Raw genomic sequence first — 115343 nt, forward strand, 5'->3', positions numbered from 1 at the left:
CAGGACCGCCTGGCCGTTCTCGGCCGGCTGGAGGAGGCCCGGGTGTTCGCGGTCCGCCGCGCCGCTCCCGTCGTCGCTGGCGCCCTGCGGGTGTCCCGTTCCACCGTCTACGGCCTGCTCGCCGAGCTCAGATCACCGAACACGAAGGACTGACCATGACAAGGCTGCCCGACTTCCGGCTGGAAACGTACTTCACCCGCTGGGAGTTCACCGCCCGCCACCACATGACCGCCTCCGACGTCCGGACCATGACGCTGGGCGAGCTCCTCTCACTGGCCGACGACAAGGACCGTGAGGCCTTCGAGAACCTGCCCCTGGGATACACCGAGACGTTCGGCGACCCGGCCCTGCGCGAGGTGATCGCGCAGACGTACGAGAACGCCGGCGCGGACGACGTGATCTGCTTCGCGGGAGCCGAGGAGGCCCTCTACCTGGCGATGAACGTCCTGCTCGACGCCGGGGACCACGCCGTGGTGGTGACCCCGAACTACCAGGCCGCCGAGACCGTGCCTTTGGCGCTGTGCGAGGTCACCGGCGTGGCCCTCGACCCCGATCGGGACTGGGCCCTGGACCTCGACGCAGTGGCGGCGGCGCTGCGGCCGAACACCCGCGTCCTTTCGGTGAACTTCCCCAACAACCCCACCGGCAAGGTCATCGACGCCGACGATTTCACCGCGCTGGCCCGCTTGTGCGACGAGCGCGGCATCCACCTGTTCAGCGACGAGGTCTACCGCGGCCTGGAGCGCGACCCGGCCCGCATCCTGCCGCAGGCCGCAGACCTCTCCGAGCGCGCGTTGTCATTGAACGTGACCTCGAAGTCCCTGGGACTGCCCGGGCTGCGCATCGGCTGGATCACCTGCCGCGACCGTGAACTGCTCTCGCGCCTGGTGCGCGCCAAGCACTACACCACCATCTGCAACTCCGCGCCCAGCGAGGTCCTGGCCCGCATCGCGCTCAAGGCCCGCGAGCCGATCCTGCGCCGTAACCGTGCGCTCATCGCGGCCAACCTGCCGGCGTTCGAGTCGTTCTTCTCCGAGTTCGCGGACGACTTCGACTGGCAGGCCCCGGACGGTGGGTGTGTCGCCTACCCCCGCTACCTCGGCCCCGACGGGGTGGAGGAATTCTGCACCCGCCTGGTGGAGGAAGCCGGCGTCCTGCTGCTGCCGGCCAGCATCTACCGCTCCGAACTCACCTCCACCCCGCCCGACCGGTTCCGCATCGGCATCGGCCGGCACCACTGCGAAGAAGGCCTGGCAGCCTTCGCACAGTGGATGCGGACACGCCGATGACGACGACCCTGCCCGTCTTCGACACAGGCGCCATCGAGACCGCCGCCACCTCCCGGATGGTTCTGGACACCGTCCGTGACGCTCTCATCGCCCACGCCGAAGGCCGCACCAGCGTCCCTCCGCCCCTGCACATGGACTTCCCCCAGGCCAACGGGGACTGCCACGTGAAAGCCGGCTGGATCACCGACACCGCCGACTTCACCGTCAAGATAGCGACCGGCTTCTACGGCCGCCCCGGCTCCGGCATGCCGTCCCACCATCACGGCCTGGTCTGCGTCATCAGCGCCGACACCGGGCAGATACGGGCCGTCCTCAACGACCGCGGCCTGCTCACCGCCTGGCGCACCGCCGCCGCGGGCGCACTGGTCACCCATGCCATGGCCCGGCCCACCGCCCTCACCCTGGGCCTCTTCGGCACCGGCGAACAGGCCCTCCTCCAGGCCGTCTGGCTGGCCGAACTCCGCCCCATCAGCCAGATCCTCGTCCACGGCCGCAACCCGCACAACGCCGCAGCCCTGTGCGAGGAACTCCACAAGAACGGCCTGCCGGCCCGGCCCGCGTCCGCACGACAGGCCGCCGGCTCCGACATGATCATCACCACCACACCGGCGACAGCACCCGTCCTCGACGCCGCCGACGTCCGCGAGGGCACCCACGTGACCGGCATCGGCACGGACATGCCCCACAAGAACGAACTGCCGCCGGAGCTCTTCCACCGCGCCCAGCTCATCGCGACCGACGACCACACCCAGTGCCTCCACCACGGCGACTTCGGCCACGCCGTCCGCGCCGGCGCCACCGCGCAGGACAGCGACATCGCGGCCGGCCTCCTCCTCAAAACACCCCCCGACCGACCGGATACCGCGATCACCGTCGCCGACCTCACCGGCGTCGGAGCACTCGACGCAGCACTCGCCTCAGCCGTACTCGACCACCTCACGCGATGAATCACTCACTACGAAAGAGACAACGAATGCGGGGCTGGGGACGGACGCGCAGCATGGAGGCATGGTTGTCCTCTCGCGGCCGGACCACCGTCCGAAGGCCTCCGCGCCCGGCCATCGACCGGGGGCCCCGTGGAGCGGCTCCCCCCGCCGTATGCCGCCCGGCCTGCCCCGAGCGTCCTGCACCGCTCTCGCAGCCCTTCTCACGGCCCTTCTGACCACCGTGCCGATCGGCCCCGCCCGCGCCTTCACCGGTGACAACCACGAGGACATCACCCGGGCCGCACTGCCCTGGGAGCCCGTCACACTGACCGAGATGGCCGATGCCCACGACGGGGCGATCAACGCCAACGACCGGCCGCCGTACTTCGCTGTCGGCCCCCTGCACTGCGACAACGCCGACTACCTCGCCCCCCGCTACGCCCCCGACTACCCGCGGACCCGGGACGAGGCCACCACCGAGCTCCTCGCCTGTATCCGTACCTCCGTCACCCGCTCCCGCAACGCGGTCGAGGCCGCCGACGGCCTCGTCGACGCCGACGGCAAGGTGCGCGCCGACCAGAGCGACCTGTCCTCGCACTGCACGTGGGACGGGAAGCCCGGGCGGGCCAAGTGCGCCGTCCTCGAACAGCTCGGCCGCGGCTGGCATCAGATCGAGGACTTCTACGCGCACTCCAACTGGAGCGACCGGCCCGCGACCGGCCCGATCGGCCTCGACAACCCGCCCGGCCTGGACCGTACGGACGTGGCGCCCTTCCTCGACATCCGCCGCTACAGCGCCATGAAGGACGCCGATTGGACCCGGGACGCCCGTGAGCGTATCCCTGCGGACCTCGCCACCGGCTGCTACACCGACATCGATTCCACCGGTGTCAAGCCCGCCGACTGCGACGGCCGGGTCGCCCACAACCGCGCCCTGAACAAGGACACCGCCGCATCGGCCCGCTCGAAGACCGGCGACAACTTCCGTCACGCGACGGCCAGGGCCACCGCCGAGATCACGCGCCAATGGAACGACTTCAAGGCCGAGCTGATCGCGAAGTACCCCGATCACCGACGCGGCGCCCAGATGGTCTGCGCCCTCGTCCACGACGACCCGGCCGGCGCCTGCCCCTGACGGCGCCTGACGATACGACGACGCGACGACGCGTCATACCGGCTCCGGGGTGAAGGGAAACAACGCGTCGGCCCCGGCCCGTACGACGCCGTAGCTGCTCTCGGGTACCTCGTTCCAGGCACCGGGCAGATCGCCGAGGGGTTCCGACACCACCAGCCGGGTTTCGTCGGACACTTCCTGAAGGAAGGTGACTTCGGGGTGCAGCTTGCGCAGCGAGTCCACACGGGTGCTGTAGAACAGCGACCGTGAGGAGCCCTGGCTGGAGTAGCGGAAGGCCCACACGGTCGTCCCGTCACTGACGGCGACCGTCATCTGCATCGGGTACTCCACGCCGTGTTCGCGGCCGACGCGTTCCACCAGCCCCACCATCTTGGCGACGGCGCCCGGCGGGTCCTCCTCCAGGCCGAAGGTGAGCGCCAGGTAGAACATGGTCTCCGAGTCCGTCGTCCCCTCGATCTCGGAGTACAGCGCGGGGTCGACGAGCAGGGTGAGGTCCCGCCGCATGGCGTGGAAGCCGGCGACGGAGCCGTTGTGCATCCACATCCAGCGGCCGTGCCGGAACGGATGACAGTTCGTCTGCTGCACCGCCGTACCCGTCGACGCCCGGATGTGGGCGAAGAACAGCGGCGAGCGGACGTGGTCCGCGAGCTCCCGCAGGTTGCGATTGTTCCAGGCGGGGCCGACGTCCCGCATGAGTGCGGGGGTGCCGTCGCCGTCCTCCGGGTACCAGCCGACGCCGAACCCGTCACCGTTCGTCGTCTCGACACCCAGCTTGGAGTGCAGGCTCTGATCGATCAGCGAGTGGGCCGGTTTGTAGAGGATGGTGTCGAGCAGCTGGGGTGTTCCCGAGTAAGCGAGCCATCGGCACATGAGCGATCACCTGTTTTCCTCACCTGAAGCCTGCGGAAACACCTCGTCGCGCTCGCCCCGGCTTGCCGGAGCGTCCGATGAGTTCGCAGGTCATCTCGCCACCGCACTCCACCGCCCTGTCTTCGAGCGCGCCGTGGGTGGGGTGGCGCTTCTCCCCGTGCTGTGGGCGAGGCCGTGTTCGCCGATCGGGCGGCTCTTACTCCGGCCCACCTCATTTTCGCCTCCTTTGCCGCGCATCGCCATGCGGAGCGGATCGGCCCCACGGCCTCCGGCCGCGGGCAGGGCTCTCGATCCCGGCGAACTCACGCGGTGGTCGCTCCTGCGGTGATCAGGGCACGGACCGCCGGCAGGCCGGCTTCGGCCAGGGCGCGGCGCTGGCGGTCGGCCGCCGTTCCTCGCCGGCGCAGCCGGTGGACGAGCGAGGTCACCTCGCGGTGGTCGCCGTTCTCTTCGAGGGCGGGGCCGATGTACCGCAGGAGCGCGGACAGCACGTCCCCGCTGCTCCGTAGGCGGCCCGTCGGGTCCACCAGCGTGCTGCCCAGGCCGTGTCTGGCCGCATGCCACGTCGCGGCCTGCAGGAGCTCCGGTCGGCACGGTACGAGAGCGACTCCGGCCTTCTCCTCGGCGACCGCGGTGGCGGCGAGCCCGCGGACGACGCCGGCGAGTATCACCGCGTCGTCCGCCTCCAGCTGCACGTCACAGCAGCGCACCTCGACCGTCGGGTAGCGCTCGGAGAGCCGGGCGTGCCAGTAGAGCTGCCCCCGGTCCGGGATCACCCCGGGTCCCACCAGCGCATCGGCTCGCGCCTCGTAGTCCGCGAGCCCCGCGAAGTGCGGTGGCGGGCCGCTGACCGGCCAGCGGCCGAAGACGATCGTGCGCCAGCTGGCGAACCCGGTGTCCCGCCCGTCCCACAGGGGCCCGTTCGCGGACATCGCCAACAACGTCGGAAGCCAGACACGCAGCCGGTTCAGAACGGCCACCCCGGTCTCACGGTCGGGCATCCCCACATGGACGTGCATCCCGCAGATCAGCTGCTCATCGACCAGCAATCGGGCCTCTCGCCGCATCTTCACGTACCTCGCCGTGCGGGTGATGGGTACGGGCGAGGCGTTCCTGACCGGCGCGGTGGCAGAGACGGCGATGCGACAGCCGTTCGCCTGCGCGGCGGCGGCGACCGCCTGGCGCAACCGCAGGAGGTGGCCTCCCACCTCCACGAGGTCCGTGCACACAGGGGTGGCGACTTCGATCTGTGCTTGCAGCAGCTCGTCCTGGACCTCTCGCTCTTCCGCGATGGGTGCCAGGCGGGCCGTGGCACGCACCTGCTGCACGAGCGGAGCAGGAAGGAGCGTCTCCGGGTCGACCAGCAAATACTCCTCTTCGACCCCAACAGTGATCATGCTGGGTGGTACCCCGGACCAGAGGTGATCACCCGGGTGAAGGGCGATTGCCACACAATGAGCCGCAATCCGGTGCTCCTCGCGCGCCTTTCGCGCAGGCGGAATTCTCCTGCCATGCCGTGCCGCGTACTCCCGCGGCCGGGCCGCCCCTCCCGCCACCGGACTCCGATGCCGGCCGCAGACGGATGCGTCGGAGTGCGGCACGGACCCCCGATACCGAAGATGAGCCTGATCCTTCGGACGGTCAGGAGCAGAGCCCATGCCGGAGCGCACGCTACGCGACGCCGCACCGCGCGCCCGCCCTGCACAGGGCCGATCCCGCCGGGCGAGCGGCAGCCCGCGCACCCTGGCACGCGTGTCAGGGGGCGCGGCTGTCCGGGCGACGGCGGATGCCTGGTGTGAGGAGAACGGATGAACGGATGGGCCGTCGTCATCGCCGGGGGAGTGGTCGTCGGCTACGGAGCCCTGTCGCGGCGCTTGTCGACCACGGTGGTGTCGGGGCCGTTGGTGTTCATGCTCGTCGGTCTGGTGATCGGACCGGTAGGCCTGGACCTGCTGGACCCGGCGCGGGATACGGAGGTCATTCAGGCTCTGCTGGAGAGCGCGCTGGTTCTGCTGCTCTTCGCGGACGCGTCGGGGATCCGGGCCCGGGACCTGCGCCGGGAGGAGTTCTTGCCCCTGCGACTGCTCGTGGTGGGCCTGCCGGTCACGATGGCTCTGGGATGGCTGGCGGCATGGCCCCTGCTTCCGGGCCTGGGCGTGTGGGAGCTGGCCTTGGTCGGCATCATCCTGGCGCCGACGGACGCCGCGCTCGGGCAGCAGGCCGTCTCGAACAAGCGGGTGCCGGCGCTGGTCCGTGGCGGCCTGTCCGTGGAATCCGGGCTGAACGACGGCCTGGCGCTTCCGTTCTTCGTGGTGGCTCTGGCGGCGGCGGGTGAGGGCCACGGCCATCCCGGTGTGGCCGAGACGTTCCTGCGTGCTCTGCTGCTGAGCGGCGCGATCGGCATCGCGGCCGGCTGGGCAGGGGCGAGCCTGTTGCGCTGGTCGCTTTCCCGCGGGTGGAGCAGCTCCGACTGGCGGCAGTTCATGGTGCTGGTCGTTCCGGTCATCACCTACCTGCTGTGTGCCATGGGCGAGGGCAGCGGCTTCATCGGAGCCTGGGTCGCCGGTCTGGCCTTCGGAATTCATCTGCGCCGCGCTCCGACCGATCCGGGCGTCCGCGTCCAGGAAGAGGATCCCGCGCAGAGCACGAGGTTCACCGAACGCCTCGGGCTGCTGCTGGCCTCGCTGAGCTTCCTCGTTTTCGGCGCGGTCATCCTGGGACCGGTGCTCCAGCACCTTACGTGGCGTTCCGTGGTCTACGCGCTGCTCAGCCTCACCGTCATCCGGATGCTGCCGGTTGCCCTCTCACTGATCGGCACCGGCCTGCGCCCTGCTTCCGTGGCCTACATCGGCTGGTTCGGTCCGCGCGGGCTGGCGTCTCTCGTGTTCGGCCTGATCGCGTTCGAAGAGCATTTGCCCGGGGGGACCTTGCTGGGCGAGGTCATCGCCGTGACGGTGGGCATGAGCATCCTGCTCCACGGAGCCTCGGCTCCCTTCCTGGGCGACCGCTACGCCGAATGGTTCACCGGAACACTCCGCGTCAGGCCGAACCTGCGGGAGAACGCACTCGCCGACGACGAAGTGCCACGCTGAGGCCAGGCCGCTGCGCGGGCGACACGTGCTCCGGGATCACGTCGATGGAGCCGCCGCACGCCCTCCAGGCGTGGCGCCGAGTGGTCCGCGGTCCGTCAGTCGGCCGGGAGTTCCTCGGCGGGCAGCCGTCCCTCGCGCACCGCGTCGACCAGTGCCTGGTGGTCGCGCTCGTTCTGGTCGGCGTACGCCTCCGCGAAGGTCACGAGGGCCCGGTCGAAGGCGTCGCCGCTGCCCAGGTAGGAGGCGATCGCGATCCGGTCGCCGGACCGCGCGTGCGCGCGGGCCAGGGTGATGCCGCAGACGCCACCGAACGTCTCCAGCTGCCTGGGTGACATCGTCTCCGGCATCGCGATGCCCTTCCAGTCGCGCAACTGGCGGATGTAGAAGTCACGGCGTTTGCCGTCGAGCCCCTCCACCCGCTCCCAGCCGAGGAACATGTCGCTCGTTGCCTGCATCAACCGCTGCCCCGCGACCACACGCTCGCCCTGGTTCCGATACCGGCTCGCCCCGACGTGCTCGGCGAGCACAGACGTGTCGGCCTCCTTGGCCTGCAGGAACAACGGGTCCCCGCCGTCCCGTCCGAGGAGCAGGAAGATCCAGCACCGGGTGCCGACGCTGCCGACCCCGACCACCTTGCGGGCGACGTCGACCAGTTGGTAGTCCTCCAGGAGGGCGCGCCGGTCGGACGGCAGCGTGACTCCGTACCGCTCGATGAGCGACTTGAACTGGCGCTCCAGCGCGGCGCGCTCGGCGTCCGGCAGCAGGTCGGCGATCGGTACCAGCAGCGGGGGATCCGCCGCGATCATCGGCCGGCCGTCCACCACCTGCGTGAGCTTGCCGAACGCCTGCAGCACGTCCCGGGAGCGGGCCTTGGTCAGGGCGCGGTCCAGCTTCTTGCGGCCCTTCTTGTGGAGCTGGTCCGCGGTCAGGGCCGTGAGGCGGTCGGCGTCGATCTTCGTGTACCAGACGTCGAGGTTGCCCATCCCCGCGAAGTCGATCATCGCCTTGCGGTACGAACGCACCGTGCTGCCCACGATGCGGGCGCGCTCGGCATCGTCGAAGCCGTTCGCCCGGGCTGCGATGACGAAACTCGCCGACAGGCGTTTGACGTCCCATTCCCAGGGGCCCGGCAAGGTCTCGTCGAAGTCGTTGATGTCGAACATCAGCTCCCGCTCCGGCGAGGCCAGCAGTCGGAAGTTCAGCAGGTGCGCGTCCCCGCACAGCTGGGCGGAGATCCCCGAGTCGGGGCTGCCCGCCAGGTCGGAGGCCATGATCGCGGCGGCGCCCCGGTAGAACCGGAACGGGGACTCGGTCATCCGGCCGTATCGGATCGGCACCAGTTCCTGCACCCTGGTCTCGGACTGGGCCTCCAGGATCTCCAGCGGGTCCCGTCGGTTCGGTGAGGGCTCGTACACCGCGTGCCCCGACCGCGGTGAGCGGCGCCGAGCCTCCTTGCCGAGCGCCGCGCGTTCCTCGGGCGTGGCGTGAAGTGACGCGCGCATCGTCGTGGTCGCGTGCTGGGTCATCCGAGGCCCTCCTGTCTGGCCCTCTGGCCGTGGGGTCGGTCCCGTCCGATGTCGACGGTGCCGATCACCGATGCGGGTGGAGTCAGCTCTCGGCCGGGCCTCGGCGCCGGCCCTCGGCGTCGGCGACGGCTGCGATATGCGTGAGCACCGACATCGAGGCGAGGGTGTCCAGGACGGGAGTGTCGGCTGCAGCGGCCATGTCGTACGACTTCCGCGGGCTTGCGACGCAGAGCCGGAATGCTCGTGGAGCATCGGGCGTCCGAGAGCGCCGGGCTTCCCTCAACCCTAGATCCGTCCTGGTCACCCCGCATCGCGACCCGCTTCGCGGCCCCGTCCTCAGGCCCTGGCCCCCGGCGGGGCTACGGCTTCGTCGAGTGCGGCTGGGTCGACGGGATGCGCTGGGTGAAGAACAGGGCGAGGACGGCGGCGAAGGCCAGGACGGCGAGTGCCGCGCGCAGGCCGTCGAGCCTTGCCTCGGCGTTCACCTCCAGTGCCGCCCGGGACACCTCCGCGCTCACGCCGGCTTCGTCGAGGGCGGTCTCGAGCTGGGCGTCGGACAGGAACGGCGCGCCGCTCTGGAGCTTGACGGTCGCCTGGCTCGTGACGCTGTCCGGGACCGCCGGATTCTGCTCGATGCCGGCGAGGAAGGAAGACGCGAGTGCGGCGATCATGATCGATCCGGCGAGTGCCGTGCCGATCGAGGCGCCGAGGTTGGTGACGGCGTTCTGGACGCCGCCGACCTCCGCACTCTGCTCCTGCGGCACCGCGGACACGGTGACGGACCCGAGCTGGGACGCCAGTGCTCCCATGCCGAGCCCGATCAGCAGGAGGGGGACGGTGACGACCGCCGCGTCGGCGTCCGCGTCGAGCGCGGCCATCAGGACCACCACGCCCGCGAGCAGCGCGAGGATCCCGAGCCGTACCACTCGCCGCGGTGAGACGTCCGGGAGGAAGCGCGGAATGAGGGTCGCGGCGGCCAGCAGGCTCACCGAGAGCGGGAGGAGGCGGGCGCCGGTCTCCAGTGCCGACAGGCCCAGGGCGACGGACAGGTAGAGCGGGATGATGAAGAACACGCCCATCTGCACGAGGTACTGGAAGAAGAACATCGTCAGGCCGCCGGTGAGCTGCCTGTTCCGCAGCATGCCGGGATCGACGAGGGGATCCCCGCCCCGCTCCCCGACCCGGGCCTCCCAGCGGAGGAAGAGCCAGATCAGGAGCAGACCCGCCAGCATCAGCCAGACCGTCAGCGACACCCCGAGCCACGCGGGGGCGTCGGGCTTCGGCTGGAACCAGCCCCATTCGTCGGATCGGAGCACGCCGTAGACGAAGATCCCGAGCCCGGCGGCGGAGAGGACGACGCCGACGAGGTCGATGCGCCGGCGTTCACCGGGCGGGGCGTCGGCGATGCGGCGCGTGAGCAGGAGGATGCCGAGTACCACCAGGACCTCGCCGGCGAAGACCCAGCGCCAGGAGAAGTACGTCGTCGCGATGCCGCCGATGAGCGGCCCGACCGCGATCGCGATCGCGCCTGCCGCCACGACGAGTCCGTAGGCGGCGGGGCGGCGTTCGACGGCGAAGTTGCCGGCGACGAGCGCCACGATCGCGGGCAGGATGAGTGCCGCGCCGATTCCTTCCAGGAACGACCAGCCCAGCAGCAGCACGGGAAGGTTCGGTGCGAGCGCGGTGGTGAGGGAGCCGACCCCGTAGATGCAGCAGCCGATCATGAACGCGCGTTTGCGGCCGATCAGCGCCCCGACCTTGCCGCCGGGGATCATGAACATCGCCATCACGAGGGTGTAGGCGGTGATCGCGCCTTGGATACCTGACACGGTGGTGCCCACGTCCTCGGCCACCGTGGCGATGGAGACGTTCATGACGGAGCTGTCGAGCGCCATCAGGAACTGCCCGGACGCGAGCGCCAACAGGACGAGTCGTGCCTTCGCCGTACTCTCGGCCGTGCCTGCCTGGGATGACATGGATGCATGCTCCCAGCCGCCCGGAGGCCCGGAGGGCCGACCCGCCGCGCGGTCGGCCGGACGGGGCCGGGAGGCGTAGCCCTCCCGAGCCCCCACGACAACGCGCATGGCCCTCGCGCCCCGGCCCATGCGGAAGAGCAGGTCTGCGCGGCGCAGAGATGCCTGGCGGGCCGGATGACGCGACGCTGGGTACGGTGGTGTGTGGATCACCCGCGCATCCGCGAAGCTGATATGCGCATCGCATCCGCTGCACACGGTACCGGCGTCGTGTCGACGCTCCCCGCCCGTCCGTCGGCGACCGGTCGTTCCGCGAGCAGTTGGAGAGCGTGAAGGCCGACCCCGTGCTGTACGACTGGCTGGAAGCGATGTGCTGCGCGGTCGCGCTCGGCCCCCTCGACAAGTCCGCCGTCACCGAATACATCCGCACCTACGCCCTGTCGAGCTGGAGCGCCGAACAGGCATCGGCCGCCCTGACGGCGACGAAGCTCGTGAAGGGCACACGCGAGCTGATCGACGGCATCGCCGGGCAGGCCGCGCTCGCCGACATCCGCCTCGACTCACACGTCACGCGTGTCGTCCAGAGCGACGGCGAAGTACGTGTCGAGCTCGCGGGCGGTGACACGATCACCGCACCCACGGCCGTGATCGCGCTGCCCATGAACGTCCTGAACAGTGTGGAGTTCGAGCCCCGCCTGTCGGAGACCAAGCGGAGGGCAGCCGATGAGCGGCACGCCGGCGCCGGCCGCAAGAGCATCGTCAGGGTCAAGGGCGACATCGGGAACGTGAGCGTGCTCGCCCCCGAGGCCTACGCGGTCAACTGGGTGGTCACCTACGCGAAGGGGGGCCCGGAAGGCACCTGGGTGGTCGCGTTCTCCAGCAACCCGGACCGCCTTGCCATGACCGCCTTCGACGACACCGCCGGCATGCAGGAAGCCCTGCAGCCCCTGCTGCCCGGTGTCGAGGTCGAATCCATCGTCGGATGGGACTGGTCCAACGACCCGCTCTCCCTGGGCACCTGGTGCATCTACCGGCCCGGACAGCTGGCGAGCATCCTGCCCGACCTGCGCACCACCGAGGGGCGGCTGTTCTTCGCGGGCGCCGACTCGGCCGTCGGATGGCGTTCGTTCATCGACGGGGCGATCCAGAGCGGTTACCACGCCGCCCGCCACGTCGACGACTACCTGAAACCCGGCAGTCGGTAGGCCGGGCCGCCGCCGGATCCTGGTCCTCTCGTACTCGGGCCGCGCCGCGCGGGTCCGAGAGGGCGAGTCACGGGACGGTCGGCGTGCTGCCGCTGCCACCGGGACCGGCAGACCGATCACGGCGTTCCCGGCCTCGCTGGACCGCGTTGGCCAGGAGCCGGGCCGCCACGCCGAGGAGCAGCAGGTTCAGGGTGATCTGTCCCGTGGTCAGCAGCCGGGCGGTCTCACTGCGGGCGGTGATGTCGCCGAACCCGACGGTGCTGAACACGGTCATCGCGAAGTACAGCCCGTCGGTGCGGGACAGGGGTTCGCTGAAGCTTCCCGGCGCGCTGTGTTCCAGCAGGAAGCAGGCCGTGGCGTACAGCAGGATGAACAGCGGGACGGTGATCGCCATGCCTTCCATGGCCTTCAACCCGGGCCACGGCGACAGCGTGATCCTCCGGATCTGCCAGGACAGCAGTACCACCACGGCCGCGATGCCTACGGTGAGCAGGAGGACGGTGGTGGCCGTGAAGGCCGAGTCCATGGGCAGCAGGTAGTAGGCGGCCACGAGGAGGGTGGCCGTCCCCAGCGAACGCACCGAGCCGAGCAGTACCTGCCGGCGGTGACCGCCCGAGTTCCCGTTCACGATTCCACCCCGACCGCAGCGCACGCCCTGCCCTCAGCGTCCCCGGGGAAACGGGTGCCGCGCGGCAGGCGCACCAGGAGATCACCGACAATCACCGGCACGGGCGCATGGCGCCGCAAGCCGGGTCCGGGGCGACGCGCGTACGATCATGAGAACGGCACGTGCGGCCGCGTACCCCCGCGAGGAGTGGGTGATGACCGCTTCAGGCTCCGGCCACGAACCCGCCTCGACCAGCGGGTGGGACGTCCGCCTGTACTGGCGGTGGATCGCCTACAACACGCTCGCCTTCATCACCGTGCTGACCGTCGGGTTCCTGCTGATCCTGCTGGGCAACGACGTCCTCCACATGAACCTGGCCAGCCGTAACGTGATCCTCGCGCTCCTGATCGCGACCCTGGGGGCCGCACTGTTCGGTGGAGTCCTGGGAGCCCTGCAATGGCTCGTCGTCAAGGAGCGGGTCCCCGTCCCGCGCAAGGTGTGGATCACCTCCAACGTCGGTCCGGCACTGCTCGCATGGCTGCTGGTGATCCTGCCCGCGGTGATCGGCGCGCAGGATTCCCATGAGACGGTCTCGACGGCCTACCTGCTGGCCGCCAGCCAGAGCCTGGCCCTGGGGCCCCTGCTCGGGCTGTCGCAGTCGCTGGTCCTGCGCAAGGTGACCACACGCTGGAAATGGTGGATCGGAGCGAACCTTGCCTCCTGGCTCATCGTCGACGCCGTGATCTACCTGCTGTCCCGATGGGCCGACGACCTCGACGTCCTCACCGGCGACGGATCCCTGATCGAGGTCTACCTGACCCTGATCGCCACCACACCCCTGACCGGCAGGGCGCTGTTGTGGGTACTGGCCCCCTCGGCCCTGACCGTCACCCGGCCGCCGCGGGCACCGTGACCGAAGCCGGCACGGGGGACGGCGAAGCCCTGCCACCCGGCATGCGTACGGGTGCTGTGGGGCCGTTCGCAGCCGGTCAATTGTGGACGGATTTCGGTCAACCCGAAGTGCGATTTTCAGCCCTATGGTCGGATGGCCCCTCCTGCGGGATCCGGCGAGTGCGAGGCGCAGCATGGCAGCGACGACCGAAGAGCCGTTCAGAGCTCTGTTGGAAGCGGCACCGGACGCGATGGTGATCGTGGACGACGCCGGGGTGATCCGCCTGGTCAATGCCCAGACCGAGGCCCTGTTCGGCTACCCGCGGGAGGAACTCCTGGGGCGGCCCATCGACGTGCTGGTCCCCGAACGGTTCCGCGGTCAGCATCCACGCCACCGGCTCGGCTACGCGGCCAGCCGTCAGGTGCGCCCGATGGGGGCGGGGCTGGAGCTGTACGGCCTGCGCCGCGACGGGCGCGAGTTTCCCGTGGAGATCAGCCTGAGCCCGCTGGAGACCCCCGAAGGGCTGCTGATCTCGGCCGCCGTGCGGGACGTCAGCGAGCGCCGGGCAGCCGAGGAGCGCTTCCGGGCCCTGCTGGAGGCGGCCCCCGACGCGATGGTGATCGTCGATGAGAGGGGCATCATCCAGCTGGTCAACGCCCAGACCGAGGCGCTCTTCGCGTACGCGCGCGAGGACCTGCTGGGGCGGCCCGTCGAGGTGCTCGTACCCCAGCGGTTCCGCGGCCACCACTCCGACTTCCGCGCCGGCTACTTCGTCAACCGGCAGGTCAGGCCCATGGGGGCGGGGCTGGAGCTGTACGGGCTGTGCCGGGACGGGCGCGAGTTTCCCGTGGAGATCAGCCTGAGCCCCCTGGAAACCCCCGACGGGACGCTCGTCTCCGCGGCCATCCGCGACGTCACGGAACGCAAGGCCGCCGAGGAGATGCTCGCCCAGCTCTACGAGCAGCAGCGGCACGTCGCTCTCACCCTTCAGCGCAGCCTCATGGGTTCACCGCCGGACGTGCCGGGGATGTCGACCGCGAGCCGCTACTTCCCGGCCCGGCAGGGCGCCGGGGTGGGCGGGGACTGGTTCGACCTGATCCCGCTGGGTGGCGGCCGGGTCGGCGTGATGATCGGCGATGTGATGGGACGCGGGCTGGACGCCGCTGCCGTCATGGGGCAACTGCGGTCCGCCTCACACGCGCTGGCGAAGACCGGGATGCCGCCCTGGCAGCTGATGCGTGCCCTCGACGCGGTGGTGAGCGAACTCCCGGACCAGTTCGTCACCTGTTGCTACCTCGTCGTGGACGCGGACGCGGCCGAGATCACGGTGTGTTCGGCCGGACATCTGCCGGTCCTGCTGGCCGCGCCCGGCGGCGAGGTGAGCCGGTTGCCCGTCGAGGTGAGCGTGCCGCTCGGGGTCGGCGGGGTGCCCCACCACGAGAGCCGGCACACGGTCGCGCCGGGCTCGGTGCTGGCGCTCTACACGGACGGGCTGGTGGAGACACCGGGCAGCGACATCGAAGGGCAGGTCGACGGGCTCGCCGCGGCGCTGGAGAAGGGCCTCGCGACGACCGCATCCCTGGAGGCCGCTGCGGACCGGTTGTTGACGGAACTGCTCCCGGACGCCGACGACAACCCGGACGACGTCACCCTGCTCCTCGTGCGCATCCCCGAGACCCCCGCCACCGCGCGGACCGTCGTCCTGGACGCCGCCCCGAGCAGCGTGGCCGAGGGCCGGCGCTTCCTGCGCGCCACCCTGGCGGCGTGGGGCAAGGACGACGAGCAGCTGTGTGAGACGGCCTGTCTGCTGGCCTCCGAGCTGCTCTCCAACGCGGTGCGCCACGGCGGCGGGCCCGTACGGCTCCGGCTGCGGCAGGCCGGTCGGGAGTTGGGCGTCGAGGTCTGTGACGCGAGCCCGGTGCTTCCCCAAGCCCGCTTCGCCGCCCCGGAGGCGGAATCGGGCCGGGGCCTGCTGCTCGTCGACTCCCTCGCCAGATCCTGGGGCACGCTCCCGACGGCGGAGGGCAAGGCGGTCTGGTTCTCCCTGCCGTTACCCTCCCCGCGTCGCTGACAGCCGGTCGGCCGTGGCCCGGGGCGGGGCTTCGGCGGGGTGACGCGAGGGGGCGGCCGCGGCTTCGCGCGGCCGCCCTCCCATGGACCCTCACCCGTTCCGCTTCGCCTGACCGGGCGTTCGGATCCGGATGGTGTCAGTGGATCACCACGTCGCACACGGACAGGAAGAACTCGCCGGTGTTGCCGCCGTTGCCGCCGTCAGGGGTGTTCGGGCCGCCGTGACCGCCCCAGACGTGCACGATCGCGGCCCGCCCGCTTCGGGTCGGGAGGGTGGCGAACTCCCAAGAGGTCGAGTCCTCCTGGCGCGTGGCTCCCTGGACCTCGACCAGGAACGGAACGGGCTCCAGGTCCTCCCACGCGAGTCCGTTGCTGGGGTCCCACCCTCCGCGGGTGAGGAACCAGCGGTGCGACCAGGTGTCGTCGGTGTGATAGGCCATGTAGTCGTACGAGAACGTGTGGGTTTCGTCGGAGGCCTCCAGCCGGGTCGTGGGCCAGTCGCCGAGATCCGGACGGGGAGCGAGGTCGAGACCGGCGAACGCCGGGTTCCCGGTGGAGGCGACGGTGCTGCCCTCGAAGAACTTTCGGTACTCGAGATAGCGCAGGGCGTTGTTCCAGGGGTAGTCGGCCAGCATTCGGTCGGCCCCCGGCAGCACCTCCTGCCAGGTGGTGCTGGTGTTCTCGGCCCGGGCCTTGGCGCAGATCGGAGACGGGTCCTCGTCCCTGATCGCGGCGGCGGCCCGGCTGCGCGGGTTGTCCATCGTGCCGTGGCGCGGGGCGCGGTCGGCGCCGGACTTGGCGCCCCGGGGCTTCGGAGGGGCGGACCAGGCCACCGCGGCGGCCGCGGCGACGGTGACCTCGTTGGTGAACGGGGTGAACGAACCGTCGGCCTTGGCCCGGATCTTCACCCGGTATTCGGCGTCGGGCTCCTCACCCAGGTCCACCCAGTGGGAGTTGGACGGGGACCAGTCCCAGGCCGGCCAGTGGAGGAACACCGTCTGCCGGGCCTCGCCGTTGATCCACACCTCGTAGACGTGCGGGTAGGGGGCGTCACCTTCGTTCCAGTCCGCCGGCGGGGGCCAGGTTCCGTGGTCGGGCTGGTTCTCACCGATCTGCCACCGCAGGTGGATGCCGAACACCTGGTGGTCGCCGTCGGATCGGTGCCTGATGTCGGCCAGGAGCCCGGAAGGTGCCTGGATGTCGGCGCTGTTGCTCATGAAGTCCTTCTCATCCGGATAGAGGATCTCGGCTTCTTGATCCTTGCGGGTTCCGGCACGGTCGTTCGGCCGCGCCGCACACGTGATCGTTTCTGCACGCCGGTCCGTGACCCGGACGGCCCAACATGTCTCCCGGCCGTCGTCAGGTGTACCGAAGGTCGCCCGCGGGGGACGCCCCCGTCATCGGGTGGACGGGGCGTCAACACGGTGAAGCGTCGGGTCGGTGTTCTTCCCCACCATGCGGCGTGGGCGTGGCGGACCGTTTCGCCGGGTGGAGCGGTTTTGCCAAGATCCACGGAGCGTGGTGTCTTGATCACCTTAAGTTGTTCCCGGTCGGGCGGAAGGATCCACACATGCGCACGGTTCGAGAAGCGGTCCTGGATGTTCTCAGGGCCCGTGGCATGACCACGGTGTTCGGCAATCCCGGATCGACCGAACTGCCCATGCTCAAGCGGTTCCCGGAAGACTTCCGGTACGTACTGGGCCTCCAGGAGGCGGTCGTGGTCGGCATGGCCGACGGCTTCGCCCTCGCCTCCGGTACCACCGCCCTGGTGAACCTGCACACCGGCCCCGGCACCGGGAACGCCATGGGCGCCATCCTCAACGCCCGCGCCAACCGCACCCCCATGGTGGTCACCGCCGGCCAGCAGGTCCGCGCCATGCTCACGATGGAGGCCCTGCTCTCCAACCCCCAGGCGACGCTCCTCCCGCAGCCCGCCGTGAAATGGGCGTACGAGCCCCCGCGCCCCGCGGACGTGGCTCCCGCACTCGCCCGCGCCGCCCAGCTCGCCGAAACCCCGCCGCACGGACCGGTGTTCGTCTCCCTCCCCATGGACGACTTCGACGCCGAGCTCACCGAGGCCGAGGACCGCGGCGCGCAGAGCGCGGCCGCCCGCCGCGTCACCCACGCCACCGGCCCGGCCCCGGAGACCGTGCGGCACCTCGCCGACCGCATCGCGGGAGCCCGATCGGCCGTCCTCGTCGTCGGGGACGACGTCGACGCGTCCGGTGCCTGGGACGCGGTCGTCGCACTCGCGGAACGCACCGGCCTGCCCGTCTGGGCAGCCCCCGTCTCCGCCCGCGTGGCCTTCCCCCGCAACCACCCACAGTTCCGCGGGGAACTCGTCCCGGCCATCGGCCCGCTCACCCAGCAGCTGTACGGCCACGACCTCGTCGTGGTCATCGGCGCGCCCGTCTTCCGCTACTACCCCTACATCCCGGGCTCCTACCTGCCCGACGGCGCCGAGCTGATCCTGCTGACCCGGGACGCGGAAGAGGCCGCCAGGGCCCCCGTCGGTGACGCGGTCGTCGCCGATCTCACGCTGTCCGCCCGGGCCCTCACCGACCTGCTCCCGCCCGGCGGACCGGCCCCCCGGCCCCACGAGCAGGTACGGATCACCGAAGGCCCCGACGGCGTGCTGACCCCCCTCGCCGCCATGACCGCCATCGCCCAGGGCGCCCCCGACCACACCCTCTGGGTCAACGAGTCGCCCTCCAACGTCCCGCAGTTCCACGCGGCCACCCGGATCAGCACCCCCGGCTCGTACCTCTTCTCCGCCGGTGGCGGACTCGGATTCGGCGCTGCGGCCGCCGTCGGAGCACAGCTCGGCGCCCCCGGCCGGCCCGTCGTCGCGGTCATCGGCGACGGTTCGATCCACTACGCCGTCCAGGCCCTGTGGACCGCCGCCGCCTACAAGGTCCCCGTCACCTTCGTGGTCCTCAGCAACGCCCGCTACGCGATCCTCCAGTGGTTCGCGCAGATCGAGCACGCGCAGGGCGCCCCCGGCCTCGACATCCCGGGCCTGGACGTCACCGCGATCGCCACCGGCTACGGCGTCCGCGCGCACACCGCCCACGGCGCCGGCGAACTCACCAAACTCGTGCGGGACGCGACGGCCCAGCAGGACGGCCCGGTGCTCATCGACGTGCCGATCACCACCGAGCTCCCCTCCCTCTGAGCACAGCCGTTCCCACCGTCAGCGCCCACGCCGTGGCCGGCACCGGCACGACCGCCGCCACGAGCACTCTCACGAGCACTCTCACGAGCACTGTCCCGACCTTCAGAAGGCCCGGTATGCCCACCGCCCCCACCGCCCCTGTTCCTTCCGCCTCCAGCAGCCTCTCCACCGACTCCGCCGTGCTCCTCGACCGGCTCCGCGCCGGGCTCCCCGCCGACGCCCTGCGCACCGACCCCGAGGCGCTCGCCGCCCACACCCGCGACGCGGCGCCCTTCTCCGAAGCGGGTACCCCCGCGGTCGTCGCCCTCCCGCACGACGCCGAGCAGGTCACGCACGTTCTGCGCACCGCGTACGAACTCGGCGTCCCGGTCGTCCCGCAGGGCGCCCGCACGGGACTCGCCGGCGCCGCGAACGCCATCGACGGCTGCGTGGTCCTGTCCACCACCCGGATGAACCGGATCATCGAGATCGACCCGGCCAACCGGCTCGTGCGCTGCGAGCCCGGAGTCGTCACCAAGCACCTGAACGACGCCGTGGCCGAGCACGGCCTGACCTACCCGCCGGACCCCGCCTCCTGGGAGCGCTGCACCATCGGGGGCAACATCGCCACCGGCGCGGGCGGCATCTGCTGCGTGAAGTACGGGGTCACGGCCGACTACGTGCTCGGGCTGGACCTCGTACTGCCCGACGGCCGGCGCACGCGGACCGGACGCGACACCGCCAAGGGCGTCGCGGGCTACGATCTGACGCGGCTGATCGTCGGCTCGGAAGGCACCCTCGCGGTCGTCGTCGGCGCCACGCTCGCGCTGCGGCCCGCCCGCCCGGCCGCGCTCGCTCTCCTCGCGCAGTTCCCCAGCCTCACCGCTGCCGGGGACGCCGTAGCGGCGATCACCGCGGCCGGCCACATCCCCTCCGCCCTCGAACTCCTCGACCGGGCCACGTCCCAAGCCGTCGCCGACCACGGACACGCGCTGCTGCGACCCGGCAGCGCCGCCACGCTCATCGTGGAGAGCGATACGACCGACCCCGCGGGCGACCTCCTCGCGATGGAACTCCTCTGCAAGGAGGCCGGAGCCGAGAACGTCCACACCGCCTCCACCCCCGAGGAGTCCCGGCACATCATCGAGGCCAGGCGGCTGGTCACCCCGGCCCTCGGAGCCTTCGCCGCCACCCTCGGCGGCAAACCCACCGCGTTCATCGAGGACGTGGCCGTACCCCGCTCCGAACTCCCGAAGTTCATCGGCACGATCGAGGAGATCGCCCGCCGCAACCGGCTGCGGATCTTCACCCTCGGTCACGCCGGGGACGGCAACCTCCACCCGACCGTCGTCTTCGACGAGTCGGACCCGCAGGAGTTCCGCCGGGCCCAGGTCGCGTACGACGAGATCATGGCCGCCGGGCTCGCCCTCGGCGGCACGAGCACCGGAGAACACGGCATCGGCACCCTCAAGCGCGACTGGCTCACCCGCGAACTCGACCCGGTGAACCTGGAGTTGCAACGCGGACTCAAGCGGCTCTTCGATCCGAAGAACCTGCTGAACCCCGGGAAGGTCGTCGAGGCATGACCGGGACCGAGAGCCGGATCGACACGGCGAACGGGAGCCGGGCCGGGGGCCCGGCGGACATCCCGAGCGTCTTCGCGGCCCCCACCGCCCCCGCGCCCTCCACCGCCCGCCAGGCCCGCGCGGGGCTGGCCGAGACCGCCCGGTTCGTCGCCACCCACACCCTGCCCGTCTTCGTACGGGGTGTCGTCAGCGCCCGGTTCAAGGTCGTGTCGGCCTACGCCGCCCTCGACCAGTACGGCTGGTCCGCGGCGACCCTGCGCGCCATGCGCGAGCGGCACGGCGGCGCCCCCGTCTCCGTGCGCGGGCTCTCCGGACAGATGCTGGTGCTGTTCGACCCGGAAGACATCCGGCAGTTCTTCGAGGAGCCCGTACGCACCCTCGCCATGGACGCCGAGGACAAGCTCAAGGGCCTGAGCGGTGTCGAGCCCACCGGCGTCATCTGCTCCCACGGCGACCTCCGCGAGGACCGGCGGAAGGTCAACGACGAGGCCCTCGCGTGGGGGATCCCCGTCCACCCCGCCTGTGCGCAGTATCAGGCCGTCGTCGAGGAGGAGAGCCGGCCGCTCACCGAGCGCACCGTCCTCGCCTTCGAGCAGGTGCGCCGCTGCCTCGCCCGGATCTCCCGCCGGGTGGTCCTCGGCGACCGGGCCGCGGACGACGAGGAGCTGGCCGGCCTGCTGCGCACCCTGCGCGACGAGGGCAACTGGATGGGCCTGCGCAAGAGCCGGGCCGAGGCCAACAAGGCGGTCTATGCCAAGGCCTCGGAGCGGATCGCGGAGTACGCGGCCGACGCACCCGCCCACACCCTCGCCGCCCGGGCCCTCGCACACCCCGTCCCCGAGGGCACCGACCCGCTCGGCCAGGTCCACCACTGGCTGCTGGCCATCGACGTCGCCGCCCCGGTCGTCGCCCGCACCCTGCTGCTGCTCGCCGGCCACCCGGCCGAGCAGGACGCCGCGCACGCGGATGCGGTCACCGGCGCTCCGGCACTGCCCCGACTGCGGGCCTGCGTACAGGAATCGGTGCGGCTCTATCCACTCGTCCCCGACCTGGTACGGGTGACCCGCGCCGAGACCGAATGGCGCGGGGTGCGCCACCCGGCCGGGACCTCCGTCCTGGTCCCCATCGGATTCCATCAGCGCGACCCCTCCCGCGTACCGGCCGGCGACCTCTTCGTACCCGGCCGCTGGCTGGAGCCCGACGCCGACCGGGACACCCGGATGGCGCCCTTCAGCCACGGCGGCGGACGCTGCCCCGGCGACCAGTTCGCCCTGCTCCTGACCTCGGCCGTCTGCGCGCAGGTGCTGCGGGGCCACCGGATCACCGGCGGCCGCCCCACCGTCGACCCGCACCGCCCGCTGCCCGGAACGCTGGACACGGCCGCGATGCGGCTGCGGCTGGCCCACCGTCGAGACCCGGAATGAGTCCCCCCGTGCCCGAAGCCGTCACCGCCCCCTCCACCGCGTCCGCCCCCGCCGGCGGCGAACCGGACGTGGCCGGCCTGCACCAGCTCTGCCGTGACCTCGCCGAGGCCGCCGACGCCGTACGCGAAGCCTCCCGGCACGCCTCCGAACTGGCCCTCGGCACCCGGCTGCCGCTGGCCGCCCTGGGCGCCTCCGGCCGCGCCCGTACCGCGCTGCGCACGCTGCTCCGTACGCTCAGGGACCCGAAGGGCCTGGGCTGGGCCGCGGACGGCCGCGGGGTCGCCCGCGCCGGTCGGCTCGCGGGAGTCCTCACCAGCCGGGAGAGCCTGGCGGTCAGCCTCGCCGTCACCGGTCTCAAGGCGCGCATCCGGGCGGCCGCCGTCGCCCATCCCGAGCTGCTCAGCGACCCCGACACCGCACACGTGCTCAGGGCCGTCGAGCAGGACCGGCAGCGCGAGGCGGTCCGTACCTTCAAGCGGATCATCGGCAGCCAGGGCGCCGAACGCGCCTTCGCGCTGCTCGCCCCGTCCTTCGCCGACATCCTGGCGTGGAACGCGCTGACCGACGAGAACCCCTTCAACGACGAGGCCGGCTGGGAGATCGCCACCGGCCGCACGCTGACCGCCGCGGAGCCGGTCATGGGCGTCAGCAGCCGGATCTGGGCCCTCCTGGACCGGGGGCCCGGCCGCGCCGAGCCCAAGCCCCCCGAGCCGGCACTGCTGGAGCGCCTCGACACCTCCGGCACCATCGGCGGGTACCTCCGCAACATCGGGACGGTCGGCACCGGCGGCACCCTGCTCGTCCAGCGGGTGTCGGGCCCCGACCAGGTGACGCGGTACGTGGTCCAGCTCGCCGGAATGGCCGCCGACGGGGTGCGCAACGAGAGCCCGCAGGACCTGCTCGGCGCGATCCACGCGGTGGCCAGGCCCAGCACCCCTTACTCCAGGGCCACCGCACGAGCCCTGCGGATGGTGGTTCCCACGGGCACCGAGATCGCGCTGATCGGTCACAGCCTGGGCGGGATCACCGCGATGAACCTGGCCGGGGACCGGGAGTTCTGCGCGCTGTACCGGGTCACGCACGTCGTCGCCATCGGCTCGCCCATCGACGGGAAGCGGCCCGCGGACCCGGCCACCCGGGTCTGCTCGCTGATCAACGAGCACGATGTCGTGCCGAGCCTGGAGGGACGCTCCTCGGTCTCCCCGTACGCCCTGCCCGCGCAGTTCACCGAATTCACCTGGACCGACGACACGCACGCCTTCCCGCTGTGCCACGCGGCCGAACGCTACGAGCACAACCTCCGGTTCGACGTGCCGGAGGCGAGCGCCCATGTCGACGCGGAACTCACCCGCTTCCGCGGCCGGGTCACCGACACCCGGCTCTTCCAGCTCTACGACCGCTGAGGACCGCACGATGACCGACGCCACCGATACGACCGACACGACGGCCAGGGCCGAGGCGGCGGAGAGCGCCGCGCGCCCGGCGACCCTGCCCGCGCAGGCCGATCGTCCCGCACCCGCCCCCTACGGCCCGCCCGGACTCCTGGAGCGCCTCGGCTCGGCCGCCTTCGATCGCATCAACCGTTCGCGCGACTGGTGGGAACTCCCCGGCCCGGTCGCCATGCTGAACCTCCGGGTGCTCCGCGACGACCTGCGCCGCAAGAACCTGTACGACACCTACGGCGCGGGCGGCGAACGCCCCCGCCGGGCCACCCGCGACCTCGCGCCCTACCGCTCGTACGACGGCTCCGGCTACGACCCGGACGACATCGACATGGGCAGGGCCGGAACCCGGCTCGACCGCAACGCGCCGCTGCACATGGTCTTCCCGGACTCCGACGAAGACCTCATGACGCCGAGCCCCCGCGAGGTCAGCAGGCAACTGCTCGCCCGCTCGGGCGGCTTCACCCCCGCTGCCACCCTCAACCTGCTGGCCGCCGCGTGGATCCAGTTCCAGAACCACGGCTGGGCCAACCACGGGGACAACGAGGAGGCCGAGCCCTTCAGCGTCCCGCTCGCCGCCGACGACGACTGGGCGGGCCGCACCTGCCCGATGCGGGTGAACCGCACCCGCCCCGACCCGGTCGCCCACACCAGCGCGGACGCGCCGCCGACGTACGAGAACACCGTCACGCACTGGTGGGACGGCTCGCAGATCTACGGCTCGGACGAAGCCCGCTGCCGGTCCCTGCGCACCGCCGAGCACGGACACCTCATCGTCCGGGACGGCCGGCTGCCCTCCGACCCCCGCCCCGACCTGGCCTGCCTCGACGCCACCGGGATGAACAGCGACTACTGGACCGGCCTCTCGTTGCTCCACACGCTCTTCGCGAAGGAACACAACGCGATCTGCGACCGGATCCGCTCCCACCACCCCACCTGGGACGACGAGCGGCTCTTCCACACGGCGCGGCTCGTCAACACCGCCCTGATGGCGAAGATCCACACGGTGGAGTGGACCCCGGGCGTCCTCGACACCCCCGTGCTGAAGCGCGCGATGGACGCCAACTGGTACGGCGTGCTGCCCCGTTGGGTCTCCAAGCGGTACGGCCGGATCGGCAGCGGCGAGATGCTCAGCGGCATCCTCGGCTCGCCGACCGACCACCACGCGGCGCCGTACTCGATGACGGAGGAGTTCGTCTCCGCCTACCGACTGCACCCGCTCATCCCCGACGAGGTCACGGTGCGCGACCACACCCGGGGGTCCGTCCGCGAGGTCATCGGCTTCGACGACATGCAGGGCGCGACCACCCGCAGCGCCATCGACGCGTACGGGATGAGCGACCTGTTCTACACCTTCGGCACCGAGCACCCCGGCGCCCTCGTCCTGCACAACCACCCCGACGCGCTGCGCGACCTCGCCCGGCTCTCCGGCGAGCGCATCGACCTCGGGACCGTCGACATCCTGCGTGACCGCGAGCGGGGCATCCCGCGCTACAACGCCTACCGGCAGATGCTGCGCAAGCGCCCGGTCGCCTCCTTCGAGGAGCTCACCGGAGGGCACCCGGGGGACACCCCGCTGCTCAGGGACCTGTACGACGGGAGGCTCGACCGGGTCGACACCCTGGTCGGGAACCTCGCGGAGCCCCGCCCCGCCGGGTTCGGCTTCAGCGACTCCCTCTTCCGGATCTTCATCCTGATGGCCAGCCGGCGGCTGAAGAGCGACCGCTTCTTCACCACCGACTACCGGCCCGAGGTCTACACGGAGCAGGGCCTGGAGTGGGTCGACCGCAACTCGATGGTCACCGTACTGCTGCGCCACCACCCCGAACTCGCCCCGGCCCTGGCCGGGGTCACCAACGCCTTCGCCCCCTGGAGGTCCCTGTGACCACGATCCCGGCCGCCCGGTCCGAACGCCGCCACGCCCCGGCGGCCGGCCTGCGCGCCCACTCCACGGCTCTGCGCGCCCACGCGGACCGCCTGCGCGCCTCGGCCGAGGCGCTCACCTGGCAGGGCCCGGAAGCGGAAGCCTTCCGCCGCCAGGTCGAAACCCTGGCCGACCGCTGCACGACGGCAGCGGACGGTCTGACCCTCTCGGCGACCCATCTGGAGGCGTACGAGCGCCCTCGCTGACCGGAGCGTCGTCGTACCCGGGCCGGTCGTCGAGCGGCGGCCGGCCCGGCCACGGCGCGGACCGTCTCGCCGCGTATGCGCGTGTCAGGGTGGCCCCACCCAGCCGTGTCGGACGGCGTATCCGCCGAGCTGCATCCGGGTTCGGACTCCGGCCATGTCCGTGAGGTGGCGCAGGCGTCGGTGCAGCGTCCGTGGTGACAGGCCGAGTTGTGCCGCGGCCGTCTGGTCGGTCAGGCCGGCCAGGAGGAGCGCGAGGATCCTCCGGTCGAGGTCGGTCGGGCCCGTCGCACCGAGCTCGACGGTGGGTTCGGCCTCCCCGCCGGTGCCGGAGAGTTCGAGCGGGTGGGCGGTCCGCCACACCGTCTCGAACAGCGCGTCCAGCGCGTCCAGCAGGCCGCTGCGGTGCAGCAGCACGGCGCCGGGCTCTCCGTCCGGCGTGACCGTGAGCGGGACGAGGCCGAGGTCGGCGTCGGCCAGCACGAGTTTCATCGGCAGCTCGTCGGCGACACGCAGCTGCACGCCCCTGCGCAGTGATTCGATCGCATCATCGATGATGCCCGGCTCCGCCAGCACGGCCCGGTCCAGTACCGCCCGGAAGTGAACACCGCGGCCGATGGCCACGGGTTCTGCCGTGTTCTCGTCGGGCGACAGAGCGACGAACGGAGCGGTGATGAAGCTTCGGACCTGCGTGCGGGCCGCCTGCTGCACCTGGAGGAAGCGGTGGCGGATGGCGTCGACACCCGTGACGACCTCGATCAGATCACTGATGCTGTCGCCGGTCATCGCCGCCCGGTGTTCCTCGGCGAAGGCCACCAGCGCATGCTCGGCCATCCGCAACCCGTCCCGGCGCTGGCTGATGAGCGCGCCGAGCGCCATGGCCGGCGGCGCCGCGGTGAACCGCTCGTCCGCCGACCGGGTCGCCAGTCCCCACTCGACGAGGCGGGACAACGCCGTGTCGACGTGGTCCTGAGGCAGGACGAGCAGGTCCGCGAGCGCAGTGGCGGTGGAGTCGGGCCGTCCGAGCAGCGCCCGGTAGACGCGCTCGTCATCGGGGCCGAGGCCAAGAACATCCAGCATCGGCGACCGATTCTCCTCCGCTTGCCGCAGCGGGGAGAGTATGCGCCATGGCGGCAGACCTTGAACAGTCCCTGCTGGGAGCAGCTGTGAGGGGAAGGGCCCCGGGGAGTCGTCTCCCCGGGGCCCCATGGCGCGGTTCATCGAAGGCCGTACGCCCGGATGATCTCGTTCTTGACGCCGAAGCCTTGGTCCGTCGCGGCGCTCGCGCGCAGGGAGACGAAGCCGCCGGGCCGCTCGGCCGTCGTGAACGAACCCGTCCAGGTGCCGCCGGCGCCCTTGGCCAGGGTCACCTTCCGCCAGGTGGCGCCGTCGTCGTGCGAGACGTCCAGCGTCACCGTGGACACGGTGCCGGGCACGGTGCCGCGGTCCATGGACACCGGCTTCAGGGCGATCTGCTGCTTCGCGCCGGCCTTGAGGTCGCCGTGCAGGTCGGACTCCAGCTTGTAGTCCAGGTTCAGCACCGAGAACGGCTCGAAGGAGTCCGAGTCGACCGTGTCGGACATGAAGGTCCACTCGGTGTGGGTGCGCGTCGACAGCCGGAAGACGTCGCCGGGCCGCTCCGCGTCGAGGACGGTGCGGTAGGGCAGATTCCCCGCCGGTACCTCCACCCATTGCATGTCTCCGCCGACCGGGTTGTCGTGGATCAGCGTGCCGCCCTGGAAGACCTGCAGGTGGGACGGTGTCTCACCCCACGGCAGGTAGCCGCCGAGCCGCATGGTGTCGCCGGCGGAGGCCCACGCCTGGACGTTCCAGGTCATGTAGTTCTGCCAGCGGGAGTTGTACACGCCGAAGGACTCGCTCTGGCCGGGCCGCGTCGCCGGAGCGAACCAGTCCAGCCGGGTGGTGCCACCCTTGGCGTATGTGTTGTCGCCCGACACCATCGACCACGGCAGGGCTCCGTCGACACCCTGCGTGTGGAACTCCCTCCAGACCTGGCCCGGAGTCACCCACTCGGTGCGAGTACCAGGGTGCCACTCACGCTCGGGAAGGTTGAACGACGGGCTGAGGGTGAAGTCGGAACGGTAGCCTTCCGCCGACAGGCCGCCCGTGGCGGAGTAGTAGCGGGCGTCGATCCGGGCGAGGTCACCCTTGCTCGGCTTGTAGACCAGGGCCCGGTCCGGCACCCGGCCGGGGTAGTCCCGGGTCAGGTCGTAGACGAACGGCGTGTACTCGGTCTGCTTGACGGTCAGCTTGTCCTTGCCGCTCCTGGCCATCGAGACAAGGGCCTTGCCCGCGTCGCGGTGCACGGAGGCGACCGGGATGGCCGACTCTCCGACGTACTCCATCAGAGCCCCGACGCCGTCGTTGACCACGATCAGCACTTTCGCGCCGGCCGCGACCGCGGCCTCGGCGCGCTCCTGCGGCCCGACCTCGTCACTGCGGTCGACGACGACCACCCTGCCCTTGGCCTTGACCTTCTCGTACGCGGCCGCCGCGCCGTTGCCCGCGTGGACGACGTCCAGCCTGTCCGTGGCGGTGCCCAGGGCGCTGCCCGCCTGCACGAGCGCGTCGAGCCGGAGCCGACCGCCCGGCGTGCTCAGGCCGAGCTGCGGCTCACCCTTGCGCCAACGGGTGATCAGCACGAACTCGCCCTGCTTCATCGCCTCCGTCGGTGCGACGTAGACGTCGTCGTACGTCGGCGGCAGCACGTACGCGCTGCGGTGGTCCAGGTACGGGTCGAGGCCCTTGTAGTGGACGTTGAAGTCGACCTTGCGCTGGCGGTCCTCGGTCCGCTCCGGCGCCTCGGTCTGCAGCAGGCGTGCCCTGCTCGCGTCGAGCACCACGTCGGCGGAGCGGCCCTTGAGCACCGTCTCCGGGTCGACGAGCACGGCCAGCCCCGAGCGGTCCGCCTTCTCGCCGGCCACGTCGAGGTATCCGGCGACGGTGTACGTACCCGGTGCCATGCGCATGGTGGTCGATCCGTCGACGTAGACCGTCCACGGCCAGACGTCGCCCGCCAGGTTGACTCCGACCCAGCCGGCGGCCGGCTTGCCGTCCCTCCCCACCAGCTTGATGTTCAGGTCGTAGCGCTCCTCCTCCTTGAGGAGCGCCACGGAGGTACGGGTCACCGGCTGCCCGGTGGCCGCGTCCGTGGCGCTCACGTAGCCGACGTGCCGGCCCGCCGCGGCGGCCCCCGGGTCACCGGTCACCGGGACGGCGGCGGTGCCACCCGCCGGGACGGTCACCTTGGTGGCTCCCAGCGTGAACGGGCCGCCGCCGGTCAGCGCCAGGTTCAGCGTGACGTCGGCGGAGCCGGTGTTGGTGAAGGTCAGGGCCTTCGTGACGGCCACGTCACTCGGCTCGTGCGGCCAGGTGTAGTTGCCGAAGAAGAGCGATCCGGTGCCGCGGACCGTGGTGTGCACGGCAGCGGCCACGTCGAGACGGCCGGTACCGACCTCGTACGGCGAGTACCCGCCGTCCAGGCCCTTCGCGGTGCTCATCAGGTGTTCCTTGAGCTGTGCGCCGGTCCAGTCCGGGTGCTGCTGGGCCAGGATCGCCGCCGCGCCGACCACGTGCGGGGTGGCCATCGACGTGCCGCTGATGGTGCGGTAGGCACCCGCGCCGCCGTCGGTCATCCGGGAGGAGCGGGCCGCGGTGATGTCCACGCCGGGCGCCGCGATGTCCGGCTTCATGCCGCCGGAGCGGGTCAGCGGGCCGGTGCTGGAGAAACTCGCGAGCCGGTCCTGCTTGTCCGTGGCGGCCACGGTCAGCGCCGAGGCGGCCGCGCCCGGGGCGGAGATGCTCTCCGGTCCCGAGTTGCCGGCGGCTATGACGAACAGCGTGCCGTACTGCGCGGAGAGCGCGTCGACCGTCTGCGACATCGGGTCGCTGCCGTCCGTCGGGTACGAGTCGCCGAGACTCATGTTGACCACGTCCGCACCGGACTCGGCGGCCCACTGCATGCCGGCCATGATCCAGGAGTCCTGGCCGTAGCCCTCCGCGCCGCCGAGCACCTTGCCGACGTACAGGTCGGCGCCGGGGGCGACGCCCTTGTTGTCGCCTCCGGAGGCGGCGCCGGAGCCGACGATCGTGCCGGCCACGTGCGTGCCGTGCCCGTTGACGTCGGTGACGCCCTCACCGGGTACGAAGCTGGCGGTGCCGTCGATGAGGCCGGCGAAGTCGGGGTGGTCGACGTCGATGCCGGTGTCGAGCACCGCGACCTTGACGCCCTTGCCCGTGTAACCCGCCGCCCAGGCCGTGGGGGCGCCGATCAACGGCACGCTCTCCTTGAGATCGGCCTTCACCCGGCCGTCGAGCCACAGCTTCGCCACACCGGCGCCCAACGTCGCGCTGCCCTGCGGCGCGACGGAACTCCAGAAGGTACGGGCCTGCCCCTTCTCGGTGCTGAGGACGGCACCGCCGATGTCCTTGAGGTTGCGGGTCAGCCGGCTGCCGCGGGGAGCCGTCGGCTCGACGGCGGCGCCGGACCTCGTCCGGGCGTACGTCGCGATCAGCGGGACCGCGGCCGACCTCGCGTCGTCGTAGCCCATCTCGATCAGGTCGGTGACGTTGAACAGCCGCCGGTCCAGCCTGTCCGTGCCCAGCAACGGCACGGCCTCGTCCGGGACGACGAACAGGTCTCCCTTGATCTGCTGGATCTTCACGCCGCCGACGGCACTGTCCGGTCGATCGACCTCGGCGGTCTGCTTGCCGTCGGCCATCGTGGTGACCGTGACGACGTCGCCAGTGACCAGGGTGACCTTGTGGGTCGCCGAAGGACTGGCGGGAGCCGTGGGTTTGCTCGGAGCGGCCAGTGCGGGTGCTTGCAGCACCGCGAGCCCCGACGCGAGCAGAGGCACCGCGGCGGCGGCCGAGATCAGCTGCCGGCACCTGCGCCGGAACGCGGAGGACTGAGAGGAGGAGGACATGCCATGGGTCTATCGACCGTGCGGCGCCGGCGTGAAGGCCGCCGGGTGGCAAGTCCCCGCCGTGGCAAGCATTTGCCAGTCGTAAACCGCGCGAATCCAGGCACGATCCGGACACTTCCCGCAGGCCTCCACCACCCGGTCACCCCCGGTCACCCCCGGTCCTCCGCCGCCGACGAGATTCAGCGCCAGGCGGGATGCCCCTCGGTGGTGGCGCCGGTGGTGAGCGGGCGCTCGCCGGTCTTGTCCGCGCGTACGGCCCAGATCACGGGCTTCTCGTACGGGCCGCGGACGAAGGCCACCCAGGTGCCGTCGGGGGACCAGGCGGGGTCCATCTCATGGGCACTGGTGGAGACCAGTTCACGATCGTCACTGCCGTCGGCGTCCACGAGGCGGATGTCGCCCTGAGTGTTCGTGCCGTATGTCCCCGCTGTGTAGGCGAAGGTGGTGCCGTCGGGTGACCACACCGGGTCGAGTGCCGGATGGGGCAGCCGGGTCACCTGCTGTGGCGCCCGGTTCGGGTCGGCGGGGTCGACCAGATGGATCTGCCAGTTCCCGGGCCCCGTCTGCAGGCAGACCGCGATGCTCTTGCCGTCCGGCGACCACGCGGGATCCTCGACCTGGCTCCCGCCCGAAGTGATCTGGCGAGCCGTGCCGTCGGCGACGCCGACCACGAACAGCTGCTGGACACCGTCCTTCTTGCGGAGCACGGCGAGCCGGCTGCCGTCCGGCGACCAGGACACCCTGCCGCCGGCGATGGAGGTGATCCACCGAGCGTTCGAACCGTCGGCACTGGCGGTCCAGACGGCCGTGCCCTCGGGCGTGCTGCGGGTGAACGCGAACGACCTGCGGTCGGGCGACCACTGGGGCAGGGTGTCGCAGGCGCCTGCGCCCCCGGCGATGAGCCCCACGGGCTTCTCCGTCGCTGCGTCCCGGCGGGCGATGACGCTGTGGCACGTGCCGGGCCAGCCCGGGGCGGTGTCCTGCCGGATCAGCAGGGGATCGGCCGGGAACGGGGCAGGGGCGGAGGCGGAGGTGGATCCGGTGGGCGCGGCGGCGTGGGGCTTGGAGTTGTCCTTGGTGGAGTCCTTCCAGGGCTGCCACACGAAGAGGCCGACCGCCGCGAGCGACGTCACGAGCAACGCCGCCACCACCGCGCGGCGACGCCGCGGCATCCCCGGAACCGCCTGCGGTACCCGCGCGGGGGAGGGGGAGGGCTGCGCCACGGGGCCGGTCATGGTGCGCGACTGCTCCGTACGGGGCTCCGCGACGGCGGGCGGGGCGGCGTCCGGTACCGGGAGGTCCTGCGCGGTGGCCGACGGGCTGTCCGGCGGGCTGTCCCACGGGCTGTCCGGCGTGGTGGGGCGCACCGCCGGTTCCGGGGGCGGGAGCAGTTGCGTCGCCGCCTCCGGCAGCCAGGAGCCACCGTCCGGGTGGCGGACGGTGAGGGTACCGAGGAAGGCGGCCGGGGTGGGCCGTGCGGCCGGGTCCTTGGACAGGCAGGCGCCGATGGCTTCGCGGAGTTCACGGGGCACCGCGGTCAGGTCCGGCTCCTCGTGGACCACCTTGTAGTGCCTGGCCGCGGACGGGCCGTCGCCGAAGGGGGCGCCGCCCGCCGCCTGGGTGAGCACCACCCCCAGAGCGAACATGTCGACCGCGGGGGTGAGCACGCCACCGCCGGTGAGCTGCTCGGGTGCCAGGAATCCCGGCGTGCCGACCTGCAGGCCGGTCTGTGTCAGGGACGTTCCGTCCAGGGCGCGCGCGATGCCGAAATCGATGACACGCGGCCCGTCCTCCGCGACGATGATGTTCGCGGGCTTGAGATCACGGTGGATGACCCCCGCTCGGTGGATCGCCTCGAGTGCCTCGGCCAGGCCCGCGGCCAGCACGGTGAGCGTGTCCAGGGGCAGCGATCCGACGCGCGCCAGTACCGCTTGCAGGGTGGGACCGGGCACGAAGGCCGTCACCAGCCAGGCCGGCTCCCCGTCCGGGTCGGCGTCGACCACCGGCGCGGTGTGGAAGCCGCCGACCCGCCGCGCGGCCGCGACCTCGTCGGCGAACCTGCGCCTGAACCCGGGATCGGTGCTCAGCTCGGGACGTACGACCTTGACGGCGACCGCACGGCCGGACCGGGAGCGGCCCAGGTAGACCACGCCCATGCCCCCCTGGCCGAGCCGTCCCACCAGCCGGTAGCGGCCCTCGCCGAGCGAGGTGGGATCCCCCGTTTCGAGCGGCTTCATATGTCCCCCGTTTCACACCTTGCGCAATGAACAGCCTCTCCCTACCTGTCGTGCCGACCACCAGTCAAGCGAGGCCCTTGCGGAGACCAGACAAGGGTGCCTCTGACAACCTGTCCAGCTGGTCGCCGGTCTGCCGGTCCGCCCGTTCCCCCGAGGCCCTTGCCGACGTACTCCCACCCCCGGGCCGGCCGGCTAGCATGCACGGGTGACTGTTGCACCCTTGCGTGTCGTCGTGTTGAGCGCGTTGATGACCGGGTACCGGCTGGTGGCCGATTGGGCCGGACGGCACGGGCACGAGCTGTCCTTGGTGGTGACTCCGCCGGTGGGAGCCGGCCGGCGTTACGACGCACGGGCGAACCCGCTGGTGCTCGACCTGCCACAGGACTCACACGTCCTGGTGACGCGGTCCCTGACCACGGTGGCGACCCCATTGGTCGCCGCGCTGGCACCCGATCTGGTGATCTCGGCCGCGTTCCCGCGCAGGATTCCGCCACAGCTCCTCGCCGTGCCCCGGTTCGGGGCGCTCAACCTGCACCCGTCCGCCCTGCCGGCCGGGCGCGGTCCGAACCCGTTCCGGCTCGTCTACGAGGGGGCCTCCACGATCGGGGCGACGCTGCACCGGACCGCGGAGGACTTCGACACCGGTCCGGTGCTGAGCCGCCGCGAGGCGCCCCTGCCCGCCGAGCTGAGTGCCGCCGCTCTGCGCGCGGCCTCGGTCGACCTGATGGCCCAGGTACTGGAGGAAGGGGCCGCGCGTGCCGTGGCGGGGGACCCCGGCGTGGTGCAGAACGGCGAACAGGCCTCCCACACGCCGCCGTTCACCGAAGTCGAGCAGCTCATCGACTTCACCGATCCGGCACGGACGCTGCAGCGCAAGGTGGCGGCGCTCAACGTGCTCGGGCCCCGCGCCGCGGCCTGCGTCGAGGGGGTCCGGGTGCAGGTCGGCCACCTGTACGAGGCGGGGTGCGGCAGGAACGCGGAGCCGGGCGAGGTGCTGACCCGGCATGGCGACGGATGGACCGTGCAGGCCGCGGACCATGCGGTCCGGGTTCACTCGGTGTGAGCGCGGCAGTCGTACGGGCTGCCGTAGGGCTGGGGGAGTCGGGGCACCACGGCGGTCATGAACGATTCCATCTGCTCGCAGACCCGTCGGCTGTCATGGGTGAAGAAGTCGAACCAGAGCATGAGGCGGTCCTCGGGGTGGAACCGGCCGGCGATCTGCTCGGCTATGTCGGCGGCGGTGCCGACGAGGGCGTTGTCGGCCGCTGACGCGATGCGCGCAGGATCCAGAGTGCCCTCCAGCGCCCGCCAGTAGGCCGCCAGCCGCATCTCGGCGTCCTCGCGCGCGGCAGCCCGGTTGCCGCCCGCGGACCTGCCGGGGTCGTCCTGGAGGAACACGAATACGGTGCGCGGCATGTACCCGCGCCGCCACGGCCCACCCGCCGGGTGGTACATCCGGTGCATGCGCGCGTGAGTCGCCTCGATGACCGCCGCCGGGGTGATGCTGAGGTTGAACACCTTCACCGGTCGGAACCGGTTCAGCCGGGCCTGCAGGGTCGGGTCCTGCGAGCCCGTGACGAGTTCGAGGAGGTCCGGCCGGGCGATCTCCGGTACTGCCCTGACGGCTTCGAACTCCCACCGGCGCGGCACCACGATCCGGTCTCCCGCCGGGGCGCCCGCCTTCCGCGTCCGCCGGTACGTGTCGGGGTCGTCGAAGTGTTCGGGCCCCAGTTGCGCTTCGGGGACGTCATCACTGGCGAGGGCCTCACCGGCCAGCAGCCGTACGAAGATCTCGGCCGCCTCGGCGGCGACGGCCGAGCGGACCTGCGGCCAGGCCTCCCGCTCCCACCCGGTACGCGGGAGCACTCCGCTGAGCCGGCTGACGTAGTCGAACCGCCCCCCGGCGAACCCGACGCGGATCCGGCGCCGCTCGGCCGGGTCGAGCCCGTGCCAGCCCAGCAGCGCGGCCACCCGCTCGGCGGCGGCCAGCGGTCCGCCCTGACCGACGATGTTCATGATGGCGGACCCCACCTCGATCCGCTGCGTACGGGCCAGGACCTGCCCCGCCAGCTGACAGAAGTCCGTGTTCAGCCCGATCTCCCCCCGCCAATGGGGGATCACCGGCCGCCGATGCGCCCGCTGCAGCTCGCTGCTGAAATGACTGCCGGCCACCCACACGGTGCCGAACCCCAACCGGTCGGCGACCTGGGCCTGTTCGAGGAAGTTGCGCAACACCGTCGCATGGGGAGGCAGGACTCCGCCCGGCTGAGCCTGCGTCAGGCTGCAGAAGATGTCGAACCGCACCCGTGCGCTCCCGGTCCCTCGCCCTACACCGCCCGGCCGACGCTACTGCGTGTCCACGGCCGCCCGACAGGGGCGCATTCCGGCCCGTGGCCGCGACGGAGCCGAAGGGCCCCTTCGTGGTTGTCGGCGAACGGGCAACGAGCAGCCGCCGGCCTGGTCCGTTGCGGTAGGCCGGAAGCGGGCGCTGCTGATCCTCGGTTCGCCGGTCACGGGCTTCGCCGTCATCAGCGATACCGTGCGTCCCGTCGGGCGGTCCATGAGCCGGCAAGGTGCGGCTCGCCGCAGAGGCCCGACGTCCCGCGCGCGCACCGGGCGGGGCATCTGTGAGCTGTGAGCTCGCGGCACGTACCGGGCACAGGCCGACCCGCGGCCGTACCGGCGAGTCCCACGGCGAGCGGCAGATCGCGCCCGAGCGTCGCGCCGCGGGACCCCGCTCCCGCTTTTCCTCGATGCCAGGGGGTCAGCGCCTACGGCTCCGGCCCCCACGGGCAGCCCATCCGTGGCCGATGCCGGCGACGTGGAGCGCGAGCGCGGCGAGACCGATCAGCATGAAGTTGGTGGAGCTGAACACTTCGTTGGTGCTGATGGTGGCGGCATTGATCAGGAACGCGATGAAGAACAGCACTGCGGCGGTGATGCCGAGCATGTCCATGCCCCTTTCGGTCGGTGACGGCCGTGTTCCCCGTGCGGGCCGGATCATGAGTGGCTGCTCCGGCAGGATCTCGCCGTGCCGCGGAGAAACGGAAAGGAACCCGGGCTCGCCCACGCGCGGGCGCGTCCTGGGCACCCCCGGGAATGCTTGGCGCGCGGTCTTCGGGACACAAGCGGGGCGTGCTGAAGACACTTACCCTGATCCTGCCCGGCGCCGCAGCGGCGCTCGCCGCGGTCGGCGCCGTCCTCCTCTCGCCCTGGTGGTGGGCCCTGGCCGTTCCGTCGTTGTTGCTCGTCCTGGTGGCCTCGTACGACCTCCTGCAACGCCGGCATTCCGTCCTGCGGAACTACCCCCTGCTCGGTCATCTCCGGTTCGCTCTGGAGGCGCTGCGGCCGGAGATCCAGCAGTACTTCATCGAGCGGAACATCGACGGCAGCCCCTTCGACCGTGACACCCGCAGCATCGTCTACGAGCGGGCCAAGGGCACGGACGCGGAGGAGGCGTTCGGCACCGAGCTGGACCTCCTCCGGCCCGGCAGCGAATACCTCACGCCGTCCATGGCCCCGCACCCGGTACGGGCCGATCCACCCCGGGTCCGGGTCGGCGGTCCCGACTGCACCGAGCCGTACGACATGTCCCTGCTCAACGTCTCGGCGATGAGCTTCGGCTCCCTGTCCGCCAACGCCGTCCTCGCCCTCAACTCCGGAGCTCAGCTGGGCGGTTTCGCCCACGACACCGGCGAGGGCGGCGTGTCCGAGTACCACCGGCGCCCCGGCGGGGACCTCGTGTGGGAGATCGGCACCGGATACTTCGGGTGCCGTACCGGCGACGGGGGCTTCGACGAGCGGCAGTTCACCGAGAAGGCCGCGCACCCGCAGGTCAAATGCGTGTCGCTGAAGATCAGTCAGGGCGCCAAGCCGGGCATCGGCGGCGTCCTGCCCGGTGCCAAGGTGAACGCGGAGATCGCGCGGGTGCGCGGGGTGCCGCAGGGGGAGACCGTCGTCTCGCCGCCGTTCCATCGCGTGTACTCCACCCCGCGCGAGCTGGTGCGCTTCCTGGCCCGCATGCGGGAGCTCGCCGGCGGCAAGCCCGTGGGGTTCAAGCTGTGCGTCGGCTCGCGCCGCGAGTTCCTCGCCGTGTGCAAGGCCATGCGGGAGGCGGACACCACCCCCGACTTCATCGTTGTCGACGGGGCGGAGGGCGGAACGGGCGCGGCGCCCCTGGAGTTCGCCGATCACGTCGGCCTGCCGCTCGGGGACGGCCTGATGACCGTCCACAACGCCCTCGTCGGTTCCGGGCTGCGCGACCGCATCCGGATCGGAGCCTCCGGAAAGATCGCCACCGGAAGCGACCTCGTCAAACGCCTGGTCCAAGGCGCCGACTACACCAACTCGGCCCGCGCCATGATGTTCGCGATCGGCTGCATCCAGGCCCAGCGCTGCCACACCAACACCTGCCCCGTCGGGGTCGCGACCCAGGACGAGCGGCGCGCCCGGGCCCTGGACGTCGGTGACAAGGCGCAGCGCGTACGGCGCTACCAGGAGGCGACCGTCAAGAGCGCGCTGCAGATCATGGCAGCCATGGGCGTCGACGACGCGCGCGGGCTGCGCCCCCACATGCTGCTCCAGCGGGTGGACCCGCACACCGTCCGCTCGTACGCCGAACTGTACGCCTGGCTCGCCCCCGGAGAACTGCTCGCTTCGCCGCCCGAAAGCTGGGCAGCCGACTGGGAGGCGGCCGACCCCGACCGCTTCACCCACTCCACCCGCTGAAACCACCGCTGAACAACTCGCCGAACCGGCCGCTGAACCGGCAAACGAAGGGCAGTCCCGTGGCACGCACCGTCGCCCACGTCATCGTCGACGCACTCGAGGAACTCGGCGTCCAGCACGTCTTCGGCGTCGTCGGAGACGCCTTGAACCCGCTGACCGACGCCATCCGCACGTCCGCCGGCCTGAACTGGATCGGCTGCCGGCACGAGGAGGCCGCGGCCTTCGCCGCCTCGGCACAGTCCCAGCTCTCCGGGACCCTCGGGGTGTGCATGGGCACGGTGGGACCTGGATCCGTGCACCTGCTCAACGGCCTCTACGACGCCGCCAAGAGCCGCACGCCCGTCCTGGCCATCTGCGGCCAGGTCCCCCTCGCCGAGATCGGCAGCGACTACTTCCAGGAGGTCGACAACGACCTGCTCTTCCGCGACGTCGCCGTCCACCGGGCCACCGTCACCTCGCCGGACCAGATGCCGCGCCTGCTCGAATCGGCCGTACGCGCCGCCGTGACCCAGGGCGGAGTGGCTGTCCTGACGGTCCCCGGCGACCTGGGCGATCAGGAGCTGAGCGACGACAGGCCCACGCGGTTCGCCCTGGACCGCGCCGTCACCCGGCCCGACGACCCGGCCCTGGCCCGGGCCGCCGAGCTGCTGAACGCCGCGTCCCGGGTGACCCTCCTCGTCGGCCAGGGCGCCCGCGAGGCCCGTACCGAGGTCCTGCGGACCGCCGAGCTGCTGGCGGCGCCCATGGTGCTCACGCTGAAGGCGAAAGAGGGCTTCGAGGACGACAACGCCTTCCAGGTGGGCCAGACCGGCCTCATCGGCAACCCCGCCGCCGCCCACGCGCTCGACAGCGGGGACGTGCTCTTCATGCTGGGCACCGACTTCCCTTACCGGGAGTGGTACCCGAAGGACGTCAAGGTGATCCAGGTCGACTCCCGCGAGGACCATCTGGGACGCCGCACCCCCGTGGACGTGGGCCTGGCCGGCGACGTCGGGGCCACGCTGCGGGCCCTGCTGCCGCTGTTGAAGGCGGTCCCCGACCGGGCGCACCTCGACGACGCCCGGGAACGTTTCCTCCGCTGGCAGGAGGGGCAGCAGCGGCTCGCCGACCCCGCACACGAGCACCGCTGGACCGGGAAGCTGCGGGCCGTCCTGGACAACCGCGAGCACGCCATCCGCCCGGAGGCGCTGGCCGCGGCGGTGGACGCCTACGCCGACGCCGACGCCGTCTTCACCTCCGACACCGGCATGGCCACCGTCTGGCTCTCCCGCTTCGTCACCATGCGCGGCGACCGCCGCCTGATCGGCTCGTACAACCTCGGCTCGATGGCCAACGCCATGCCGCAGGCCCTCGGTGCCCAACTGTGGGCGCCCGACCGGCAGATCGTCGCGCTCTGCGGGGACGGCGGGCTGAGCATGCTGCTCGGGGACCTCATGACCATCAAGACGTACCGGCTGCCGGTGAAGCTCGTCGTCTTCGACAACCGCCGCCTGGGCATGGTCAAGCTGGAACAGGAGCAGGCGGGCCTGCCCGAATTCGGCACGGAACTCGACAATCCCGATTTCGCCGCGGTCGCCACGGCCCTCGGCCTGACGGGGATCCGCGTCACCGACCCGGCCGAGCTCCACGAGGGCGTGCGCCGGGTCTTCGAGACGCCGGGGCCGGTCCTGCTGGACGTGCTGACCAACCCGGAGGAAGTGGCCGTGCCCGGCAAACCGACCGTGGCGCAGGGCTGGGGTTTCGCCGTGGCCAAGGCCAAGGAACTCCTGCCGGGCCATGAAGGCTGACGGCCACAAGAGGACGCCGGTCGACCACGAAACGCCCGCGAGCGATGTGCACAACGGGAAAACCGGGGCAGACGCCGTTCAAGAGGTTGGTTGATCCTTTCATTCACACCGGAGGAGTTGTTTTCACGTGACCGAGCATGTGTGGAGTTACAAGTCGACGTCGGGACACCTGGCCGGTACCGATCTCACCGGCTACAAGGTCGAGGCCGTCGACGGAAGCATCGGCAAGGTCGACAAGCACTCCGACGAGGTCGGTGACGCCTACCTGGTGGTCGATACAGGGGTGTGGATCTTCGGCAAGGAAGTGCTTCTGCCGGCCGGCACCGTGATCGCCATCGACCCGGAGCAGCGGACGATCCACGTGGAGCGCACCAAGGAACAGATCAAGGACTCCCCGGAGTTCCACCGGGACACGCACCTCGGCGACGCGCGCTACCGCGAGCAGCTGGCCCTCTACTACGGTCCCGTCGGCCCGTTCGGCGGCCCGTTCGCCTGACGTGCCATGAGGGAGGGGCCCGGACTCGACGAGTCCGGGCCCCTCCCCGTGCCCGGCAACCAGAAGTGCCGTGCCTGTCGGCAGGCTCGGACCCTGATTCGCCGCACCGTCCGCGTACGATCACCTGTTCGGCGGGTGCCCGGCAACCTTTCGGGCTCCGGCGGCAACTGAGGGGTGAACAGTGCACCTCACCCCAAGGAGCCACCGCCCATGACCGCTTCCGCCCACCGCCGCCTCACCGGACGTCGAAGGCTGGCCCTGGCCGGAGCTGCCACCCTGGTCGCCGCCGGACTCGGCGCCGTACCGCTCGTCGCGAAGGCCGATGCCGTGGCACCTGCCGACCTCGCCCACGGCGTGCCGGCCGCCCGGGACGGCTGGGCCGCGAGCGGCTCGGGCACCACCGGCGGCCGTGCCGCGGACGCAGCTCACGTCTTCACCGTCTCCACCCGCGCCGAGCTGGTGAGAGCCTTGGCCGCGAGCCCGGCCGGTGCCCCGCGGATCGTCCGGGTCAAGGGCTTGATCGACGCCGACACCGACGACAGCGGGAAGCCGCAGAGCTGCGCCGACCACGCCGCGGGCACCGGCTACTCGCTCGACTCCTACCTCAAGGCCTACGATCCCGCCGTCTGGGGCCGTGCCAAGGTGCCGTCCGGCACCCAGGAGAACGCCCGCAGGGCGGCCCAGTCCAGGCAGGCCGCCCGCATGGTGTTCACCGTGCCGGCTCGGACCACGCTCATAGGCGTGCCCGGCACCGGAGCGGGCATCACCGGCGGCAGCCTCGTGGTGAAGAACGCCGACAACGTGATCATCCGCAACCTGTCGCTCACCGACGTCCGGGACTGCTTCCCGCAGTGGGACCCGACCGACGGCTCCACCGGCAACTGGAACTCCGCCTACGACGCCGTCAGCCTGCGCGGCGCCACCCATGTCTGGGTCGACCACAACAGCTTCTCCGACGCCCCGCATCCGGACTCCGCCAACCCGGTCCGCTTCGGCCGCGAGTACCAGGTGCATGACGGCGCCCTCGACATCACCAACGCCTCCGACCTCGTCACCGTCGGATACAACACGTTCAGCAACCACGACAAGACCATGCTGATCGGCAGCAGCGACAAGGACACCAAACTGCGGGTGACGCTCCACCACAACGTTTTCCGGGGCATCGTCCAGCGGGCCCCTCTCGCCCGGGTGGGCCAGATCCACCTGTACGACAACTACTACGACACCACGGCATCGGAGGGCTACGCGCACAGCTACAGCGTCAACTCCCGTGCCGGGGCCCAGGTCGTCGCGCAGAACAACTACTGGAAGCTCTCCTCCGACCGGAAGACCTCCCAGCTGCTCAGCGGCGACGGCACCGGAGCCATCGCGGGCAGCGGCAACCTCGTCGGGGGCGCCCCCGTGGATCTGGTCGCCGCCCACAACTCCGCCGACCCCGGGAAGAAGATCAAGACCACCGTCGGCTGGCGGCCCACCCTCACCGCCGGACTGGAACCCGCCGCCGGACTACCGGCGAAGCTGACGGGGAGGGCCGGGAAAGCGGGAGCCGGAGTCCTCACCGAGACCGGCGGCAAGGGTCCCACCCCGTCCGCTCCCACCCCGTCCGGTCCGGCCGGCGGCCGTACGCTGACGGTCGCCGCCGACGGCTCCGCGGCCCACCGCTCCGTGCAGGCCGCCGTCGACGCCGCCTCCGCGGGCGACACCGTCCTCGTCTCGCGCGGCACCTACCGGGAGACGGTGAACGTCCCCGCCTCCAAGCACGGACTGACCCTCAAAGGCGCCACCGGCAACGCCGAGGACGTCGTCATCACCTACGACAACGCCTCCGGCACACCGAAGCCCGGAGGCGGTACGTACGGAACCGCGGGCAGTGCCACCGCGACCTTCTCCGCCAACGACATCACCGTCACCGGTGTCACGGTCGAGAACACGTGGGAGCGGTCGGCGCACCCGGACGTCAGGGACACCCAGGCCGTGGCCGTCAACGCGTCCGGCGACCGCCAGAAGTACCTCAACTCGCGTTTCATCGGACACCAGGACACCGTCCTCAACTGGGCTCCCTCCGCCACCGGCCAGTACCGGCAGTACTTCCGCCACTGCTTCATCGCGGGGGACGTCGACTTCGTCTTCGGCAACGCCACCGCCGTCTACGACCACGTCAACATCACCCTGCGCGACCGGGGCGCCGCGGCCGGCGGCCTGGGCGGATACCTCGCCGCACCGAACACCGACGCGGCCAAGCCGTACGGGATCCTCATCACCGACAGCACGATCAGCAGCCCCGCCCGGCCCGGGACCTACTACCTCGGCCGGCCCTGGCACCCCGGCGCGAGCGCGGTCGGTCAGCTGGTCATCCGCAACACGAGCCTGCCCGCGGCCGTGAAGACAGAGGGGCCGTGGACCGACATGGGGGGCTTCTCCTGGAAGTCCGCCCGGTTCGCCGAGTACGCCAACACGGGCCCCGGCGCCGGAACCGGAGCGAACCGGCCGCAGCTCGCCCCGGACCGGGCCGCGGCCCACACCGCCCGCGCCTACCTGGCCGGCACCGACGGCTGGAACCCGACGGACTGATGGGCGTCACCGTGCGGACCAGGCGCCGGCGAACCGAAGTGCCCGAACGAACGCGCGAACGGACTGCCGCCCTCCGGCACCTGCCTGAGAACGCACCCACCTGCCCGACCGGGCCCGCATGCCGGCCCGGGTCGAGCGCGGCATGGCCCGTCCTTCGCCTGCCCCGCCGTTGCGGGCAGGCGGGGTGGTGGGTGGGCTTCGACGCGGCGAGCCCGCACCCCGGGCCGGGGTGCGGGCTCGCTCGGATTCGGGCCGCCGGGATCAGGCGGGGCGGCCGCCGAAGGGGGCGCCGGTGCCGTAGTAGGTGCCCAGCTCTTCCCGGTAGCCGACGTCGCCCAGGTGCTTGTCCCGGTGGAACTCGGGGGCGGCCTTGATCTGTTCCTTGGTGCCGGCGACGAAGACCTTCCTGTCCTCGGGGTCGATCCTGACGACGGTGCTCGCCGGCAGCAGGACCTCCTTGCCGAAGATCCATACGCCGGTGTCGACCACAAGGTAGGCGTCACCGACCTCGTCGGAGTGCTTGTCGACCTTGCCGATGTGCCCGTCGGTCGCCTCGACCTTGTAGCCGGTCAGGTCCGTACCGGCCAGGTGGCCCGCGGTCGGCTGGTAACTCCACACATGTTCAGTCACGCGAAAACAACTCCTCCGGTCAATGGGGGGCGACGAGGAAGTGCTTCTCCGTCGACCCTCCTTGTGCCGTACGCGGTGCTCGGCGGATGTACTGCGTTCCGCCGGGACTTCGCCTGCCCGGCTTTCACCGCTTCACTCGCCCGGATCGAATGCGGACCGGGACGGCCCCCGCCGCACGCCCGGTGCCGCTCACGTCGCCGGGTACCCCCCGACCGCCCGGCGATGGGCCACGTGCCCGCCCAGGGCACCGGTGAGCGCGACGGCGGCCAGGCCGCCGAGGGACCACAGTCGGCCCTTCGCCGGGCGGCCGCGCAGCCGCGACGTCAGGGACAGGGCGTAGCAGGCCACCGCAGCCGCGTTCGAGGCCGCGTGGGCCAGGCCGACCCGGGCCTGTTCGGGAGGCAGGTCCGCCCAGTCGACCCAGCCGGCCACCGCTGCCGGGGCGATCCCGGCCAGTCCGACGGCGGTGAGGGTCTTGCTCGCACGCTGCGTCCCGGGTACGAGGTCCAGCACGGCCGACGAGAGCCAGCATCCGATGGGTACCTGCACCAGCACGGGATGCAGCGGGTGCCCGAGCGGTCTGCCACGCAGCAGATCACGCATCCCGCCCAGGGGTAGCGCGTGGATGCCCCGCTGGAGCACCCTGATCGCCGGATCGGCCACCGTGGTCCGTTCGAGCCGGTCCAGCGCGGTCAGCCACCGGGTCGAGGCGTTGTCGAGTACTGCGGTCCGCCCGGTCACGGCCGAGGCGTCGGGGGTGTGGGAGTGCATACTCGACGCCTACCCGGTGTCACGCCGCGATCCCGCCCGGGTCCTCATTGGCACCCGAACGACCGGCCCTGACCCTGTGTACCCGGTGGGGTGGTGGTGACACTGTTCGCCGGGCGGCATGCCCCCGTGCAGGCGACCTCCCCTACGCCGAACGCTCACGCTTCTCCAGCCTGTCGGGCGACCCCGGCCGGCACGACGGCGTCGAACTCGACGGAGCGGGCGGTGGCGATGGTCTGCTGAAGGGCGAACCGGGAGGGAATCCGGTAGGGAATCCGGGAAGGAGATGTCCCGTGAGCCCGTCGATCGTGGGTAGGCGCGAGCCATGATTCCTACCGAAATTCTCGCGGCCGAAGGCCAAGGAGCACTTTTCCTCATGTTCGCCGGCGTCGTCGTGGTCGTCCTTTTGGTCGGCGCGTTCTGGTACGGCAGCCGACGCAACGCGCGGCGCCGGGCCCCTGTCCGGCCGGCCGAGCAGAATCCCGTGGCGCGGGGGCGCGAGGATTCGTGGCGGACGCCGGACGGGAACGCCGGCGACCAGGCGCCCCGCGTGTGAGCCGGCCCGGTGCGCTCCGGGACGCGAAGTACCGAGTGGCCGCCCGTGGGAATACCGGAAAAGGTCGATATCCGTCTGATCCTCTGAAGATCGACGAGAATTCGGGTGGGCCGCTCAGTTCGGGGCAGCCGCAGGGCGCCGGTCGATTTCAGCGGTCCGCTCCGCGGGCCGCATACGAATCCGGGAGGTACGCGGTGCCCGCCACAGCCCTGTCCTTGCCCCCGCTCCCGGTCGCCCTGATGGCCCTGCCGGGCGTCTACCAGCCGCAGGCGGACACCCTTCTCCTCGCGCAGGCGCTCGCCCAGGAGGAGCTCGGGCCGCGGACCGACGCGCTGGAGATCGGTACGGGCACCGGCGCGCTGGCACTGCACGCCGCGGGCAGGGGAGCGCGGGTCACGGCGGTCGACGTCTCCTGGCCCGCCGTGGTCACGGCGCGGCTGAACTCCTTGCGCCGACGGTTGCCGCTGCGCGTCCTGCACGGCGACTTCGCGGCGCGCACCGCGGGCTGTCGCTTCGACCTGGTGGTCACCAATCCGCCGTACGTCCCGGCCCCGGGGGTCCGGCTGCCGTCGCGCGGGCCGGAGCGTGCCTGGGACGCCGGTCCCGACGGGCGCGGGGTCATCGACCGGATCTGCGCCGGCGCCCCGACCCTGCTGCGTCCCGGGGGTGTCCTGCTCATGGTGCACTCGGCGATGTGCGGGGCCGAGGAGAGCCTCGACCGCCTGACCGGGGCGGGGCTGGCCGCCGAGGTCACGGCGAGTGCCTCGGTGCCGTGGGGCCCCGTACTGCGTTCGCGACGGGCCTGGCTGGAGCGGCGGGGTCTGGCGGCAGCAACCGACGAGTGGGAAGAGCTGGTGATCATCCGTGCCCAGTCCCTCTGACAGCCCCCGGGCCCCCGTCCCGACTCCCGTCCCGGCCACCGTCCCGATCCCCGTCCGGACGCCGGCCCGCCGGGTGTCGGTGGACCCGCAGGGCCCGGTCCTGATCGAGGGCCCGGTCGAGATCGTCCTGGACGACGGCAGGGTCGCCCGGTCCGACCGCTTCGTGGTCGCGGTATGCACCTGCCGCCGCAGCCGTGCCTACCCCTGGTGCGACACCAGCCACCGCTGTCGTGAGCGGGGCGGCCCGCCTCCCGAGGACAGGAACCCGCGATGACCCCTCCGAGCCCGAGCACCACGACGACCGCCGCCGGCCCCGGCCTGGTCGAAGCACGGGGCGAGCTGTCCCGTGCCGTGACGCAGGCCCTGCGATCCGGTGGCCCGCCGGTGTACGCCACGGGGTCCGTGCCGAAGGCGGATCCGTGGGGTGAGGACCTCCAGCTCGCCCTCTACCTGCTGTACGAATTGCACTACCGCGGCTTCGACGGCGTGGACGACGAGCGCGAATGGGACCCGCAACTGTTGCGGCTGCGCCGGTCGATGGAGACCCGCGTGCTGCACGCCCTGCGCACCGAGCTGCCCGACGCGCCGCGGACGGTCGAGGAAGCCTTCGCCCCGCTCCTCGTCGAGCCCGTGGACCTCTCCGGCAGTCTCAGTCACCACCTGGAAACCGAGGGCGAGCTATGGCAGTTGCGTGAGTACGCCGCCCTGCGCTCCCTCTACCACCTCAAGGAGGCCGACCCGCACGCCTGGGTCATCCCGCGGCTCACCGGACGGGCCAAGGCGGCGATGGTGGCCATCGAGTACGACGAGTTCGGCGCCGGCCGCGCCGACCGTATCCACGCACAGCTCTTCGCGGACCTCATGGCCGACCTGGAACTGGATCCCGCCTACGGCCGCTACCTGGACCACGCGCCGGCGCCGCTGCTCGCGACCGTGAACCTGATGTCCCTGTTCGGGCTCCACCGCGCCCTGCGCGGCGCACTCGTCGGCCACTTCGCGTGCGTCGAAGTCACCTCGTCGCCCGGGTCCAGGCGCCTGGCCAAAGCCATGCGGCGCTGCGGAGCGGGCCCTTCGGCCGAACACTTCTACGCGGAGCACGTCGAAGCCGACGCCGTCCACGAACAGGTGGTGCGCCACGAGGTGATCGGAGGTCTGCTGGCCGACGAGCCGGACCTGGAGGCTGACATCGCGTTCGGGTGTGCGGCGACCGTCCTGTTGGAGGACCGCCTCGCGACCCACCTCCGCAAGGCCTGGGACCAGGGGCGCAGCGCTCTGCGGTCGCCCGTGCCGGGGACGAGACCGGGGACGAGGCCGGGGACGAGGCCGGGGCCGTGAGGGCGGGCTCTCGACCACGAAGGGAGCGGCGCGTCGGCCTCTTCAGGCACGGCGCGCCGCTCCCTTCGGCGGGTGGCGCATCGACAAGGTTCTGCGGAACGACGAAGGCCGCCTGCCGTCAGCGGTGCGCGGCCCGGTGGCCGAACCAGTGGCCTCGACCGCGGGGGACGTCGGTCGCCGGAGCACCGGCCTCGGCGCGGGGCACGTCACCCGTCGGAGCACCGGCCCCGGCGCGGGCATCGTCGCGCTGCTTGATCAGATCGTCGCGCTCGCGGTCGACGGCGGCGGCCTCACGGCGTGATGTGCTGAGTTCCCGGCGGGCCTGCGCCGAGCGACGGGCCGAACGACGGGCGCCCATCATGACCAGAGTCAGGCCCAAGAGGGCGACGGCTCCGACGATGATTCCGCTCAGAAAGAGGGATCCGGTCGAACCGGTGACGTGGTAGCCGAAAATCGAGAAATCGCCGCCGACGCCGAGATCGTGGCCCGCGCCGGTATTGCCGAATACGCCGGCCAGGCCGACGATGACGGCGGCGATCAGAATGACGAGTCCGAGGATGAGAATCATGGAATTTCTCCTTGGCTGCGCGCCCGAACAAGCCGCCGGACACGGCTGGCGTCTACCCCGGTTGTGCACCGTCACGCCAAAACGGAGGACGTCGGTCCTGTCATCGGCGTGCTTCTCCTCGCCATTCGCTTCGTGACGGGAATTCCGATCCTTCGGACCGTCCTCATTCCGCTGGCCGTCGGACCGGTCGCCGGTTCCAGGAAGCGGCCGGTCACGCCGTCAGGGAACGCGCAGCGCCAGTACGACGACATCGTCCCCGGGCGCCGGGTCCGCCGGCCTGTTGCTGATCAGGTGGAGCAGTTCGGGCAGCGGAAGGTCACCATGGCGGGCGAGCAGGGAGACGAGCTGCGCCAGGGAGGCATCGATGTCGTGGCCACGGCGTTCGATGAGCCCGTCGGTGTAGAACAGCAGCGTCGAGCCCGGGGGCAGACCGCGCCGGGCCTCGGTGCGGTGGAACGGCCCGAGGTCACTGTGGAGGAGGATGTCGTGCTCCTCCAGGAGGGCCACCCGGCCGTCGGGGGTACGGAGCAGTGGCGGCGGGTGGCCGGCGTTGGACCAGGTCAACGTCCAGCCGGGACCGCCGTCGGCGAGGTCGAGGCGTGCGTGGACCAGCGTGCCGCCGGCCTCGAGGGGCAGGATCGAACAAGCGGTATCGAGGGCGGTCAACGCCGTGGCCGGGCTGTACGGCGGGTGGTCGAGGGTGGCCTGCCGCAGCATGCTGCGGATCTGGCCCATGATCGTGGCGGCGTGCGTGTCGTGGCCGGTGATGTCACCCACCGTCACCATGAGGGCTCCGGGTGCGCCGCCGGATGAGGCGGGCGGCAGGTGGTAGGCGTCGTACCAGTCCCCACCGATCATGTCGCCGACCGCGGCCGGCTCGTACAGGGCGCTCATCTCGATGCGGTCGGCCACGGGGAGGTCGGTGAGCATGGCTTCCTGGAGCTGCCTGGCCACGGAGGTGCGTTCGTCGAGGTGCAGGGCACGCTCCACCGCCTGCGCGATGTAACCGGACGCGGCGATGAGCGTGGCCCGCTCCGTGACGCCCACCTCGTGCCGCTTGGTCCAGCAGACGGCGAGCACGCCCAGCAGGGCGCGGCTGCCCCAGAGCGGCAGGCACAGAACGGTGGTGAAGCCCATGCGGTCGGAGAAGCCGACCGCCTCGGGGCTGTACCCGGCGACGAGCGCCTCACGGTCCGGCACGAAAACCGCCCGCCGTTCCCGCATGGCCCGGGTGCTCGGGAACTCCGCGCTCACGGGCAGCGTGAGAACCTCCCGTTCCACCGAGTGCTCCACGTCGGGGTCGGCAATCCGGTGCAGTTCGTCCTTGTCGGCGACCAGCAGGCCGACGTACGAGGGCTTCCCGGCACCGACGAAAAGGTCCCGCAGCCGGCGCCGGACGTCCTCCAGCCCGGACGTCTGGGCCAGTTCCTCCGATGCCCTCAGCAGCAGCTCGGCATGATCCATGCCGGTCTGGGCCTCCTGCTCCAGGCGCTCCGCGTCACCGCGGGCGCGCTCGGCGGCGGCCCGTGCGGTCTCCAGCACCTTCTGCGCGGACCGGCTCTGCGCCGACAGGATGCGCAGGCGCAGATCGGCGGAGCAGGCAGCGGCCAGATCCTTCAGGTCGGTCAGCTCGCCGTCACTCCACGTCCGCGGCTCGTGGTCGAAGGCGCACAAGGAGCCCAGCACCAGCCCGGCGGCATCGGTCAGCGGCATCCCCGCATACGCGACGAGCCCGAGATCCCCGATGGCCGGGTTGGTACGGAGCCGGTCGTCGGCGCGGGCATCGGGCACGACCAAGGGCTGCCCGGAGGTCACCACGTACCGGCAGAGCGAGTGCGACAGCGGCAGCGCGCGGCTCCCCGCCCAGGGCTCCGGCAGACCGAACTGGCCGGGCAGGATCTGCCGCTCCTCCTCGACGAGCGAAACGAAGGCCACCGGCACGCGGAGCAGTCGTGAAACCAGGCGGGCGAACCGGTCCATCCCGGTGTCGGAGGCTGCCGAGAGCCCGGCCGGCCTCACGGCGCGCCACTGTGCGCTGCCCGGGTCCGCTTCGGATTCCTGGCCCTGTTTCGGCATCTGTCCTCCGGCCGCGCTGTCCCGAAGCCCTCAAAGGCATGGTAGGCCGGCGGAGGGCCCCTTCGCCGGTCCATGGTGACAAGGGCGCGTGCGTCGAACGGGCCGGCTCCCACCCGTCCGAGGCCGCGTGTGGTGAAAGGCGGTACTGCGCTCCTGGGCGAACGAGGTCAGGCGGAGTCTTTCGGGGCGCCCCTGGCTTCTGATACTTCAGGCTGTTGCCGCCGACCCGTCCTCGTCTCGGTCACGCCAGGTCCCTCAGGCCTTCGACCTGGCGTCGATCTCGGCGATCAGGCCCTCGATGAGGCCCTTGATCTCGTCGCGGATGGGGCGGACGGCCTCGACGCCCTGGCCGGCCGGGTCCTCGAGCTGCCAGTCGAGGTAGGTCTTGCCGGGGAAGTACGGGCAGGCATCCCCGCAGCCCATCGTGATGATGTAGTCCGAGGCCTGGGCGGCCTCGGGGGTGAGGACCTTCGGCTTCTGGTCGGAGATGTCGATGCCCAGCTCGGCCATGGCGGCGACTGCGGAGGGGTTGATCTGCTCGCCGGGCACGGAGCCGGCGGAGCGGATCTCGACGCGGTCGCCGGCGAGGTGGCGCAGGAACCCGGCCGCCATCTGGGAGCGGCCCGCGTTGTGGATGCAGACGAACAGGACGGAGGCGGCAGGAGCGGAGGACATCTGTTCTTCCTTGGGGTGAGGCGACTGCGGTGGGGAGCCGCGGGGCGTGAGGGGCGAGCTGGGTGAGCAGCTCGGTGATGTGGGCGTCGTTCGCCTCGATGGCCTCGATGGCGTCGAGGATGTCGCGGACGACGACGATCGGCGCTCCGTCGGGGTCGGCGACAGGCCGGTCGAGGTAGCGGCGACCCGGCACCACGGGGCAGGCGTCGCCGCAGCCCATCGTGATCCCGATGTCGGCAGCCTGGACGACTCTTCGGTCAGCGGCTTGGGGTAGGCGTTCGGCGGTGACCGTTCGGCGGGCACGACCAGGTGCGTACGGATCCGTGCGTGCTCGGCGAGACGTGTGCAGGAGTCGGCGAGCAGGCCCAGCACCGTTTCCGGCGCGAAGTGGCGGCGCATCGGGTGGCGAGGCGGGTGGCGAGGCGGGCGGCCCCTGCGGCCAGGTGTTCGTCCGGCACGAGGGTCGAGGAGGGCGTGGGCATGGCGATCCATTTCAAAGGAGCCAATAGGTCAGTGCAGGATGGTGTCAGCCCCAACTGATGTGACAGTATCAGTCCATGATGACGTCAGTCGACACTGATCTGATCCGGGTGCTGGCCGACCCGCTCAGGCTCCGGATCGTGACCCTGCTCGCCCGCGAGACGCTCTGCACCACCCACCTCGTGGAGGAGACGGGTGCCAAGCAGACGAACCTCTCCAACCACATGAAGGTGCTGCGCGAGGCCGGGGTCGTGGAGACGGAGCCATGCGGCCGGTACATCTACTACCGCCTGCGCCCGGAGGTCATCGAAGCCCTCGCCGGTCAGTTCGCCGACCTCGCCCGGACCGCGCGAGCCGCCGCGGAAGCGAACCTCAAGCGGTCCTGCCCCTAAGCCCTCGCGGCCTTGTCCGCCCTGCCTCACCTGCCCGAGGAGAACCTGTCTTGACCGCCACCGAGCCCGTCGCGAGCGACGCCCTGGCCGCCGACCCGGCTCCGCAGCCCGCGCCCGGCGCGACCCCGCCCCGTACTCCTCTGATTGCCCGTGCTGCCGCCGAACTGGTCGGCACCGCCGCCCTGGTCGCGATCGTGGTCGGCTCCGGCATCCAGGCCACCGAGCTCACCGACGACGTCGCTCTCCAACTGCTGGCCAACTCCACCGCCACCGTCTTCGGCCTCGGCGTACTGATCGCCCTCCTCGGCCCGGTCTCCGGCGCCCACTTCAACCCCGCAGTCACCCTGGCCGAGTGGTGGACCGCCCGCCGCGGTGGCGCCGGTGTGAACGCGCGCGAGCTCGCCGTCTACGTGCCCTCGCAGATCGCCGGTGCGCTCGCGGGTGCGATCCTCGCCGACGCGATGTTCGGGGAGCCGCTGGTGAAGTGGTCACAGCACGACCGCTCCGCCGGCAACCTCCTCCTCGGCGAGGTGGTCGCCACCGCGGGCCTGATCCTGCTGATCTTCGGCCTCGCGCGTACGGACAGGCTCCGTTTCGCGCCGGTCGCGGTCGCCTCCTATATCGGCGCCGCGTACTGGTTCACCTCCTCCACCTCCTTCGCCAACCCGGCCGTCACGATCGGCCGCGCCTTCACCGACACCTTCGCGGGCATCGCCCCGGCGTCGGTTCCCGGCTTCATCGCCATGCAGCTGATCGGTGCCGCGGTAGGCCTGGCCTTGGTGGCGGTCATCTTCATGCGCGGCAAGACCGGCTCCGGGACGCCCGCAGCATGACGCGGCGCACCGACGTGGTGGTGATCGGCGGCGGCCGGTCCGGGCCACCACCTGCGCAGCCTGGGCATCGAGCACGTCCTCCTCGACGCCCGGACGACGCCCGGACGGCGCCCGGCGGAGCTTGACGGCACACATGGGACTCCCTGCGCCTGTTCTCCCCGGCGCAGTACTCCTCCCTGCCCGGTCGGCTCATGCCGGTCCAGCCCGGCCGGACCTACCCCGACGTGCGGCATGTCGTCGACCACCTCGCCCACTACGAGAAGCTCTACGACCTGCCCGTGCACCGCGGGGCCCGGGTGGAAGCGGTCCACCGCGACGGCGCCTTCCCGCGCGTCGCGACGGACAGCGGCGACCGGCAGGCCCGCGCGGTCGTCAGCGCCACCGGCCCTGACCCCGCCCCGCTCCAACGGGCGGAAAGGACCGAAGGCCCGGTGACGTCAGTCGTGCCGGGGCCGCGGCCGGCCGGGCATCAGCTTCGGGGAAGGCCGTCGGCCGGCGGCCCGGGACTCGTCGAGACCTCCGAGCCGCCCCCGGAGCCGCGCCTCGGTCCGCACCGCGGTCACGCCGTCTTCACGGCGCCGGCCAGCAGCGCGCCCATGGCGGCGAGCACGGACGGCTCGACCCGGTAGTACACCCACGTACCCCGGCGCTCGGAGGACAGCAGCCCGGCCTCTTTCAGCTTCTTCAGGTGGTGGGAGACGGTGGGTTGGGAGACGCCGACGTCGGAGATGTCGCACACGCACGCCTCCCCGCCCTCGTGGGAGGCGACGGCGGAGAACAGGCGCAGCCGCACGGGGTCACCGAGGGCCTTGAACATCTTCGCCGCGACCTCGGCCTCCTCGGCCGACATCGGGCGCTCGTTCAGAGGCGGGCAGCAGGCCGCGACGGCGTCGGGCTCCAGCAGCGGCAGAACCTTCACATTCGACATACGTCTATGTTGACATACATCGAACCAAGGCGGCAGGGGGCGGTCGCCGGTCGGGTAGGTGATGACCTCGTCCCGGTGCGGACAGCGGTCCGAACCCCGCAAAAATAGATGAACGTCTATGTTGACGTCTATCGATATGGATGCCATGCTGATCACGCAAGCCATAGACAAACTTCGATATACGAGGGAGTCGTGATGAACGAGCCGGCCACCCCCACCAGCCCGAACCCCGCCGAGGCAGGTTCCTGTTGCGGCCCCACCCCCGCACGGTCCGCCGCCGAGGTGGCGCCCGCCCAGTCCTCACCCTGTTGTGGCACCAGCGAGGGCGCGCAAGCAGCCGGAGCCTGCTGTGCCCCGCAGGCCAAGAGCGAAGCCGTCGCCACCGGCGCCGGCTGCTGCTGACCACCTGAAAGCCCCCGCCCAGCCGCCCGCCCGCACGAAGACCCGGAGACATGCCATGAGCGAGACCACCACCGAGCTGCCCGTCGTCGTCATCGGGGCCGGCCCCGCCGGACTCGCGGCCGCGGCCCACCTCCTCGACCGCGACATCACGCCCCTCGTCCTGGAAGCCGGCCCGCTCGCCGGGGCCGCCGTGCGCGAGTGGGCTCACGTGCGGCTGTTCTCCCGCTGGGGCGAGCTCGTCGACCCGGCCGCCGAGAAGCTCCTGGCCCCGACCGGCTGGACCAAGCCCGCCGAGGACACCTACCCCTCCGGAGGTGACTGGGCCGAGCGCTACCTCCAGCCGCTGGCCGACGTGCTCGGCGAGCAGGTCCGCTACGGAGCGCGCGTCACCGGCGTCTCCCGCACCGGCCGCGACCGCATCGTCGACGCCGACCGCGACACCCAGCCCTTCGTCGTCCACTACGAGAACGCCGAGGGCCACGAGCACCGCCTCTTCGCCCGCGCCGTCATCGACGCCTCCGGCACCTGGTCCACCCCCAGCCCCGCCGGCGGCAGCGGACTCGCCGCCCTCGGCGAGAAGACCGCCGCCGACCACATCACCTACCGGGTCCCGGACCTGAAGGACCCCGCCGTCCGCGCCCGCTACGCCGGGAAGCGCACCGCCGTCATCGGCTCCGGCGCCTCCGCCTTCACCGCCCTCGCCTACCTCGCCGATCTCGCCAAGTCCGACGACGGCCAGGGGACGCACGCCACGTGGATCCTGCGCCGAGGGATCTCCGGCTCCACCTTCGGCGGCGGCGAAGCCGACCAACTCCCCGCCCGCGGCGCCCTCGGCCTGGCGGCCAAGGCAGCGGTCGACAGCGGCTACGCCGACGCGGTCACCGGCTTCCGCACCGACACCGTCGAGCGCACCGAAGACGGCCACGTGATCCTCATCGGTGAGGACGGACGCCGCCTCGACCCGGTCGACGAGGTCATCGTCCTCACCGGCTTCCGCCCTGACCTGTCCTTCCTCGGCGAGCTGCGCCTGGGCCTGGACGAGCGCCTCCAGGCCCCGACCGCGCTTGCTCCGCTGATCGACCCCAACCAGCACTCCTGCGGCACGGTCTACCCCCACGGCGTGAACGAGCTCGCCCACCCCGAGAAGGACGTCTACCTCGTCGGCATGAAGTCCTACGGCCGCGCCCCCACCTTCCTCGCCATGACCGGCTACGAGCAGGTCCGCTCCATCGCCGCCCACCTCGCCGGCGACCAGGAAGCCGCCGAGCGCGTCGAACTCACCCTCCCCGAGACCGGGGTGTGCGGCGGTGCAGGCCTCTTCGACGAGCCGGAAGCCTCCGAGCGGAACGACGGTGGAGGCTGCTGCGCAGCCCCGGCCACCCTCACCATCGGCGCCGCGCCCGCCTCCTCCGGCGGCTGCTGAGGTGACCGACCTTCAAAGCGGCGGGGCCGCGACCGGGATGGGGGTCCGGTCGCGGCCCCGCGCCGTCCTGCCCGCCCTCTGCCTCACCCAGATCACCAGCTGGGGCATCGTCTACTACGCCTTCCCCGTCCTCAACCCGGCCATCACCGCCGACACCGGCTGGAGCGCGGGGGCGACCACCGCCGCGTTCTCCGCCGCCCTCGTCGTCTCCGCCGTCGCCGGGATCTACGTCGGCCGCGTACTGGACCACCGTGGGCCCCGCACCGTCATGACGGCCGGCTCCTTCCTGGGAGCCCTGAGCCTGCTGGTCATCGCCGCAGCCCCCACCCTGGCCGTCTTCTTCGCCGGATGGCTGCTCGCCGGAGCGGCCATGGCCGCCATCTTCTACCAGCCCGCCTTCGCCGCCCTCACCCGCTGGTGGGCACCCGACCACGTCCGCGCCCTCACCATCGTCACCCTCGCCGGCGGACTCGCCTCCACCGTCTTCGCACCCCTGACCGCGATACTCGCCGCCCACATGTCCTGGCGCGCCACCTACACGGTGCTCGCCGCCATCCTCGCCGCCCTGACCATCCCCACCCACGCCCTCGCGTTGAAAGCCCCCTGGCCACCGGCTCCGCCGAGCCCGCCGCACATCACCGGCGGCCACGAGCAAGTCGTGCGCAGCCGGGCGTTCTTGATGCTGGCCGTCACCTTCGCCCTGTCGGCGTTCGCGATGTACGCGGTCGTCATCGGCCTCGTCCCGCTCCTGATCGAACGCGGCTTCACCACCACGCAGGCCGCATGGGCCTTGGGCCTCGGCGGCGCGGGCCAGACCCTCGGCCGCACCCTCTACGCGTACCTCGCCCGCCACCTCGGCGTCACCGCCCGCACCGTCACCCTGATCGCCCTCGGCGCCCTCACCACCGCAGCACTGGCCACCGTGGCCGGCCCCTACGCCCTGCTCGTCGCCCTATCCGTCCTCGCCGGGGTGATCCGCGGCAACCTCACCCTCCTCCAGGCCACCGCCGTCACCGACCGCTGGGGCACCACCCACTACGGCCGACTCTCAGGCCTCCTCGGCGCACCGGCCCACGCCGCGGCCGCCCTCGCCCCCTTCGCCGGCGCGGTCCTGGCCGGCCCCCTCGGCGGCTACCCCGCACTGTTCGCCCTGCTCGCCGGTCTGTCGATCACCGCCGCCGTCACAGCATTCGGGACTCGTCCGGGCAACGGCGACGGCCCGCAGGGCTGAGGCCGGGCCGGCCGAGTACGGATCGACGAACCGGCCGGCCGGCACTCGAGACGCGTCGCTGACCTGGGGCTTCGTCCACGGCGCCGGCCGCCGGCCACCGGACGACGGCGGACGTCACCACCTTGTGTGGTCGTGGCGCTACGTCATTTCATCAAGGACCGGAAGGCCGGAGACACGACCGGTGACGGAGCGAAGGGCGTCCGGTTCGGCGCGAAGCCGGTCACCCGCCGGTTCGCCGGTGCTCTCCGGATTGCCGCGCCGGAATACAGGGGCGTTCTACCATGAAAGACAAAGTCTTCTTCATCCCCGCACCTGCTCACGGCGAGACGGTAGGGAGGCCGGCATGGAGTTCGGCACCGGATCCGGGGGAGTGGACGGCGCGCGCTATCTGCCGATTTCCGAGCACGGCCTGATCGGTGATCTTCGCACCGCCGCGCTCGTCGGGACCGACGGAACGATCGACTGGTACTGCTGCCCACGCTTCGACGCGCCGAGCGTCTTCGCGTCCATCCTCGACGCCGACAAAGGCGGATCGTGGGAGCTGGCCGCCGATGTGCCGGCGCGTACCCGGCAGTTCTACTTCCCCGACACCAACGTCCTGATCACACGGTTCTACGCGGCCGACGGGGTGGCGGAGATCCAGGACTTCATGCCGGTCGTCGACGAGTCGCGCGAGGCGGCCCGGCACCGGCTGATCCGTCGGGTGATATGCGTGCGGGGCACCCTCCCCTTCAGGACACGGATAGCCCCTCGCTTCGGCTACGGCGCCGAAGCGCACACCGTACGTACGCAGGTCCACGAAGCCGTCTTCGAGGCGCCCTCGATCTCACTGGCACTGACCTCCACCGTGCCGCTCGAAAGCGACGGAACGGACGTGGGGTCGCACTTCAAGCTCCTCGAAGGCGAGTCCGTGGTCTTCGCCCTCGACAAGATCAGCGATGACGTCCGCCCGCAGGCCTGTCCGCACGCCGAGGCGGAGGAGCAGTTCGAGGCGACGGTCCGGTTCTGGCGCCACTGGCTGGGCCGCTCGCGCTATCGCGGCCGATGGCGGGAGATGGTGCACCGCTCCGCGCTGGTGCTCAAGCTGCTCACCTATGTGCCGACCGGTGCGATCGTGGCCGCACCGACGACCAGCCTGCCCGAGCGGGTCGGCGGTGAGCGCAACTGGGACTACCGGTACGTGTGGGTCCGCGACGCCGCCTTCGCCATCTACGCCATGCTCCGCCTGGGCTTCACGTCGGAGGCCGAGGCGTTCATGGGCTTCGTGTCCGACCGGGGCATCATGCGGGGCGTCGGCCCCACCGGTCCGCTGCAGATCATGTACGGCATCGACGGGCGCACCGACCTGCCCGAATCCGAGCTGCTCCACCTCGAAGGGCACTTGGGATCCGCTCCGGTGCGGGTCGGGAACGCCGCCACCAAGCAGCTCCAGCTGGACATCTACGGCGCGCTGATCGATTCGGTCTACCTCTACGACAAGTGGGGGCAGCCCATCAGCAGTGATCACTGGGACGAGGTCGGCGCGGTGGTGGACTGGCTCTGTGACCACTGGGACCAGCCCGACGAGGGCGTCTGGGAGACCCGGGGCGGCCGGCGGAACTTCGTCTACTCGAGGCTGATGTGTTGGGTGGCGATCGAACGGGCCGTCCGGATGGCCAACCGGCGCGGCCTGCCCGCCGATCTTCCGCGCTGGCAGCGGAGCCGGGACGAGATCTACCGGCAGATCATGCGGGAGGGCTGGTCGGCGAAGCGCGGTGCGTTCGTCCAAGGGCTGGGGGACGACGTACTCGACGCCTCCGTGCTGATGATGCCGATGGCCAAGTTCATCTCGCCCACCGACCCGAAATGGCTCTCGACCCTGGATGCGCTCACCGCGGATCTGGTCTCCGACTCGCTGGTCTACCGCTACGACCCGGAAGCCAGCCCGGACGGCCTGCGAGGCGCCGAGGGCACGTTCTCGATCTGCTCCTTCTGGTACGTCGAGGCGCTCACGCGTGCCGGACGCCTGGAGGATGCCCGCCTGGCCTTCGAAAAGATGCTCACCTACGGCAACCACCTCGGCCTCTACGCGGAGGAGATCGGCCGGAGCGGCGAACAACTCGGCAACTTCCCGCAGGCGTTCACCCACCTCTCGCTCATCAGCGCCGCCTTCAATCTCGACCGCGCGCTCGGCTGAGTGCCTGGGCCGACCTGGCCGACGGGTACGGCTACCGGGGCCGGCGGCCCTGGCCCATGGCGAACGCGACGAGGATCCCGGCGAGTCCTGCCCATACGACGCCTTCGCCGCCGGCTTGCCGCCAGCCCAGCAGGCCGAGGAACAGGGCGGTGATCGCTCCCGCCGAGAGCGCGCGGGAGTCGGAGAGGAACGACCACTGCCGGCGGCCGCTTCCGGGCTCCCTGAGCTCGGCGACGGCGGTTCTGACGACCACGGCCGCGATCACGATCGCGGCGACGACGAGTGTCGTTCCCACTTCCGCTCCTGACGTCAGTGACCTGGGGTGGCTTCCTGGTGCGCGGTGAGGGTCCGCTGGTGGATGTCGGGGATGCCGTCCGCGTCGACGTCCACCGTCTCCTCCTCGTACAGGTGTCGGTAGGGAAGGCGAGTCCACCGATGAGCAAGGCCACTGTGAAGCCTATGCCCGCGAGGACGGAGAGGCAGAGCACGTCCGCCCGGGCGAGGTCGGGATCGGGGCGGGCTCCGGTGAAGCGGGCGGCGAGGTAGGTACCGGCGAAGATGCCGATCACCTTCCCGGCGGCGAGGCCGATGACGACGCCGAGCGGCTCGGGCGTGGTGAACACCTTGGCGCGGGCGGGGCCGGAAATGCCGACTCCCGCGGCGAAGAGGGCGAAGAGGGGAACGGCCACGCCCGCGGAGAACGGGTGCAGGAGGTGGGAGACCCGGCTCGCCGGGGGATCGCTGCTGAAGAAGACCCGCAAGATCAGGATCGCGCCGAGGTCGTCGACGACGGCCAGGGTCAGGAGGTAGGCGCGCAGAGCGGCGGGCAGGTGGGTGGAGATGACCGAAGGAGACGACCCAGGACGCCGACCGGACTTCGCGGCACACCCCGCGCCCAGCCGAAAACAGCCACTTTGGGGCGTTCTTTGTGCTCCAGTCGGTGCTGTCCATCTCACCAGGGGGCTTCCCACCTGCTGAAACACGGATGAGCCTCGGCTGCGCCAGCGGCGTGGGGGTGCCGGAAGTGGATCACTACCCGGCATCCTGTGGCGGTGTCCACGATACCCACGCACCCCCAACAGCCCCACGCCGCAGGCCGGATGGTCGTCTGCGGCGACGACGGCCTCGCCCGCCGACTGGCAGCCGAGCTGCGCGACGTCTACCGGGAGCGCGTGACCCTCGTGGCCCCCGCGACCGGCGAGCCCGAGCCGAGTGCGGCGCGGCGGCCGGGCCTCCTGGGGCGGGTGCCCGTCGCGAGGGGGCGATCCCAGGCCGGGACGCGACCTGCCGACGACGCACTGCGGCTGCTGGACGCGGTGGAGCCGGACGAGGAGGTGCTGGCCGCGGCCGGGGTGGCGGATGCCGCCGCGCTGGCTCTCGTCTACGAGGACGACGAGAGGAACGTACGGGCCGCCCTCGTGGCGCGGCGGCTGAACCCCAGGTTGCGTCTGGTGATCCGCCTCTACAACCGCAAGCTCGGCCAGCACCTGGAGGAACTCCTGGACCAGGCCGCACTCGTCGCCGAGCCCGGCATCGACCTGCGCGAGCTGGACTCCTCGACGACGGTCCTCTCCGACGCGGACACGGCCGCGCCGGCCCTCGCCGCCTCGGCGATCGTCGGCACCAGCAAGGTGATTCAGGCGGATGGGCTGATCCTCCGCGCGGTGGAGCGACAGCCGCCCGGGCGGGGCGAGGTGGCCGACCCGGGCCTGTGCACCCTGGCCCTCCTGTCGGCGACCACGAACGACCCGACGGGAACCGAGGGCTCCGAACTGAGCGGGGCCCGCGGCCCTCAACTCCTGCCGGACGACAGGGCTGTCGCGGCCGCGACCGGGCGCGGCATCGTGGCACTCGAAGCGGTGGCGCACGAGAGACCGGCGTACCGGGGGCGAGGTCTGGCACCGGTCTCCTTTCCCCTCTCCTCACTCTTCTCCCGCCGGCTGAACTGGTCCCTCGCCGGGATCGTGGCCGCCGTCGCGGCGCTCGCGGTCGGCGCGTGGGTGACCACCGGCGACCACCCCCTGCACGCCGCCTACATCACCCTCCTCGACCTCTTCGCGATCAACGACCCGGCCGTGGAGGAGCCCCCGGAGCGCAAGGTCCTGCAGATCCTGGCCGGCTTCGTCGGACTGCTGCTCCTGCCGGTCCTCGTGGCGGCGGCACTCGAAGGGCTCGGGGCGTTCCGTACGGCCACCGCTCTGCGGCGCCCGCCACGTCGGCTGTCCGGCCATGTCGTACTGCTCGGACTCGGCAAGATCGGAGCGCGTCTGCTGGCCCGGCTGCGGGAGCTCGACATCCCCGTGGTGTGCGTCGAGTCGGACCCCGAGGCCCGGGGTGTCGCGCTCGCCCGCCGCCTGCACGTCCCGGTCGTCATCGGGGACGTGACCGACGAAGGCGTACTGGAAGCGGCCCACATCCACCGCGCACACTCCCTGCTGGCCATGACCAGCTCGGACATCACCAACCTCGAAGCCGCCCTGTACGCACGCTCCGTCAAGCCCGAGGTGCGGGTCGTGATGCGGCTGTACGACGACGACTTCGCCACCGCCGTCTACCGCACCCTGCGCGCCGCTCACCCCAGTGCCCTCACCCGCAGCCGCAGCGTCACCCACCTCGCCGCGCCCGCCTTCGCCGGCGCGATGATGGGCCGCCAGATCCTGGGCGCCATCCCGGTGGAGCGCCGGGTGCTGCTGTTCGCTGCGGTCGACGTGTCCGGACACCCGGAGCTGGAGGGGCGTACCATCACCGAGTCCTTCCGCCCCGGGGCATGGCGGGTCATCGCCCTGGACACCGCGGCCCCGGACGACCGCCGCCCCGACCTCGCCACGGATCCGGGCGACGACGCCGCGCAGACGCCCGTCCTCGTCTGGGACCTTCACCCCGGCTACGTCCTCGAGCCCCAGGACCGCGTGGTGCTCGCCGCCACCCGCCGGGGCCTGGCCGAGTTGCTCGGTCGCGAACGGGTCCGGACCCCAGGGGGCTGAATCCCGATGGCGGCACGCATCGTCCGGTCCTCGTGACCTCGGTGCGCGAGGCCGAACCGGACCGGGCCCGCCGCCCCCACGTCCACGCCGGCTGAAGCGGCGTGAGGACATCGAAGCGGGGACGACGAGGTCGGCCCTAACCGCCGATGTCCCGGTTGCGGACGTCCTCGAGGGTCTCGCGGCGGACCAGCATCCGGGCCGTGCCCTCGTGGACGGCGATGACCGCGGGGCGGCCCACGAGGTTGTAGCCGGACGCCATGGACAGTTGGTACGCCCCCGCCACCGGTACGGCGAGCAGGTCCCCGGGGTGGATGTCGCCGGGCAGTTCCACGTCGGCCGCGAGGATGTCGCCGGCCTCGCAGTGCCGGCCGACGACCGTGGCCGTACGGGGTCCGGCCGTGGAGCGGCGGCCGATCAGGTGGGGCGCGTAGCGCACCCCGTACAGCGCGGGCCGCGGATTGTCGCTCATACCGCCGTCGACGGCGACGAACACCGTCTCGCCGGTGTGCTTGACGGCGAGCACCCGGTACAGGGCGATTCCGGCCGGCCCCACGATGGCCCGCCCTGGCTCGACGGCGAGACGGGGTACGGCCAGCCCGGCGGCCGCGCAGCCTTCGGCGAGTTCGGCGCGCATCCTGCGCGCGAGTGTCGTGAGGTCGAGGGCGGGTTCGCCGGGCCGGTACGCGATGCCGTGGCCGCCGCCCATGTCCAGCTCGGCCAGGACGACCCCGTGAGCGTCACGGACACGGGCCATCAGTCCGACCATGCGGCGCAGCGCCACCAGATAGGGCTTCACGTCGGAGATCTGGGAGCCGATGTGACAGTGCAGTCCGGTGAGTTCGAGCCGCGACTGACCGAGTACCCGGGAGATGGCGTGCTGTGCGCCCCCGTCGGTCAGGGAGAGACCGAACTTCTGGTCGTCGGTACCGGTACGGATCTTGTCGTGTCCGCCGGCAGAGACGCCCGGCACCACCCGCACCATGACCTTCTGGCGCCCGCGCGGTCCGACGGCGGCCGCGATCCTCGCGATCTCGGACGGGCTGTCGATGACGATCCGCCCCACACCGAGGCGCAGCGCCGCCTCCAGGTCGTGGGGTGACTTGGCATTGCCGTGCAGCACGATGCGGTCGGGCGGGAAGCCGGCGGTGACGGCGAGCTCCATCTCGCCCGCCGAGCACACATCGAGCCCGAGGCCCTCCTCGGCGACCCAGCGCACCATGGCACGGGAGAGGAACGCCTTGGCGGCGTAGAGGACGTCGGCTTCGGGAAACGCGTCCCGATAGGTCCGACAGCGCTCGCGGACCTCGCCCTCGTCCAGGACGTAGACCGGAGTGTCGAACCGCTCGGCGATCTCTGCCAGGGATACTCCGCCGACGGCCGGCCCACCGTGTGCGGGCCGAGTCGTGGACGCGGGCCAGATCGACAGATCATCCGCACCGGCCCGATGCTCGGACAGAGCGGCTGTGACCGCCGTGTGATCCCCCATCAGGCGAGCCGGGCCGCGATCGGGGAGCCCTGCGGTGGTGCAGCCGGTGGAGGCCCCGCGGCGACCGCGGGAGCGGTGAACGTCGGATCGACGGTGAGAACGGATACGCCGAGCGGCTCGGCCATCGCCCGGAGCGCGGACTCGGAGAGCCGGATCCACGGCTGGTCGACGCCGAGCGTGGCGGCCAGACGGTCCGGACCCGTGAAGCCGACGACGGTGCGAGCTCCCAGCGGGGTGCGGAACAGGCGCACCACGACCTCCGCTCCTCCCGGCCGGACCGGCACGTACAGGGGTCCGGCCGGGATCCGTTCCTCAGGCTCGGGATCGTCGTCGTACTGGAACAAACACATGGGGCCCTCCCTGGGGAACCACGAGTGGCAGATGACGCCCCGGGTGCGGGGAGGCGGTCCGGGGCGCGGATTCGAAGCTACCCCCGCATCCCCGTCCCTCCGGCCACCCGTAACGAGACCCTGACGGGGGCGGGCCGAGTCCTGACGGATCACTGACGCCGGAGCGGTGTGGCATCAGAGGCCGGTCATGGTTGCGGATCTCCGTGCCGGAAGGCGTCAACAACCGCACCGCGTCGCCCACCACTGAGCGCGAGGAGACCCATGAGGGGAAACGGCAACGACAACGGCTTCTCCGGAGCAGGACTGCGACGGCTGCGCGAGGTACTGGAAGCGTATGTGGAGTCCCGGAAGATCCCCGGACTCGTCGCCCTGGTCGCCCGGGGCGGCGAGACCCATGTCGAGGCGATCGGGACGATGCGCCATGACGGTGGCTTACCGATGCGCCGGGACACCATCTTCCGGATGGCCTCGACGACCAAGCCGGTCGCGGTCGCCGCGACCATGGTCCTGTTGGACGAGTGTCGACTGAGACTTGACGACCCGACAGACCGCTGGCTGCCGGAACTGGCCGACAGGCAGGTGCTCAAGCGGCCCGACGGCCCGCTGGACGACACCGTACCGGCGCGGCGCCCGATCACCGTACGGGACCTGCTCACGTCCACCTGCGGGCTCGGGCTGGACATGACGGCGATCGGCTCCCCGATGATGAGCGCGTACTTCGAGCAGAGGGTCTACGGGGAGAACGGATGGATGCTGCCGGCCGTGGAGCCGGACGAGTGGATGCGCCGCCTGGGCACGCTTCCGCTGATGTACCAGCCCGGGGAGCGGTGGTTGTACAACGTCGGCGACGACGTGCTCGGGGTGCTGGTGGCCAGGGTCACCGGCCGGTCGTTCGAGGCGTTCCTGCGCGAGCGCATCTTCGATCCGCTGGGCATGAAGGACACCGGCTTCCACGTGCCGGCCGACAAGATCGACCGGCTGCCGCCCCTGTACGCCCCCGATCCGCAGACCGGCGAGTTCACCGTGGAGGACCCGGCCGAGGGGGGACATCACAGCAAACCCCCGGCGTTCCAGTCCGGCGGCGGCGGACTCGACTCCACCGTCGACGACTACCACGCCTACTTCCGGATGCTGCTCGACCGCGGAACCCACGGCACCGAGCGGATCCTGTCCCGACCTGCCGTCGAGCTGATGACCACCAACCGCCTGACGCCCGAGCAGACGGCCGCCCTCCAGGCCTGGGCGCGCGGCGTCGTCCATCTGTCGCACGGTCAGGGGCAGACCGGTGGCTGGGGCTTCGGGATGACGGTGCGCACCTACCGGGGCGACTACGCGCCCATCGGCCAGTTCGGCTGGGACGGCGGAGCCGGCACCACGACCTACGCCGACCCGGACAACGGGCTCGTCGGCATCCTGCTCACCCAGACCGGGATGTCCACCCCGGATTCGGCGCGGGCCATGCAGGACTTCTGGACCACCCTCTACCAGGCGATCGACCACTGACCCGCGTCCCTGGTCGAGGCCGGTCCCGTGGAAGACCGTCGCTGCCGGTGAAAGGCAGGGGCGCCAGGCCGCACGGCGTCGTGCGGTCGACGCTCGGCAGCCTCGGGCCGGCGGCGCTCCTCGGCCGGGCCCTCTTCAGGCCTGTACCTCGGCGTCGGCCGGGGCCCCCGGCTGCGGCAGTTCCGGGGCCGCGGTCTCCCAGGGAGGCGGCGTCCGCGACTCCGTCCACGCGGCCAGGTCGTCCCCGTCGACGCAGACGATGCCGCAGGTCGCGGCGTAGTCCTCGGCCGGAGCGGTGAAGGAGCTGGTGGTCACCACCACGGCCACGTCGGCTTCGTGGACGGCGAAGCAGGTGCCGCCGAAGCGTTGCAGGTCCTGCGAGCCGACCCGGTTGCCGTCGCCGTAGTGCTTGCACTGGACGACGACGCGCAGACCGTCCGCCGTCGTGGCGATCACATCGGCGCCCAGGTCCCCGGCCCCGCCCACGACTTCCACCTGGAGGCAGCCGTCCCGGGCGCACAACGCGGCGATCGCGTGCTCGAATCCGTCGGCGTCGACCGCCGCGTGGTCCAGCGCGTCCGGCCCCAGCTCGGGCACGTCGGCCGGATCCGCCACGGGCCGGGCAGCAGCCGGCGGAACGAGGAGCGCCGTCGTGGCCGACGGATCCGCCGGCACCGGGTACGCCAGTTTCTGCGGATACACGGCCGCCGCGTAAGCCGTCCCCGGAGATGCGGGGGCGCGGCGCCGAACGGGTGCCAGGGCCCACCGGGCCAGCGCCATTCCGGCCACCAGGACGATCACCGTCGCGATCGGCATCACGGGTATGCCGCCACCGGTTCCCGTCCCCACCGTCGTCCGCACGAACACGGCCAGTCCGCCCAGGCAGATGCCCAGGAGCCCGACCGCCAGCACGACGTCCCGCCCCACGGACGCGGCACCGTCGCCCGCGTCGTCCCGACGGCTTCCCGATGTCGCCATCCAGGCACCCTCCCTCGCTGATTCCCCCGGTGGACCCGTACGTCCCTCGTCTGATCACGAATCACGGATCCAAACGGCCCGCGTCCGCGCGGGCGCCGACCGCTACGGCCGTGCGCGGCGTGCCGGGTCGTGCGGGCACGTGGCGCCGACGTCGGCGCCGGCGTCGGACGTCGGGATGCGCATGCGGCGCAGGAGGCCGCGCGTGGTGCGGAGGGTCAACGTGCTCCGCCATGCGATGCCGGGATTGCGTGCCCGCAGGTGCGACAGCGCGCGTGTGTCCAGGCCGGTCGAGCGGAAGACGGCGTCGATGTCGACTCCGGTGATCACGCCCCGCGCGCAGGCGGCGCAGCGGCGGTAGCGGATCTCACCGACCACCTTGCGGACGTGCACCAGGAGCAGTAACCCCTCATCGGCGCCACGGTCGCACGTGGTCTCGCAGGCGACGAACTCGATGTCCCTGTAGGCGAGGATCCTGCCGCGCAACCGCCTGGTGAAAGGGTGCCGGCGCCTCGCCGCGTGGGCCGGGCAGCCCTCGCTGCCGCGGGCGAAGTGGAACAACGTACTCGGGCGTGCGTGCTCTGCGGACATAACGACACGTGTGCCCGGCAGCGGCCGGACGATGCTGCGGTGCGCCGCTCGGCTTCGTCGATGCGTGCACAGGTGGGTACTTCCGCGCCTCGGGGCAGAACCGTCCGCACCGATGGTCGCGTTCATGGAGCGGCCACCCGGGGAAGGCGTGCCGGGGACCCGTACACCCGAGAAGGGACGGACACCATGGCACGACCGAGGATCGTGGTCGTCGGCGCGGGATTCGCCGGCGTCTCCTGCGTACGCCGCCTGGAGCGGACGTTGTCACCCGGGGAGGCGGAGATCCTGCTGGTCACTCCGTTCTCCTACCAGCTCTACCTGCCGCTGCTGCCGCAGGTGGCCTCCGGGGTACTCACCCCCCAGTCCGTGGCGGTGTCGCTGCGCCGCAGCCGCCGCCACCGGACCCGGATCGTGCCCGGCGGGGCCGTGGGCGTCGACACCCGGGCCAAGGTCTGCGTCATCCGGAAGATCACCGGGGAGCTGGTGGACCAGCCGTACGACCACCTGGTGCTCGCACCGGGGAGCGTGACCCGCACCTTCGACATCCCCGGCCTGGCGGAGCACGGCCGCGGCATGAAGACGCTGGCCGAGGCCGCCCATCTGCGCGACCACGTGATCGCCCAGCTCGACCTGGCCGACGCCGCCGCACCGGGCTCGGCGGAACGGGCCTCACGGCTCGGCTTCGTCGTGGTCGGCGGCGGCTACGCGGGTACCGAGACGGCCGCCTCCCTGCAGCGCCTCACCATGAACGCCGTCGGCCGCTACCCCCGGCTGGACCGGCGCGAGATCAGCTGGCACCTCGTGGACGTGGCCCCGAAGTTGATGCCCGAGCTCGGTGACCGGCTGGGCCGGGCAGCCCTCGACGTGCTGCGCCGCCGAGGCATCGAGGTCTCGCTCGGCGCCTCCGTCGCCAAGGCGGGCCCCGAGGACGTCACGCTCACCGACGGGCGCGTACTGCCCTGCCGCACCCTCATCTGGACCGCCGGCGTCGCCGCGAGCCCACTCGTCGCCACGTTGGGCGCCGAGACCGCGAAGAGCGGCCGGCTCGTCGTCGCGCCGGACCTGCGGGTGCCAGGGGCGGACGGCGCGTTCGCACTCGGTGACGCGGCCGCCGTGCCCGACCTCGCCGGCGGCGGGGACGGTACGGTGTGCCCGCCCACCGCGCAGCACGCCGAGCGCCAGGGCCGGGTCGCCGCCGACAACCTGGTCGCCACGCTGCGGGGCACGCCGCTGCGCCCGTACGTCCACAAGGACCTCGGACTCGTCGTGGACCTCGGCGGCCGCGACGGCGTCTCCCGGCCGCTCGGCATCGACCTGCGCGGGATGCCCGCCCAGGCCGTGGCCCGCGGCTACCACTGGGCGGCGCTGCGCACCGGGGCCGCGAAGACCCGGGTGATGACGAACTGGCTCCTGAACGCGGTGGCCGGCGACGACTTCGTCCGGACCGGATTCCAGACGTACAAGCCGGGGACGCTGCGCGACTTCGAGTACACCGACCATTACCTCACCCCGGAGGAGGTACGGGCCCGCACCGCGACCGTCGGAGAGTGACGGCTGGGGAGGCGGGGACCGGCCGGGTGGTCATGCCCAGGCGGTCGGGCCAACCCGGGACCGCGGCTGCGCGGACCGGGTTGGCCCGACCGGTCGGATCTTCCGGTGGGTCGTGCCGGGAGATCACCGGAGGCGACCGGGCCGAGGTTATGAATGGATGACCGGATTTTCCATGAGCATCGACCTCAGGAGCCACACGATGCGCCCCATCAGAGCAGCCTGTCTCGGCACGGCCACTGCGCTGGTCACCCTCCTGGCCTGCGCCCCCGTCGCGGCCGCCGCGGCGGACACCGATTCCGCCCCCGGCAAGCCCCGAGAGCGGATCATCACGCTCACCGGCCGGCTCGCGCAACAGACGCGCTTCCCCGTCAACCCTGGCGGGGCCGCCGCCCAGGGCGATCGGACCGCCTTCCGCTCGGTCCTCTTCGACCAGGAGGGCAACGAGGTCGGCGAGACCGGCGGCACCTGCACCACCACCCGGGTCGAGAACGGCGGAGCGGAGGAGTGCGTCGTGACCTACAACCTCCCGGGCGGCCAACTCTCCGTGCAGGGGATGCTCTTCGGCATTCTCAACCCCGGGCCTCCCCCTTCGTTCGACAACGGGATCACCGGTGGTACCGGGGAATTCGACCGGGCTCGTGGCTGGGTCCACGCCGACACGATCGCTCCGGGCACCAGGCGCTTCACGATTCACCTCGTGTACTGACCGCCCGTGCCTCGCTGCCCGGCCCGGTCGGTAGCGCCGCTGCCGTGATGCCGTGCAGTCCTCCGCCGGCCACCCGGTCCGGCGGAGGAGCACGGCGGAGAGTTCCGGTTCGCGGACCGGTTCGAGGTACGACGTGTCCCGGACGAGTGCGGCGGGGGCCCGGGTCAGGGTGAGCGGGCGCTCCGACGCGGCGGCATCGATCTGCCTCGGCGCCTGCTCTCCGGAACACCGGAGCCGCGGGAATCCTAGAACTCACCGTCGACACCTGTGACGGCCGGAGGTCCCAGCGGTACGTCCTTCGCCGAGACCCCCAGCTCCTCAAGGGCGCCGGCCACCAGGCGGACGGCGTCGTCCTCGGCCGTGGCCCGGTCCGGGGCCTCGACCTCGAGTCGGACGGAGAAGGTCCCGCCCTCGTGGAGCGTCAGCAGCTCCACGTCCTGGGTCTCGCTCAAGTCGGTGTGGTGCGGAATCAGCCTCCTCTTCAGCTCGGAGCGTGCTGCATCGCCCACGTCCCTCAGGAACGTGCCGGGCACGGTGATCACGTAGGTGCTCACTGCTGCCTCCTGTCGTCGGGTAGAGGCCGGGACGTGTGACGGATGCCCCGAGGTCGCGCTTCGAACCCCCTCGAGAGGGACGGGTGGGACGGTCCGACACCGCCGCCCGCTCGGCCCGCCGAACCGCACGCGGTGGACGACCCTCTGCCGACGTGCGCAGACGCGGCGATACTGAAGGGAGGCCGACCGCCCGGCCCGGTCTCTCGTCACTCTGGGTGGTCGTTGCGGGGAATGTCCGCGTGCGGTCCGTTCGGCAGGTCGAAGGGTGGCAGCGATGGACGCACCAGCGCCGGGATCGGGCGAGGTGCCGGAGGACCCGTTCGCGCTGCACAACTCGGCCTCGGCGGTGGTCGACGACCACGGCACGGTCGTCGGCTGGAGCGAGCGCGCACAGGAACACCTCGGCTACCCGCCCGAGGAGGTGCTGGGCCGACCGGCGCTCGGATTCCTGATCGACTCGCGCGATCGGGAGGCGGTCCTGGACGCGGTGGCGACGTGCGAGCGCGAGCGGGGCTGGTCCGGGATCCTGCCCGTCCTGCACCGCAGCGGGCAGCGGGTGGAGCTGCGCTTCCGCGCCCGCGCCGTCATCCGCGCGGGCGCGGCCCGGGAGTGGCTCCTCGTCGTCGCCCCGGCGCAGGAGATGCTCCGATGGGAGACGGACAGGTCGGTCCTGGACGGCCTGTTCCGGCGCTCCCCGATCGGCCTCGCCGTCCACGCCCCCGACCTGGGCATCCTGCGGGTGAACCGGGCGCTGGCCCGCTTCGCGCAACTTCCCACGGCGCAGATGCGGGGGCGACGCATCGGCGACTTCCTTTACGGTCCGGACGTGGAGCCCATCGAGACGCGACTGCGCCGCGTGCTGGAGACGGGTGCCCCGCTGATCTTCACCGAGCAGCCCTGTCGCACGAGGAGTGACCCCGGCCGCGAGCGGTGGGTGTCGGTGTCGGCGTTCCGGATCGAGGACCCGTCCGGAGAGATCCTCGGCGTCACCCAATTGGTCGAGGACGTCACCGACCGCTACCGGGCCCGGCGCCGGCTCGCCCTGCTCAACCGGGCGGGCGCCCGGATCGGGACCACACTGGACCTCGGCCGGACCACCCGGGAGCTGGCCGACGCCGCCGTCCCCGACCTGGCCGACGCCGTCTCGGTGGACCTGCTGGAGGCGGTGGCCGGCGGCGAGGAGACCGCTGGGGAGACGAGCGGACCGGTGCGCAGGATGGCCGTCCATTCGGTCGTGGCGGAAGCACTGCAGGTGATGTACTCCGCCGGCGACGTCTTCCACTTCGACCCCCGTACCCCGCAGGCCAGGTGCCTCGTCGAACAGCAGCCCATCCTCGAACCGGTGCTCCGGAGCAGCCCCGGCTGGTACTTCCAGGATCCGGAGCGCACCCGGCGTGCCTTCGACCTGGGCGCCCACTCACTGATCGTCGTACCGCTGACGGCCCGCGGCCTGCTCCTCGGCATCCTCAGCCTGTGGCGGGCCGAGCGACCCGAGCCCTTCGAGGAGGACGACCTCACGCTCGCGGAGGAATTCGCCTCACGCGCCGCCCTGTGCATCGACAACGCCCGCCGCTACACCCAGCAGCATCAAGCCGCGCTGACCTTGCAGCGCAGCCTGCTGCCGCGGGAGTTGCCCGCAAACAGCGCCGTCGACGTCGCGTACCGTTATCTGCCGGCCGACCCCGCCACCGGCGTCGGCGGCGACTGGTTCGACGTCATCCCCCTGTCCGGAGCCCGTGTCGCCCTCGTCGTCGGCGATGTCGTCGGCCATGGACTGCACGCCGCGGCCACCATGGGCCGCCTGCGCACCGCCGTGCACACCTTGGCCGGCCTCGACTACGCCCCGGACGAGGTCCTCTCCCACCTGGACGACCTGGTCAACCGCCTCGCGGACGAGCAGGAGCCTGCCGACGGAAGCTCGCAGGGCCGACAGATCGTCGGCGCGACCTGCCTCTACGCGGTCTACGATCCCACCTCCCGGCGCTGCACCCTTGCCCGAGCCGGCCACCTGCCGCCCGCCGTGGTCACCTCCGACGGCACGGTGAGCCTGCCCGACCTTCCCCAGGGGCCGCCGCTGGGCCTCGGGGGACTCCCGTTCGAGTCCGCCGAAATGGAACTCCCCGAAGGAAGCCTGCTGGCGCTGTACACGAACGGCCTGGTGGAGGCCCGTGGCCACGACCTCGACGAGGGACTCGAACGGCTGCGAGAAGTACTGTCCCGGCCCAGCCGCTCGCTGGAGGAGACCTGCACGGCGGTGCAGAACGCCCTGCTGCCGGAGCACCCGCGGGACGACGTCGCGCTGCTCCTCGCCCGCACCCGCGTGTTGGCGCCCGAGCAGGTCGCCTCCTGGGAACTGCCCGCCGAGCCGACCGCCGCCGCCCGGGCACGGCACCTGACGCAGGCCACACTGAGCAGGTGGGGCCTGGAAGAAACGGCGTTCACCGCCGAACTGGTCGTCAGCGAACTGGTCACCAACGCCTACCGGTACGGCGGCGGCACGCCGGTGACCCTGCGCATCATCCGCGACCGCGGCCTGATCTGCGAGGTCTCCGACAGCAGCAACACCGCTCCGCACCTACGGCGGGCGCGCACCACGGACGAGGGCGGGCGCGGGCTCTTCCTGGTGGCCCAACTCACCGAACGATGGGGCACCCGCTACACCCGGGACGGCAAGACCGTATGGACGGAGTTCCCCCTGCCCGTGGCGGCGCAGGGGCACTCCGCCGCCACGCCGGACGTGGCGATCACCAAGGGACCTGCCGATAGTCCTTGAGGAGGACGCCGTGGACGGGCGCGCCGGCCTGCCCTTGCACGATGGGGTGGTAGACGCGGGCGGCGCCGTCGACGATGTCCAGCGGCGGGCGCCAGCCGGTGGCGGCGTGCCGTTCCCGGGCGGGCAGGGGCTTCTCATCGGTGACCCAGCCGGTGTCGACACTGCAGGTGTGGATGCCGCGGGTGGCCAGGTCGGCGGCGCTGGTGCGGGTGAGCATGTTCAGGGCGGCTTTGGCCATGTTGGTGTGCGGGTGGTCGCTGGTCTTGTTGCGCACGGTGAACTGGCCTTCCACCGCGGAGACGTTGATGAGGTAGCGGTGAGGGTGCGGGGAGGCGTCGAGAAGAGGCAGCAGGCGGTCGGCGAGCAGGAACGGCGCGACGGCATTGACCAACTGGACCTCCAGCAGCTCGGTCGGGTCGATCTGTCCCAGACGTCGTGTCCATGAGTTGGTCGCGGCGGTCTCGGGCAGCAGGCCCGCCTCGTCGACGGCCTCCCGCGGCAGGGGGACGGCCACCGCGGCGTCAGGCGTGTCCGCGCTACCGGCCAGGGCTTCGGATACTCGCAACCGTGGGGCGAGTTCCGCCGTCCACGGCAGAGGTGTGCTGCGCGGGCCGGGTACGGAGAACCCGGGAGCGGTCCATATCCGTGGCGCGGTGAGCGACGCCGGGAGGGGCGTGGGTTCGGCGGCGGACAGAGCGGTGTACGCCTGGGGGGAGCGGCGTAGGGTTTGGGCCGCGTTGTTGATCAGGACGTCCAGGGGGAGCCCCTGGGAGAGCAAGTGGTCCGTGAACGCGAGAACCTGCCGGGGATCGCGCAGGTCCAGGGCGGCGATCCGCAGCCGGTGCCACCACCGCTCGGCGTCGGGGGCCGCGGCGAACCGACGCACCGTGTCCTGGGGGAAGCGGCTGGTCACGGTGAGTTCGGCGCCGTCCCGAAGAAGCATCAGCGCGACCTGGTGGCCGATCTTGACGCGCCCGCCGGTCAGCAGCGCACGACGACCGGTGAGGTCGGTGCGGGTCGTGCGGCGGGCGAGGTTCTCGTCGGCGCATTCGGGACACAGCAGGTGGTAGAAGTCGTGTACCTGCCGGTAGTGGTTCTTACAGACGTAGCAGCGTTGCGGGCGGTTCAGCAGCGGTGACGGCCCGTCATTTTCCGGCGTACGGTCCGGCAGCCGGCGCGTCGCGGACGCTCCGGGGCGGAGCTGAACGTATGCGCCGACCGTCAGGCCCCGCTCCTGCGCGGTACGGGCGGACAGGGGGGCGTCCATGACACGGTCGGGGGCGCCCATCGCGGTGGCGGCGAGCAGCTTCGCGTCGGCGGCGGCCCGTGCCGCGCGTGCCTCGGCACGGCGTCGAAGTCGGCCGTCGCGGACGAGTTCGCCGGCAGCCTGTTCCAGCAGGCTGCGCTGAGCATCGTCCACGGGTAGCTGCTGTGCCTGGCGGATCAGGTCCAGGCAGTTCTGAATGCGCTCGCTGTCCATGGGGTGCCTTAGGTGTGATGGGTCGTTCGTGGCTCTCGCGTCCCCTGGGCGGCGTTCGGCGCACATGGCAGACCGGGCCACGTGGAGCGAAGGGCAGCCGCGCGCGCCGGTGGGGACGAGGAAGAGGTGCTCACGGCGGACGCGCAGCACGGGGGCCGCGTCCGAGGTGGTGATCAGAATAGGTCGCAGGCGGGAAAATCGGATGCCCTTTTCGGCCCGGTCCCACCGGACCGAGCACAGCACGGCGCAGCACAGCACCGCACGGCCTGGACGGGGACCACGGCTGGGGTGTCAGTGCGCTGAAGTATCCTTCCGGCCACCGCACACCGACTCGGAGGACCTAGAGAATTGTCTGGCCTGTCTGCTTTCCCGCTGCCCTTTCAAACATCCCGTTCCCTGGCGTTCGCGACACCCCGAACGCTGCGGGAACTCCAGATGATGCAGTGCAGCGCACACATTCGGGCCAAGCCGGGGTGGTTCGACAAGATGAACGACGCCGCCGTCGTCGCCCGGTGGACGCAAGAAGCGGTCGCCCAGGGCCTCACCGAGGCGCAGGTCCGTTACGTACTCGCCGAACTCGCGCATTACGCCGCCCTGCGGGACGAACGAACCGGCATCGAGGTGTCGGCCGCGGACGGGGTGTGGCAGTCGGACACACTGATCGACGACAAGCTCAGGACCCGGCTCCGCGAGGCGGTTCAGGTGCTGGAGCAGGTCCCCGAAGCCGAACAGGACTGGCATCCCGGTTCCGACGGCCAGGTTCTGGATCTGGTTCATCCCTCACTGTTCTGCCTGGTGCGAGAGGCGAGCGGCGCACCCGAGCGGGCTTGGCGGAACCCGACGGACCGTTATTCGAAGTACGAGTTCTCGGAGCGGTTCCAGTGGCTGCCCACGGACGTCGACGTCAGTGACGACGGCGATGTCACCTTCCGTTCGTACGTCAACAACGTCCACCCCGAGAATCACCGCGAACTTGCAGCCGTCCTGCCGGACATGTTCGCGCGCATGCGCCCGCTGCTGGAGAACGTACTCACCGATCTGCGCCACCCACGGCCCGTGCGGATCCAGGCCGATCCCTACGGGTGGTACGACTCGGAACCGGAGTACCCGGACAAGTCCTCCTACAGCGATGCCGAGGCCTACAAGGCAGCGCTCAGCGCATGGGAACAGGCCCAGGACGAATGGTGGGAGAACCGCAGCCCGGTCATCCCGGACGCCCCGGACTTCACCGCACCCGAGGTGCCCGACACATCCGCCCGGGTCGACCTGCGCGGCCGCCGGCTCCAGGTCATCGTCAAGCTCGCCACCATTCGACTCACCCCGGACAAGCCCGAGTACCCCGGCGGATCCTGGCACGTCGAGGGGATGCTGAACGAGCGGATCGTCTCGACCGGGATCTACTACTGGGACAGCGAGAACATCACCGAAAGCCGGCTCGGTTTCCGGGCGGCACTCGACGACCCGAACTACGAACAGAACGACGACAACGGTCTGCGTGAGGTCTACGGGCTGGAGGACGAGGACGCGCTGAACCAGCCACTGGGATCGACGGCGACCCCGGCGGGCCGCTGCCTGGCATTCCCGAACGTCCTGCAACACCGCGTCGGCGAATTCAGCCTCGCGGACGCCGGCCGCCCGGGCCATCGCAAGATTCTCGCGTTCTTCCTGGTCGACCCGTCGGAAAGGATCGTCTCGACATCCGACGTGCCTCCGCAGCAGCCGTGGTCCGACACCTCGACCATGACGCTCGAACAGGCGAAGACCTACCGCGAACAGCTCATGCAGGAACGCAAGTTCTTCGTGGACGAACACAATGAGCAGCTCTACGAACGGGAATTCTCCCTCTGCGAGCACTGAAGCCGCGCGCCCACCGACACAGCCGCCGGGGCCCGTCGAAAGGGGCTCCGGCAGGCGTGTCCTGTCGTACCTGCGGCAGCCCGGGAACGACAGGACCGGACGCGGGGTCGGACCCAGGACCGGCTGGGGCCGGCAACGCCTGCTCGGCGCTACCGGCCCTCGCGTAGGTCCTGGCGGCGGGGAAAACTAGGCCGTCTCTTCCGGATCTTGCCGGGCCCGGCCCGCCCGGCACGGCACCTCGCCGCGTTGTCGGGGCACCCGAGTACGTCCGGTACACGGGCGCCCCTCCGCCTTGCGAGGCACCGCACCGGACGACCCGGGCCCACCCGACAAGATCCGAAAGAGACGGCCTAGCCGGGGAAGGAGAAGTAGAGCGTGTCGCTGTAGAAGGAGGCGAAGTGTGCCTGCCAGTCGGTGCGGAGCGAGGCGAGCCAGTCGTCGTTCCCGCCGGCGATCGCCGTCTCGGCCTGGGCGACGGCGGCGGGGATCTCGTGGGAGACCAGGCGCTGCACGGCCGACACCGGATCGTCGTCCGTGACGGAGACCATCTCTCCGGTCTCCAGGACGAAGTACTTCGCCCGCTGCTTGTCCAGATGGGCGACGGTCTTGTCGACGCACTCGGCGAACTCGGAGTCGTCCTCGAGTCCCTGACCGACCACACGCAGGAGTTGGCCGAGCAGCTCGGCACCCTTGGCGTAGTCCGCCGCGATGCCGATCTGCGGGCTCCAGATCATCGACTGGGTGATCGTCGTCTCGTATCCGACCATGAGCTTGTGGGCGAGCGGGATGTCCCATCTGTGCTCGGATATGCACCGGATGGCCTGGGGATTGTCGACCTCGGTCGGCTTGGAGTCCGCGGCGTAGAGATATGAACGGTTTGCCATGGCGGCGACCCTAACAGCGCGGACCGACACCACCCGGCAGCGTCCGCGCTCGCGCCCACCAGGCGCGGGACCGTACGATCGCAGGCGTGCGTCATTCCTTCCTCCACCGCGGTCGTCGTCTGTCCTACCTCGACTTCGGCGGTCCCGGCCGGCCCGTGGTGGCCCTGCACGGCCACTACAACGAGGCCGCCGTGTTCGCCCCCTTGGCCGCCGCACTCTCCCCGGGTCGGCGGGTGTTGGCGCTGGACCAGCGCGGGCACGGGGAATCCGATCGCGCAGCGTCCTACGGCCGCGACGACTACGTCGAGGACCTGGCTGCGTTCCACGACCACCTCGGTCTCGGCCCACTGCCGGTGCTGGGGCACTCCCTGGGCGGGGTCAACGCCTACCAGTTCGCCGCCCGCCACCCCGAACGCGTCGCCGCCCTGGTCGTCGAGGACATCGGCGCCGTCGTCGACGTCGACACCGCCTTCACCCGCCGGCTGCCCGGGCCACAACCCACCCGTGAATCCCTGGCTGAAGCTCTCGGCGCCGCCGCACCCTACCTGGAGTGTTCCTTCCGACTCAGTCACCACGGGTGGGGGTTCTCCTTCGACGCCGACGACACCCTCGCCTCCCAACAAGCCCTCACCGGCGACCACTGGGCCGACTGGACCGCCCTGACCTGTCCCACTCTCCTCGTCCACGGAACCCACAGCGACGAGATCACCCCCGAGCACGCCCGCGAGATGCAGGCCCGCCACCCAGGCCTCGTCCACCGCGTCGAACTCGCCACGGGACACGTCGTCCACCACGACGCCCCGGACGACTTCGCGAACGCCGTCCGCGCCTTCCTCGCCGATCCGCTCGCCGTGGCGCCCAGCAGGTCCACAGCCGGACGATCTGATCGAGGAGGCCGACGACGGTGATGCGGGGGCCACGATCCCGGAGATGCCGTCGAGACCGGTCGGCCATCGACCGGTCGGACATCGACCGGTCGGACATCGCTCCGGCAGGCATCGTTCCCCGAAGGCGATGACCTCGGGGGAGTGGTGTGGATCACGGCAACGCATCGGGCTCGGGCGGCGACTGAGGGGTACAAGGTCAGCCGAGCGAAAGGCCCACCCCGAATGACAGCTCCTGGACGCCACCGCCTCACCCGTAGGCGCTTCACCGCGTCGGGCGGCGCGGTCGCGGACTGGAGACCTCCGCGGCCGAAGGGCCGGTCTCCCTCGGACGGGCGGCGGATGCGGGCGTACCGACCGCCTCCGGTGGTCTCGCCGGACGTGCCGTCCCCGCTCCGTGAAGGGAGGCCGTCCGGACATGGCTGCTACCGTCACCGCGCCACGGCATGACATGGGCACACCGAACGGAGGGACGCACATGGTCCCCGTCCAGGAGATCCACGCCGACGCCGCCGTCGAGTTCCACACCTTCTTCGAACGGCACCACGCCGAACTCTCCCGTCTGGCCTGCATGCTCATCGGGGAGCCGGACGCGGCCGACGACCTGGCCGCGGATGCCCTCGTCGCGGTATGGCACCGATGGGACCGGGTTCGCGGCTCCGACCACCCCCTCGCCTACGCCCGCGGAATCGTCGCCAACATGGCCCGTACGCGGATCCGTGCGGCGGTGCGCGAGCGCAGACGCGTCGCTCTCTTCTGGTCGAACGGCTCCGAGGAGGTCGAGGCACCGGACGTCGCCGCCGCGCTGGACGTACGAACGGCCCTGGCCAGGTTGCCGTTTCGAAAACGGGCCTGTGTCGTACTGCGTCATGCCCTGGACCTGTCGGAGAAGGACACGGCACTCGCCCTCGGCATCTCGGTGGGTACGGTGAAGAGCCAGACCTCCAAAGGCATGGCGGAACTGCAGCGGCTGCTCGGCCCGCGGGTCGTCGGAGAACTGGCGGGAGGCAGGCACCGGTGAACGACGTGTCAGCGCAACTGCGGGAAGCCGCACAGGCTCACGAGCCCGACCGCGAGCGAATGCTCGCGCGCGTGCAACGTGGCATGGCCGCAGCCGCTACCGAGGTCCCCCACGCCCGGCGGAACACCCGGGCGGTCGCCTGGGGCCGCATCACCCTCGCCACGCTCGCCGTCGGCGCCACCATCGTCGCCGGAGCCTTCACCGTCGCCTCCGCCCAGAAGGACGAGGGGCGGGCCCGCCAGGTGGCGACGGCGCCCGACGGCAGCGATGCCTTGAGCGCCGAGAGCGGGCCCCTGTGGTCCGACGGCTCCGTCGACCCGCACAGCAACACCTACTGGGCCCAGAGCAACATCACCCTCCAGAACGGCGAACCGCTCGCCGCCCTCACCCTCGAGGTCCGTATCACCCAGACCGGCGGCGTGGCGACCACCGGCACCTGGCAGACGCTGCCGGGGGACGACTTCGAGGCCACCGTCCACCGAAGCGACACTGCGACGGTCTACCGGTGGACCCTGAAGGCCGGTAGAACCGTCCCGGCCGGCCGCCACGTCTTCGCCGGCCAGTACAACCACGCCCCGGGTGGCCGGGACGCGGGGCAGGACACCTACGAGGCGACGGCCACCACGGCCGCGGGCGCCCCGTACGAGGTCGGGGGCGCGTTCTGACCGGTCGCCACCCGGCCCCGGAGGCTCCCCCGAGCACACCCCGCGCCCCGCCCTCGACGACGCGCACGGTCTCCAACGGCGGCGCCCACGCCGACAATCCGCTGGACTTCCAGGAGTTCATGATCGCCCCGATCGGCGCGGACACCTTCGCGGAAGCCGTCCGGATGGGCTCCGAGGTCTTCCACACGCTCCGTCGCGATCTGCTGGCCGCCGGGCACTCCACCGGCGTCGGGGACGAAGGCGGCTTCGCGCCCGCACTGCGTACCGCCGAGGAGGCGCTCGACTTCATCATGGCGGCCGTCGAGCGCACCGGTTACCGGCCCGGCACGGACATCGGCCTCGTCATGGACCCGGCCTCGTCGGAGTTCTTCCGCGACGGTACGTACGTGTACACGGGCGAGGGCGTGCGCCGTACGCCCACCGAACACGCCGACCACCTCGCCAAGCTGATCGACGCGTACCCGATCGTCTCCATCGAGGACCCCATGGCCGAGGACGACCTGGACGGCTGGCGGGAGCTGACCGCCCGGGTCGGCGACCGCTGCCAGCTCACCGGCGACGACGTGTTCTGCACCGACGAGAACCTGCTGCGCGAGGGCATCCGCACCGGTGTCGGCAACTCGGTCCTGGTCAAGGTCAACCAGATCGGCACCCTGACCGAGGCCCTCGCCACGGTCGCCACCGCGCACCGAGCGGGCTGGACCGTCGTCATGTCGCACCGTTCCGGCGAGACGGAGGACACCACCATCGCGGACCTGGCGGTGGCGACTGGCTGCGGCCAGATCAAGACGGGCTCGCTGTCCCGATCCGACCGTACGGCGAAGTACAACCAGCTCATCAGGATCGAGGAGGAACTGGGTGCGTCCGCGCGGTACGCGGGCGGAGCGGCGCTGAACCGTCCCTGAGGGCCGTGTCCCTCCACACCCCGGACGACGGCCTCGTCGCAGGCGATCCCCGGGGGCGTACCCGCCGCCGTGTTCGTCCTCCACAACGTGATCCGCTCTTTGGCGTCCAGGACCACCGCGGACACGCCCAGCACGTCCAGCCCGCGGCCTCCCGCCGGGTGGGGCGCGCATCACCCAGAAGCGCATCTGTGGCGTATTCAGTCGATGAAACGAGCATGTGCCACCTTATGTGCGAAGTTTCTGTCGCGCATGCGAGACGCTGGTCCGCGAGCGGCAAGCGGCGGATTGGACCTGACGTACGGGCATGCATTCGGCCGCGGCGGAAAGCCGCAGGGTATGAAGCCCACCGATCTGCCGAAACGATCCTGGCGCGCCGTGCTGCGCGGCACGGCGAGGGAGTTCAAGAACGACGAGCTGGCCGACCGCGCGGCGGCCCTGACCTACTACGGGGTGCTGGCACTCTTCCCCGCCCTCCTCGTCCTCGTGTCCCTGCTGGGCATCGCAGGTGAGTCGACGACGCAGCGGGTACTGGACAACCTGCGGAGACTGGCGCCCGGCTCCGTCCGGGACGTGATCGGCGACGCCGTCACGCAACTGCAGGGCCGCAGCGGGATCGGCTCACTGGTCGCCGTCGTCGGCCTGGTCGTCGCCCTGTGGTCCGCGTCCGGCTATGTCGCAGCCTTCATCCGTGCCTCGAACGCCGTCTACGACGTGCCCGAGGGCCGGTCGATGTGGAAGATCCTTCCGCTTCGCCTGGCACTGACCGTCACGCTCATGCTCCTGGCGTGTGCGAGCGCACTGATCGTGGTCTTCAGCGGGGGCCTGGCCCGGAGGGCCGGCGAGGCGCTCGGTGTCGGCGACAGCGGGCTCACCGCGTGGTCGATCGCGAAGTGGCCGGTTCTGGTCCTCCTCGTCACGATCATGATCGCGTTGTTGTACTGGGCCGCCCCGAACGCCAAGGGGCGCGGCTTCGCATGGGTCACCCCCGGCAGCTTCATGGCCCTGGCGATCTGGATGATCGCCTCGGCCGGCTTCGCCGTCTACGTCGCGAACTTCGCGTCCTACAACAAGACGTACGGCACGGTCGCGGGCGTGATCGTCTTCCTGGTGTGGCTGTGGATCACCAACCTCGCCATCCTCCTCGGGCTGGAGTTCGACGCGGAACTGACCCGCCAACGGGCGATCGCGGGCGGGCTGCCCGCGCACGAGGAGCCGTACGTGCGGCCCCGCGACACCAAGGCTTGGAGCGACGAGGACCGTCGCCGGATGGAGGCATCCTCCCTCCCTTTCGGCGGTCGGGAACCAGAGGCATCCGATCGACCTGAGAACGAGGTGGAGAACAGTGACCACGATCGAACAGAGGAGTCGCCCCGCCGATGATTCGGTGGGCGTGCTGATCTCGCGGGCGTCCCAGCAGATCTCGGAGCTGGTGCACCAGGAGATGCAGCTCGCGCGCGTGGAGATGACGCGGAAGTCGAAGCGGTACGGGACGGGCGGAGGCCTGTTCGGCGGAGCCGGACTCCTCGGCGTCCTGGCGGCCCAGGCCCTGGTGGTGGCGGGGATCGCCGCCCTGGCCCTGGTGCTTCCCGTCTGGGCCTCGGCCCTGATCATCACCGCCGTCCTGGCCGCGAGCGCCGCCGTGGTGGCGATGGCGGGCAAGAAGCAGATCACGAAGGCCGGCACACCGGCGCCCGAACAGACGATGGAGAGCCTCAGGGCCGACGTCGCCGCGATCAGGGAGAAGGCACACCGATGACCAGCCAGTCCCGCGACGAACCCGCCCCCCGACAACCCACCGCCGACGAACCCTCTCCCGAGGAACTGCGGGCACGGATCGAGCACACCCGAGACCAACTCGGCCGCACCGTCGAAGCGCTGGCCGCCAAGGCCGACGTCAAGGCGCAGGCCACGGAGAAGGCCGCCCTGGTCACAGGACAGATCCGGGGCAGGGTCGAACACGTGGCGCACCTGGCGGCGGAGAAGACACCCGACCCCGTCCTCGACAAGGCGGGCCGGGCCGCACTGCTCACGGTCGGCGCTGCGCTGATCGTGTTCCTGCTGGTGCGGGGCAACCGGAGGAGGCACCGGTGAAGGCGTCGGCGATCGCGTACAAGCCGGTCGGGTTGGCGTTGGGCGCCGTCAGCGGCGCACTCGCCGGACTGGTGTTCAAGCAGGTCTGGAAGCTGGTCGAAGGGGCGGACGACGCTCCCGCGGCGACCGACGAGGACCGCTCCTGGCGGGAGATCCTGATCGCCGCGGCCCTGCAGGGCGCGATCTTCGCGGCCGTCAAGGCTGCCGTCGACCGCTCCGGTGCGGTAGCGACGCGGCGCGTCACGGGCACATGGCCCGGCTGACCGAGGCCGTGTCGGCAGTGGGTCGGCGGTGAACCGCTGCCAGGCCGACCGGTCTGGCAGCGGTCCTTGTGAGGCCGTGGCGTCAGTGCTCCCGCCCGGGACGGCGCCGCTCACGTGCGGGCTCGCCGCCGGTACCCGGCCGGTCCAGGCGGCTGGCCTCGTCCGTGTCCGCCGCCCGTACGGTCGGTTCGTCCTTGGGGGAGGCCTTGGGGCCGGGTGCGGTGCGGGGTGTCCCGCGACGTCGCTGCTCGTCGTGGTCGTGGTCGTGGTGGTGGAGCGGGGCGCCGCCGGCGCCGCCTTGGTCTTCCATGGCGGAAACCTCCTGTGCTGTGCGTCGGGTCCCCCAAGCGGCGGCTGCCCGCACCCTGCCACCGGAAACCCGCACACCCGGACGGCCGCCCCGGCCGCCCCGCACGGCGCGCCGTCGGCCGCGGCGAGGTCACGGGCCGAGGTCACGGGTCCGAGGGCGTTGCGGGGCCCGTGGCGCGCCGGGCACCGGCCGGTCGCGGTAGGCGATGTGCCCGCCCGAGCACCGCTGACCGCCACGGCTCCCCGTCCGGCCGGCGACCACAGGCGGCCGCCTCGACAGGTAGCCGCCCCTGGACCACCCTCCTGCGGCGTCCTCAGTCCGGACACCGGATGCTGTGCAGGAACCCGTCGATGTCCCAGGACTCGGACCCACGGGCCACCAACCCGTAGGACTGCTCGAGAAAGCAGCTCACCTGCGCCGCGTCGACGACCAGCACCGCGGACTCGTACCCGGCCGGTGTGTCTCCCCACAACTGCATGACCAGCGTGCGATGCCCGCCCGCCCACCGGGGGCGGAGGCTGATGTCGCCCTCTCCCACGGGCCGGCGCACCCCTTCGGCCAGCATGTCCCGCTCGAAGTGCCACGGGGTGGGATGCCCGGCGTCCAGCATGAAGTCGAACCGGACCGCGTAGGGGTCGGATGTGTCGTAGACGGCCCGCGTCGGTACCGGCAGGAGGCTGTCGGCCACGGCGAGGTGAGTCGAAATCGTGTCGGAGAGCGAGGACGGCAAGGTGACCTCCACAAGACAACAGGTGACCGGCCGCGCGTACCCGCCGAACACGTCTGGCATTCTGCGTCACCCGTGTGAATCTTGACCCGGTCAGGTGTGCATGCGGCTCGACGGTCACGGCTCGCTTGCCGTCCTTCGCGGTTTCGAAGTCGCCCACCACGCTGACGGGGTCCCGGGAGATGGCCGTTCGCCGATGTCGCCGGGTGCGCCGCGGTTTTCACCCGCCCATCACAGTCAGCGACAGAAATGCCGCGAGATGTGACGCCATGCGTGAGTTCGGTGAGCGAGAGACTTCAGCCGCGTCCTCGGAGCAGTCGCCGTCATGGGCGACATGCAGGACAAGCGCCAGGAATCGGGCAAGGGCCGTGAGGAACAGGAGCGCCCTCGCTCGGACCGGGACCCGATCCGCTCCGGCACAGGCCATGAAGGGGCACGGCGCAGGAGCCCCGAAGAGCGCGAGCGGGACGAGACGACGCGTGAGCGCGGTGAGGACGAGATGCGCGACGAAGACGGCTACACGGCTTCGTCGCCCGGCCCGAGGGCGCCCCAGGCCAGCGGCGCCCAGTTGTGGGCTCCCGAAGTGGCCGTGCCGGGCGAGCCGACCGTGGCGCAGGGGTGGGGCTTCGCCCTCGCCGGGGTGAAGGAGATCCTCCCGAGCCGCGAGACCTGAGCGGAGGGGTGAGGGGCACAGGCCCGGACGGCGTTCTCACCGTGTCCCCGGCGACGTATCGGCCGGATTCGCCCGGCGCGGCAGCCTCTCGTGGAGCAGCCGGCCGACGAGCGCGCCGCCGAAGACGACCACGCCGATGGCGACGAGCCAGGTCTGGATGACGAGGACGGTTCCGAAGGGGCCGTAGGTGACGGCACTGGAGGCGATCAGCGGTGAGAAGACGAGACGGGAGAAGATCCGGAGGCCGAGCAGTCCGAGCATGGTGGCCACGGCCCCGGGGAGGAGGGCGATCCAGCCGACCCGGCCGGCGAGCAGCAGCCGCTGGGACCACCAGAAGAACAGGGTGCCGATCAGGAACGTCACACCGCCGCGGGCGGGGGAGTCCCGCCACGGCGGGGAGATCGCCGACAGGTAGAGCACGCCGACCAGCACGGCGAGCCACAGCGCGTGCCGCCACGGGGCCCACCAGCGAGCCGGGGACAGGTCCCAGACCTGCTCGTAGCCGCTCTGCAGCACGGTCCCGAAGGACAGGCCGAACACGGCCAGCAGCGCCAGGCCGAAAGCCGTCGTGGTCCGCCACGCCTGACCGGGCAGGGCGAACAGCCGCTCGATCTCCGACCTGGCCGGCGTCGATACGCCGAGCCCGTCCCCGAGCCACTGCGCGAACCCCCGCCCGTCGGCGGCGTCCGCCGCGGCGACGACGATCAGCAGCGGTACGAGTGTCAGGAACCCGAGCGCGGCGAAACCCAGCGCGCGTTGCCACAGCCCCAGCTCCCGCACGTGGGCCCAACGGCGGCCGGCCCGCGCGCGGCGGAACGTGCTGCGCATCCGGCCGACGGGCGACAGCCGCCCGGTCGTCGCCGGCGGGCCGCGATCAGGGGAAGTCGGGTCGACGGGCATGGCCGCTCCAGCTGCTGCCCTCCCCACGGTAGGCCGTTCGGGTCGGTCCCTCCACCGAGCGGAGCAGGAAGCACTTGGCGAGGAAGGGTTTCGAAAGGGCCGATGGCGGCTAGGCGCTGGGTATGGTGCTGATCGGATGCGCGTGGAGCGTCCTGGGCGCGGCGGCGCAGGCGACCTCCCGTATCCCGCTGATGACATGCGTGACCTGCCCGACGTTCCGCTTCCACCCCGCGGTCGTCGCGCAGAAGGCGGCGACCGTGCAGATCCTGTCCGAGGGCCGCTTCCGGCCGGGACTCGGCTCGGGCGAGAACCTCAACGAGCACATAGTCGGCGCGGGCCGGCCCGCCGCCCAGGTACTCCTGGACGTGCTGGAGGCGGCTGTCGACATCAGCCGGCGGATGTTCACCGGCGAGTACGTGAGCCACCACGGCGCGCACGCCCTGCTTCGCCGGGCGCCAGGCCGTCTGGTCAACGCCGAACCTCCGGGCCCGGACAGTTTCGAACTCCCGCCCGCCCTTCGGAAGCTGTGAAGGAGGCCCCGCCATGGACCGCGCCGCACTCTTCGACGTCGACGGAACCCTCGCGGACACCAACCACCTCCACGTCACCTGCTGGTGGGAAGCCCTGCGCCAGGCGGGACACCATGTGCCCATGCACGCCGTACACCGTGCGATCGGCCTACCCGGCGAGGATCTCCTCTCCCATCTCCTGGGCGAGCAGCGGGACCACTCCGAGGACGACCGGCTGAGCGCCGCCCACGACACCCTCTACGCCACGTACTTTCCAAGGCTCCGCGCCTTCGACGCGGCCGCCGACCTCCTGCGGACGTTGTCGGACGCCGGGTGGAAGGTCCTGCTGGTCACCTCGGCCAAGGAAAGGGAGCTGGGCGCACTGCGCGAGGCCATCGGCGCGGACGACGCGCTCACCGCCACCGCGACCTCCGACGACGTCGAGCAGGGCAAACCCGCGCCCGACCCCGTCCGGCACGCCCTCGATCTGGCAGGGGCACCGGCCGACCGTGCGGTGTTCGTCGGCGACTCCGTCTGGGACATGAAGGCCGCCGCCCGCGCCGGCGTGAGCGCGATCGGCCTGCTCTGCGGAGGGATCCCCCGCGCGGACCTGGAGCACGCGGGGGCCGCCGCGACGTACCGCGACCCGGCAGACCTGCTGGCCCGCCTCGGCGACAGCCCGTTCTCCCGCGTGCCCGCCCGCTGAGGGAGTGTCGGACGAGGGTGACGTCGACGTGGTACAGGTCGGTGTCCCCGCGTCACGATCGGACGTGCTCCTCGGTGCCGGGGTCGCGGCGGAGGACGAGGCCTCCGCCGAGGGCGGGTGAGCCCCGTACAGGGAAAGCGACCCGAGTCGAGCGTTCCGCGCCGTCTTTAGCCGAAGTTGCTCAAACAGCCCGGTCACGCGGCCGGCAGCACTATCGTCCACATCTCGCCGCCCACACCGACCGGCCCGCCAGAGTCCGCCCCTGTCGCCCCCGGTGACACCCGCCGTCCGACGGCCGCCTCGCACGACCGCGTTCCCGGCGGCGGTGTCACCGTTGACGACCGCCCCTTCGGAGACTGTGCCTACATGCCCAGTGGATCGCCTCCCACGAGGAGGCCGTTGACCGTCCTGGTCCTGGTCGCCGCCGTACTCGCCCTGCTTCTCGGCGGGGCGGGCGCGGCCTTCGCGCATGCCGGACTGAGCGGCTCCGATCCTGCGGACGGCAGTGTCCTGAAGGCCGAGCCGCAGCACGTCACGCTCACCTTCACCGAGTCGGTCAGCTTCTCCGACGACTCACTGCGCGTGCTGTCGCCGGCCAACGAGCGCGTGAACCCCCGTCCCGCGCAGCATGCGGACGGCAAGGAGAACACCGCCCGGGTGGAGCTGTCCGGCAAGCTGCCCCAGGGCACCTACACGGTGGCGTGGCGGGTCGTGTCCGCAGACGGCCATCCGATCTCCGGCGCGTTCGTCTTCTCCATCGGCCGGCCGTCCGAGACCGCCGCCGTGGTGGCGACCGGCTCACCGGACGACACGGCGGTCGGCCGCCTGTACGGAGTCCTTCGCCACATCGCCTACAGCGGCCTCGCCCTCCTCGTCGGAGCCGCCACGTTCGTCCTCGTGTGCTGGCCCACGGCGGGCGCGATCCGTCCCGTGCGCAGGCTGCTGACCGTCGGGTGGGTGGCGCTGACGGCGTCCACGGTGGCCCTGTTGCTGCTGCGCGGCCCGTACGAGACGGCCGGCTCGGTGACTTCGGCGTTCGACCTGGCGCAGCTGGGCCGGGCCGTCACGACGAGGTCCGGTGGCGCGCTGATGGCACGGCTCGTGCTCCTGGCGGTCGCCGCGGTGTTGCTCAGGCGATGGGCCCGACGGTTCGACCGTGCCGATGACGGCGCGCCGCCGCCCGAACTCGGGGCCCGGGTCCGGCAGGTCGGTGCGCTGCTTGCCGTGGCCCTGGCGGTCACCTGGGCCTTCGCGGAACACGCCGCCGCCGGTATCCAGGTGGTGCTGGCCATGCCCGTGGCTGTGCTGCACCTGCTGGCCATGGGGGTCTGGCTGGGCGGCCTGATCACGCTGCTGCTCCTCCTCCGCCGCGGCCCCGCCGGCCAGGGCGTTCCGGCGTCCGCGATCGCCCGCTTCTCCCGCTTGGCCTTCCGAGCCGTAGCCGTACTGGTCGGCACGGGGGTCTACCAGTCCTGGCGGCAGGTCGGCTCGTGGGAAGCGCTGTCCACCACCTCGTACGGCAGGACCCTCGTCGTGAAGGTCGCCGTCGTGGTCCTGGTGCTGTGGGTGGCCTCGTACTCCCGCCGCTGGACCGCCCGCCTCGTCCACGAGGCGTCGCCGGCCAGGAAGGCGGTGCGGGTGCGTGCCGCGGAGCGGGTGCGGGTGGCCCAGACGGTGGGCGCGCCCACCGCTCCGGCAGGGCAGGACCGCGACACCGCACCCGATGCGCCTGCCGGGGACGGGCCGAGCGAGAAGGCGGCGCCGCCCGCCTCCGAGGCCGACACGTACCGGCGCGGCCTGCGCCGCATGGTGACCGTCGAAGCCGTACTCGGCGTCGTGGTCCTGGTGATCACCACCATGCTCACCGGCACCCAGCCCAGCCGCGCCGCCGGTGAGAAGGTCGCGGCAGCCTCGGCGCAGGATTCGGGGGTGAAGGTCCTCACGGTGCCCTTCGACATGGGCACGGCCAATCACCAGGGCACGGTGCAGATCACGCTGGCGCCGGGGCGCGTCGGCGAGAACACGGTCGAAGCCGTCGTCTTCACCGCGGACGGCGGTCTCGCCTCCGTTCCCGAACTCCGCCTCACGCTCACCCAGGAAGAGCTCGGAATCGGCCCGCTCGACGCCAAGCTCAAGAACCAGAAGGGGTATTGGGCCGCCTACGACCTGCGGCTCCCGATGCCCGGCGAGTGGACCCTGAACATCACGATCCGCACCACCGACATCGACCAGGTCACCGTGCGCGAGACCGTCCGCATCACGCCGGTACCGAGGTGACCCGCTGTGGCCGTGCCGTCAGTCGGCCCGTACGGCTGCGCCGCGGCGCAGCCGCTTTCCGCCGGTGAGGCGTTCGGTCTCCATCGGCAGGGCGCAGCGGTCGGGGCCGGCACGTGGAGTACGCCACGCGCCGGCCCCGACCGGTCCTGTCAGGCCTGGCTACGGCTGCGGCGTACCCACCAGAAGGAGCCGGCGGCGGCCAGCAGGAGTACGGCGGCGATCGCGCCGACGACGGCCCCGGTGTTGCTGCCCGCGTCCTTGCCGCTCGTCGCCTGCGCGCCCGCGTCCGTGGCCGCGACGGGAGCGGCCGACGGGGCCGCGGTCGAGGGCTGGGCGGAGGGGACGACCGCGCTCGGCGACGGTGACGGCGAGGGGCCGGCGGCGATCGGTTCGGCGCCGGGGGCCGCCGCTCGGAGCTCGAGCACGGGGGCGGGGTTGTCGACCTTCTCGCCGTTGGTGGGCACCTCGATCCAGCGGGAGATCTTCCCGTCGCCGTAGGTCTCCAGGGTCTTGAAGGCCAGGGACTTCTCGTCGGGCAGCTGGCGTACGGTGACGCTGTACTCGGCGTCCGTGCCGGTAGCCAGGGCCGGGCCGCCGATCGCGTACCCGTCCGGCGTGGCCGTCAGCTTCCACTCCTTCGGAGCGTCCTTCAGCGTGACGGCGTCCGGAGCGATGCCCTGCGGCAGGACCACCCGCAACTCCGAGATGCCCGCGGTCTCCGATTCGGCCTCGGAGGTGAAGGAGAGCGTCACGTTCTCGGCGAGTGCGCGCGGGTCGGAGGCGGTGACTTCGGCGTGCGCGGCGGCGGGGCCGGCAGCCACACCCACGACCACCAGGGCGCCCACGGCCGCGATGCCCAACCTGCGGAGCCGGCGACGCGTGTGTGTTCCGTTCATGTTGGAGAACCCTCTCGGTACGCGTGACGGGCCTCGATCTGCAGCCGAAGGGCCCGTCAGGATCAGGGGAACGTCTCCTGCACATCCGTCAGGAGGCCCCCGGCGCACCACCGCGTGAGACAGCATCGTGGTCACCATCGGCCGCATGGCCGAGCCGTCGCTCGCAGCGCGGCGGACGGGCCGCAAGCCCGTCCGCACCCCCGGCCGACAGGCGACGCCGAACGCCGCGGCGGTCGCCGCGACGGCTGCCTGGACCCATCGGCCCACCGTCTCCGGCAGCCGGCTCAGCACCTGGTCCGCGCGATGCATGAGCAGAGCCATCACGCATGCGGCCACGCAGTGGACCGCCGTCATCGTCCACGTGCTGTGGTGTGCCGTACGTCCGATCTCCAGCGCGCTTCCGTGCGCTTCGGTGTGCTGGCCGCCGGCCGCCTGGGGTACGGACAGGGCTCGGTGCAGCAGCAGTTGAGCGAGCCCGGTGGCCGTGACCACGTACCACCCGGGGCGGCACGGACGGGCCGCGAGCCAGGAGAGCGCGAAGACCACCACCGAACCGACGGCAGCCCGCCGCCAGGACACCGGTTCCTCCGAGGCCAGATGGTGGCCGACGACCGCCAACATGCCGCTGAGCAGCGTGAACACGGCAGCCCGCAGCCGCCGTCCGCCCCACCTCGACGGCAGCGGACACGAGCGCATCCCCACAGAGGCTTCGGCCATGTCGGGTCCATCATCACCACACCCGGCCGCCGCCAGGCCCCAACTGTCAATTGCGGAGCAGTTTCGTGGTGAGGGCTGTCGGTCGGTGGCTCAGGGCGGTCGTGCGTGGAGTCGCCGGGTTGAACACCACTGGCCCTCGCAGGAGACTCGACATCGCCGTCGGCGGCATGCGGTTCTCCGGTCTGTCGGACGGAACGAGGCTCCGCCGGGGTCGTCCGGCTGGCCGAGCGGGCGAGGCCGCGGCCGGTGCTTTGCTCCGAGGCTGGCCGACCGCCGTCTGGTTGCCGTGTTCACCAGCCCGCTGAGCCGCGCCATGCGGACGGCCGAGCTCGCCGGCCTGACAGGTGCCAAGCCCGATCCAGACCTGTTGGAGTGGGACTACGGCGGCTACGAAGGCCTGACCGCCGAGCAGATCCGCGAGGCGAGGCCAGGCTGGAACCTGTGGCGCGACGGCGTCATTCCCGGTGACGCCGACCACCCCGGCGAGGAGCTCGCGCAGGTGGCCGCACGCACGGACGCGGTGCTGGACCGGATCCGTCCGCTGCTGAGCGAGGGTGATGTCGCCGTGGTTGCGCACGGCCACCTGGCGCGCGTGCTCACCGTGCGCCGGCTCGGCCTCGACGCGTCCGCGAGTCGACTGCTCGGCCACCCGCATCAGGGCACTCTCAGCTTCCTGGCCACCGAGGACGGGCAACCCATCATCTCCGCTTGGAACGTCCCTTAGGCAAGGCCGCCGCGTCACATCTGGCGCGAGAGGCTCCGGAAGCAGATGAGTGCCGCAGCAATGCCGGCGAAGGCGAGGAAGTGCTCGGCGTTGAGGCCGTGGCGGTGGTGAAATCTGCGGTATCCGGCGAGCCAGGAGACAGCGCGTTCGACAGTCCAGCGATGGCGTCCCAGCCGCTGGGAGGATTCGACGCCCCGTCGGGCGATGCGTTGGCCCCGGAGATGCCGATCCCCACCCTTCGGGCGTGTGGGTGTCGTCGGCACCACCCGTTGGCACAACTCCCACAGCCCATCAGGCACGAGGCGCTCCGCGATCGTCACGGTCGCAGACCACTGATCCAAACGAGATGACCTCTCAGGGGGCGGCGCCGTACATCCGTCGGGGTGTTCGTGCCGCCGGTGCGACAGAGGGTTCTTCGTGGTGATCGGCGGTGTACCGGTCGAGTCAGGCTCTGAGCGCACGCAGTGGTGTGAACGAGGCCGGGCGGCGCAGGCGTTGACGGTCGTCGAGCCCCGGGCAGGTCCGCCCCGGCCCCCGCGCTGACCGGAGCAAGAGGCCATGTGAACAGGGAAAACGCAACTTCGACATGGCCCGCTGAGGCAGCTACCTTCACCTGGTCTTCGGCGATCGCCCACGGTCGCACCGGAGTTCCTTCAGGTTGAGCCACCCGCGACGGGTGGGTCGGTCACGCCCACGACCAGGGAGAGACACATGCCCCAACTTGCGCTGTACACCTTCGGCGTCCTGCAGTCACCTCTCGCCGATCCCACCCCTCTCACGCACGAGTTCTACGACATCGGTGAGGCCGTGTACCGGAAGATCAGTCAGCACCCCGGATACCTCGCGCGTGCTGAAGCGGCGGGCGGTGACCGGGGCTTGCTCTTCGGGGCGGACTGGGGCGCATGGGGAGAGTTCGCCGTACCGACCTGGTACGACAAGGGCCGTACGGTGGAAACCACCGCCCTGGCCACGACACTCTCCCTCTGGACCGACCTGAACCCCGCCTTCGACGCCGTCTACACAGGTCTGCACCGTGAGGCGCTGAACAGGCGTTACGACTGGTTCGAGAGGACAGGACACCCGAATTACGTGTGCTGGTGGGTCTTTGACGGTGTGATACCCACCTGGCAGGACGGCGTCTCCAAGCTGGAACACCTCCACGACCACGGCACCGCGCCGCACGCGTTCACCTTCCACCACTCGTTCGCCCCGGACGGAACTCCGACCAGGGTCAAGGGCATCGGGCCGAAGAGCGACCAGGTTCGCTGAGCCCGCCCGAGCGGCCCGGCCGGCGAGGTCGACCTGCGCGTCTCCAGGGTGGCGCCCGCATCGACCGGTCGGACGCACCGGTGCGGTGAGCCGCCGTCGTGGCCGCCGCCCTGGGGTGTCGGGTCGGCCAGGCGCTCCCGCCCGGGCCGGCGGGCCGGTCTGCCCGGCCGGTCGGCCACCTGGTCCGCGTGCACGTCGTCCGGCCGGCGTCGCATCATCGCGGTCATCAGGCCTCCCTTACGGTGCGTGGCGGCCACGCTCACCATCGTCACCCCCGCCGCTCCACCAGGGACTTTCCGTCGCGGAGGGGTCACCGGGAGGCGGCGCCACCCGACTGGGTCACCGGGAGGATCCGGCCGCGTCGCCGAGGTCGGGGCTTGACGATTCGCAGCGAAAGATATGACACTCGAAGTGCAAGTTGTTTTGTGCTTCTTCGTAGCCGTTGTTTGCTGCCTGTCACGAAAGGCGAGACATGTCCGTCTACAGCGTCCGAGCAGGTTCCCGGCCGAGCCGCGCGGGCCGCGCGGGCCGCACGCGCCGTACCGGGCCGCGTACGGCGTCGGCCTGGCGTGCGCGTACGGCCGCGGCCTACGCCGCTGTGGGCGCGGCCGTGGGCGGCATCTGGGCCCTCGGCGGGGACACGCCCGCGTGGGAGCACGCCCTGCGCGTCCTCGTGGTGGTGCTCTGCGTCAGCGTGGCCGGACGATTCGTCGGCCGCCGTCTCGCCCGCTCCGGGCGGGCCCCCGTCGACCGCCGGCTGTTCTTCGGCCTGGTGGCGGGCAAAGTGCTCCTCGTGGCCGTCGCGCTGCTCGTCGACCAGCTCGCGGGGCTGTGGTTCGCCGAGCCCGCGCTGATCACGGCCGGCTTCCTGTTCGTCCTGGTGACCCTCGGCGGTCCCGCCCTGCACGGCCGGCTGTCGCACGGCGCCGGAGGGCCTGGGGAACGGGCCGCGCTTCCGTAGCATCGCCCCGGACGCCCTCGGCCGTACCCGGTCGCAGCCCGGTCGCCCCGTGCCGACACCTACCTTCCGAGCTGTCGGAGTGTGACTGCACCAGGCGGCCGACCGCACGATCCCCGCCCGCGAGGCGGGGATCGGCTGTGTACCGACCGGTGACGCGGCCCTACCGGGAGTCAGTGGAGGTCGGCCGGCTGCCGGGACGGAGGCTGGTCCGTGGTGGCGAGCAGGGCGTGCACCGCCGTCTCCATCGTGCGGGCGGCCGCTTCGGCGCTCAGGCCGCTGCTGCGCCAGTGGTACCAGGCGCCCCAGGTCGTCACCGCGTCCAGTCCGTGGAGCACCTCGGATCCGCGCGGGGCGGGCAGACGTTCGAGTTCCTCCGCGAAGACCTCGGCCAGTCGCGCCCGGGCGAGGTCCAGCACCTCTCGGGTGACCTCGGTGACGCGGTCACCCGGTGTCGCCAGGCGCATCAGGGTCAGCTGGGCCGGTGTGATCCACTCCAGGATCCTGGCCCGCTGTTCCGTCAGGGCCGCTACCCGAGTGGTACGGGGCCCCGTGGTCGGAAGCGGCCTGATCTGCTCGATCAGCTGCTCCAGCCGACGGGTGATGGCCGTCTCCACCAGCTCGGACATGTCGGCGAAGTGGTGGAACACGAGGCGTCGGGACACTCCGGCACGCTCGGCGACCCGCTCCGCGGGGAAGGCGGATTCCCCCTCGTCGAGCAGGGAGAGGACGGCCTCGGCGATCTTCACCCGGGACTGCCGGCCGCGCTCGGCACGGCCGTCCGTGGCGCGGTCCTCGGACCCTGGTCGTCGAGCCGGCTGGTTCACGGCGTCCCTCCCCACCTCGCTGGGTGTCATTGTCGCAAACGGATGAGAAGGCGGCCGCGGCATCGGCAGCGCCGCCGGCCGCGGTTCGTGCCCTGTACCGCGGCGGGGTGGCGGGTCGAAGAGGGGGCCGGAACCGACCGGTCGGCTCCACACCCGCTCACCCGTCCGTACGTCCAACGCCGTCCGGTACCAGGCGTCGGGCATCGCCGTGGCGCCCTTCCGGCGGGCGGACCGCAGTTCGTCGGCGCTCGGGTGGGTGAAGGCGTACAGCAGAACAGCAGACCCGTCGCGAGGGAGACCTTGCCGACGACGCTCGGAACCCGTTGGCGGTCGTCCGGATCGAGCAGCATCAGCCGGGGAGCCGGTCCGGGGGTCATGCGGACGGTGACGAACCGGCCCCTGGCGTCGAAGGTGACCGAGCCGCGGAGCCCGCCCTGGAGCCTGCTGCGGACGGCGAGCTCGCGGCCGGTGGGGCCGGGGCCTTCGTGCGTGTCGATCCGGTAGGCGTCGCCGTGCAGGTGGCTGGAGCCGTTGGCGGCCATGAACGGGTGCTGCGGGACGGCGGGGACGGCGGGGACGGTGACCGGGCGCGGTGCGACGGCGTGACCGGTGGGGGCGACCGGGGGGGTATGGCCTGCGGTTTCGCCGCCCGGCAGGCGACCGTCGGGGCCTCCGTGCATGCTGGATCAAGCGGGGTCCGGAGTCGGCCGACGACCCGTGAGGACGACGACGGAGGCGGCACACCATGAGCCAAGCCATGCTCCGGAAGGTCATCGACTACGCCAACCGCGCCGACCCGTACCCGCTGTACGAGGAGCTGCGCAGGACGCCGGTGTTCCACGACGAGGACGGGCCGTACGTCGTCAGCACCTACCACGAGATCCAGGCCCTGCTGCACGATCCGCGCATCAGCTCCGACCCGCGCAATCTGACGCTGTCGGCGAGCGACCCGTTGGGGCAGGACGAGGGCGACGAATCGACTCTGCCGCCGGTCTTCATCAGGCTCGACCCGCCGGACCACGACCGGCTGCGCCGCATCACGAACCGGCCCTTCGGGCCGCCGCATTCCCCGCACCGGGTCCACGACATGCGCGGCGAGCTCGGTGGCATCGTCTCCGGCCTCATCGACGGCCTCGTCGGCGCGGACTCCCTGGAACGGATCGACCTGGTCGAGCAGTTCTCCTATCCCTTCCCGGTGACGGTGATCTGCCGGCTGCTGGGGGTGCCGCACGAGGACGAGTCGCGCTTCCACGTCTGGGCCGACACCCTCGCCGCCAGCCTGGACCCCGATCCGGACGTCGACCCCGGCACCACGTCCAAGGTCGCGGCCGACGCGCAGATCGAGCTCGGCATGTACCTGGCCGGTCTGATCGAGGAACGCCGCAAGAACCCGGGCGAGGACATGCTGTCCCAACTGGCGGCCGTCGATGAGGAACCGGACGGGTCCATGAGCATCCTGGAGATCATCAGTACCGCCGCGCTGCTGCTGATCGCGGGTCACGAGACCACGGTCAACCTGATCACCAACGGCATGCTCACCCTGCTGCGCCACCCGGACGTGCTCCAACGGCTGCGCGAGGACCCGCAGCTGTCCGTACCGATCGTCGAGGAACTGCTGCGCTACGAGCCGCCCGTGCAGTTGCTGCCCCGGCGCAGCGCGCTCGCCGACATCGAGGTGGGCGGGGTGACCATCCCCAAGGGCGCCACGGTTTTGCTGATCCTCGCGTCCGGGAAGCGTGACCCCAAGCGCTTCGAGAACCCGGACCGCTTCGACCCCGACCGCAAGGACATCCAGCACCTCGGCCTGGGCAGCGGCATCCACAGTTGCTTCGGCGCCCCTCTGGCCCGCTTGGAGGCCCAGCTGGCCCTCAGCGAACTGGCCCGCCGGTTGGAGAACCCCCGACTGCTGGAGGACCCGCCCCCGTACCGCCGGAACGCGGTCCTGCGCGGTCCCCGCCACCTGCCCATCGCCTGCGACGGCATCCGGCCCGCGTGACGGACTCGGTGGTCGGCTCGTCGAGGGAGAAGAGTCCCCCGACGCCTCGGTGCGCCGCGCGATCGTGCCCCGTCCCACGCTTCCCGCCGAGGAGCTGACGCGGTCGTCGGCGGACCCGTCGGAACACGTCGCGACCACCGCCGCCGGCATCGCCGACCCGCCGCTCGCCCACGTGCACCGGATCCTCGCGCTCGCCGGACGGTGACACCGCCCCGCGACGAGCCGCACCGGGCGGCACCGACGGGCTCATTTGAAACCTAAACGACATTTGTTGCATGTTTTTGCAACCTTGAGGGTCGCGAAACACATCCAAAGAGGCGGAACACCCGTTCTGCCCGCTCAAGGGCAGCCCCACCGTTCGGAGCGAAGTTCGTGCACGAGTACCCGCAGTCGCAGCAGCCCGGTCGATCCCGCAAGAAGGTGTGGATCGGCTCCGCGGTGGCCGTGGTCCTGCTCGCCGGCGCCGGCGCCGGGGCGATCTTCTGGGCGACGGACTGGTTCGACGGGAACGGGGAGTCCGTCAGTTACGCGAAGCCCTCGACGGGAGGGGGCAAGGACAAGGAGACCGGCGCCGGGAAGCAGGACGCCGCGCCGACCGCGGACCCTGACGTGTCCCTCCCCACCGGCCCGGTCACCGACTTCAAGCAGACGGTCAAGCTGGAGGACGGCACCCGCATATCCAAGGCCCGGGTGAAGGGCCCCAAGTCCGGCTTCGAGGGCAGCGTCTGGGTGTGGACGCCCAAGGAGTACGACCGCCCGGAGTACGCGAAGAGCGCCTTCCCGGTCATGATCGCGCTGCCCGGAGGCAACGGGAACGCCGACAACTACTGGGCGACCATGCCGAAGCTGGGCCTCCAGAAGGCCATCGCCGAGGGCGCCGCCGCCGGCAAGAGCCTCCCGTTCATCCTGGTCATGCCGATCCTCAACCCGGACGCCAAGTACTACTACGACGGCTCCGACATCCCCGGCCAGGCCAAGATGGGCACCTGGATCGGCGAGGACGTACCCGACCTCGCCCGCGCCAACTTCCGTACCTACAAGTCCCGCGACGGCTGGGCCTTCATGGGCAACTCCTCCGGTGCCTTCGTCGGCCTCAAGCAACTCCTGCAGAAGCCGGACCACTTCCGGGCCGTCATAGCCAACGGCGGCGAGATCATCCCCGACTCCCCGCTCTGGAAGGGCCACCAGGCGGAGATGGACGCGAACAACCCCGAGAAGCTCGCACCGAAGCTGATCGGCACCAAGGGCCCCGAGGTGGACATCCTCTTCCAGTACGGCACCAAGGAGGGCGGCCGCGACCGGATGGAGAAGTTCCAGCAGCAGTTCGGCAAGGGCCCGATCAAGGTCTCGATCCACGAGATCCAGGGCGGCGACCACAACGGCTGGGACTACGTCCGGGGCATGCGGGAAGGCGCCCTGGAACAGCTCAGCAAGCTGATGAAGGGGCCGAAGCCGCAGTAGGACCTCGCCTCCTCCGCCTCCTCCGCCTCCTCTGGTTCCTCCGGGTTCCTCCGGCTCGTAGGGATGCCTCCCGTACATCTGGTGTCGCGGCCCACCGGGAGGGGATCATGGGTGGCGCGCGTTGGCCGTCATCGCCGCAGCGAGTCCAGGAGGTACGTGTGTCCACAGCGTCGAGTCGTGCGTCCGGGAGTTGCGAGGTCCCGCTGCTCCGCGAGACGATCGGGGACAACCTCGACCGGACCGTACGGCGCTTCCCCGACCGGGACGCCCTCGTGGACGTCGCCGCCGGCTGGCGGTGGACGTACGCGGAGCTGGCCGTCGAGGTGGACGCCCTGGCCCTCGGGCTGTTGGACCTCGGGATCGTCAAGGGCGACCGGGTCGGCATCTGGGCGCCCAACCGCGCCGAGTGGACGCTCGTGCAGTACGCCACCGCGAAGATCGGGGCGATTCTGGTCACCGTGAACCCGGCGTACCGCTCGCACGAGCTGGAGTACGTGCTCGGGCAGTCCGGCATCCGGCTGCTGGTCGCGGCGGAGCGCTTCAAGAGCTCCGACTACGCGGCGATGATCGAGGAGGTCCGGCCGCGCTGCCCGGGGCTGGAGTTCACCGTCCTCTTCGACGGGCCGCGGTGGGACGCGGTGCTGGAACGCGGGCGCGGGGCCGACCCGGCCGCGCTGGCACGGGCACGGGCCGCGCTGAGCCCGGACGACCCGATCAACATCCAGTACACCTCGGGTACGACGGGCTTCCCCAAGGGAGCCACCCTCTCGCACCACAACATCCTCAACAACGGCTTCTTCGTGGGCGAGCTGTGCGGATACGACGAACACGACCGGGTGTGCATCCCCGTCCCCTTCTACCACTGTTTCGGGATGGTGATGGGCAACCTCGCCTGCACCAGCCACGGTGCGGCGATGGTGATCCCGGCGCCCGCCTTCGACCCGTCGGCGACGCTGGCCGCGGTGGAGGCGGAGGCCTGCACCTCCCTGTACGGGGTCCCCACCATGTTCATCGCCGAGCTGGCCGCCCCCGGGTTCGACGGGTACGACCTGTCGAGCCTGCGCACCGGGATCATGGCGGGCTCGCCCTGCCCGGTGGAGGTCATGAACGAGGTCATCGAGCGGATGGGGATGACCGAGGTCTCCATCTGTTACGGCATGACGGAGACCTCGCCGGTGTCCACCCAGACCCGGGTGGACGACTCGGTCGAGCGCCGCGTCTCCACGGTGGGCCGCGTCGGCCCGCACCTGGAGGTCAAGGTGGCCGATCCGCAGTCCGGCCGGACCGTCCCGCGCGGCACCCCGGGCGAACTGTGCACCCGGGGCTACTCGGTCATGCTCGGCTACTGGGGCGAGCCCGAGAAGACAGCCGAGGCCGTCGACCCGGAGGGCTGGATGCACACCGGCGACCTGGCCGTCATGGACGGTGACGGCTACCTGAGCATCACCGGCCGTATCAAGGACATGGTGATCCGCGGAGGCGAGAACCTGTACCCCCGCGAGATCGAGGAGTTCCTGCACGCGCACCCCGACGTCCTGGACGTGCAGGTCATCGGGGTCCCCGACTCGAAGTACGGGGAGGAGCTGATGGCGTGGGTACGGATGCGCGAGGGGGCCGAGCCGCTGACCGCCCAGGCCGTCCGCGCGTACTGCGCGGGGCGGCTCGCCCACTTCAAGATCCCGCGCTACGTCCACGTCGTGGAGGAGTTCCCGATGACCGTCACCGGAAAGATCCGCAAGATCGAGATGCGCGCGATGGCGACCCGCCTGCTCGAGGAGGAGACGGCCGGGGCCGGCGGCTCCTGACCCCGCCGCGTCCGGGACGACCGGTCGGTCAACCACGCCACGGGTGGGCGGGATCCGCGGTGATCTCGACGTGCTGAGGCGCGTGGCGCGGCAAGGACCAGATGCGGCCCGCGGTGCTGACAGCGGTCACGGTGGTCTCGTCCAAGGTGACCTCGGAGAACGGATCGGACCAGCTGGAGGTCGCGATCCATTCCAAGGTGCCTTCGTCGTCGTCCCGGGTCAGGGCGACCCAGCCGATGCTCCCGTGATCCGCTGACTCTCCTGCCGAGGCGCGGCTTCCGGCACGAGCGTGCGAGGAGAGCACGGAGCCGACCTCCACCCAGTTGCCGGCACTCCATTCGGTCGCCCGCAGGACCTCCACCCACTGCCACTGTTCAGCCCGGACGTCGTCGACCTGATCAGGTGGGGAGAGGCGCACCAGGTTCATCACCGACAGAGAACCGTCGGCGAACACGATGAAGTCCCCGTCAGGTGCCTCGCGCCCGCGCCACCGCCGGTGCACCTGATGAGCCATGCCGGTCGGGTCGGAAGCATCCATGCCCAGCATGGTGACACGCCGTCCGACACCCGCGCCTCCACAGGCGGCGGGCTGTCAGATGCGCGCCGTCTTCAGCCCCGTGAGGGCCCGGTCCGCCGCCGCGTACCCTGCCGGCGCGTTGCCGTCCTTCAGGGCCTGCTTCGCCCGCGCGATGTACTCCGCGATCTCTTCGCGGCGCCTGTGGTCAAGCTTCGATTCGGCGTCGGCCCAGATCTGTTCGAGCTGCGCGACCTTCTGGACCAGTCCTTCGGACATCTGTACTCCCCACAGCATGCGGCACTTACGGTATTGATCTTTTCATGCTCCGCATCCGATCCGGGGCGCGCCGTACCGGCGCGGCGCGGGCACCCGACCACGGGGCCGCCCGACCGGCGACCACCCCTCGAGGTCACCGGTGTCACGGCACCGTGAACCGGCACACGTCACCGTCGTGGGGGCGGCAGCCGTTACGGAGTGAGCCGGAGGAGGGGGGTGTCCGTCGTGAGGACCGCTCGGAGGGCGGGGATGTCCGTCCAGGTGAGGCCGAGCGAGCGGGCGGCGTGGCGGAGGGTGATGTGGTCGGTTCCGTCGGCCGTTTCGTGGAGGGCCTTCATGGCCGTGTCCCGGTCGAGGAGCGCGATCCCCCGGGCGGGCGAGGCCTGTTGGGGCGTTCGGGTGCGTTCGCTCTCCAGCCCGGGAATGCCGGTGAGCCGGTGGGAGACGTCGGCGGCGGCATCCAGGGTCGCCGGGTCCTCGGCGACGAGGGCTCGGGCGACCGGGTTGTGGGCGATGGCCTCCTGGAGCGGCAGGGGGTAGAGACCCGGGGAGGTGTCCGTGAGGTGGATGACGGTGCGGGCGGTACGGACGGTGCCGCGGGCGCCGTGGATGGCCGCGGCCCACAGCGCGGACGCCTCGGAGGGGTGCCAGGCCAGTGCGCGGGCGGCCGCGGTCGCCGCCTCCCGGTCGGGGAGGAGGGGACGGCGTCCGGCGAGGCGTTCGAGCAGGAGCTGCTCATCGATCTCGCCGTCCAGGCCGGGCCCCGCGATGTGGACGGTGGTCGGTACGCCGGTGAGGTGGCAGGCGGCGAGCGTGAGCGCGTCGCCGAACGGGCTGCACAGCCCGGGCTCGTCCCCGTGGGTCAGGATGTCGCCGCCGATGTCGACGATGCGGATCCGGCCGCCCGCGGCCTCGGCCATGGCCCCGATCTGCCGTGACAGGGAGGACAGCCCCCGGTCGGGGTCGAGGAGCAGCAGCCGGGCCGGCAGGTCTCGGGCGAGGGCGGGCAGGGTGGATCCGGCCGGGGGCGGGCCCGGGTGGCCGGCGTGAAGGCCGCGAAGCCGCCGCCCCGGATTCCCCCGCCCTCGTGGACGAGCCCGTCGAAGTCCCGTTCCCCGAGGGGGCCGCCGGCGGTCGGGTCGACCTCGGGGCGCTCCCACGCGTAGGTGGCGATCAGCGGCGCGCGGGCCGGGTCGGCCGGGTCGGCCGCGAGAGCGCGGGCGGCGATGAGGGTCCCGAGGGGGTCTCCGCCGCCACCCGCCGCGATGTACAGATCGCTCACGCGGCTCCCTCGCGCTCGCGCAGGTCGATGCCGGTGATCCGTACCGGTGTCGCCCCCATGTTCTTCCGGGCGCGCTTGTTCGCCGCGTGGAGGTTCTCGTAGTACTCGCGGTCGAGGTCCTTGACGGACCCGGAGTAGAACATCCAGGACAGCACGTCGCGGTACTTGAAGCCCTTGGGGGTCAGCTGGACCCGTCGACCGAGGCGGTGGATCAGCCCGTTGGACTCGGCCGCGTCGAGGACGGGTTCGAACTCGGCGGCGTGCTTCTGGTAGCCGAAGCGGTCGAGCTCCGAGAGGTCGAGGTCGAACGTGTCGAGGACCAGCCGCTTGCGGACGATCTCCTCGCCGGTCAGTTCGAAGCCGGTGACGGGCGCCAGCTCGTGGTTCCTGGCCCGCTCGATGTAGTCGGCGACCTCGGCCGCCGAGGGCTTCACGCTGCCGCACATGTAGTCGAGCACGCTGGTGTACGAGCGGGCTCCGACGCCGAGGCCGAGCAGGGGCACCGTCGAGTTCCTCGCCGGGGACGGCATCCCGCCGGCGGTGGTCGCCGAACTCCGCCGCCGGGTCAGGGTGGTCACCGCGCACGAGCTGATCACCGACGGCACCTCCCACGGCGACATCGTCGTGATCACCCTCGCCGAGGGCGAGGAGGACCGGACCGTGAAGGCCTTGACGGAGCTGCACGAGGCCACCGGCTTCCCCGCGGCCGATGTCATGGCCAAGATCACCTCCCTGCTGAACCGGTGAGCGCGGCCACCGACACCCGCCGCCCGCGCACCGCGGCGGACCGCCTCGGCCTGCCCGCACTGCGCGGGCACGGCCTGTTCATCACCGGCAACCTGATCGACTCCGTCGGCAACGGCATGCTCCTACCGCTGGGGCTGCTGTACTTCACCGACGTCCAGGGCCTGCCCCTGGCACGGGTGGGCGCGGCGATGACGGTCGGTCAGGCCGTCGCCCTGCCCGTCACGTTCCTCGCCGGACGCCTCATGGACCGCATCGGCCCCAAGAGCCTCGTGGTGTGGGCGAACATCCTCTCGGCCGCCGGGTTCGCCCTGTTCCTGCTCGCCCGCGAGCCGTGGCACGTCGCCGGCGTGTACGTCCTCGTCCAAGCCGGCATCAACATGTACTTCACCGCACAGCGCACACTGATCACCCACGTCACCCGGGCCGACGAACGCCGCTCCTGGTTCGCGTTCACCGGCTCGCTGCGCAACGTCGGCCTCGCCGCCGGGTCCGCCGCCGCGGTCGGTGCCCTGACCGTGTTCGGGAGCGGCTCGCTGCGCTGGATGATCGCGGTCGATGCCGCCACCTACCTCCTGGCCGCCGCCTGCTTCGCCGCACTCACCACCACCCCACCCCGGCCGGACGGTACGCCGCCGAGCGCCCTCGTGACCCGGGCCGACCACACCCGCCGCTACCTCCTGCTCGTGGCCCTCAACATCCCCTACGTCCTCGCGCAGGCCGCCCTCGCCGTCCTCGTCGCCGTCTACACCACCCGGGCCCTGGAGCTCCCCGCCTCGGCGGCGAGCATGCTGTTCGTCGTCAACACCGTCATCGTCTCCGCGTGTTCGACCGCCGTCACCGCGCACCTGGCGCCCAAGGTGCCCCGCCACGCCGTGGTCGCCGGATACCTGATCATGGCCTTCGGGATGTGGGCGTTCGCGCTGCCCGCCCTGCCCGGTGCCGCCTCCACCGCCTGGGCCGCGCTCGGCGTGGCGATCGTCCTGTTCAGCCTGGCGGAGATCCTCCTCGGCCCGGCGCTGAGCGAACTGTCCGTGAGCCTCACCCCCCAAGCGGCCGGGGGCTTCACGCAAGGCCTGTACCAGTTCTCGTGGGCCGTCGGCATGGTCGCCGCCCCCGCCCTGTTCACCGCACTGCTGGAGGCCGGCCCGCTCCTCCCGTGGGGCGTCGAAGCCGCCGCCTGCCTGATCGCCGTACTCGTCGCGCCCGCCCTCAAGGCCCCCAACCGCCACCGCCGAAGGAATCCCCGTTGATGACGAGCATCATCGAGTCCATCCATGAGGTCCCCGCCGCCGAGTGGGAGCACCTCGCCCGGCCGGCCGGCCTCTACCTCTCGCACCGGTGGCTCGCCGGCGAGGAGGAAGACCCCACCGCCACCTGCGCGTACGCGCTCGTACGGGACCTCGACGGCACCCTGCTCGCCGCCGCCCCCCTCTACCTGGTGCGGGAGGAGCCGAACGACAGCTACCAGCCCGAAACCGTACTGCCCCCGCACCTGCGGCCGCGCGTGATCGCCGGCGCGCGGCGCGGCTACCACAACACCCCGCTCACCGCACCCGGCCTCGGCCCCGGCCGGCGGGACGCCTGCCTCGCCCTTCTTCGGGACGCCGTCCGCGGCTTCGCCGACCACCACGGCACGACACACTGGTGGCCCTACCTCACCACCCCGGCCGCCTCCCGGCTCGACCCCCTCTACCCGCACCCGGTCCACCACCTGGAGGACGACGCCCTCATCCCGCTCCCCGGCGCGGGCATCGACGACTACATCGCCTCCCTGCCCTCACAGCGCCGCGTCGGCATCCGCCGCGAACGCCGCGAGTTCGCCGCGGCCGCCCTCGACGTACGTCGACAGGCGCTCGCGGACTGCTTCGAGGAGGCGGCGGTCCTCCTCGCCGGACATCAGCAGGACCACGGGCACGACCGGGACGGCGTCGACGCCATGACCGGTCTGCTGGAACGGCAGGCGACCGCGATGGGCAGCGAAGCGCGGGTGGTGGCCGCCTACGACGAAGACCGGATGATCGGCTTCTGCCTCTCCTACCACTACGGGCCCACGACATGGATCCGCGCGGTCGCCCACGACCGCCGGCACCCGGCGCCCCACCTGTACTTCAACCTCATGTACTACCTGCCCATCGAGGACGCCTACGCCCACGGCACGACCGCCCTGCACGCGGGAATGACGACCGTCGAGGCCAAGCGCCGCCGCGGCGCCGAGATCTCCGGCCTCTTCGCCCTGGTCGACCCGCAGCCGTCCTGACGTCCCGCCCGCCCCCGCCCGTCCTCGGGCCGGGGCGCGGTTCGCACGGTGGTTCTCGCGACCGCCCGGTCCGCTGCGCCCCCGGCCGGTAGGGTCCGGCCATGTCCACGTACGAACGTGAGATCGTCGCGCCCGTCGACCTGTGCCGTCCCGACGGAAGGATCGCCCCGCAAGCGATCGGCTGGTCCCGCACGCCGCTGCACCGCTGCCGGATTCCCGGCTGGGGGCGGACGAAGCGGTGGGAGTACTGGTGCGTGACCACGCCGACCCACCTGGTGGCCCTGACCGTGAGCGACCTCGACTACCTGGCCCTGAACTCGATCTACGTGCTGGAATACGGTACGGGCGGCCGGGAGTTCGAGCGCACGGCGATCGTGCCCGGCGGATGCGGCGTCCGCCTCCCCGACACCGTCGCGGGAGCTCCGGATCCGGTGTCCGCGCCGCTCGTGGTCGGACCGCCGCGGCCGGTCAGGGGCCAGGTACGGATCGAGATCCACGGCGAGGGCTCCGCCACCCGCCTGCGGGCGCGTTGCGTCGGTCCGCGAGGCCTCCCGGTGGAGGTGGACCTCCTCGTCGGGATGCCGGCCGGGCACGAGACCCTCTCCGTGGTGGTGCCCTGGGACGAGCGACGCTTCCAGTACACCTCCAAGCACACGGCCCGGCCCGCGACCGGCACGGTCCGCATCGCGGACGACGTGCTGGCGTTCGGCGAGGACGCCTGGGGCACCCTCGACCACGGGCGGGGCCGGTGGCCCCGCTCGGTGGTGTGGAACTGGGGTGCCGCCTCCGGGCGTACGGACGGCCGCACCGTCGGGCTGCAGTTCGGCGGTCGCTGGACGCGCGGCACCGGGGCGACCGAGAACGCGCTGTGTGTGGACGGCCGGATCAGCAAGATCGGCCAAGAGCTGGAGTGGCACTGGTCCCACGACGATCACCTGGCGCCGTGGTCGATCCGCAGCCCCGGAGCGGACCGGGTGGACCTGGTGTTCACGCCGTTCCACAACCGGTCCACCCGCACCGACATCGGTCTCCTCGCCAACCGCACGGATCAGTGCTTCGGCCACTACACGGGCTCGATCCGCACGGACGACGGCGAGCGGATCGAGGTGGACCGGCTGCTGGGGTGGGCCGAGGACGTCCGCATGCGCTGGTAGGACGAGCCGCGGCGGGGCCGGCGGGGGTGGGCTTCGCCTTCTATGTCCAATCTGCGTTGTTCCTAGAATGGGCGCGTGAAGGATATCGATGCGATCGCGGCGTTGCAGGATCCGGTGCGGCGTCGCCTGTACGAGTACGTGGTGGCGCAGGGCCGCGAGGTCGGCCGTAACGAAGCCGCCGAGGCGGCCGGGGTGGCCCGCACCCTTGCCGCGCACCATCTGGACAAGCTGACCCAGGTCGGGCTGCTGGAGAGCGGCAGTCGCCGGCTCACGGGTCGCTCGGGGCCGGGGGCCGGTCGCCCGGCCAAGGTGTACACGCGGGCGCGGGCCGAGCGGTCGGTGTCGCTGCCCGCCCGTGACTACCGCACCGCCGCCGAGCTGCTCGCCGAGGCCGCCGAGCAGGCCGGGCTGGACGCCGTGCTGTGCGCCGCCGCGCGCCGCCGGGGCGAGGGCCTGCGCGGCTCGGCGGCGCCCTGCGGCGGCCTCGAAGAGGCCGTGGAGATGTTGGCCGCCCGTGGCTACGAACCGCACGTCGAAGCCTCCGGCGGGGTCGAGGGGGGCGCGCCTGTCGTGCGGATGCGCAACTGCCCCTTCCATGCCGTGGCCACACGCTTTCCGCCGCTCGTCTGCGGCATGAACCTCGCGCTGCTGGAGGGGCTGATCGGCGTCGAAGGCCCGGTCCGGGCTCGGATGGACGCTCGGCCGGGGGAGTGCTGCGTGGTGCTGGAGGATTCTAAAAACAATGAAGATTGACATAGAAAATGGAGCTGTGCTGGGATGAGGCCATGACCGACGCCGCGCATGCCACCCACCTCGCCCAGCTCAACGTCGCCACCCTCCTCCACCCCTTCGACGACCCGCGCATGGCCCCGTTCGTCGAGATGCTCGATCCGGTCAACGCCGCCGCCGACGCCACGCCCGGCTTCGTGTGGCGGCTCGTGGAGGAGGGGGCGGCCGACGCCACCGGCCTGCGCCCGGCGGGTGAGGACGTCGTGGTCAACCTGTCGGTGTGGGAGACGCAGGAGGCCCTGTGGGACTTCGCCTACCGCAGCGGGCACCTGGAGGTGATGCGGCGGCGCCGCGAATGGTTCGCACGGCACGTCGAGGCGCACATGGTGCTGTGGTGGGTCCCGGCCGGACATCTCCCGACCGTCGGTGAGGCCCTGGAGCGCCTGGCGGACCTGCGGGCGCACGGGCCGTCCCCGCGCGCCTTCACCTTCGCCTGCGCCTACACGGCCGGCGAGGCCGCACAGCACCTCGGGACCGTAGCGCCGACGCGACCCGAGCCGACGTGGCCCGAGCCCGCCGTTCCGAGCGCCCGCCCGGTGCCGGCCGGGGACGCGGCGGCGGCTCGGTAGCGGCCGGTTCCCGGCGCGGCGATGAGTTCGCGGCCCCGCGCGGGTCTATCCCTTGACGGAGACGACCGACTCACCGGGAGCAAGCCATGGGCCTCATCCACATCGAGATGTTCGCGACCCTCGACCTCGTCGGGCAGGCGCCCGGCGGCCCCGACGAGGACCCGGCGGGGTTCCCGTTCGGCGGCTGGCAGGCGCCTCTGCTGGACGAGGTGGCCGGGGCGCAGGTCGGCGCTGCGTACGAGGGCACGGACGCCCTCCTGCTCGGCCGCCGGACGTACGACATCTTCGCCGCCTACTGGCCTCACCAGGAGGGCGGCGAGGACAACGAGATCGCCACGCTCTTCAACCGCGTCCCGAAGTACGTGGCCTCCCGCGGCAGGCCCGACCTCTCCTGGGCCGGCTCCACCCAGCTCGGCCCGGACCTGGCCGGCGCGGTGCGCGAGATCCGTGACCGCCACGAGAACGTGAAGGTCGTCGGCAGTCTGAACCTCGTGCAGAGCCTCCTGCGCGAGAAGCTCTTCGACCGCCTCGACCTCTGGCTGCACCCGATCGTGCTCGGCGTCGGGAAGAAGGTGTTCGACGACGGCGCGGTACCCACCAACCTCACCCTCCTCGCACCCCCGGTGGCCGGCGCGAAGGGCAGCGTGTACCTGCGCTACGGGCTCGCCGACGGCGTTCCCGCGACGGGGGACATGAGCGCATCCGACCGTGGTGTCGCGAGCGAGGGCTGAAACCACCGCGCACCCGGTGGCCGGCCGGAACCGGCCGGGCGGCCGGGAAGCCCCCACGGCACACACCGTACGCCGCGGGGGCCCGGCTCAGCGGGACGGTGTCGCGGGCCCGGCATACGCTGGTTCGGGGGGCCGAGATCCGGGCGGCGACGCATGCCGGAAGGGACGCCCTGATGGACGAGTACCCGCTGATCGAGAACCACGGCCTGATAGGTGACCTGCAGACCGCGGCGCTGGTGACCTCCGACGGAGTGGTCGACTGGTTCTGCTGTCCGCGTTTCGATTCGCCCAGCGTGTTCGGAGCCCTGCTGGACAAGGGCAAGGGCGGCCACTGCACGGTCCGGCCGGCCCACGCGACGTACGCGACCAAGCAGTTGTACCTGCCCGACACCGCGGTCCTGGTGACCCGCTTCATGACCGAGGCCGGCGCCGGCGAGGTGGTCGACTTCATGCCCCTGACGGGCACCACGGTCACGGCCCGGCACCGGCTGGTCCGTATGGTCCGCTGCGTCCGCGGCAGCATGACCTTCGACGTCGACATCGCGCCCCGGTTCGACTACGGGCGCAAGTCGCACGAGCTGCACGTCACCGAGAACGGGGCGGTGTTCACCTCCGACGGCACGACCCTGACCGTGCACGCCATCCGGGAACCGGACGACGAGCGGCTGGGCCAACTCCTCACGGGTGACCACGACCTGCGTCTCACCCTGAACCTGCAGGCGGGGCAGCAGCGCGGGCTGATGCTGGAGTCCGCCGCCGAGGGCCCGCCCCGGCAGATCCGCCTCGCCGAGTACGAGGAGCTCTTCCAGGCCACCAGGGGCTACTGGCGGAACTGGCTGAGCACCTCCCGCTACACCGGCCGCTGGCGCGAGGCGGTGGAGCGCTCCGCCGTGACCCTGAAGCTGATGACCTACGCCCCCACCGGCGCCGTGATCGCCGCCCCCACCGCCGGGCTGCCCGAGCAACTCGGCGGCGAGCGCAACTGGGACTACCGCTACACGTGGATCCGGGACGCCTCGTTCTCCGTGTACGCCCTGCTCGGCATGGGGTTCACCGAGGAGGCGAAGGCGTTCATCGGATGGCTCGGCGACCGGATCGCGGAACGGGCGGGCGGCGAGGGGGACACCGGGCCGCTGAACATCATGTACGCGGTCGACGGCTCCTCCGACCTGAAGGAGGAGAGCCTGGACCACTGGGAGGGCTACGAACGCTCGTCGCCCGTCCGCATCGGCAACGGAGCGGCCACCCAGCTCCAGATGGACATCTACGGCGAGGCGATGGACAGCATCTCGTTCGCGCAGAGGCACGGCATCCACCTCGGGTACCGGGGATGGACCGGCCTGATCCGCGTGCTGGAGTGGCTGGCGGACCACTGGGACTCGGCCGACGAAGGGCTGTGGGAGACCCGCGGCGGGGCCCAGGACTTCACCTACGGCCGCGTGATGTCCTGGGTGGCGTTCGACCGTGCGCTGCGGCACGCCGAATTCAGCGGTCGGCCCGCACCGGCGCTGCACTGGAGCGCCACCCGGGACCGGATCTTCGAACAGGTCATGGAGAAGGGCTGGAACGAGGAGCGCGGCGCGTTCGTCCAGCACTACGGCAGCCGGGTCCTGGACTCGTCGCTCCTGCGCATGCCCACCGTCGGCTTCCTCACCCCCCAGGACCCGATGTGGGCCTCCACCCTCGATGCGATGGAGCAGGAACTGGTCAGCGACAGCCTGGTGTACCGCTACAACCCCGAGGCGTCGCCGGACGGTCTGCGCGGCTCCGAGGGCACGTTCTCGCTGTGCACCTTCATGTACGTCGACGCACTCGCCCGCGCCGGACGCATCGACCAGGCCCGGCTGGTCCTGGAGAAGATGCTGGGCTACGCCAACCACCTGGGCCTGTACTCCGAGGAGATCGACCTCACCGGACGCCAACTGGGCAACTTCCCACAGGCGTTCACCCACCTCGCCCTCATCGACGCGGCGATCACCCTCGACGCGGCCCTGAACCGGGGCTCCGCGCCGTAGGGACGGCGTGGCACGCGCCGAGATCGAGGTTCACGCTCGGGGCGCGGCCTTCTCGAGGTCGTCGACGCTGCCGGACATGACGGTCCGGATGTGCTCGGTGAGGTGCGCCGTCGGCCAGTCCCACCAGGCGATCGCGAGCAGGCGGGCGACGTCCTCGTCGTCGTACCGGCGGCGGATGAGCTTCGCCGGGTTGCCGCCGACGATGCCGTAGTCGGGGACGTCGTCGACGACGACCGCACCGGAGGCGATCACGGCACCGTGCCCGATGCGCACTCCGGGCATGACCATCGTGTCGTAGCCGAACCAGACGTCGTTGCCGACGACGGTGTCCCCCCGGGAGGGGAGGCCGGTGAGCAGATCGAAGTGCTCGGACCAGGAGCCGCCCATGATGGGGAAGGGGAACGTGGAGGGGCCGTCCATCCGGTGGTTGGCGCCGTTCATGATGAACCGCACCCCGGTGCCCAGCGCGCAGAACTTCCCGATGACCAGTCTCTCCGGCCCGTAGTGGTGGAGGACGTTCCTGGTCTCGAACGCGGTCGGGTCCTCCGGGTCGTCGTAGTAGGAGTAGTCCCCGGCCTCGATCAGGGGTGACGTCAGCAGGGGCCTCAGCAGCACCACGCGCGGCTGGTCCGGGAACGGGTGCAGCACGGTCGGGTCCGCGGGAAGACGGTTCATGGCGGTCGCTTTCGGTACGGCAGAGGTCGACGGAGGTTCCATTCCGCGCGCGCCGTGCGGGCCCCGACCGGCGGTGCGTCAGCCCTCGGGCTCCGGGCCGCCCCGGCGCAGGTCGGTGTCCGTGAGGGGTTCCAGTTCGCCGCGGGTGTCGAGCCGGTACAGGAAGGCCACCGCGGGGAAGACCAGGACCGCGGCCACGACGGTCACGATGAGCAGCCAGTGCAGGGTGCTGGGTGCCCCCGCCGCCTCGGCGACCGTCAGCCGGCCGGGGATCAGGTACGGGCGCTGCGCCACGCCCCAGGCGAGCACGGCCGAGGCCATCAGGACGACGGCCGCGGGCCGGGACCACGCCCCGGAGGTGCGCAGCAGCAGCCATGCCGTGACGAGGGTGGCCAGTACGGCCAGGACGACGAGGACGAGCCCGGCGCCGTGGGTGAGGCCGTGCCACAGGTGGGGTGCGTCGCCGTGGGCGACGATCAGCGTGACCGCCCCCAGCACGGCGAAGACGGCGAGGGCGATCAGTGCCCGCCGCCGGAAGTAGACGTGCAGGTCGGGGGCTTCGTAGCGGACGGCGTCCGCGGCCAGGAACACCGCCCCGAGCAGAGCTGTGCCGACGACGGCCAACAGGCCGAAGAATACGGAGGTCGGGTTGAACCAGGCGTGCGCCGTCGGCTCGGTGCCCGGTCCCACCCGCCCCGAGGCGATCCCGCCCGCGGCGGCGCCGAGGAAGAACGGGGTGAGGAGCGAGGAGACGGCGAACACCGCGCCGTAGATGCGCCGTCCGGCGATCCTGCGGGTGGGCTTGCGCAGCGCGAAACCGGCGCCGCGCAGCACGATGCCGATGGCGGCGAGGGCCAGGGGCAGCCACATCGCCGAGAACACGGTCTGGAAGAATACCGGGAACCCGGTCCACATGATGACCAGGACGAAGATCAGCCAGACGTTGTTGACCTCCCAGACCGGGGCCATGGCGTGGTCGATGAGCCAGCGGGGGCGCTTGCCGCGCTCCGCGCCGCCCGCCGTCAGGTCCCAGAAGCCCGCGCCGTAGTCGGTGCCACCGGCGCAGGTGTAGGCGGCCACCGCGAGGAGCAGGACGGCGGCGACCACACCGGCGGCGGTCACGGCCTGCCCTCCTCGGTCGGCGCCGTGTCGTCACCGTTCCCCGGAGCGGGGGCGTCGCCGGCCGCGACGGCGGAGCGCGGGCCGTAGGGGGTGTCGGTCTCCGGTGTCACCATCGTGCCTGCCTCGACGCTTCGTTCGTCGTCCAGGCGCCATCGGGTGCGCATCTTCAGGAGTACGGCCAGGAACGAGCCGAAGATGAAGACGTACACGACGACGACCAGCCCGAACATGGTCCACAAGGTGCTGGAGCGGGCCCCGGTCACGGCTTCGGCGACCCGCATGTTCTCGTAGACGATCCACGGCTGGCGGCCCACCTCGGTGGTGATCCAGCCGCACTCGACGGCGATGACGCTGGCCACGCCGGCGCAGGCGGCGCTGCGGTAGAACCACGGCGAGGCGGGCAGCCGGCGGCGGCGCCACCAGATGAACGCGTACCAGACGACGAGCAGCAGGAGCACCGAGCCGATGCCCACCATGATGTCGAAGGTCCAGTGGATGAGGGTGGCCTGGGCGACGGTGGGCCGGTTCTCCGCCGGTACGGTCGCCAGTCCGTGCACCTCGGTGTCGGGACTGAAGCCGGCCAGGATGGAGTCGAGTTGCGGGATCTTGATGCCGCCCGTGACGGTCCCGTCGGGGTGGAGACGGCCGAAGAGGTACTCCGGAACGTGCGTGTCGGTGTTCCAGACGATCTCCATCGCCGCGAACTTCACCGGCTGCTTCTGGAACACCGCCCGGGCGATGGCGTCGCCCAGCATGAACTGGACGGGAGTGAACACGGCCGCGACCGTGAACGGCACGGTGAAGCCGAGGCGGTGGTAGCGGTCGCGGCGCCCGCGCAGCCAGCCGGTGGCGTACACACCGGCCACCACGAACCCGGCGGTGACCAGCATCGCCACGACGAAATGCCAGTACTGCGGCCCGAACATGGGAGTGAAGATCGCCTTGCGGACGTCCACGTCCACGGGGTTGCCCTCGGAGTCGAGGGAGAAGCCCTGTGGCGTGTTCATCCAGGAGTTGGCCGCCAGGATGCCGAAGGCGCCCAGCAGGGCCGTCGCCGGCAGCGGCAGCCCGAGGAGGAAGTGGGTCCGGGCGGGCAGCCGGCGCCATCCGTAGAGGTAGATGGCGATGAGGACGGCCTCCAGGAAGAAGGCCCAGGCCTCGACGCCGAAGCCGATCCCGAACACGTCGCCCCACCGGCCCATCAGCCCCGGCCACAGCAGGCCGAACTCGAAGGACAGGACGGTGCCGGTGACGACGCCGATGGCGAACTGCACCGCCATGACCGCCGACCAGCGGCGCGCCAGCAACAGGGCGGTCGCGTCGCCGCGCCGCAGCCCGTAGCCGTGCATGATCAGGGTGATCAGCGGCAGCGCCACGCCCATGGGCACCAGGATGATGTGTGAGGCGAGCGTGAAGGCCATGAGCGAGCGGGCCGGCAGCATTTGAGGCGGTGCCTCCGCCAGCAGGTGGAGCGTGGTGTGCATGCGTCCCTCCCCGGGGCTGCGCGCGGATGGAGGTCAGCCGCCGGTGGCGAAGCCCGGGAAGAGGGTCATTCCGCCGTCCACGTAGAGCGTGGCGCCCACCACGTAGTCCATGAGGTCGGAGGCGAGGCCGACGGCCGCGTGGGCGATGTCCGCCGGGTCGCCGACCCGGCCGTACGGGATCAGCTTGAGCAGGTCCTGCTCGGCCTGCTCCGTGTCCCAGGCGCTGCGGTTGATGGGTGTCCGGATCGCGCCGGGGGCGATCGCGTTGACGCGGATCTTCTGCGGGGCGAGCTCCTGGGCCAGGGTCTCCATCATCATCTGCACGCCGCCCTTGGACGAGGCGTAGTTCACGTGCCCGGCCCAGGGGATGATCTGGTGCACCGAGCTCATGCAGATGATCTTGCCGGCGGAGCTGGAGACCTCCGGGACGACCCCGCGCCGGAGGAACTCCTTCGTCGCCTCGCGGGCGCACAAGAACTGTCCGGTCAGGTTGACGTCGATGACCTTCTGCCACTGGGCGAGGGTCATCTCGGTGAAGGCGGAGTCCCGTTGGAGGCCGGCGTTGGCGACGAGGATGTCGATGGTCCCGAACTCCTCGACCATGCGGTTCGTCATGGCCACGACCTGGGCCTCGTCGGAGACGTCCGCCTCGTACGCCGCCGCACGCACCCCGAAGGAGGCGATCTCCTCGACGACCTTCTCGGCCTCCTCCCGTCCGGCCACGTAGTTCACGACCACGTCCGCCCCGGCCCGGCCCATGCCGATCGCCGTGGCCTTGCCGATCCCGGAGTTCGCACCCGTCACCAGTGCCTTCTGGCCCCGGAGCAGGTGCGCGGGGATCACACCCCGGGGTACGCCCTCGGTGGAACTCACGGCGGACTGCCTCCTTCGCACCGCCACCCCGTGCCGTCGGGGTGACGGCACCTCGGCGGGTCCGGCGTCACCCAATCACCGTGTCCGGGGTGCGGCGGCCCGCTGCGGTCCGCGTTGCGCCACCCGGACCAGGATCTTCGCCCGGTCGGCGGTGTGCCGAGGCGGGGGTCAGCCCATGCGTTCCAGGAGGTGGTCGCCGACCCGCAGGGCGTTCGCGATGGCCGTCAGCGACGGGTTGACCGCGCCGATGCTCGGGAAGAAGCTCGTGTCGACGACGTACAGGTTGTCCAGGTCGTGCGCCTTGCAGTTGAGGTCCAGGGCCGACGACGCCGGGTCGGTGCCGAACCGTACGGTGCCGGCCTGGTGCGCGGTGGCCCCGATCGGCATGCCCTTGTGCAGGTAGAGGCTGTGGTCCAGCAGGTGGTGCTCGTGCATGCCGAGGTGGCCCAGCATTTTCTGGAGCTTGTGCCGCAGCCGCTTCAGCCCGGCCGTGTTGTGGGACTCGTCGAGCGCGAGGTGGATGCGGCCGTCGCCGTCCAGGGTGACGCGGTTGTCGGGAAGCGGCAGGTCCTCCCCGCACAGCCAGAAGTCCACGGCGTGGTGGGCCATGACCTCGAAGGGCATGTCGGGGGTCACCGCGCCGGCCCAGCGCGGGGCCTCGCCGTGGATCTGCTCGGCGTCCGACTTGCCGAGCATCTGGATCCCGCCGAGAGGGTAGTCCCAGTCGTCGGCGCCCAGGTACCAGTCGTGCAGGGCCAGGGTCTTCTGGAACTGCGTGTCGTTCGGTTCCCTGGAGATGGCCATCAGGGCCAGGTTGTTGTGGCGCATGTAGTGTCGCCCGACCACGTCCGACGTGTTCGCCAGCCCCTGCGGGTGCCGGTCGTTCGCCGAAGCGAGCAGCAGCGCCGCGGAGTTGACCGCGCCGCAGGCCACGACCACCAGGTCGGCGGAGAACCGGGCCTCCTCACCGTCCTCGAGGCGGGCGACGACCGAGCTGACCGTGCGTCCCGTCGGGTCGGTCTCCAGCCGCACCACGTGGGCGTGGGTGACCATCTCGACGCCCGGATGCTCCAAGGCGGGCTCCACGCAGATCACCTGGGCGTCCGACTTGCCGCGGACCAGGCACGGGAAGCCGTCCACGCGGTTGCAGCGGATGCAGACGCTGGACGGGGTCGCCCGGCCCGCCGCGTCCTGGACCAGGTCGACCCCGATGGGCAGGTGGAAGGGGTGCAGGCCCTGCTTCTCCAGGTCGTCGCTCAACTGCTGGATCCGCGGCTCGTGTTCCACCGGCGGGTGGGCGTACTGGGCGCTCGCCGGCCCCTCCGTGGGGTCCTCGCCGTGCCGGCCGTGCACCCGGTAGAGGTGCTCCGCCTGGGTGTAGTACGGCTCCAGGTCCTCGTACCGGATCGGCCAGGCCGGGGAGATCCCGTCGTGGTGGCGCAGGTCCCCGAAGTCCTCCGGGCGCAGCCGGAACAGCGCCGCGCCGTAGAACTTGGTGTTGCCGCCGACGTAGTAGTTGACCTCGGGCGGGAACTCGCGGCCGTGCCGGTCGAACCAGAACTCGGGAGCGCGGTACTTCCCCTTGACGAACACCGCCGTGGAGTCCCAGTTGTCGCGTTCGCGGGGGAGGTAGCCGCCGCGTTCGAGGATCAGCACCCGCTTGCCGGACGGGGCGAGCCGGTGGGCGAGCGTGCCGCCGCCCGCCCCCGTTCCGATGACGATGACGTCGTAGTGCGGAGCGTCGTTCAACCGGATCACCGTCCTCGGCTCGCGGTGCCGCCGCCCGGGCGGGCCTGTCGCGGCAGGGTCCCCCTTCGAACGTAACCGCCCCCCGCCGGTGCGGCACCCGGGGATGGGGGAGCCGGACACCGGCGGCGGGGGTCACAGGACGGCGATCGGGTTCACCGGGGAGCCCGTGGCCCCCGGCAGCCGCAGCGGTGCCACCGTGCACAGGAACCGCCACTGCCCGAGCCCCGCGCAGGCGTCGGACAGCTCGTCCAGGTCCAGGTAGTCCATCAGGTGCATGCCCAGGGCGTGCAGGGCCAGGACGTGCACGGGGAAGGGGATACCGGGCACCGGGCTCGGGGCCGTGTCGTTGTTGCCGTCCGAGCCGAGGACGGCGACCCGCCGCTCGGCCAGCAGCCGCATGCACGCCGGATGCAGGCCCGCCCGGGCGTGCGCCGCGTCCCACGCGCCCCTCTCCTGGCGCCGGCGCCGGTGCCCGACCCGTACGAGCAGCAGGTCGCCCGGACCGATCCGCACGCCCTGGGCCTCCTCGGCCGCCATGAGGTCGTCGACGCCCACGAAGTCACCGGGCTCCAGCCAGGGGACCCCGCGCAGCCGCGGGACGTCCAGCAGGAGCCCGGGGCCGACGATTCCGTCCCGTACCAGGTCCAAGGTGATCCCACGGGCACCGCCCGCCGCCAGCCGGCTCTCCGGGATGCCCTCGTGGAGCTCGCCGTCGAAGACGACGTGACACAGGGCGTCGAGATGGGTGTGGGCGTCCCCGTGCACGTTCATGGCGAACCGGTCCAGTGCGAAGTGCACCCCCGGGGTCCCGGTCTCGGGCGGGGTCGGGGCGGTCAGCCGGTAGACGGCGGGTTGTGGATCGTCCGGCCCCGGCTGGGTCTCGATGGGGGCCGCCAGCGACAGGGTGCGCCCGTGACGCACGTCGGCGGCGGCCGCGGCCACACGTTCGGGGGTCAGGTGCGCGAGGGCTCCGCGCCGGTGCTCCGGGTGGGTGGACGCCTGCCGGCGCAGCTCGGCGTGCAGGGAGCGGAAGGCCGCCTCGGTCATGAAAGGCGACTCCGTCCGGTCGGGCGTCGGGTCGTCATCCGTCACGCGGGTCTCCCGGTCTGCCGAAGGCCCCGCCTCCACTGTCCGCCGCCCCGGCGTCCCCTGCATCCCGACAGCCGCGTCCTCCCGCGCCCGTACGGGCCCGCGTCCCGCCGTCCGCCCAGGGCGCCCCGCCGGCCGGCGGGGCGGGGACGGACGCCGCGCCCCGACCGCGGCGCGGCGTCCTCAGGGGCGGTGTCCGGAGACCGACCGGTACGCGACGGGGAAGTCGAAGTAGGTGTCGGGGAACAGCTCCGGCTTGTGCGTGAAGTGCCACCACTCCTCGGGGAGGTTGACGA

The 115343-nt window shown here is 71.5% G+C and carries 105 protein-coding genes and 4 pseudogenes (1 of these 109 running past the window's edge); 64 read left to right on the plus strand and 45 right to left on the minus strand.

Annotated elements, in window-relative coordinates; translation table 11 throughout:
• The first annotated feature begins 9 nt into the window (after positions 1-9).
• From AB8A24_RS00005 to AB8A24_RS00020, 4 genes are all read left to right on the plus strand, one after another.
• On the plus strand, positions 10-153 hold the full coding sequence (locus AB8A24_RS00005; protein WP_369474303.1) for a helix-turn-helix domain-containing protein: 144 nt from the start codon (positions 10-12) through the stop codon (positions 151-153).
• A gap of 2 nt (positions 154-155) precedes the next feature.
• Positions 156-1289 carry a pyridoxal phosphate-dependent aminotransferase gene (locus AB8A24_RS00010; RefSeq protein WP_369474077.1) on the plus strand — a complete coding sequence of 378 codons (1134 nt, stop codon included), beginning with the start codon at positions 156-158 and terminating at the stop codon, positions 1287-1289.
• The gene (locus tag AB8A24_RS00015) at positions 1286-2236 is read left to right on the plus strand and encodes an ornithine cyclodeaminase family protein (protein ID WP_369474079.1); all 951 of its coding nucleotides are present in this window, start codon (positions 1286-1288) and stop codon (positions 2234-2236) included. Before AB8A24_RS00010 ends, AB8A24_RS00015 begins: the two co-directional genes overlap by 4 nt.
• A 220-nt stretch (positions 2237-2456) precedes the next feature.
• A complete protein-coding gene (locus AB8A24_RS00020; protein ID WP_328960456.1) occupies positions 2457-3350 on the plus strand; it encodes a hypothetical protein in 894 nt (297 codons plus the stop codon).
• Between the two features lie 33 nt (positions 3351-3383).
• On the opposite strand, the gene AB8A24_RS00025 is transcribed toward AB8A24_RS00020, so the two are convergent.
• Positions 3384-4220, minus strand: coding sequence for a class II glutamine amidotransferase (locus AB8A24_RS00025; protein WP_328960455.1), 837 nt, complete (start codon positions 4218-4220; stop codon positions 3384-3386).
• 302 nt (positions 4221-4522) lie between these two features.
• Entirely contained in the window at positions 4523-5617 is a 1095-nt protein-coding gene (locus AB8A24_RS00030; protein ID WP_328960454.1) for a glutamate--cysteine ligase, read from the minus strand.
• A gap of 444 nt (positions 5618-6061) precedes the next feature.
• Here AB8A24_RS00030 and AB8A24_RS00035 point away from each other — a divergent pair, with 444 nt between their 5' ends.
• The gene (locus AB8A24_RS00035; RefSeq protein WP_328960453.1) at positions 6062-7312 is read left to right on the plus strand and encodes a cation:proton antiporter; all 1251 of its coding nucleotides are present in this window, start codon (positions 6062-6064) and stop codon (positions 7310-7312) included.
• Positions 7313-7407: 95 nt separating this feature from the next.
• Here the strand turns inward: AB8A24_RS00035 and AB8A24_RS00040 are convergent, their stop codons facing one another.
• Entirely contained in the window at positions 7408-8838 is a 1431-nt protein-coding gene (locus tag AB8A24_RS00040) for a DUF2252 domain-containing protein (RefSeq protein ID WP_328960452.1), read from the minus strand.
• A gap of 359 nt (positions 8839-9197) precedes the next feature.
• On the minus strand, positions 9198-10814 hold the full coding sequence (locus AB8A24_RS00045) for an MFS transporter (protein WP_328960451.1): 1617 nt from the start codon (positions 10812-10814) through the stop codon (positions 9198-9200).
• Positions 10815-11140: 326 nt separating this feature from the next.
• On the opposite strand from AB8A24_RS00045, the gene AB8A24_RS00050 reads away from it, so the two are divergent.
• Entirely contained in the window at positions 11141-12016 is an 876-nt protein-coding gene (locus AB8A24_RS00050) for a flavin monoamine oxidase family protein (RefSeq protein WP_369474083.1), read from the plus strand.
• A gap of 67 nt (positions 12017-12083) precedes the next feature.
• On the opposite strand, the gene AB8A24_RS00055 is transcribed toward AB8A24_RS00050, so the two are convergent.
• Entirely contained in the window at positions 12084-12644 is a 561-nt protein-coding gene (locus AB8A24_RS00055) for a potassium channel family protein (RefSeq protein ID WP_328960449.1), read from the minus strand.
• 193 nt (positions 12645-12837) lie between these two features.
• Between AB8A24_RS00055 and AB8A24_RS00060 the strand changes: the two genes are divergently transcribed.
• Together AB8A24_RS00060 and AB8A24_RS00065 are read left to right on the plus strand one after the other, a co-directional pair.
• On the plus strand, positions 12838-13536 hold the full coding sequence (locus AB8A24_RS00060) for a hypothetical protein (RefSeq protein WP_328960448.1): 699 nt from the start codon (positions 12838-12840) through the stop codon (positions 13534-13536).
• Positions 13537-13708: 172 nt separating this feature from the next.
• Complete coding sequence (locus AB8A24_RS00065) at positions 13709-15586, plus strand: PAS domain S-box protein (protein WP_328960447.1); 1878 nt, start codon at positions 13709-13711, stop codon at positions 15584-15586.
• A 136-nt stretch (positions 15587-15722) separates the two neighbouring features.
• Here AB8A24_RS00065 and AB8A24_RS00070 read toward each other — a convergent pair whose 3' ends face one another.
• Positions 15723-16802, minus strand: coding sequence for a lytic polysaccharide monooxygenase auxiliary activity family 9 protein (locus AB8A24_RS00070; RefSeq protein WP_328960446.1), 1080 nt, complete (start codon positions 16800-16802; stop codon positions 15723-15725).
• Positions 16803-17155: 353 nt separating this feature from the next.
• Here AB8A24_RS00070 and mdlC point away from each other — a divergent pair, with 353 nt between their 5' ends.
• The 6 genes from mdlC (at position 17156) to AB8A24_RS00100 (ending at position 25321) form a co-directional block, all read left to right on the plus strand.
• Positions 17156-18760 carry a benzoylformate decarboxylase gene (gene mdlC / locus AB8A24_RS00075; RefSeq protein WP_369474086.1) on the plus strand — a complete coding sequence of 535 codons (1605 nt, stop codon included), beginning with the start codon at positions 17156-17158 and terminating at the stop codon, positions 18758-18760.
• A 116-nt stretch (positions 18761-18876) separates the two neighbouring features.
• Positions 18877-20325, plus strand: a complete 1449-nt coding sequence (locus AB8A24_RS00080; protein WP_369474088.1) for an FAD-binding oxidoreductase — start codon at positions 18877-18879, stop codon at positions 20323-20325.
• Positions 20322-21749, plus strand: coding sequence for a cytochrome P450 (locus AB8A24_RS00085; protein ID WP_369474090.1), 1428 nt, complete (start codon positions 20322-20324; stop codon positions 21747-21749). The genes AB8A24_RS00080 and AB8A24_RS00085 overlap by 4 nt, the downstream gene beginning before the upstream one ends.
• An 8-nt stretch (positions 21750-21757) precedes the next feature.
• The gene (locus AB8A24_RS00090) at positions 21758-23152 is read left to right on the plus strand and encodes a hypothetical protein (RefSeq protein ID WP_328960442.1); all 1395 of its coding nucleotides are present in this window, start codon (positions 21758-21760) and stop codon (positions 23150-23152) included.
• Positions 23153-23162: 10 nt separating this feature from the next.
• Entirely contained in the window at positions 23163-25076 is a 1914-nt protein-coding gene (locus tag AB8A24_RS00095; protein ID WP_369474092.1) for a peroxidase family protein, read from the plus strand.
• Entirely contained in the window at positions 25073-25321 is a 249-nt protein-coding gene (locus tag AB8A24_RS00100; RefSeq protein WP_328960440.1) for a hypothetical protein, read from the plus strand. Before AB8A24_RS00095 ends, AB8A24_RS00100 begins: the two co-directional genes overlap by 4 nt.
• A gap of 84 nt (positions 25322-25405) precedes the next feature.
• Here AB8A24_RS00100 and AB8A24_RS00105 read toward each other — a convergent pair whose 3' ends face one another.
• From AB8A24_RS00105 to AB8A24_RS00115, 3 genes are all read right to left on the minus strand, one after another.
• Positions 25406-26398, minus strand: coding sequence for a helix-turn-helix domain-containing protein (locus AB8A24_RS00105; protein ID WP_369474094.1), 993 nt, complete (start codon positions 26396-26398; stop codon positions 25406-25408).
• Positions 26399-26535: 137 nt separating this feature from the next.
• Entirely contained in the window at positions 26536-30267 is a 3732-nt protein-coding gene (locus tag AB8A24_RS00110) for a S8 family serine peptidase (RefSeq protein ID WP_369474095.1), read from the minus strand.
• Positions 30268-30446: 179 nt separating this feature from the next.
• The gene (locus AB8A24_RS00115; protein WP_369474097.1) at positions 30447-32504 is read right to left on the minus strand and encodes a protein kinase; all 2058 of its coding nucleotides are present in this window, start codon (positions 32502-32504) and stop codon (positions 30447-30449) included.
• A 205-nt stretch (positions 32505-32709) separates the two neighbouring features.
• Here AB8A24_RS00115 and AB8A24_RS00120 point away from each other — a divergent pair, with 205 nt between their 5' ends.
• Complete coding sequence (locus tag AB8A24_RS00120) at positions 32710-33567, plus strand: formyltransferase family protein (protein WP_328960436.1); 858 nt, start codon at positions 32710-32712, stop codon at positions 33565-33567.
• Here AB8A24_RS00120 and AB8A24_RS00125 read toward each other — a convergent pair.
• Positions 33555-34808 (minus strand): LLM class flavin-dependent oxidoreductase, encoded by a 1254-nt coding sequence (locus AB8A24_RS00125; protein ID WP_328960435.1) that lies wholly within the window; start codon positions 34806-34808, stop codon positions 33555-33557. The genes AB8A24_RS00120 and AB8A24_RS00125 overlap by 13 nt on opposite strands.
• A 460-nt stretch (positions 34809-35268) precedes the next feature.
• Entirely contained in the window at positions 35269-35454 is a 186-nt protein-coding gene (locus AB8A24_RS00130) for a hypothetical protein (protein WP_328960434.1), read from the minus strand.
• A 149-nt stretch (positions 35455-35603) separates the two neighbouring features.
• On the opposite strand from AB8A24_RS00130, the gene AB8A24_RS00135 reads away from it, so the two are divergent.
• From AB8A24_RS00135 to AB8A24_RS00150, 4 genes are all read left to right on the plus strand, one after another.
• A complete protein-coding gene (locus AB8A24_RS00135; RefSeq protein ID WP_328960433.1) occupies positions 35604-37232 on the plus strand; it encodes an FMN-binding glutamate synthase family protein in 1629 nt (542 codons plus the stop codon).
• 59 nt (positions 37233-37291) lie between these two features.
• Complete coding sequence (locus AB8A24_RS00140; RefSeq protein WP_369474100.1) at positions 37292-39019, plus strand: thiamine pyrophosphate-dependent enzyme; 1728 nt, start codon at positions 37292-37294, stop codon at positions 39017-39019.
• Positions 39020-39146: 127 nt separating this feature from the next.
• Positions 39147-39515 (plus strand): PRC-barrel domain-containing protein, encoded by a 369-nt coding sequence (locus AB8A24_RS00145; protein ID WP_328960431.1) that lies wholly within the window; start codon positions 39147-39149, stop codon positions 39513-39515.
• A gap of 210 nt (positions 39516-39725) precedes the next feature.
• Positions 39726-42086: a pectinesterase family protein gene (locus AB8A24_RS00150; protein ID WP_369474101.1), complete on the plus strand. Its 2361-nt coding sequence runs from the start codon at positions 39726-39728 to the stop codon at positions 42084-42086.
• A gap of 261 nt (positions 42087-42347) precedes the next feature.
• Here AB8A24_RS00150 and AB8A24_RS00155 read toward each other — a convergent pair whose 3' ends face one another.
• Complete coding sequence (locus tag AB8A24_RS00155; protein WP_328960429.1) at positions 42348-42716, minus strand: PRC-barrel domain-containing protein; 369 nt, start codon at positions 42714-42716, stop codon at positions 42348-42350.
• Between the two features lie 189 nt (positions 42717-42905).
• Positions 42906-43487: a DUF2231 domain-containing protein gene (locus tag AB8A24_RS00160; protein ID WP_328960428.1), complete on the minus strand. Its 582-nt coding sequence runs from the start codon at positions 43485-43487 to the stop codon at positions 42906-42908.
• 322 nt (positions 43488-43809) lie between these two features.
• Between AB8A24_RS00160 and AB8A24_RS00165 the strand changes: the two genes are divergently transcribed.
• The 4 genes from AB8A24_RS00165 to AB8A24_RS00180 all read left to right on the plus strand — a co-directional run bounded on the left by AB8A24_RS00165 (position 43810) and on the right by AB8A24_RS00180 (position 46256).
• A complete protein-coding gene (locus AB8A24_RS00165) occupies positions 43810-44040 on the plus strand; it encodes a DUF6479 family protein (RefSeq protein ID WP_266480777.1) in 231 nt (76 codons plus the stop codon).
• Between the two features lie 239 nt (positions 44041-44279).
• Positions 44280-44921, plus strand: coding sequence for a HemK2/MTQ2 family protein methyltransferase (locus tag AB8A24_RS00170; RefSeq protein ID WP_328965787.1), 642 nt, complete (start codon positions 44280-44282; stop codon positions 44919-44921).
• Positions 44922-44967: 46 nt separating this feature from the next.
• Positions 44968-45195: a CDGSH iron-sulfur domain-containing protein gene (locus tag AB8A24_RS00175; RefSeq protein WP_328965786.1), complete on the plus strand. Its 228-nt coding sequence runs from the start codon at positions 44968-44970 to the stop codon at positions 45193-45195.
• Positions 45192-46256 carry an iron-containing redox enzyme family protein gene (locus tag AB8A24_RS00180; protein ID WP_369474103.1) on the plus strand — a complete coding sequence of 355 codons (1065 nt, stop codon included), beginning with the start codon at positions 45192-45194 and terminating at the stop codon, positions 46254-46256. Before AB8A24_RS00175 ends, AB8A24_RS00180 begins: the two co-directional genes overlap by 4 nt.
• A 118-nt stretch (positions 46257-46374) precedes the next feature.
• Here the strand turns inward: AB8A24_RS00180 and AB8A24_RS00185 are convergent, their stop codons facing one another.
• From AB8A24_RS00185 to AB8A24_RS00195, 3 genes are all read right to left on the minus strand, one after another.
• Entirely contained in the window at positions 46375-46824 is a 450-nt protein-coding gene (locus AB8A24_RS00185) for a hypothetical protein (RefSeq protein WP_328960426.1), read from the minus strand.
• Between the two features lie 219 nt (positions 46825-47043).
• The gene (locus tag AB8A24_RS00190; RefSeq protein WP_328960425.1) at positions 47044-48900 is read right to left on the minus strand and encodes a SpoIIE family protein phosphatase; all 1857 of its coding nucleotides are present in this window, start codon (positions 48898-48900) and stop codon (positions 47044-47046) included.
• Between the two features lie 255 nt (positions 48901-49155).
• Positions 49156-49575 (minus strand): arsenate reductase ArsC, encoded by a 420-nt coding sequence (locus tag AB8A24_RS00195; protein ID WP_328960424.1) that lies wholly within the window; start codon positions 49573-49575, stop codon positions 49156-49158.
• A gap of 46 nt (positions 49576-49621) precedes the next feature.
• Here AB8A24_RS00195 and AB8A24_RS00200 point away from each other — a divergent pair, with 46 nt between their 5' ends.
• The 4 genes from AB8A24_RS00200 to AB8A24_RS00215 all read left to right on the plus strand — a co-directional run bounded on the left by AB8A24_RS00200 (position 49622) and on the right by AB8A24_RS00215 (position 51909).
• Positions 49622-49849, plus strand: coding sequence for a hypothetical protein (locus AB8A24_RS00200; RefSeq protein ID WP_369474105.1), 228 nt, complete (start codon positions 49622-49624; stop codon positions 49847-49849).
• A gap of 283 nt (positions 49850-50132) precedes the next feature.
• Positions 50133-50447 (plus strand): metalloregulator ArsR/SmtB family transcription factor, encoded by a 315-nt coding sequence (locus AB8A24_RS00205; RefSeq protein ID WP_328960422.1) that lies wholly within the window; start codon positions 50133-50135, stop codon positions 50445-50447.
• A 50-nt stretch (positions 50448-50497) separates the two neighbouring features.
• On the plus strand, positions 50498-51280 hold the full coding sequence (locus AB8A24_RS00210; RefSeq protein ID WP_369474107.1) for an aquaporin: 783 nt from the start codon (positions 50498-50500) through the stop codon (positions 51278-51280).
• A 191-nt stretch (positions 51281-51471) separates the two neighbouring features.
• Entirely contained in the window at positions 51472-51909 is a 438-nt protein-coding gene (locus tag AB8A24_RS00215; protein WP_369474109.1) for a hypothetical protein, read from the plus strand.
• On the opposite strand, the gene AB8A24_RS00220 is transcribed toward AB8A24_RS00215, so the two are convergent.
• The gene (locus tag AB8A24_RS00220; RefSeq protein WP_328960420.1) at positions 51840-52208 is read right to left on the minus strand and encodes a metalloregulator ArsR/SmtB family transcription factor; all 369 of its coding nucleotides are present in this window, start codon (positions 52206-52208) and stop codon (positions 51840-51842) included. The two genes, AB8A24_RS00215 and AB8A24_RS00220, sit on opposite strands and share 70 nt — an antisense overlap.
• 195 nt (positions 52209-52403) lie before the next feature.
• Between AB8A24_RS00220 and AB8A24_RS00225 the strand changes: the two genes are divergently transcribed.
• From AB8A24_RS00225 to AB8A24_RS00240, 4 genes are all read left to right on the plus strand, one after another.
• Positions 52404-52610, plus strand: coding sequence for a hypothetical protein (locus tag AB8A24_RS00225; protein WP_328960419.1), 207 nt, complete (start codon positions 52404-52406; stop codon positions 52608-52610).
• 55 nt (positions 52611-52665) lie between these two features.
• Entirely contained in the window at positions 52666-54033 is a 1368-nt protein-coding gene (locus AB8A24_RS00230; protein ID WP_328960418.1) for an NAD(P)-binding domain-containing protein, read from the plus strand.
• Between the two features lies 1 nt (position 54034).
• On the plus strand, positions 54035-55264 hold the full coding sequence (locus AB8A24_RS00235; protein WP_369474112.1) for an MFS transporter: 1230 nt from the start codon (positions 54035-54037) through the stop codon (positions 55262-55264).
• Between the two features lie 343 nt (positions 55265-55607).
• Entirely contained in the window at positions 55608-57440 is a 1833-nt protein-coding gene (locus tag AB8A24_RS00240) for a glycoside hydrolase family 15 protein (protein ID WP_369474113.1), read from the plus strand.
• Between the two features lie 31 nt (positions 57441-57471).
• Here AB8A24_RS00240 and AB8A24_RS00245 read toward each other — a convergent pair whose 3' ends face one another.
• Both AB8A24_RS00245 and AB8A24_RS00250 read right to left on the minus strand, forming a co-directional pair.
• Complete coding sequence (locus AB8A24_RS00245) at positions 57472-57735, minus strand: hypothetical protein (protein ID WP_369474115.1); 264 nt, start codon at positions 57733-57735, stop codon at positions 57472-57474.
• Between the two features lie 14 nt (positions 57736-57749).
• Positions 57750-58288 (minus strand): annotated as a pseudogene (locus AB8A24_RS00250) (Na+/H+ antiporter NhaA); the annotation flags it as partial.
• Positions 58289-58540: 252 nt separating this feature from the next.
• Here AB8A24_RS00250 and AB8A24_RS00255 point away from each other — a divergent pair.
• Positions 58541-60424 (plus strand): TrkA family potassium uptake protein, encoded by a 1884-nt coding sequence (locus AB8A24_RS00255; protein ID WP_369474305.1) that lies wholly within the window; start codon positions 58541-58543, stop codon positions 60422-60424.
• A 136-nt stretch (positions 60425-60560) separates the two neighbouring features.
• Here the strand turns inward: AB8A24_RS00255 and lysA are convergent, their stop codons facing one another.
• Both lysA and AB8A24_RS00265 read right to left on the minus strand, forming a co-directional pair.
• The gene (lysA, locus tag AB8A24_RS00260) at positions 60561-61910 is read right to left on the minus strand and encodes a diaminopimelate decarboxylase (protein WP_369474117.1); all 1350 of its coding nucleotides are present in this window, start codon (positions 61908-61910) and stop codon (positions 60561-60563) included.
• Positions 61910-62260, minus strand: coding sequence for an SAV_915 family protein (locus tag AB8A24_RS00265; protein ID WP_369474119.1), 351 nt, complete (start codon positions 62258-62260; stop codon positions 61910-61912). The genes lysA and AB8A24_RS00265 overlap by 1 nt, the downstream gene beginning before the upstream one ends.
• A gap of 261 nt (positions 62261-62521) precedes the next feature.
• Here AB8A24_RS00265 and AB8A24_RS00270 point away from each other — a divergent pair, with 261 nt between their 5' ends.
• Positions 62522-63763, plus strand: a complete 1242-nt coding sequence (locus AB8A24_RS00270; RefSeq protein WP_369474121.1) for a serine hydrolase domain-containing protein — start codon at positions 62522-62524, stop codon at positions 63761-63763.
• Between the two features lie 135 nt (positions 63764-63898).
• On the opposite strand, the gene AB8A24_RS00275 is transcribed toward AB8A24_RS00270, so the two are convergent.
• Both AB8A24_RS00275 and AB8A24_RS00280 read right to left on the minus strand, forming a co-directional pair.
• Positions 63899-64741 (minus strand): restriction endonuclease, encoded by an 843-nt coding sequence (locus AB8A24_RS00275; protein WP_369474123.1) that lies wholly within the window; start codon positions 64739-64741, stop codon positions 63899-63901.
• Between the two features lie 102 nt (positions 64742-64843).
• Positions 64844-65329 (minus strand): hypothetical protein, encoded by a 486-nt coding sequence (locus AB8A24_RS00280; protein WP_369474125.1) that lies wholly within the window; start codon positions 65327-65329, stop codon positions 64844-64846.
• Positions 65330-65515: 186 nt separating this feature from the next.
• On the opposite strand from AB8A24_RS00280, the gene AB8A24_RS00285 reads away from it, so the two are divergent.
• Both AB8A24_RS00285 and AB8A24_RS00290 read left to right on the plus strand, forming a co-directional pair.
• Positions 65516-66880 (plus strand): NAD(P)/FAD-dependent oxidoreductase, encoded by a 1365-nt coding sequence (locus tag AB8A24_RS00285; protein WP_328960409.1) that lies wholly within the window; start codon positions 65516-65518, stop codon positions 66878-66880.
• Positions 66881-67079: 199 nt separating this feature from the next.
• Positions 67080-67586: a hypothetical protein gene (locus AB8A24_RS00290; RefSeq protein ID WP_328960408.1), complete on the plus strand. Its 507-nt coding sequence runs from the start codon at positions 67080-67082 to the stop codon at positions 67584-67586.
• Positions 67587-67831: 245 nt separating this feature from the next.
• Here the strand turns inward: AB8A24_RS00290 and AB8A24_RS00295 are convergent, their stop codons facing one another.
• Positions 67832-68140: a hypothetical protein gene (locus tag AB8A24_RS00295; RefSeq protein WP_328960407.1), complete on the minus strand. Its 309-nt coding sequence runs from the start codon at positions 68138-68140 to the stop codon at positions 67832-67834.
• Between the two features lie 274 nt (positions 68141-68414).
• Between AB8A24_RS00295 and AB8A24_RS00300 the strand changes: the two genes are divergently transcribed.
• On the plus strand, positions 68415-70913 hold the full coding sequence (locus AB8A24_RS00300; RefSeq protein ID WP_369474128.1) for a SpoIIE family protein phosphatase: 2499 nt from the start codon (positions 68415-68417) through the stop codon (positions 70911-70913).
• On the opposite strand, the gene AB8A24_RS00305 is transcribed toward AB8A24_RS00300, so the two are convergent.
• Entirely contained in the window at positions 70885-72393 is a 1509-nt protein-coding gene (locus AB8A24_RS00305) for an SDR family NAD(P)-dependent oxidoreductase (RefSeq protein ID WP_328960405.1), read from the minus strand. The two genes, AB8A24_RS00300 and AB8A24_RS00305, sit on opposite strands and share 29 nt — an antisense overlap.
• 348 nt (positions 72394-72741) lie before the next feature.
• Between AB8A24_RS00305 and AB8A24_RS00310 the strand changes: the two genes are divergently transcribed.
• Entirely contained in the window at positions 72742-74250 is a 1509-nt protein-coding gene (locus AB8A24_RS00310; protein WP_328960404.1) for a DUF4246 domain-containing protein, read from the plus strand.
• Between the two features lie 350 nt (positions 74251-74600).
• Here the strand turns inward: AB8A24_RS00310 and AB8A24_RS00315 are convergent, their stop codons facing one another.
• A complete protein-coding gene (locus tag AB8A24_RS00315; protein ID WP_369474131.1) occupies positions 74601-75134 on the minus strand; it encodes a hypothetical protein in 534 nt (177 codons plus the stop codon).
• 86 nt (positions 75135-75220) lie between these two features.
• Between AB8A24_RS00315 and AB8A24_RS00320 the strand changes: the two genes are divergently transcribed.
• The 8 genes from AB8A24_RS00320 (at position 75221) to AB8A24_RS00355 (ending at position 80963) form a co-directional block, all read left to right on the plus strand.
• Positions 75221-76042, plus strand: coding sequence for an alpha/beta fold hydrolase (locus AB8A24_RS00320; protein ID WP_369474133.1), 822 nt, complete (start codon positions 75221-75223; stop codon positions 76040-76042).
• Positions 76043-76496: 454 nt separating this feature from the next.
• The gene (locus tag AB8A24_RS00325) at positions 76497-77039 is read left to right on the plus strand and encodes a SigE family RNA polymerase sigma factor (RefSeq protein ID WP_328965784.1); all 543 of its coding nucleotides are present in this window, start codon (positions 76497-76499) and stop codon (positions 77037-77039) included.
• Positions 77040-77122: 83 nt separating this feature from the next.
• Entirely contained in the window at positions 77123-77704 is a 582-nt protein-coding gene (locus AB8A24_RS00330) for a hypothetical protein (protein ID WP_328960401.1), read from the plus strand.
• Positions 77701-78609, plus strand: coding sequence for a phosphopyruvate hydratase (locus tag AB8A24_RS00335; protein WP_328965783.1), 909 nt, complete (start codon positions 77701-77703; stop codon positions 78607-78609). Before AB8A24_RS00330 ends, AB8A24_RS00335 begins: the two co-directional genes overlap by 4 nt.
• Positions 78610-78945: 336 nt before the next feature.
• Positions 78946-79989 carry a YihY/virulence factor BrkB family protein gene (locus AB8A24_RS00340; RefSeq protein WP_328960400.1) on the plus strand — a complete coding sequence of 348 codons (1044 nt, stop codon included), beginning with the start codon at positions 78946-78948 and terminating at the stop codon, positions 79987-79989.
• On the plus strand, positions 79952-80365 hold the full coding sequence (locus AB8A24_RS00345; protein WP_369474136.1) for a phage holin family protein: 414 nt from the start codon (positions 79952-79954) through the stop codon (positions 80363-80365). The genes AB8A24_RS00340 and AB8A24_RS00345 overlap by 38 nt, the downstream gene beginning before the upstream one ends.
• Complete coding sequence (locus AB8A24_RS00350; protein ID WP_328960398.1) at positions 80362-80700, plus strand: DUF3618 domain-containing protein; 339 nt, start codon at positions 80362-80364, stop codon at positions 80698-80700. Before AB8A24_RS00345 ends, AB8A24_RS00350 begins: the two co-directional genes overlap by 4 nt.
• Entirely contained in the window at positions 80697-80963 is a 267-nt protein-coding gene (locus AB8A24_RS00355) for a DUF4235 domain-containing protein (protein ID WP_328960397.1), read from the plus strand. Before AB8A24_RS00350 ends, AB8A24_RS00355 begins: the two co-directional genes overlap by 4 nt.
• Before the next feature lie 82 nt (positions 80964-81045).
• On the opposite strand, the gene AB8A24_RS00360 is transcribed toward AB8A24_RS00355, so the two are convergent.
• Both AB8A24_RS00360 and AB8A24_RS00365 read right to left on the minus strand, forming a co-directional pair.
• Positions 81046-81273 (minus strand): hypothetical protein, encoded by a 228-nt coding sequence (locus AB8A24_RS00360; RefSeq protein ID WP_369474139.1) that lies wholly within the window; start codon positions 81271-81273, stop codon positions 81046-81048.
• A 313-nt stretch (positions 81274-81586) separates the two neighbouring features.
• Positions 81587-81961 carry an SsgA family sporulation/cell division regulator gene (locus AB8A24_RS00365; RefSeq protein ID WP_328960395.1) on the minus strand — a complete coding sequence of 125 codons (375 nt, stop codon included), beginning with the start codon at positions 81959-81961 and terminating at the stop codon, positions 81587-81589.
• Positions 81962-82325: 364 nt separating this feature from the next.
• Here AB8A24_RS00365 and AB8A24_RS00370 point away from each other — a divergent pair, with 364 nt between their 5' ends.
• Entirely contained in the window at positions 82326-82673 is a 348-nt protein-coding gene (locus AB8A24_RS00370) for a hypothetical protein (RefSeq protein ID WP_369474141.1), read from the plus strand.
• A gap of 36 nt (positions 82674-82709) precedes the next feature.
• On the opposite strand, the gene AB8A24_RS00375 is transcribed toward AB8A24_RS00370, so the two are convergent.
• Entirely contained in the window at positions 82710-83501 is a 792-nt protein-coding gene (locus AB8A24_RS00375) for a ribonuclease BN (RefSeq protein WP_369474142.1), read from the minus strand.
• A 212-nt stretch (positions 83502-83713) separates the two neighbouring features.
• On the opposite strand from AB8A24_RS00375, the pseudogene AB8A24_RS00380 reads away from it, so the two are divergent.
• The 3 genes and pseudogenes from AB8A24_RS00380 to AB8A24_RS00390 all read left to right on the plus strand — a co-directional run.
• Positions 83714-84028, plus strand: a pseudogene (locus AB8A24_RS00380) (LLM class flavin-dependent oxidoreductase); the annotation flags it as partial.
• An 88-nt stretch (positions 84029-84116) separates the two neighbouring features.
• A complete protein-coding gene (locus AB8A24_RS00385) occupies positions 84117-84788 on the plus strand; it encodes an HAD family hydrolase (RefSeq protein WP_328960394.1) in 672 nt (223 codons plus the stop codon).
• Positions 84789-85187: 399 nt separating this feature from the next.
• Complete coding sequence (locus AB8A24_RS00390) at positions 85188-87065, plus strand: copper resistance CopC/CopD family protein (RefSeq protein WP_369474144.1); 1878 nt, start codon at positions 85188-85190, stop codon at positions 87063-87065.
• A gap of 149 nt (positions 87066-87214) precedes the next feature.
• On the opposite strand, the gene AB8A24_RS00395 is transcribed toward AB8A24_RS00390, so the two are convergent.
• Positions 87215-88678: a DUF1775 domain-containing protein gene (locus AB8A24_RS00395; protein WP_369474146.1), complete on the minus strand. Its 1464-nt coding sequence runs from the start codon at positions 88676-88678 to the stop codon at positions 87215-87217.
• Between AB8A24_RS00395 and AB8A24_RS00400 the strand changes: the two genes are divergently transcribed.
• Entirely contained in the window at positions 88677-89402 is a 726-nt protein-coding gene (locus tag AB8A24_RS00400) for a histidine phosphatase family protein (protein WP_369474147.1), read from the plus strand. The genes AB8A24_RS00395 and AB8A24_RS00400 overlap by 2 nt on opposite strands.
• A 14-nt stretch (positions 89403-89416) precedes the next feature.
• Here AB8A24_RS00400 and AB8A24_RS00405 read toward each other — a convergent pair.
• Positions 89417-89629, minus strand: a pseudogene (locus AB8A24_RS00405) (IS5/IS1182 family transposase); the annotation flags it as partial.
• Between the two features lie 484 nt (positions 89630-90113).
• On the opposite strand from AB8A24_RS00405, the gene AB8A24_RS00410 reads away from it, so the two are divergent.
• On the plus strand, positions 90114-90671 hold the full coding sequence (locus AB8A24_RS00410) for a DUF3291 domain-containing protein (protein WP_328960391.1): 558 nt from the start codon (positions 90114-90116) through the stop codon (positions 90669-90671).
• 128 nt (positions 90672-90799) lie between these two features.
• Here AB8A24_RS00410 and AB8A24_RS00415 read toward each other — a convergent pair.
• Positions 90800-90964: pseudogene (locus AB8A24_RS00415) on the minus strand (GNAT family N-acetyltransferase); the annotation flags it as partial.
• 179 nt (positions 90965-91143) lie between these two features.
• Between AB8A24_RS00415 and AB8A24_RS00420 the strand changes: the two are divergent.
• Positions 91144-91632: a hypothetical protein gene (locus AB8A24_RS00420; protein WP_369474149.1), complete on the plus strand. Its 489-nt coding sequence runs from the start codon at positions 91144-91146 to the stop codon at positions 91630-91632.
• Positions 91633-91802: 170 nt separating this feature from the next.
• On the opposite strand, the gene AB8A24_RS00425 is transcribed toward AB8A24_RS00420, so the two are convergent.
• Entirely contained in the window at positions 91803-92456 is a 654-nt protein-coding gene (locus AB8A24_RS00425; RefSeq protein ID WP_369474151.1) for a TetR/AcrR family transcriptional regulator, read from the minus strand.
• A gap of 745 nt (positions 92457-93201) precedes the next feature.
• Between AB8A24_RS00425 and AB8A24_RS00430 the strand changes: the two genes are divergently transcribed.
• The 4 genes from AB8A24_RS00430 to AB8A24_RS00445 all read left to right on the plus strand — a co-directional run bounded on the left by AB8A24_RS00430 (position 93202) and on the right by AB8A24_RS00445 (position 97718).
• The gene (locus tag AB8A24_RS00430; RefSeq protein WP_369474153.1) at positions 93202-94452 is read left to right on the plus strand and encodes a cytochrome P450; all 1251 of its coding nucleotides are present in this window, start codon (positions 93202-93204) and stop codon (positions 94450-94452) included.
• Between the two features lie 64 nt (positions 94453-94516).
• On the plus strand, positions 94517-94657 hold the full coding sequence (locus AB8A24_RS00435; protein WP_369474154.1) for a hypothetical protein: 141 nt from the start codon (positions 94517-94519) through the stop codon (positions 94655-94657).
• 167 nt (positions 94658-94824) lie between these two features.
• Complete coding sequence (locus AB8A24_RS00440; RefSeq protein WP_369474156.1) at positions 94825-95913, plus strand: alpha/beta hydrolase; 1089 nt, start codon at positions 94825-94827, stop codon at positions 95911-95913.
• 107 nt (positions 95914-96020) lie between these two features.
• Positions 96021-97718: an AMP-binding protein gene (locus AB8A24_RS00445; protein ID WP_369474158.1), complete on the plus strand. Its 1698-nt coding sequence runs from the start codon at positions 96021-96023 to the stop codon at positions 97716-97718.
• Positions 97719-97746: 28 nt separating this feature from the next.
• On the opposite strand, the gene AB8A24_RS00450 is transcribed toward AB8A24_RS00445, so the two are convergent.
• From AB8A24_RS00450 to AB8A24_RS00470, 5 genes are all read right to left on the minus strand, one after another.
• Positions 97747-98256, minus strand: a complete 510-nt coding sequence (locus tag AB8A24_RS00450) for a hypothetical protein (protein ID WP_369474159.1) — start codon at positions 98254-98256, stop codon at positions 97747-97749.
• A gap of 54 nt (positions 98257-98310) precedes the next feature.
• Positions 98311-98511: a hypothetical protein gene (locus tag AB8A24_RS00455; protein ID WP_328960384.1), complete on the minus strand. Its 201-nt coding sequence runs from the start codon at positions 98509-98511 to the stop codon at positions 98311-98313.
• Positions 98512-98702: 191 nt separating this feature from the next.
• On the minus strand, positions 98703-99488 hold the full coding sequence (locus AB8A24_RS00460) for a DUF1152 domain-containing protein (RefSeq protein ID WP_369474307.1): 786 nt from the start codon (positions 99486-99488) through the stop codon (positions 98703-98705).
• On the minus strand, positions 99374-99793 hold the full coding sequence (locus AB8A24_RS00465) for a DUF1152 domain-containing protein (protein ID WP_369474161.1): 420 nt from the start codon (positions 99791-99793) through the stop codon (positions 99374-99376). Before AB8A24_RS00465 ends, AB8A24_RS00460 begins: the two co-directional genes overlap by 115 nt.
• The gene (locus AB8A24_RS00470) at positions 99790-100296 is read right to left on the minus strand and encodes a hypothetical protein (RefSeq protein WP_328960382.1); all 507 of its coding nucleotides are present in this window, start codon (positions 100294-100296) and stop codon (positions 99790-99792) included. The genes AB8A24_RS00465 and AB8A24_RS00470 overlap by 4 nt, the downstream gene beginning before the upstream one ends.
• Positions 100297-100333: 37 nt before the next feature.
• Between AB8A24_RS00470 and AB8A24_RS00475 the strand changes: the two genes are divergently transcribed.
• From AB8A24_RS00475 to AB8A24_RS00510, 8 genes are all read left to right on the plus strand, one after another.
• Entirely contained in the window at positions 100334-100540 is a 207-nt protein-coding gene (locus AB8A24_RS00475) for a hypothetical protein (protein ID WP_369474163.1), read from the plus strand.
• Positions 100537-101790, plus strand: coding sequence for an MFS transporter (locus AB8A24_RS00480; protein ID WP_369474165.1), 1254 nt, complete (start codon positions 100537-100539; stop codon positions 101788-101790). Before AB8A24_RS00475 ends, AB8A24_RS00480 begins: the two co-directional genes overlap by 4 nt.
• On the plus strand, positions 101790-102797 hold the full coding sequence (locus AB8A24_RS00485) for a GNAT family N-acetyltransferase (RefSeq protein WP_328960379.1): 1008 nt from the start codon (positions 101790-101792) through the stop codon (positions 102795-102797). Before AB8A24_RS00480 ends, AB8A24_RS00485 begins: the two co-directional genes overlap by 1 nt.
• A 101-nt stretch (positions 102798-102898) precedes the next feature.
• A complete protein-coding gene (locus AB8A24_RS00490) occupies positions 102899-103951 on the plus strand; it encodes a DUF2804 domain-containing protein (RefSeq protein WP_328960378.1) in 1053 nt (350 codons plus the stop codon).
• Positions 103952-104026: 75 nt separating this feature from the next.
• A complete protein-coding gene (locus AB8A24_RS00495) occupies positions 104027-104704 on the plus strand; it encodes a helix-turn-helix transcriptional regulator (RefSeq protein ID WP_369474166.1) in 678 nt (225 codons plus the stop codon).
• Positions 104705-104736: 32 nt separating this feature from the next.
• A complete protein-coding gene (locus AB8A24_RS00500; RefSeq protein WP_328960376.1) occupies positions 104737-105309 on the plus strand; it encodes a DUF3291 domain-containing protein in 573 nt (190 codons plus the stop codon).
• 86 nt (positions 105310-105395) lie between these two features.
• The gene (locus AB8A24_RS00505; RefSeq protein ID WP_369474168.1) at positions 105396-106040 is read left to right on the plus strand and encodes a dihydrofolate reductase family protein; all 645 of its coding nucleotides are present in this window, start codon (positions 105396-105398) and stop codon (positions 106038-106040) included.
• 173 nt (positions 106041-106213) lie between these two features.
• The gene (locus tag AB8A24_RS00510; protein WP_328960374.1) at positions 106214-108055 is read left to right on the plus strand and encodes a glycoside hydrolase family 15 protein; all 1842 of its coding nucleotides are present in this window, start codon (positions 106214-106216) and stop codon (positions 108053-108055) included.
• A 30-nt stretch (positions 108056-108085) separates the two neighbouring features.
• Here AB8A24_RS00510 and AB8A24_RS00515 read toward each other — a convergent pair whose 3' ends face one another.
• The 7 genes from AB8A24_RS00515 to AB8A24_RS00545 all read right to left on the minus strand — a co-directional run.
• Entirely contained in the window at positions 108086-108730 is a 645-nt protein-coding gene (locus AB8A24_RS00515) for a CatB-related O-acetyltransferase (RefSeq protein ID WP_328960373.1), read from the minus strand.
• Positions 108731-108808: 78 nt separating this feature from the next.
• Positions 108809-109852 (minus strand): cytochrome d ubiquinol oxidase subunit II, encoded by a 1044-nt coding sequence (locus AB8A24_RS00520; RefSeq protein ID WP_328960372.1) that lies wholly within the window; start codon positions 109850-109852, stop codon positions 108809-108811.
• Positions 109849-111336, minus strand: a complete 1488-nt coding sequence (locus AB8A24_RS00525) for a cytochrome ubiquinol oxidase subunit I (protein ID WP_369474171.1) — start codon at positions 111334-111336, stop codon at positions 109849-109851. Before AB8A24_RS00525 ends, AB8A24_RS00520 begins: the two co-directional genes overlap by 4 nt.
• A 33-nt stretch (positions 111337-111369) precedes the next feature.
• Entirely contained in the window at positions 111370-112209 is an 840-nt protein-coding gene (locus tag AB8A24_RS00530) for an SDR family oxidoreductase (RefSeq protein WP_369474173.1), read from the minus strand.
• A gap of 168 nt (positions 112210-112377) precedes the next feature.
• The gene (locus tag AB8A24_RS00535) at positions 112378-113958 is read right to left on the minus strand and encodes a GMC oxidoreductase (RefSeq protein ID WP_369474175.1); all 1581 of its coding nucleotides are present in this window, start codon (positions 113956-113958) and stop codon (positions 112378-112380) included.
• 132 nt (positions 113959-114090) lie between these two features.
• Entirely contained in the window at positions 114091-115005 is a 915-nt protein-coding gene (locus tag AB8A24_RS00540; RefSeq protein WP_328965780.1) for a cyclase family protein, read from the minus strand.
• Between the two features lie 225 nt (positions 115006-115230).
• Positions 115231-115343 carry the 3' end of a M15 family metallopeptidase gene (locus tag AB8A24_RS00545; protein ID WP_328965779.1) on the minus strand. Its footprint extends 649 nt past the window's final position, so only the last 113 of its 762 coding nucleotides appear in the window; the start codon falls outside the window, past its right edge; it ends in the stop codon at positions 115231-115233.

The sequence above is a fragment of the Streptomyces sp. BF23-19 genome (assembly GCF_041106355.1).
Classification (GTDB): Bacteria; Actinomycetota; Actinomycetes; order Streptomycetales; family Streptomycetaceae; genus Streptomyces; species Streptomyces virginiae_A.

Bases quoted from the DNA above. Each gene is read 5' to 3' on its own strand.
- AB8A24_RS00010 (WP_369474077.1), top strand. From the start codon at position 156: ATGACAAGGCTGCCCGACTTCCGGCTGGAAACGTACTTCACCCGCTGG.
- AB8A24_RS00015 (WP_369474079.1), top strand. From the start codon at position 1,286: ATGACGACGACCCTGCCCGTCTTCGACACAGGCGCCATCGAGACCGCC.
- AB8A24_RS00025 (WP_328960455.1), bottom strand. From the start codon at position 4,220: ATGTGCCGATGGCTCGCTTACTCGGGAACACCCCAGCTGCTCGACACC.
- AB8A24_RS00030 (WP_328960454.1), bottom strand. From the start codon at position 5,617: ATGATCACTGTTGGGGTCGAAGAGGAGTATTTGCTGGTCGACCCGGAG.
- AB8A24_RS00040 (WP_328960452.1), bottom strand. From the start codon at position 8,838: ATGACCCAGCACGCGACCACGACGATGCGCGCGTCACTTCACGCCACG.
- AB8A24_RS00045 (WP_328960451.1), bottom strand. From the start codon at position 10,814: ATGTCATCCCAGGCAGGCACGGCCGAGAGTACGGCGAAGGCACGACTC.
- AB8A24_RS00060 (WP_328960448.1), top strand. From the start codon at position 12,838: ATGACCGCTTCAGGCTCCGGCCACGAACCCGCCTCGACCAGCGGGTGG.
- AB8A24_RS00065 (WP_328960447.1), top strand. From the start codon at position 13,709: ATGGCAGCGACGACCGAAGAGCCGTTCAGAGCTCTGTTGGAAGCGGCA.
- AB8A24_RS00070 (WP_328960446.1), bottom strand. From the start codon at position 16,802: ATGAGCAACAGCGCCGACATCCAGGCACCTTCCGGGCTCCTGGCCGAC.
- mdlC (WP_369474086.1), top strand. From the start codon at position 17,156: ATGCGCACGGTTCGAGAAGCGGTCCTGGATGTTCTCAGGGCCCGTGGC.
- AB8A24_RS00080 (WP_369474088.1), top strand. From the start codon at position 18,877: ATGCCCACCGCCCCCACCGCCCCTGTTCCTTCCGCCTCCAGCAGCCTC.
- AB8A24_RS00085 (WP_369474090.1), top strand. From the start codon at position 20,322: ATGACCGGGACCGAGAGCCGGATCGACACGGCGAACGGGAGCCGGGCC.
- AB8A24_RS00095 (WP_369474092.1), top strand. From the start codon at position 23,163: ATGACCGACGCCACCGATACGACCGACACGACGGCCAGGGCCGAGGCG.
- AB8A24_RS00105 (WP_369474094.1), bottom strand. From the start codon at position 26,398: ATGCTGGATGTTCTTGGCCTCGGCCCCGATGACGAGCGCGTCTACCGG.
- AB8A24_RS00110 (WP_369474095.1), bottom strand. From the start codon at position 30,267: ATGTCCTCCTCCTCTCAGTCCTCCGCGTTCCGGCGCAGGTGCCGGCAG.
- AB8A24_RS00115 (WP_369474097.1), bottom strand. From the start codon at position 32,504: ATGAAGCCGCTCGAAACGGGGGATCCCACCTCGCTCGGCGAGGGCCGC.
- AB8A24_RS00130 (WP_328960434.1), bottom strand. From the start codon at position 35,454: ATGCTCGGCATCACCGCCGCAGTGCTGTTCTTCATCGCGTTCCTGATC.
- AB8A24_RS00135 (WP_328960433.1), top strand. From the start codon at position 35,604: ATGCTTGGCGCGCGGTCTTCGGGACACAAGCGGGGCGTGCTGAAGACA.
- AB8A24_RS00150 (WP_369474101.1), top strand. From the start codon at position 39,726: ATGACCGCTTCCGCCCACCGCCGCCTCACCGGACGTCGAAGGCTGGCC.
- AB8A24_RS00160 (WP_328960428.1), bottom strand. From the start codon at position 43,487: ATGCACTCCCACACCCCCGACGCCTCGGCCGTGACCGGGCGGACCGCA.
- AB8A24_RS00165 (WP_266480777.1), top strand. From the start codon at position 43,810: ATGATTCCTACCGAAATTCTCGCGGCCGAAGGCCAAGGAGCACTTTTC.
- AB8A24_RS00170 (WP_328965787.1), top strand. From the start codon at position 44,280: ATGGCCCTGCCGGGCGTCTACCAGCCGCAGGCGGACACCCTTCTCCTC.
- AB8A24_RS00180 (WP_369474103.1), top strand. From the start codon at position 45,192: ATGACCCCTCCGAGCCCGAGCACCACGACGACCGCCGCCGGCCCCGGC.
- AB8A24_RS00185 (WP_328960426.1), bottom strand. From the start codon at position 46,824: ATGATTCTCATCCTCGGACTCGTCATTCTGATCGCCGCCGTCATCGTC.
- AB8A24_RS00190 (WP_328960425.1), bottom strand. From the start codon at position 48,900: ATGCCGAAACAGGGCCAGGAATCCGAAGCGGACCCGGGCAGCGCACAG.
- AB8A24_RS00195 (WP_328960424.1), bottom strand. From the start codon at position 49,575: ATGTCCTCCGCTCCTGCCGCCTCCGTCCTGTTCGTCTGCATCCACAAC.
- AB8A24_RS00205 (WP_328960422.1), top strand. From the start codon at position 50,133: ATGATGACGTCAGTCGACACTGATCTGATCCGGGTGCTGGCCGACCCG.
- AB8A24_RS00215 (WP_369474109.1), top strand. From the start codon at position 51,472: ATGCCGGTCCAGCCCGGCCGGACCTACCCCGACGTGCGGCATGTCGTC.
- AB8A24_RS00220 (WP_328960420.1), bottom strand. From the start codon at position 52,208: ATGTCGAATGTGAAGGTTCTGCCGCTGCTGGAGCCCGACGCCGTCGCG.
- AB8A24_RS00225 (WP_328960419.1), top strand. From the start codon at position 52,404: ATGAACGAGCCGGCCACCCCCACCAGCCCGAACCCCGCCGAGGCAGGT.
- AB8A24_RS00230 (WP_328960418.1), top strand. From the start codon at position 52,666: ATGAGCGAGACCACCACCGAGCTGCCCGTCGTCGTCATCGGGGCCGGC.
- AB8A24_RS00240 (WP_369474113.1), top strand. From the start codon at position 55,608: ATGGAGTTCGGCACCGGATCCGGGGGAGTGGACGGCGCGCGCTATCTG.
- AB8A24_RS00255 (WP_369474305.1), top strand. From the start codon at position 58,541: ATGGTCGTCTGCGGCGACGACGGCCTCGCCCGCCGACTGGCAGCCGAG.
- lysA (WP_369474117.1), bottom strand. From the start codon at position 61,910: ATGGGGGATCACACGGCGGTCACAGCCGCTCTGTCCGAGCATCGGGCC.
- AB8A24_RS00265 (WP_369474119.1), bottom strand. From the start codon at position 62,260: ATGTGTTTGTTCCAGTACGACGACGATCCCGAGCCTGAGGAACGGATC.
- AB8A24_RS00270 (WP_369474121.1), top strand. From the start codon at position 62,522: ATGAGGGGAAACGGCAACGACAACGGCTTCTCCGGAGCAGGACTGCGA.
- AB8A24_RS00275 (WP_369474123.1), bottom strand. From the start codon at position 64,741: ATGGCGACATCGGGAAGCCGTCGGGACGACGCGGGCGACGGTGCCGCG.
- AB8A24_RS00280 (WP_369474125.1), bottom strand. From the start codon at position 65,329: ATGTCCGCAGAGCACGCACGCCCGAGTACGTTGTTCCACTTCGCCCGC.
- AB8A24_RS00285 (WP_328960409.1), top strand. From the start codon at position 65,516: ATGGCACGACCGAGGATCGTGGTCGTCGGCGCGGGATTCGCCGGCGTC.
- AB8A24_RS00290 (WP_328960408.1), top strand. From the start codon at position 67,080: ATGCGCCCCATCAGAGCAGCCTGTCTCGGCACGGCCACTGCGCTGGTC.
- AB8A24_RS00300 (WP_369474128.1), top strand. From the start codon at position 68,415: ATGGACGCACCAGCGCCGGGATCGGGCGAGGTGCCGGAGGACCCGTTC.
- AB8A24_RS00305 (WP_328960405.1), bottom strand. From the start codon at position 72,393: ATGGACAGCGAGCGCATTCAGAACTGCCTGGACCTGATCCGCCAGGCA.
- AB8A24_RS00315 (WP_369474131.1), bottom strand. From the start codon at position 75,134: ATGGCAAACCGTTCATATCTCTACGCCGCGGACTCCAAGCCGACCGAG.
- AB8A24_RS00325 (WP_328965784.1), top strand. From the start codon at position 76,497: ATGGTCCCCGTCCAGGAGATCCACGCCGACGCCGCCGTCGAGTTCCAC.
- AB8A24_RS00330 (WP_328960401.1), top strand. From the start codon at position 77,123: ATGGCCGCAGCCGCTACCGAGGTCCCCCACGCCCGGCGGAACACCCGG.
- AB8A24_RS00340 (WP_328960400.1), top strand. From the start codon at position 78,946: ATGAAGCCCACCGATCTGCCGAAACGATCCTGGCGCGCCGTGCTGCGC.
- AB8A24_RS00350 (WP_328960398.1), top strand. From the start codon at position 80,362: ATGACCAGCCAGTCCCGCGACGAACCCGCCCCCCGACAACCCACCGCC.
- AB8A24_RS00360 (WP_369474139.1), bottom strand. From the start codon at position 81,273: ATGGAAGACCAAGGCGGCGCCGGCGGCGCCCCGCTCCACCACCACGAC.
- AB8A24_RS00370 (WP_369474141.1), top strand. From the start codon at position 82,326: ATGGGCGACATGCAGGACAAGCGCCAGGAATCGGGCAAGGGCCGTGAG.
- AB8A24_RS00375 (WP_369474142.1), bottom strand. From the start codon at position 83,501: ATGCGCAGCACGTTCCGCCGCGCGCGGGCCGGCCGCCGTTGGGCCCAC.
- AB8A24_RS00385 (WP_328960394.1), top strand. From the start codon at position 84,117: ATGGACCGCGCCGCACTCTTCGACGTCGACGGAACCCTCGCGGACACC.
- AB8A24_RS00400 (WP_369474147.1), top strand. From the start codon at position 88,677: ATGTCGGGTCCATCATCACCACACCCGGCCGCCGCCAGGCCCCAACTG.
- AB8A24_RS00395 (WP_369474146.1), bottom strand. From the start codon at position 88,678: ATGGCCGAAGCCTCTGTGGGGATGCGCTCGTGTCCGCTGCCGTCGAGG.
- AB8A24_RS00410 (WP_328960391.1), top strand. From the start codon at position 90,114: ATGCCCCAACTTGCGCTGTACACCTTCGGCGTCCTGCAGTCACCTCTC.
- AB8A24_RS00420 (WP_369474149.1), top strand. From the start codon at position 91,144: ATGTCCGTCTACAGCGTCCGAGCAGGTTCCCGGCCGAGCCGCGCGGGC.
- AB8A24_RS00430 (WP_369474153.1), top strand. From the start codon at position 93,202: ATGAGCCAAGCCATGCTCCGGAAGGTCATCGACTACGCCAACCGCGCC.
- AB8A24_RS00445 (WP_369474158.1), top strand. From the start codon at position 96,021: ATGGGTGGCGCGCGTTGGCCGTCATCGCCGCAGCGAGTCCAGGAGGTA.
- AB8A24_RS00450 (WP_369474159.1), bottom strand. From the start codon at position 98,256: ATGGATGCTTCCGACCCGACCGGCATGGCTCATCAGGTGCACCGGCGG.
- AB8A24_RS00455 (WP_328960384.1), bottom strand. From the start codon at position 98,511: ATGTCCGAAGGACTGGTCCAGAAGGTCGCGCAGCTCGAACAGATCTGG.
- AB8A24_RS00485 (WP_328960379.1), top strand. From the start codon at position 101,790: ATGACGAGCATCATCGAGTCCATCCATGAGGTCCCCGCCGCCGAGTGG.
- AB8A24_RS00490 (WP_328960378.1), top strand. From the start codon at position 102,899: ATGTCCACGTACGAACGTGAGATCGTCGCGCCCGTCGACCTGTGCCGT.
- AB8A24_RS00500 (WP_328960376.1), top strand. From the start codon at position 104,737: ATGACCGACGCCGCGCATGCCACCCACCTCGCCCAGCTCAACGTCGCC.
- AB8A24_RS00505 (WP_369474168.1), top strand. From the start codon at position 105,396: ATGGGCCTCATCCACATCGAGATGTTCGCGACCCTCGACCTCGTCGGG.
- AB8A24_RS00510 (WP_328960374.1), top strand. From the start codon at position 106,214: ATGGACGAGTACCCGCTGATCGAGAACCACGGCCTGATAGGTGACCTG.
- AB8A24_RS00515 (WP_328960373.1), bottom strand. From the start codon at position 108,730: ATGAACCGTCTTCCCGCGGACCCGACCGTGCTGCACCCGTTCCCGGAC.
- AB8A24_RS00525 (WP_369474171.1), bottom strand. From the start codon at position 111,336: ATGCACACCACGCTCCACCTGCTGGCGGAGGCACCGCCTCAAATGCTG.
- AB8A24_RS00540 (WP_328965780.1), bottom strand. From the start codon at position 115,005: ATGACCGAGGCGGCCTTCCGCTCCCTGCACGCCGAGCTGCGCCGGCAG.